The organism is Allobosea sp. 67-29, assembly GCF_001898115.1.
Taxonomy (GTDB): Bacteria; Pseudomonadota; Alphaproteobacteria; order Rhizobiales; family Beijerinckiaceae; genus Allobosea.
The window spans coordinates 1-109430 of the sequence record NZ_MKSQ01000022.1; the positions used below are offsets into that span (position 1 = coordinate 1).

117 protein-coding genes are annotated in these 109430 nt (G+C 67.0%); 62 read left to right on the forward strand and 55 right to left on the reverse strand.

The annotated features are described in order from the left end of the window. Positions 1 to 15: 15 nt before the first annotated feature. Positions 16 to 333, forward strand: a complete 318-nt coding sequence (locus BGO20_RS15695; protein ID WP_299858293.1) for a hypothetical protein — start codon at positions 16 to 18, stop codon at positions 331 to 333. Between the two features lie 149 nt (positions 334 to 482). Beyond that, on the forward strand, positions 483 to 734 hold the full coding sequence (locus BGO20_RS15700) for a DUF2798 domain-containing protein (RefSeq protein WP_299858295.1): 252 nt from the start codon (positions 483 to 485) through the stop codon (positions 732 to 734). 4 nt (positions 735 to 738) lie between these two features. On the opposite strand, the gene BGO20_RS15705 is transcribed toward BGO20_RS15700, so the two are convergent. The 3 genes from BGO20_RS15705 to BGO20_RS15715 are packed head-to-tail and all read right to left on the reverse strand — an operon-like array spanning position 739 to position 2026. Further along, positions 739 to 1164 carry a secondary thiamine-phosphate synthase enzyme YjbQ gene (locus tag BGO20_RS15705; RefSeq protein WP_299858297.1) on the reverse strand — a complete coding sequence of 142 codons (426 nt, stop codon included), beginning with the start codon at positions 1162 to 1164 and terminating at the stop codon, positions 739 to 741. Then, the gene (locus tag BGO20_RS15710; protein WP_299858300.1) at positions 1164 to 1775 is read right to left on the reverse strand and encodes a LysE family translocator; all 612 of its coding nucleotides are present in this window, start codon (positions 1773 to 1775) and stop codon (positions 1164 to 1166) included. Before BGO20_RS15710 ends, BGO20_RS15705 begins: the two co-directional genes overlap by 1 nt. Then, complete coding sequence (locus BGO20_RS15715; protein ID WP_299858302.1) at positions 1775 to 2026, reverse strand: hypothetical protein; 252 nt, start codon at positions 2024 to 2026, stop codon at positions 1775 to 1777. Before BGO20_RS15715 ends, BGO20_RS15710 begins: the two co-directional genes overlap by 1 nt. A 146-nt stretch (positions 2027 to 2172) precedes the next feature. Between BGO20_RS15715 and BGO20_RS15720 the strand changes: the two genes are divergently transcribed. Then, on the forward strand, positions 2173 to 2361 hold the full coding sequence (locus BGO20_RS15720; protein ID WP_299858304.1) for a hypothetical protein: 189 nt from the start codon (positions 2173 to 2175) through the stop codon (positions 2359 to 2361). 187 nt (positions 2362 to 2548) lie between these two features. Here BGO20_RS15720 and rpoD read toward each other — a convergent pair whose 3' ends face one another. The 3 genes from rpoD to BGO20_RS15735 form a co-directional block, all read right to left on the reverse strand. Next, on the reverse strand, positions 2549 to 4561 hold the full coding sequence (rpoD, locus tag BGO20_RS15725) for an RNA polymerase sigma factor RpoD (protein WP_291660317.1): 2013 nt from the start codon (positions 4559 to 4561) through the stop codon (positions 2549 to 2551). 199 nt (positions 4562 to 4760) lie between these two features. Next, the gene (gene dnaG / locus BGO20_RS15730) at positions 4761 to 6659 is read right to left on the reverse strand and encodes a DNA primase (RefSeq protein WP_291660315.1); all 1899 of its coding nucleotides are present in this window, start codon (positions 6657 to 6659) and stop codon (positions 4761 to 4763) included. A gap of 220 nt (positions 6660 to 6879) precedes the next feature. Beyond that, positions 6880 to 7341, reverse strand: a complete 462-nt coding sequence (locus BGO20_RS15735; protein WP_291660313.1) for a GatB/YqeY domain-containing protein — start codon at positions 7339 to 7341, stop codon at positions 6880 to 6882. A gap of 167 nt (positions 7342 to 7508) precedes the next feature. Between BGO20_RS15735 and carA the strand changes: the two genes are divergently transcribed. The 4 genes from carA to BGO20_RS15755 all read left to right on the forward strand — a co-directional run bounded on the left by carA (position 7509) and on the right by BGO20_RS15755 (position 10530). Beyond that, positions 7509 to 8717 (forward strand): glutamine-hydrolyzing carbamoyl-phosphate synthase small subunit, encoded by a 1209-nt coding sequence (carA, locus tag BGO20_RS15740; protein WP_291660312.1) that lies wholly within the window; start codon positions 7509 to 7511, stop codon positions 8715 to 8717. A gap of 18 nt (positions 8718 to 8735) precedes the next feature. Then, positions 8736 to 9065, forward strand: coding sequence for an NIPSNAP family protein (locus tag BGO20_RS15745; protein ID WP_291660310.1), 330 nt, complete (start codon positions 8736 to 8738; stop codon positions 9063 to 9065). 173 nt (positions 9066 to 9238) lie between these two features. Continuing rightward, on the forward strand, positions 9239 to 10054 hold the full coding sequence (locus BGO20_RS15750; RefSeq protein ID WP_291660308.1) for a prephenate dehydrogenase: 816 nt from the start codon (positions 9239 to 9241) through the stop codon (positions 10052 to 10054). Positions 10055 to 10104: 50 nt separating this feature from the next. Next, positions 10105 to 10530 (forward strand): group III truncated hemoglobin, encoded by a 426-nt coding sequence (locus BGO20_RS15755; RefSeq protein ID WP_291660306.1) that lies wholly within the window; start codon positions 10105 to 10107, stop codon positions 10528 to 10530. Here BGO20_RS15755 and BGO20_RS15760 read toward each other — a convergent pair whose 3' ends face one another. Beyond that, positions 10531 to 11463 carry a LysR family transcriptional regulator gene (locus BGO20_RS15760; protein WP_291660305.1) on the reverse strand — a complete coding sequence of 311 codons (933 nt, stop codon included), beginning with the start codon at positions 11461 to 11463 and terminating at the stop codon, positions 10531 to 10533. A 91-nt stretch (positions 11464 to 11554) separates the two neighbouring features. Here BGO20_RS15760 and BGO20_RS15765 point away from each other — a divergent pair, with 91 nt between their 5' ends. After that, the gene (locus BGO20_RS15765; RefSeq protein WP_291660303.1) at positions 11555 to 12463 is read left to right on the forward strand and encodes a DMT family transporter; all 909 of its coding nucleotides are present in this window, start codon (positions 11555 to 11557) and stop codon (positions 12461 to 12463) included. Here BGO20_RS15765 and BGO20_RS15770 read toward each other — a convergent pair whose 3' ends face one another. Beyond that, complete coding sequence (locus BGO20_RS15770) at positions 12464 to 13717, reverse strand: SAM-dependent methyltransferase (protein WP_291660302.1); 1254 nt, start codon at positions 13715 to 13717, stop codon at positions 12464 to 12466. A gap of 136 nt (positions 13718 to 13853) precedes the next feature. Here BGO20_RS15770 and BGO20_RS15775 point away from each other — a divergent pair, with 136 nt between their 5' ends. The 3 genes from BGO20_RS15775 (at position 13854) to BGO20_RS15785 (ending at position 15944) form a co-directional block, all read left to right on the forward strand. Further along, complete coding sequence (locus BGO20_RS15775; protein WP_291660300.1) at positions 13854 to 14546, forward strand: class I SAM-dependent methyltransferase; 693 nt, start codon at positions 13854 to 13856, stop codon at positions 14544 to 14546. 411 nt (positions 14547 to 14957) lie between these two features. Beyond that, the gene (locus BGO20_RS15780; protein ID WP_291660298.1) at positions 14958 to 15470 is read left to right on the forward strand and encodes a hypothetical protein; all 513 of its coding nucleotides are present in this window, start codon (positions 14958 to 14960) and stop codon (positions 15468 to 15470) included. Between the two features lie 6 nt (positions 15471 to 15476). After that, positions 15477 to 15944 carry a hypothetical protein gene (locus BGO20_RS15785; RefSeq protein ID WP_291660296.1) on the forward strand — a complete coding sequence of 156 codons (468 nt, stop codon included), beginning with the start codon at positions 15477 to 15479 and terminating at the stop codon, positions 15942 to 15944. Positions 15945 to 15969: 25 nt separating this feature from the next. Here BGO20_RS15785 and BGO20_RS15790 read toward each other — a convergent pair whose 3' ends face one another. The 3 genes from BGO20_RS15790 to BGO20_RS15800 form a co-directional block, all read right to left on the reverse strand. Next, on the reverse strand, positions 15970 to 16374 hold the full coding sequence (locus BGO20_RS15790) for a GtrA family protein (RefSeq protein ID WP_291660294.1): 405 nt from the start codon (positions 16372 to 16374) through the stop codon (positions 15970 to 15972). A gap of 127 nt (positions 16375 to 16501) precedes the next feature. Further along, positions 16502 to 17563 carry a class I SAM-dependent methyltransferase gene (locus tag BGO20_RS15795; RefSeq protein WP_291660292.1) on the reverse strand — a complete coding sequence of 354 codons (1062 nt, stop codon included), beginning with the start codon at positions 17561 to 17563 and terminating at the stop codon, positions 16502 to 16504. Between the two features lie 120 nt (positions 17564 to 17683). Further along, a complete protein-coding gene (locus tag BGO20_RS15800) occupies positions 17684 to 18067 on the reverse strand; it encodes an ArsR/SmtB family transcription factor (RefSeq protein ID WP_291660290.1) in 384 nt (127 codons plus the stop codon). A gap of 118 nt (positions 18068 to 18185) precedes the next feature. Between BGO20_RS15800 and BGO20_RS15805 the strand changes: the two genes are divergently transcribed. From BGO20_RS15805 to greA, 3 genes are all read left to right on the forward strand, one after another. After that, a complete protein-coding gene (locus tag BGO20_RS15805; RefSeq protein WP_291660288.1) occupies positions 18186 to 19400 on the forward strand; it encodes an MFS transporter in 1215 nt (404 codons plus the stop codon). Positions 19401 to 19543: 143 nt separating this feature from the next. Beyond that, positions 19544 to 22861 (forward strand): carbamoyl-phosphate synthase large subunit, encoded by a 3318-nt coding sequence (gene carB / locus BGO20_RS15810; protein WP_291660285.1) that lies wholly within the window; start codon positions 19544 to 19546, stop codon positions 22859 to 22861. A gap of 106 nt (positions 22862 to 22967) precedes the next feature. After that, positions 22968 to 23441, forward strand: a complete 474-nt coding sequence (greA, locus tag BGO20_RS15815; protein ID WP_291660284.1) for a transcription elongation factor GreA — start codon at positions 22968 to 22970, stop codon at positions 23439 to 23441. Positions 23442 to 23488: 47 nt separating this feature from the next. Here the strand turns inward: greA and BGO20_RS15820 are convergent, their stop codons facing one another. Beyond that, positions 23489 to 24100 carry a MarC family protein gene (locus tag BGO20_RS15820; protein ID WP_291660282.1) on the reverse strand — a complete coding sequence of 204 codons (612 nt, stop codon included), beginning with the start codon at positions 24098 to 24100 and terminating at the stop codon, positions 23489 to 23491. A 165-nt stretch (positions 24101 to 24265) separates the two neighbouring features. On the opposite strand from BGO20_RS15820, the gene BGO20_RS15825 reads away from it, so the two are divergent. Further along, complete coding sequence (locus BGO20_RS15825) at positions 24266 to 24781, forward strand: hypothetical protein (protein ID WP_291660280.1); 516 nt, start codon at positions 24266 to 24268, stop codon at positions 24779 to 24781. 7 nt (positions 24782 to 24788) lie between these two features. Here BGO20_RS15825 and BGO20_RS15830 read toward each other — a convergent pair whose 3' ends face one another. After that, positions 24789 to 25253, reverse strand: coding sequence for an Lrp/AsnC family transcriptional regulator (locus BGO20_RS15830; RefSeq protein WP_291660278.1), 465 nt, complete (start codon positions 25251 to 25253; stop codon positions 24789 to 24791). A gap of 61 nt (positions 25254 to 25314) precedes the next feature. Between BGO20_RS15830 and BGO20_RS15835 the strand changes: the two genes are divergently transcribed. The 3 genes from BGO20_RS15835 to BGO20_RS15845 all read left to right on the forward strand — a co-directional run bounded on the left by BGO20_RS15835 (position 25315) and on the right by BGO20_RS15845 (position 28408). After that, positions 25315 to 26325 carry a mitochondrial fission ELM1 family protein gene (locus BGO20_RS15835; protein WP_291660277.1) on the forward strand — a complete coding sequence of 337 codons (1011 nt, stop codon included), beginning with the start codon at positions 25315 to 25317 and terminating at the stop codon, positions 26323 to 26325. An 83-nt stretch (positions 26326 to 26408) separates the two neighbouring features. Beyond that, positions 26409 to 27374 (forward strand): thioredoxin-disulfide reductase, encoded by a 966-nt coding sequence (trxB, locus tag BGO20_RS15840; RefSeq protein WP_291660275.1) that lies wholly within the window; start codon positions 26409 to 26411, stop codon positions 27372 to 27374. 143 nt (positions 27375 to 27517) lie between these two features. Further along, entirely contained in the window at positions 27518 to 28408 is an 891-nt protein-coding gene (locus BGO20_RS15845) for a LysR family transcriptional regulator (RefSeq protein ID WP_291660845.1), read from the forward strand. A 659-nt stretch (positions 28409 to 29067) separates the two neighbouring features. On the opposite strand, the gene BGO20_RS15850 is transcribed toward BGO20_RS15845, so the two are convergent. The 4 genes from BGO20_RS15850 to leuB all read right to left on the reverse strand — a co-directional run bounded on the left by BGO20_RS15850 (position 29068) and on the right by leuB (position 32592). Then, complete coding sequence (locus BGO20_RS15850) at positions 29068 to 29619, reverse strand: NADPH-dependent FMN reductase (protein ID WP_291660274.1); 552 nt, start codon at positions 29617 to 29619, stop codon at positions 29068 to 29070. 130 nt (positions 29620 to 29749) lie between these two features. Continuing rightward, the gene (locus tag BGO20_RS15855) at positions 29750 to 30325 is read right to left on the reverse strand and encodes a methylated-DNA--[protein]-cysteine S-methyltransferase (RefSeq protein ID WP_291660273.1); all 576 of its coding nucleotides are present in this window, start codon (positions 30323 to 30325) and stop codon (positions 29750 to 29752) included. Between the two features lie 93 nt (positions 30326 to 30418). Beyond that, entirely contained in the window at positions 30419 to 31375 is a 957-nt protein-coding gene (gene msrP / locus BGO20_RS15860) for a protein-methionine-sulfoxide reductase catalytic subunit MsrP (protein WP_291660272.1), read from the reverse strand. A 107-nt stretch (positions 31376 to 31482) separates the two neighbouring features. Further along, on the reverse strand, positions 31483 to 32592 hold the full coding sequence (gene leuB / locus BGO20_RS15865; RefSeq protein ID WP_291660271.1) for a 3-isopropylmalate dehydrogenase: 1110 nt from the start codon (positions 32590 to 32592) through the stop codon (positions 31483 to 31485). A 198-nt stretch (positions 32593 to 32790) separates the two neighbouring features. On the opposite strand from leuB, the gene BGO20_RS15870 reads away from it, so the two are divergent. After that, positions 32791 to 33309, forward strand: coding sequence for a DsrE family protein (locus BGO20_RS15870; protein ID WP_291660270.1), 519 nt, complete (start codon positions 32791 to 32793; stop codon positions 33307 to 33309). 15 nt (positions 33310 to 33324) lie between these two features. Here BGO20_RS15870 and BGO20_RS15875 read toward each other — a convergent pair whose 3' ends face one another. Both BGO20_RS15875 and BGO20_RS15880 read right to left on the reverse strand, forming a co-directional pair. Further along, complete coding sequence (locus BGO20_RS15875) at positions 33325 to 33708, reverse strand: RidA family protein (RefSeq protein WP_291660269.1); 384 nt, start codon at positions 33706 to 33708, stop codon at positions 33325 to 33327. Positions 33709 to 33781: 73 nt separating this feature from the next. Further along, entirely contained in the window at positions 33782 to 34966 is a 1185-nt protein-coding gene (locus BGO20_RS15880) for a lytic murein transglycosylase (RefSeq protein ID WP_291660268.1), read from the reverse strand. Between the two features lie 240 nt (positions 34967 to 35206). Here BGO20_RS15880 and BGO20_RS15885 point away from each other — a divergent pair, with 240 nt between their 5' ends. Beyond that, positions 35207 to 35503: a hypothetical protein gene (locus tag BGO20_RS15885; RefSeq protein WP_291660267.1), complete on the forward strand. Its 297-nt coding sequence runs from the start codon at positions 35207 to 35209 to the stop codon at positions 35501 to 35503. A gap of 13 nt (positions 35504 to 35516) precedes the next feature. Here the strand turns inward: BGO20_RS15885 and BGO20_RS15890 are convergent, their stop codons facing one another. From BGO20_RS15890 to BGO20_RS15900, 3 genes are read right to left on the reverse strand one after another with little or no spacing between them, the layout of a single operon-like run. Then, positions 35517 to 36650 carry a PQQ-dependent sugar dehydrogenase gene (locus tag BGO20_RS15890; RefSeq protein WP_299858317.1) on the reverse strand — a complete coding sequence of 378 codons (1134 nt, stop codon included), beginning with the start codon at positions 36648 to 36650 and terminating at the stop codon, positions 35517 to 35519. 56 nt (positions 36651 to 36706) lie between these two features. Continuing rightward, a complete protein-coding gene (locus tag BGO20_RS15895; RefSeq protein ID WP_291660265.1) occupies positions 36707 to 38011 on the reverse strand; it encodes an NAD(P)H-dependent oxidoreductase in 1305 nt (434 codons plus the stop codon). 24 nt (positions 38012 to 38035) lie between these two features. Further along, positions 38036 to 39010 (reverse strand): Bug family tripartite tricarboxylate transporter substrate binding protein, encoded by a 975-nt coding sequence (locus tag BGO20_RS15900; RefSeq protein ID WP_291660264.1) that lies wholly within the window; start codon positions 39008 to 39010, stop codon positions 38036 to 38038. A 145-nt stretch (positions 39011 to 39155) separates the two neighbouring features. On the opposite strand from BGO20_RS15900, the gene BGO20_RS15905 reads away from it, so the two are divergent. Beyond that, positions 39156 to 39965: a crotonase/enoyl-CoA hydratase family protein gene (locus tag BGO20_RS15905; protein ID WP_291660263.1), complete on the forward strand. Its 810-nt coding sequence runs from the start codon at positions 39156 to 39158 to the stop codon at positions 39963 to 39965. A gap of 17 nt (positions 39966 to 39982) precedes the next feature. Here the strand turns inward: BGO20_RS15905 and BGO20_RS15910 are convergent, their stop codons facing one another. Continuing rightward, positions 39983 to 40462 (reverse strand): YaiI/YqxD family protein, encoded by a 480-nt coding sequence (locus tag BGO20_RS15910; protein ID WP_291660262.1) that lies wholly within the window; start codon positions 40460 to 40462, stop codon positions 39983 to 39985. Between the two features lie 166 nt (positions 40463 to 40628). Here BGO20_RS15910 and BGO20_RS15915 point away from each other — a divergent pair, with 166 nt between their 5' ends. Both BGO20_RS15915 and BGO20_RS15920 read left to right on the forward strand, forming a co-directional pair. Next, positions 40629 to 41831 (forward strand): pyridoxal phosphate-dependent aminotransferase, encoded by a 1203-nt coding sequence (locus BGO20_RS15915; RefSeq protein WP_291660261.1) that lies wholly within the window; start codon positions 40629 to 40631, stop codon positions 41829 to 41831. A gap of 53 nt (positions 41832 to 41884) precedes the next feature. After that, entirely contained in the window at positions 41885 to 42259 is a 375-nt protein-coding gene (locus BGO20_RS15920; RefSeq protein ID WP_291660259.1) for a rhodanese-like domain-containing protein, read from the forward strand. Here the strand turns inward: BGO20_RS15920 and trmD are convergent. From trmD to ffh, 6 genes are all read right to left on the reverse strand, one after another. Next, positions 42250 to 42945, reverse strand: a complete 696-nt coding sequence (trmD, locus tag BGO20_RS15925; RefSeq protein ID WP_291660258.1) for a tRNA (guanosine(37)-N1)-methyltransferase TrmD — start codon at positions 42943 to 42945, stop codon at positions 42250 to 42252. The genes BGO20_RS15920 and trmD overlap by 10 nt on opposite strands. Before the next feature lie 4 nt (positions 42946 to 42949). After that, the gene (locus BGO20_RS15930) at positions 42950 to 43624 is read right to left on the reverse strand and encodes an HAD family hydrolase (RefSeq protein ID WP_291660256.1); all 675 of its coding nucleotides are present in this window, start codon (positions 43622 to 43624) and stop codon (positions 42950 to 42952) included. Beyond that, positions 43608 to 44144 (reverse strand): ribosome maturation factor RimM, encoded by a 537-nt coding sequence (gene rimM / locus BGO20_RS15935; RefSeq protein WP_291660255.1) that lies wholly within the window; start codon positions 44142 to 44144, stop codon positions 43608 to 43610. The genes BGO20_RS15930 and rimM overlap by 17 nt, the downstream gene beginning before the upstream one ends. A 100-nt stretch (positions 44145 to 44244) precedes the next feature. Further along, positions 44245 to 44613 carry a 30S ribosomal protein S16 gene (gene rpsP / locus BGO20_RS15940; protein ID WP_291660254.1) on the reverse strand — a complete coding sequence of 123 codons (369 nt, stop codon included), beginning with the start codon at positions 44611 to 44613 and terminating at the stop codon, positions 44245 to 44247. Between the two features lie 12 nt (positions 44614 to 44625). Beyond that, positions 44626 to 44892: a hypothetical protein gene (locus tag BGO20_RS15945; protein WP_291660253.1), complete on the reverse strand. Its 267-nt coding sequence runs from the start codon at positions 44890 to 44892 to the stop codon at positions 44626 to 44628. Beyond that, entirely contained in the window at positions 44889 to 46463 is a 1575-nt protein-coding gene (gene ffh, locus BGO20_RS15950; protein ID WP_291660252.1) for a signal recognition particle protein, read from the reverse strand. Before ffh ends, BGO20_RS15945 begins: the two co-directional genes overlap by 4 nt. Before the next feature lie 306 nt (positions 46464 to 46769). Between ffh and BGO20_RS15955 the strand changes: the two genes are divergently transcribed. The 4 genes from BGO20_RS15955 (at position 46770) to BGO20_RS15970 (ending at position 49655) form a co-directional block, all read left to right on the forward strand. After that, a complete protein-coding gene (locus BGO20_RS15955) occupies positions 46770 to 47189 on the forward strand; it encodes a hypothetical protein (RefSeq protein ID WP_291660251.1) in 420 nt (139 codons plus the stop codon). Positions 47190 to 47259: 70 nt separating this feature from the next. Beyond that, positions 47260 to 47841 carry a CAP domain-containing protein gene (locus BGO20_RS15960; protein WP_291660250.1) on the forward strand — a complete coding sequence of 194 codons (582 nt, stop codon included), beginning with the start codon at positions 47260 to 47262 and terminating at the stop codon, positions 47839 to 47841. Positions 47842 to 47898: 57 nt separating this feature from the next. Continuing rightward, a complete protein-coding gene (locus tag BGO20_RS15965) occupies positions 47899 to 48525 on the forward strand; it encodes a LysE family translocator (protein WP_291660249.1) in 627 nt (208 codons plus the stop codon). Positions 48526 to 48596: 71 nt separating this feature from the next. Then, positions 48597 to 49655 (forward strand): MBL fold metallo-hydrolase, encoded by a 1059-nt coding sequence (locus tag BGO20_RS15970; RefSeq protein ID WP_291660247.1) that lies wholly within the window; start codon positions 48597 to 48599, stop codon positions 49653 to 49655. A 9-nt stretch (positions 49656 to 49664) separates the two neighbouring features. Here the strand turns inward: BGO20_RS15970 and BGO20_RS15975 are convergent, their stop codons facing one another. Beyond that, positions 49665 to 50177, reverse strand: a complete 513-nt coding sequence (locus BGO20_RS15975) for a GyrI-like domain-containing protein (RefSeq protein ID WP_291660245.1) — start codon at positions 50175 to 50177, stop codon at positions 49665 to 49667. A gap of 512 nt (positions 50178 to 50689) precedes the next feature. On the opposite strand from BGO20_RS15975, the gene dapF reads away from it, so the two are divergent. Together dapF and mtaB are read left to right on the forward strand one after the other, a co-directional pair. Further along, the gene (gene dapF, locus BGO20_RS15980; RefSeq protein WP_291660243.1) at positions 50690 to 51574 is read left to right on the forward strand and encodes a diaminopimelate epimerase; all 885 of its coding nucleotides are present in this window, start codon (positions 50690 to 50692) and stop codon (positions 51572 to 51574) included. Between the two features lie 50 nt (positions 51575 to 51624). Beyond that, positions 51625 to 52947: a tRNA (N(6)-L-threonylcarbamoyladenosine(37)-C(2))-methylthiotransferase MtaB gene (gene mtaB, locus BGO20_RS15985; RefSeq protein WP_291660241.1), complete on the forward strand. Its 1323-nt coding sequence runs from the start codon at positions 51625 to 51627 to the stop codon at positions 52945 to 52947. 156 nt (positions 52948 to 53103) lie between these two features. Here mtaB and BGO20_RS15990 read toward each other — a convergent pair whose 3' ends face one another. From BGO20_RS15990 to BGO20_RS16005, 4 genes are all read right to left on the reverse strand, one after another. Beyond that, positions 53104 to 54219 carry a sulfite oxidase gene (locus BGO20_RS15990; RefSeq protein ID WP_291660239.1) on the reverse strand — a complete coding sequence of 372 codons (1116 nt, stop codon included), beginning with the start codon at positions 54217 to 54219 and terminating at the stop codon, positions 53104 to 53106. A gap of 76 nt (positions 54220 to 54295) precedes the next feature. Further along, the gene (locus tag BGO20_RS15995; RefSeq protein ID WP_291660237.1) at positions 54296 to 56011 is read right to left on the reverse strand and encodes an AMP-binding protein; all 1716 of its coding nucleotides are present in this window, start codon (positions 56009 to 56011) and stop codon (positions 54296 to 54298) included. Between the two features lie 205 nt (positions 56012 to 56216). Beyond that, positions 56217 to 58295 carry an elongation factor G gene (locus BGO20_RS16000; protein ID WP_291660235.1) on the reverse strand — a complete coding sequence of 693 codons (2079 nt, stop codon included), beginning with the start codon at positions 58293 to 58295 and terminating at the stop codon, positions 56217 to 56219. A 220-nt stretch (positions 58296 to 58515) separates the two neighbouring features. Next, positions 58516 to 58890 carry an ArsR/SmtB family transcription factor gene (locus BGO20_RS16005; protein WP_291660234.1) on the reverse strand — a complete coding sequence of 125 codons (375 nt, stop codon included), beginning with the start codon at positions 58888 to 58890 and terminating at the stop codon, positions 58516 to 58518. Positions 58891 to 58949: 59 nt separating this feature from the next. On the opposite strand from BGO20_RS16005, the gene BGO20_RS16010 reads away from it, so the two are divergent. Beyond that, the gene (locus tag BGO20_RS16010) at positions 58950 to 59411 is read left to right on the forward strand and encodes an SRPBCC family protein (RefSeq protein ID WP_291660233.1); all 462 of its coding nucleotides are present in this window, start codon (positions 58950 to 58952) and stop codon (positions 59409 to 59411) included. 703 nt (positions 59412 to 60114) lie between these two features. Here BGO20_RS16010 and BGO20_RS16015 read toward each other — a convergent pair. After that, a complete protein-coding gene (locus BGO20_RS16015) occupies positions 60115 to 60903 on the reverse strand; it encodes an SDR family NAD(P)-dependent oxidoreductase (RefSeq protein ID WP_291660232.1) in 789 nt (262 codons plus the stop codon). Positions 60904 to 61110: 207 nt separating this feature from the next. Between BGO20_RS16015 and rplS the strand changes: the two genes are divergently transcribed. The 9 genes from rplS (at position 61111) to leuD (ending at position 67985) form a co-directional block, all read left to right on the forward strand. Further along, complete coding sequence (gene rplS, locus BGO20_RS16020) at positions 61111 to 61506, forward strand: 50S ribosomal protein L19 (RefSeq protein WP_291660230.1); 396 nt, start codon at positions 61111 to 61113, stop codon at positions 61504 to 61506. Between the two features lie 234 nt (positions 61507 to 61740). Then, a complete protein-coding gene (locus BGO20_RS16025) occupies positions 61741 to 62190 on the forward strand; it encodes a MarR family winged helix-turn-helix transcriptional regulator (protein WP_291660229.1) in 450 nt (149 codons plus the stop codon). Continuing rightward, the gene (locus tag BGO20_RS16030; protein WP_291660228.1) at positions 62187 to 63818 is read left to right on the forward strand and encodes an efflux MFS transporter permease; all 1632 of its coding nucleotides are present in this window, start codon (positions 62187 to 62189) and stop codon (positions 63816 to 63818) included. Before BGO20_RS16025 ends, BGO20_RS16030 begins: the two co-directional genes overlap by 4 nt. A 15-nt stretch (positions 63819 to 63833) precedes the next feature. After that, complete coding sequence (locus tag BGO20_RS16035) at positions 63834 to 64892, forward strand: HlyD family secretion protein (protein ID WP_291660227.1); 1059 nt, start codon at positions 63834 to 63836, stop codon at positions 64890 to 64892. A gap of 55 nt (positions 64893 to 64947) precedes the next feature. Then, positions 64948 to 65121, forward strand: coding sequence for a hypothetical protein (locus tag BGO20_RS16040; RefSeq protein ID WP_291660224.1), 174 nt, complete (start codon positions 64948 to 64950; stop codon positions 65119 to 65121). A gap of 107 nt (positions 65122 to 65228) precedes the next feature. Then, the gene (gene leuC, locus BGO20_RS16045; protein WP_291660222.1) at positions 65229 to 66647 is read left to right on the forward strand and encodes a 3-isopropylmalate dehydratase large subunit; all 1419 of its coding nucleotides are present in this window, start codon (positions 65229 to 65231) and stop codon (positions 66645 to 66647) included. A gap of 22 nt (positions 66648 to 66669) precedes the next feature. Then, the gene (locus BGO20_RS16050) at positions 66670 to 66915 is read left to right on the forward strand and encodes a hypothetical protein (protein WP_291660220.1); all 246 of its coding nucleotides are present in this window, start codon (positions 66670 to 66672) and stop codon (positions 66913 to 66915) included. Positions 66916 to 66944: 29 nt separating this feature from the next. After that, positions 66945 to 67355, forward strand: a complete 411-nt coding sequence (locus BGO20_RS16055; RefSeq protein ID WP_291660843.1) for a metallopeptidase family protein — start codon at positions 66945 to 66947, stop codon at positions 67353 to 67355. 27 nt (positions 67356 to 67382) lie between these two features. Continuing rightward, positions 67383 to 67985 carry a 3-isopropylmalate dehydratase small subunit gene (gene leuD, locus BGO20_RS16060; protein WP_291660218.1) on the forward strand — a complete coding sequence of 201 codons (603 nt, stop codon included), beginning with the start codon at positions 67383 to 67385 and terminating at the stop codon, positions 67983 to 67985. 93 nt (positions 67986 to 68078) lie between these two features. Here the strand turns inward: leuD and BGO20_RS16065 are convergent, their stop codons facing one another. Next, positions 68079 to 69326 carry a DUF1501 domain-containing protein gene (locus BGO20_RS16065; RefSeq protein WP_291660216.1) on the reverse strand — a complete coding sequence of 416 codons (1248 nt, stop codon included), beginning with the start codon at positions 69324 to 69326 and terminating at the stop codon, positions 68079 to 68081. A 5-nt stretch (positions 69327 to 69331) separates the two neighbouring features. Continuing rightward, positions 69332 to 70831 (reverse strand): DUF1800 domain-containing protein, encoded by a 1500-nt coding sequence (locus BGO20_RS16070; RefSeq protein WP_291660214.1) that lies wholly within the window; start codon positions 70829 to 70831, stop codon positions 69332 to 69334. Positions 70832 to 70996: 165 nt separating this feature from the next. Here BGO20_RS16070 and BGO20_RS16075 point away from each other — a divergent pair, with 165 nt between their 5' ends. Further along, entirely contained in the window at positions 70997 to 71437 is a 441-nt protein-coding gene (locus BGO20_RS16075; protein ID WP_291660212.1) for a PaaI family thioesterase, read from the forward strand. A 15-nt stretch (positions 71438 to 71452) separates the two neighbouring features. On the opposite strand, the gene BGO20_RS16080 is transcribed toward BGO20_RS16075, so the two are convergent. Together BGO20_RS16080 and BGO20_RS16085 are read right to left on the reverse strand one after the other, a co-directional pair. Beyond that, positions 71453 to 72544 (reverse strand): ATP-dependent DNA helicase, encoded by a 1092-nt coding sequence (locus BGO20_RS16080; RefSeq protein ID WP_291660210.1) that lies wholly within the window; start codon positions 72542 to 72544, stop codon positions 71453 to 71455. A gap of 70 nt (positions 72545 to 72614) precedes the next feature. Continuing rightward, positions 72615 to 74294, reverse strand: coding sequence for a methyl-accepting chemotaxis protein (locus BGO20_RS16085; protein WP_291660209.1), 1680 nt, complete (start codon positions 74292 to 74294; stop codon positions 72615 to 72617). 209 nt (positions 74295 to 74503) lie between these two features. Here BGO20_RS16085 and BGO20_RS16090 point away from each other — a divergent pair, with 209 nt between their 5' ends. Continuing rightward, positions 74504 to 75493 carry an alpha/beta hydrolase gene (locus tag BGO20_RS16090; RefSeq protein ID WP_291660208.1) on the forward strand — a complete coding sequence of 330 codons (990 nt, stop codon included), beginning with the start codon at positions 74504 to 74506 and terminating at the stop codon, positions 75491 to 75493. Positions 75494 to 75547: 54 nt separating this feature from the next. Here the strand turns inward: BGO20_RS16090 and BGO20_RS16095 are convergent, their stop codons facing one another. Further along, positions 75548 to 75919 (reverse strand): hypothetical protein, encoded by a 372-nt coding sequence (locus BGO20_RS16095; RefSeq protein WP_291660207.1) that lies wholly within the window; start codon positions 75917 to 75919, stop codon positions 75548 to 75550. Between the two features lie 277 nt (positions 75920 to 76196). Between BGO20_RS16095 and BGO20_RS16100 the strand changes: the two genes are divergently transcribed. Continuing rightward, a complete protein-coding gene (locus BGO20_RS16100; protein WP_291660205.1) occupies positions 76197 to 77105 on the forward strand; it encodes a DMT family transporter in 909 nt (302 codons plus the stop codon). Between the two features lie 87 nt (positions 77106 to 77192). Continuing rightward, on the forward strand, positions 77193 to 78323 hold the full coding sequence (locus tag BGO20_RS16105; protein WP_291660204.1) for an iron-containing alcohol dehydrogenase: 1131 nt from the start codon (positions 77193 to 77195) through the stop codon (positions 78321 to 78323). Between the two features lie 12 nt (positions 78324 to 78335). Here BGO20_RS16105 and BGO20_RS16110 read toward each other — a convergent pair whose 3' ends face one another. Next, the gene (locus BGO20_RS16110; RefSeq protein ID WP_291660203.1) at positions 78336 to 78971 is read right to left on the reverse strand and encodes a pyridoxamine 5'-phosphate oxidase family protein; all 636 of its coding nucleotides are present in this window, start codon (positions 78969 to 78971) and stop codon (positions 78336 to 78338) included. A gap of 225 nt (positions 78972 to 79196) precedes the next feature. Between BGO20_RS16110 and BGO20_RS16115 the strand changes: the two genes are divergently transcribed. The 4 genes from BGO20_RS16115 (at position 79197) to BGO20_RS16130 (ending at position 81920) form a co-directional block, all read left to right on the forward strand. Then, on the forward strand, positions 79197 to 79658 hold the full coding sequence (locus BGO20_RS16115) for a hypothetical protein (RefSeq protein ID WP_291660202.1): 462 nt from the start codon (positions 79197 to 79199) through the stop codon (positions 79656 to 79658). 5 nt (positions 79659 to 79663) lie between these two features. Beyond that, on the forward strand, positions 79664 to 80326 hold the full coding sequence (locus BGO20_RS16120; protein WP_291660200.1) for a ribonuclease T2 family protein: 663 nt from the start codon (positions 79664 to 79666) through the stop codon (positions 80324 to 80326). Positions 80327 to 80429: 103 nt separating this feature from the next. Further along, positions 80430 to 81281, forward strand: coding sequence for a 23S rRNA (adenine(2030)-N(6))-methyltransferase RlmJ (locus tag BGO20_RS16125; protein ID WP_291660198.1), 852 nt, complete (start codon positions 80430 to 80432; stop codon positions 81279 to 81281). A 33-nt stretch (positions 81282 to 81314) separates the two neighbouring features. Continuing rightward, on the forward strand, positions 81315 to 81920 hold the full coding sequence (locus BGO20_RS16130; protein WP_291660196.1) for a glutathione S-transferase: 606 nt from the start codon (positions 81315 to 81317) through the stop codon (positions 81918 to 81920). A 165-nt stretch (positions 81921 to 82085) separates the two neighbouring features. On the opposite strand, the gene BGO20_RS16135 is transcribed toward BGO20_RS16130, so the two are convergent. Continuing rightward, the gene (locus BGO20_RS16135) at positions 82086 to 82736 is read right to left on the reverse strand and encodes an outer membrane protein (protein ID WP_291660195.1); all 651 of its coding nucleotides are present in this window, start codon (positions 82734 to 82736) and stop codon (positions 82086 to 82088) included. A gap of 373 nt (positions 82737 to 83109) precedes the next feature. Between BGO20_RS16135 and BGO20_RS16140 the strand changes: the two genes are divergently transcribed. Beyond that, a complete protein-coding gene (locus BGO20_RS16140; protein WP_291660193.1) occupies positions 83110 to 83913 on the forward strand; it encodes a glycosyltransferase family 2 protein in 804 nt (267 codons plus the stop codon). A 397-nt stretch (positions 83914 to 84310) separates the two neighbouring features. Here the strand turns inward: BGO20_RS16140 and BGO20_RS16145 are convergent, their stop codons facing one another. The 6 genes from BGO20_RS16145 to BGO20_RS16170 form a co-directional block, all read right to left on the reverse strand. After that, positions 84311 to 84580 carry a hypothetical protein gene (locus BGO20_RS16145; protein ID WP_248308016.1) on the reverse strand — a complete coding sequence of 90 codons (270 nt, stop codon included), beginning with the start codon at positions 84578 to 84580 and terminating at the stop codon, positions 84311 to 84313. A 199-nt stretch (positions 84581 to 84779) separates the two neighbouring features. Then, positions 84780 to 85544 carry a peptidoglycan editing factor PgeF gene (gene pgeF, locus BGO20_RS16150; RefSeq protein WP_291660189.1) on the reverse strand — a complete coding sequence of 255 codons (765 nt, stop codon included), beginning with the start codon at positions 85542 to 85544 and terminating at the stop codon, positions 84780 to 84782. Positions 85545 to 85593: 49 nt separating this feature from the next. Continuing rightward, positions 85594 to 86682, reverse strand: a complete 1089-nt coding sequence (locus tag BGO20_RS16155; RefSeq protein ID WP_291660187.1) for a class I SAM-dependent methyltransferase — start codon at positions 86680 to 86682, stop codon at positions 85594 to 85596. Next, on the reverse strand, positions 86679 to 87524 hold the full coding sequence (lgt, locus tag BGO20_RS16160; RefSeq protein ID WP_291660185.1) for a prolipoprotein diacylglyceryl transferase: 846 nt from the start codon (positions 87522 to 87524) through the stop codon (positions 86679 to 86681). The genes BGO20_RS16155 and lgt overlap by 4 nt, the downstream gene beginning before the upstream one ends. Before the next feature lie 82 nt (positions 87525 to 87606). Beyond that, the gene (locus BGO20_RS16165) at positions 87607 to 88623 is read right to left on the reverse strand and encodes an NADP-dependent oxidoreductase (RefSeq protein ID WP_291660183.1); all 1017 of its coding nucleotides are present in this window, start codon (positions 88621 to 88623) and stop codon (positions 87607 to 87609) included. A 145-nt stretch (positions 88624 to 88768) separates the two neighbouring features. Next, positions 88769 to 89350, reverse strand: coding sequence for a chloramphenicol phosphotransferase CPT family protein (locus BGO20_RS16170; RefSeq protein ID WP_291660181.1), 582 nt, complete (start codon positions 89348 to 89350; stop codon positions 88769 to 88771). Between the two features lie 102 nt (positions 89351 to 89452). Between BGO20_RS16170 and uvrC the strand changes: the two genes are divergently transcribed. Genes uvrC through BGO20_RS16195 form a run of 5 tightly spaced genes read left to right on the forward strand, consistent with a single transcriptional unit; the run spans position 89453 to position 94067 of the window. Next, on the forward strand, positions 89453 to 91570 hold the full coding sequence (gene uvrC, locus BGO20_RS16175) for an excinuclease ABC subunit UvrC (protein WP_291660179.1): 2118 nt from the start codon (positions 89453 to 89455) through the stop codon (positions 91568 to 91570). A 57-nt stretch (positions 91571 to 91627) separates the two neighbouring features. Then, on the forward strand, positions 91628 to 92248 hold the full coding sequence (pgsA, locus tag BGO20_RS16180; RefSeq protein WP_291660178.1) for a CDP-diacylglycerol--glycerol-3-phosphate 3-phosphatidyltransferase: 621 nt from the start codon (positions 91628 to 91630) through the stop codon (positions 92246 to 92248). 38 nt (positions 92249 to 92286) lie between these two features. Beyond that, the gene (moaD, locus tag BGO20_RS16185; protein ID WP_291660841.1) at positions 92287 to 92538 is read left to right on the forward strand and encodes a molybdopterin converting factor subunit 1; all 252 of its coding nucleotides are present in this window, start codon (positions 92287 to 92289) and stop codon (positions 92536 to 92538) included. A gap of 7 nt (positions 92539 to 92545) precedes the next feature. After that, positions 92546 to 93004, forward strand: coding sequence for a molybdenum cofactor biosynthesis protein MoaE (locus BGO20_RS16190; protein ID WP_291660177.1), 459 nt, complete (start codon positions 92546 to 92548; stop codon positions 93002 to 93004). Between the two features lie 40 nt (positions 93005 to 93044). Then, complete coding sequence (locus BGO20_RS16195) at positions 93045 to 94067, forward strand: DUF1176 domain-containing protein (RefSeq protein WP_291660176.1); 1023 nt, start codon at positions 93045 to 93047, stop codon at positions 94065 to 94067. A gap of 105 nt (positions 94068 to 94172) precedes the next feature. On the opposite strand, the gene BGO20_RS16200 is transcribed toward BGO20_RS16195, so the two are convergent. Continuing rightward, positions 94173 to 95060 carry a branched-chain amino acid aminotransferase gene (locus BGO20_RS16200; protein WP_291660174.1) on the reverse strand — a complete coding sequence of 296 codons (888 nt, stop codon included), beginning with the start codon at positions 95058 to 95060 and terminating at the stop codon, positions 94173 to 94175. 214 nt (positions 95061 to 95274) lie between these two features. Here BGO20_RS16200 and BGO20_RS16205 point away from each other — a divergent pair, with 214 nt between their 5' ends. The 4 genes from BGO20_RS16205 (at position 95275) to BGO20_RS16220 (ending at position 98896) form a co-directional block, all read left to right on the forward strand. Beyond that, positions 95275 to 95763 carry a MarR family winged helix-turn-helix transcriptional regulator gene (locus BGO20_RS16205; RefSeq protein WP_291660840.1) on the forward strand — a complete coding sequence of 163 codons (489 nt, stop codon included), beginning with the start codon at positions 95275 to 95277 and terminating at the stop codon, positions 95761 to 95763. A gap of 167 nt (positions 95764 to 95930) precedes the next feature. Beyond that, positions 95931 to 96674, forward strand: coding sequence for a response regulator (locus BGO20_RS16210; RefSeq protein WP_291660173.1), 744 nt, complete (start codon positions 95931 to 95933; stop codon positions 96672 to 96674). A 164-nt stretch (positions 96675 to 96838) separates the two neighbouring features. Next, on the forward strand, positions 96839 to 98128 hold the full coding sequence (locus BGO20_RS16215) for an ATP-binding protein (protein ID WP_465246046.1): 1290 nt from the start codon (positions 96839 to 96841) through the stop codon (positions 98126 to 98128). A gap of 69 nt (positions 98129 to 98197) precedes the next feature. Beyond that, a complete protein-coding gene (locus BGO20_RS16220; protein WP_291660172.1) occupies positions 98198 to 98896 on the forward strand; it encodes an alpha/beta fold hydrolase in 699 nt (232 codons plus the stop codon). 29 nt (positions 98897 to 98925) lie between these two features. Here the strand turns inward: BGO20_RS16220 and BGO20_RS16225 are convergent, their stop codons facing one another. The 6 genes from BGO20_RS16225 to BGO20_RS16250 all read right to left on the reverse strand — a co-directional run bounded on the left by BGO20_RS16225 (position 98926) and on the right by BGO20_RS16250 (position 104239). Next, positions 98926 to 99285 carry a tRNA-binding protein gene (locus BGO20_RS16225; RefSeq protein WP_291660171.1) on the reverse strand — a complete coding sequence of 120 codons (360 nt, stop codon included), beginning with the start codon at positions 99283 to 99285 and terminating at the stop codon, positions 98926 to 98928. Next, the gene (locus BGO20_RS16230) at positions 99282 to 101279 is read right to left on the reverse strand and encodes a methyl-accepting chemotaxis protein (protein WP_291660170.1); all 1998 of its coding nucleotides are present in this window, start codon (positions 101277 to 101279) and stop codon (positions 99282 to 99284) included. The genes BGO20_RS16225 and BGO20_RS16230 overlap by 4 nt, the downstream gene beginning before the upstream one ends. 131 nt (positions 101280 to 101410) lie before the next feature. Next, the gene (locus tag BGO20_RS16235) at positions 101411 to 102166 is read right to left on the reverse strand and encodes a TetR/AcrR family transcriptional regulator (RefSeq protein ID WP_291660168.1); all 756 of its coding nucleotides are present in this window, start codon (positions 102164 to 102166) and stop codon (positions 101411 to 101413) included. 65 nt (positions 102167 to 102231) lie between these two features. Further along, positions 102232 to 103053, reverse strand: a complete 822-nt coding sequence (gene proC, locus BGO20_RS16240) for a pyrroline-5-carboxylate reductase (RefSeq protein WP_291660167.1) — start codon at positions 103051 to 103053, stop codon at positions 102232 to 102234. A 119-nt stretch (positions 103054 to 103172) separates the two neighbouring features. Continuing rightward, positions 103173 to 103679 carry a type III secretion system chaperone family protein gene (locus BGO20_RS16245; RefSeq protein WP_291660165.1) on the reverse strand — a complete coding sequence of 169 codons (507 nt, stop codon included), beginning with the start codon at positions 103677 to 103679 and terminating at the stop codon, positions 103173 to 103175. A 305-nt stretch (positions 103680 to 103984) separates the two neighbouring features. Then, the gene (locus tag BGO20_RS16250; RefSeq protein ID WP_291660164.1) at positions 103985 to 104239 is read right to left on the reverse strand and encodes an accessory factor UbiK family protein; all 255 of its coding nucleotides are present in this window, start codon (positions 104237 to 104239) and stop codon (positions 103985 to 103987) included. Positions 104240 to 104438: 199 nt separating this feature from the next. Here BGO20_RS16250 and BGO20_RS16255 point away from each other — a divergent pair, with 199 nt between their 5' ends. From BGO20_RS16255 to BGO20_RS16275, 5 genes are all read left to right on the forward strand, one after another. Further along, positions 104439 to 105017, forward strand: coding sequence for a hypothetical protein (locus BGO20_RS16255; protein ID WP_291660163.1), 579 nt, complete (start codon positions 104439 to 104441; stop codon positions 105015 to 105017). Between the two features lie 185 nt (positions 105018 to 105202). Then, positions 105203 to 106147: a ribose-phosphate pyrophosphokinase gene (locus BGO20_RS16260; protein ID WP_291660162.1), complete on the forward strand. Its 945-nt coding sequence runs from the start codon at positions 105203 to 105205 to the stop codon at positions 106145 to 106147. After that, positions 106147 to 106884 (forward strand): 7-cyano-7-deazaguanine synthase QueC, encoded by a 738-nt coding sequence (gene queC, locus BGO20_RS16265; RefSeq protein ID WP_291660160.1) that lies wholly within the window; start codon positions 106147 to 106149, stop codon positions 106882 to 106884. Before BGO20_RS16260 ends, queC begins: the two co-directional genes overlap by 1 nt. After that, positions 106874 to 107437: a VUT family protein gene (locus BGO20_RS16270; protein ID WP_291660159.1), complete on the forward strand. Its 564-nt coding sequence runs from the start codon at positions 106874 to 106876 to the stop codon at positions 107435 to 107437. Before queC ends, BGO20_RS16270 begins: the two co-directional genes overlap by 11 nt. Positions 107438 to 107542: 105 nt before the next feature. After that, positions 107543 to 109399: a putative bifunctional diguanylate cyclase/phosphodiesterase gene (locus tag BGO20_RS16275; protein WP_291660158.1), complete on the forward strand. Its 1857-nt coding sequence runs from the start codon at positions 107543 to 107545 to the stop codon at positions 109397 to 109399. The last annotated feature ends 31 nt before the right edge of the window (positions 109400 to 109430 follow it).

Here is a 109430-nt window from a genome sequence, read left to right on the forward strand (position 1 = left end):
GACAGGGAGGTGGTCATGACACTCAGCAGAATCCTGATGACCGCGTGGCTCGTCGGTGCGACGGTCACAGCCCCCGCTTTCGCCCAGCAACCCACACCGCGCGAGCCGCCCTGCGCCGATCGCAGCCATGTCGTCGGCCAGCTTCGCGACACCTTCGGCGAACGCATGATCGGCAGCGGGCTGGCCGAGAGCGGTGTCCTGTTCGAGCTCTATGTCGGGCCGACCGGCAGTTGGACCCTGCTCGCCACCAACCCCGCCGGCAGAAGCTGCTTCGTCGGCGCAGGGGAAGCCTGGGAGCCTCTGCCGGAACAGGATCTGTTCGCAGCGCGGTAGACCGCCTTGGCAATCCCGTTCGGATCACCTAATGGAGCCGCCACCGGGCTTCCATCCCGTTCGTAAGCGTCTCACGTCAGGCAACGCACCATTCGGCCAAGTCGTATCGGATGCCTCCGAACGGCCTGCCTCTTGCGAAAGCCTGACTTATGTCCAGCCCTGCCTTCCCTCGCCTCCCCGCCCGCTATGCCGGCGTGGTGATGCCCTTCTTCCTGTCGATCCTGATGACCTTCGTCGTCTCCGGCATCTCGACCGTGAAGGCCCTCGGCTTCACAGCAGAGTTCCTCTGGACCTGGCCCGGCGCCTGGGCCCTGTCCTGGCTCGTCGCCTTCCCGACATTGCTCCTCGTGCTGCCGCTCGTCCGGCGCCTCGTCGCGCTCGTGGTGGCGCCGCCGGCCTGATCGCTTACGCCGAAAGGTGGAGGGCGACCTCGCGCCGATGCGGCATCCGGCGGTGCTCGAACAGATAGATGCCCTGCCAGGTGCCGAGCGCGAGGCGCCCGCCCATCACCGGGATCGAGAGCGAGACCGGCGTCAGCGCCGCCTTGATATGGGCAGGCATGTCGTCCGGTCCCTCGTCGCGATGAACGAGATAGGCCATCGCCGGATCATCCGCCGGCGGCACCAGCCTGCGGAAGAACGCGTCGAGATCGCGGCGCACATCCGGGTCGGCATTCTCCTGGATCAGCAGCGAACAGGAGGTGTGACGCACGAACAGCGTCAGCAATCCGCTCGCCTCGCCGCTGTCCCTCACGAAGGAAACGACGCGGTCGGTGAACTCGTAAAGCCCCGGCCCGCGCGTCTCGACGCTCAGGATCGTCTGCCGCGCCATCAGCGCTCGGTCAGCGCGAGCTTGGCGCCGAGCGCGACGAAGGCGGCGGCGAAGCTCCGGCGCAGCCAGGCCATCACCGCCGGGCGGCTGATGACCTTGTCGCGCATCGCCGCGGCGAAGAGCCCGTAGAGCGCGAAGACGATGAAGGTCATCGCCATGAACACGCCCGAGAGTTCCAGCATGCGCGCGCCCGGGTTGGCCTCGCCGGCCACGATGAACTGCGGCAGGAAGGCGACGAAGAAGATCGAGAGCTTGGGGTTGAGCAGGTTGAGCGCAAGCCCGTCGCGCAGCACGAGCCAGGCCGAGCGCGCATCCGCCTTGGTCTCGACCTTGAGCGCGCCATGCTCCTTGAGCGTCTGCCAGGCCATGTAGAGCAGATAGGCGACGCCGGCATATTTCACGATGGCGAAAGCAAGTGCGCTGGCATGCAGCAGCGCCGCGATCCCCATCATCGCCGCGATCAGATGCGGCACGATGCCGATCGTGCAGGCGAAGGCGGCGAGCACGCTCGCCCGCGAGCCGCGCGTCAGCCCGGCAGCGATGGTGTAGATCGCGCCCGTGCCGGGTGAAGCGACGATGATCAGCGAGGTCAGCAGGAATTCGGGGGACATCAGGAACTCAGCCCTTCGAAGATGCCGCCGATGACGGCGACGACCGCCTCGCCGGTTGCCACGGCAACGGTCCCCACGCCTTGGACCACGGCCCCGGCCACATCGACCGTGACGGTTCCCGCGATATCGAGCGCGCCGCCGATGATGTCGGCCGTGGCGGACCCCGTTTCCTGCTTCGGCTCGCTCTGGGCTTGTGCCTGGAGCGCGGTCTGGGCGGCCTCGATCTCTTCGGGCGTTGGGATACCGGTCATCTGCTCTCCTCCGACGGAAGCACTGATCTTCAAAGCGACTTTAGCAGAACTGTGGCGGAACCAAACGCGCGTAACGGCAGGCAGAGGCTTGACGCCTGCCTCGAATCAGAAAATGTTTATGCTTTGTTCCAGGCCAGGAGGCAGCAGTGGCTACCAATACCGGTAAAGGGCACCGTCAAGGTGCCGTGACGGGCAGAACGCAGTTTCAACAGCCGAATGGAGATTGGCAGAAGCGCGACGAGCGCACCGGCCATTTCATGGAACGCAAGGACAGCCCCGGACCGTTCAAAGGGGTAGCCAAAGAGCCGGATGGGCGCGACACGAAGAATAGCTAGGGCATGTTGATCTTGCTCGGAAACACGGCGTCATCCCGGGCTTGACCCGGGATCCATGCCGGAGCGCTTCCGGTTGAGGTTCAGGCATGGATCCCGGATCTCCGCTTCGCTGCGTCCGGGATGACCTGTCGCTGATATGCAATTGCTGGAAATGAAGAAGGGCGCCAATGGCGCCCTTCGTTTTATCTCAGTTGTCGAGGAAGCTCCTGAGCTTCCGGCTCCGGCTCGGATGCTTCAGCTTGCGCAGCGCCTTCGCCTCGATCTGGCGGATACGCTCACGGGTGACGCTGAACTGCTGACCGACCTCTTCGAGCGTATGGTCGGTGTTCATGCCGATGCCGAAGCGCATGCGCAGCACGCGCTCCTCGCGCGGCGTGAGCGAGGCCAGCACGCGGGTCGTCGTCTCGCGCAGGTTCGACTGGATCGCGGCGTCGATCGGCAGGATCGCGTTCTTGTCCTCGATAAAGTCGCCGAGATGCGAATCTTCCTCGTCGCCGATCGGGGTTTCCAGCGAGATCGGCTCCTTGGCGATCTTCAGGACCTTGCGCACCTTCTCCAGCGGCATGGCCAGCTTCTCGGCCAGTTCCTCCGGGGTCGGCTCGCGGCCGATCTCGTGCAGCATCTGGCGCGAGGTCCGCACGATCTTGTTGATCGTCTCGATCATGTGCACGGGGATGCGGATCGTGCGGGCCTGGTCGGCGATCGAGCGGGTGATCGCCTGCCGGATCCACCAGGTCGCGTAGGTCGAGAACTTGTAGCCCCGGCGGTACTCGAACTTGTCGACCGCCTTCATCAGGCCGATATTGCCCTCCTGGATCAGGTCGAGGAACTGCAGGCCGCGGTTCGTGTACTTCTTGGCGATCGAGATCACGAGGCGCAGGTTGGCCTCGATCATCTCCTTCTTGGCCTGACGGGCCTCGCGCTCGCCCTTCTGGACCATCAGCACGATCTTGCGGAATTCCTGGATCTCCAGCCCGGTCTCGGAGGCGAGCGTGTGCACCTCCTCGCGCAGGTCCTTGATCCGGTCCTTCTCGGCCGCGACGAATTCCTTCCAGCCGCGCGAGCCGAGCTTCGACACCCGTAGCAGCCATTTCGGGTCGAGCTCGCCGCCGACATGCTGCTTCAGGAAATCGTCGCGCGCGACGCCATAGCTCTCGGCGAGGCGCAGCAGGCGCGTCTCATGGCCGATCAGGCGCTTGTTGATGTCGTAGAGCTGCTCGACCAGCGCCTCGATGCGGTTGTTGTTGAGCGAGAGCGACTTCACCGCGGTGATGATGTCGTCCTTGAGCTTCTTGTACTTGCGGTCCTGCGACGGCGAGAGTTTGGTGTTCTCCAGCCGGTTGGCGATGTCCTGGTCCTGCAGGCGGCGCAGCTTCTTGTAGTCGTCGGCGATGGCGTTGAAGGTTTCGAGCACGCGCGGCTTCAGCTCGGACTCCATGGCCGAGAGCGACACGTTGTTCTCCATGTCGTCGTCGTCCATCTCCGGCGGGGTCTCCCCCTCCGCGGTCTCGGCCTGCTCGCCTTCCTCGGCCTCTTCCTCGCCGGCGACGGTCGGATTCTTGCCGTCGGGGCCGGCATAGGTCGCTTCGAGATCGATGATGTCGCGCAGCAGCACCTTGCCGTCGACGAGCTCGTCGCGCCAGATGATGATCGCCTGGAAGGTCAGCGGGCTCTCGCAGAGCCCCGCGATCATCGCCTCGCGGCCGGCCTCGATGCGCTTGGCGATGGCGATCTCGCCCTCGCGGGAGAGAAGCTCCACCGAGCCCATCTCGCGCAGATACATCCGCACCGGATCGTCGGTGCGCTCGCTCGGCTCGAGATTGCGCTTGGTCTCGGTCGGCAGGGTCTGGCGCGAGGCCTCGACCAGGTCGCCGCCCTCGACCTCGTCCTCGTCGGCCGCGCCGTTTTCCTTGCGGTTGGCGCGCTCTTCGCCGGCGGCTTCCGGGTCCTCGTTGTCGACGACGTTGATGCCCTGCTCGCTGAGCTGGCCGAGCACGTCCTCGATCTGTTCCGAGGAGAATTCCTCCGAAGGCAGAACCTCGTTCAGTTCGTCATAGGTGACATAGCCGCGCTTCTTCGCGAGCTTGATCATCCGCCTTACGGCCTGATCGGTCAGGTCGAGCAGGGGGCCGTCGGTCGTCGGGGGGGCATCCGGCACGACCTGATCGGTCTTTTCCCGTTCGCTCGCTTTCGTCGCCATCAATCAGCGCTCCGCATTCGCGCGCCGGCCTCGGAGACAAGGCTCCATACCGACGCATAAAAGGGCGGCGCGACCGCAGGCCCGGCGCGCTCACCCACCCAAATCACTCACCTGCAGATGGCACGCAACGTCGTTGACGAATCGTGAACCACCCTGCAGCTTGCGCACGCATCGACGGCTCCCGCCATTCGCTGGGCAATCAATCCTCGGACATGGCCTCCGTGCCTTCGATCGTCTCGAGGCGGGCCTTTACGTCCTTGATCCAGGCGAAATTGGCTTCGGTCGCTTCGTCAGCCAATGCGCGCTCGGCTGCTCTCAACTCGCTATTTAGCGTTCGCGCGCGATGATGCAAGACGAGCGCTTGATGAATCGAGTCGAAAACCGATTCAGGATCAGCGTCTTGCGCAAGTTTTCTCCGTTCGGCCGGTCCGGTCACCGCCATGAGCTGGTTATAGGCCTCCCGCACCCGCGGTTGCGCCAGGCGATTCGCCAGGGTCTCGCGGTCGAGCGCATCTTCCACCGCGTCGAGCAGCGCCTGCCGCAGGCGCTCCGCCGCCGGCCCGTCGAGCGATAATTCCGCGATCTCGTCGACACAGCGCAGGATGAGCTCGGGATGGCTCGCCAGCGCCAGCAGGATGAAGGCTTCGCGCGTATCCTCGCCGCGCAGCTTCGTCACCAGCCGCGATTGCGTCAGCGCGCTCGAAGCCCGCAAGGGGCCGGCGAGCCAGGGCGGAACCTGCCGGAAGCCACCGCGCCCTGCCCCGCCGCCGCCACGCCCACGCTGGAAATGGCCCTCCCGCCCACCACGCTCGCCACGCGTCGGAGCGGCGCTGGCGAAGAGCTGAGCGAGCCGCTCGTCCATTTCGCGGCGGTAGTGCTTGCGCGTCGTCTCATCGCGGATCTGCCCGAGTGGCTCCTTCAGGCGCCGCTCAAATGCCGCGCGCCGCTCCGGCGTGTCGAGCGGGCCGGCCTCGACCTCGCGCTGCCAGAGCATGTCGACCAGTGGACGCGCCGCCGCGACCACCTCTGCGATCGCCTGCCGTCCACCCGAGCGAGCGAGGTCGTCGGGATCCTGCCCGTCCGGCAGCAGCGCGAAGGAGAGCGACTTGCCGGGTTCGAGCATCGGCAGCGCGATATCGATCGCGCGGCTCGCGGCCTTGCGGCCCGCCTTGTCGCCGTCGAGGCAGATCACCGGCTCGTCGGCCATGCGCCAGAGCAGGCCGAGCTGGTCCTCGGTCAGCGCCGTACCGAGCGGCGCCACCGTCTGCGGAAAGCCCGAGAGCGACATCGCGATGACGTCGACATAGCCCTCCACCACGATCACCTGCCCGGTGTCGTGCGAGGCCTTGCGGGCGTTGTGGTGGTTGAACAGCAGATGGCCCTTGTGGAAGAGCGGCGTCTCCGGCGAGTTCAGATATTTCGCCGCAACCTCCGAACTCATCGCCCGCCCGCCGAAGGCAACGACGCGGCCGCGCGCGTCATGGATCGGGAACATCACCCGGTCGCGGAAGCGGTCATAAGGCACCGCGATCTCTTCGCCATGCACCAGAAGCCCCGCCTCCGTCATCAGCTCGGCCGGGACCCCCTTCCCGGCCAGATGGTCGCGCAGAGCGAAGCGGTCGGCGGGGCCGTAGCCAAGGCGGAAGCGTGTGCGCGCCTCGCCATCGAGACCGCGCGAGGCGAGATAGCGCCGCGCCGGCCCGCCGCGCTCGCCCATCAATTCGGCCTCGAAAAACTGCGCCGCGAGCTCCACGACCTCGTGCAGCCCCTTCCGCTTCTCCTCCTGGACCTGCGCCTCGGCCGTGACCTTCGGCAGGACGACTCCGGCTTCGGCAGCAAGCTTCTCGACGGCTTCCGGGAAGGAGAGCCCCTCGGTCTCCATCACGAATTTGAAGATGTCGCCATTCTTGCCGGAGGAGAAATCGAAGAAGGAGGCCTTCTGGTCGTTGACGAAGAAGGATGGCGTCTTCTCCGCGTTGAAGGGCGAGAGCCCCTTCCATTCGCGCCCCGCCTTCTGCAGGCGCACGCGCTTGCCCACGACCGCCGAGACAGGCAGCCGCGCCTTGATTTCCTCAAGGACGGAGGGCGGGAACTTCATGTTGTCTGATGTGGCCCCTAAGCGATGGAAAGCCAACCTCGAACACGGTCGCGACGAAGCTTGTCGGCAATATCCACAAGCGCCGTCGTCGGGACGAAGCTGTCATTCTCGGGCGCAGCGAAGCGCTGACCCGAGAATCTCATGACCAAAGGGCGCTGCTTTGCGAAATGCTCAGGTCGCGCCCGAGCATGACCGGCAAGTAGTTCGCAGCTAGCAGCGCTCAGCCGCCCAGCGCCGCCTTTACCATCGGGCTGGCCTTGCCGAAATCCATCTGCCCGGCGTAGGCGGCGCGTAGCACGCCGATGACCTTGCCCATGTCCTTGACGGCAGTCGCGCCGGTCTCGGCGATGGCCTTGGCGATCGCGGCCTTCACCTCCTCCTCCGACATCTGCTTGGGCAGGTAGGAGGCGATCACCGCGACCTCGGCGCGCTCGCCCTCGGCAAGTTCCGGGCGGCCGTTGGCGTCGTAGATCGCGATCGACTCCTGGCGCTGCTTGATCATCTTCTGCAGCACGCCGAGGATCTCGTCGGGCGTGGCCTCGCCCTTGCCGGCGCCGCGCGCCTCGATGTCCTTTTCCTTCAGCGCGGCGCTGATCAGGCGGATCGCCGCGACCTTCGCCTTCTCGCCGGCCTTCATCGCTTCCTTCATGTCGGCCGTGAAGCGCTCGCGCAGGCTGGTCATCGCATTCGTCCTTTTCTCTTGCTCTTTTGTCCTGTGCGGCCTGCGCCAAGCTTCATTGACGGGTCGCGCCCGGCTCTTTATGGCTCGCGTTCCAGACCGGCGGAGTGGATTTCTGCAACCCCGCCCCCGCATTCTGCCGCTGGCGCGGCCTGGACCGAGACATAGACATGAGCGCTTCCGAAGGAAACCCCGCCGAGACCGGCTGGACCGAACCGCGCGCGACCGCACTCCTCGTGCTGGCTGATGGCACGGTGCTGGAAGGCTTCGGCCTCGGCGCCGTCGGCGAGGCACCGGGCGAGGTCTGCTTCAACACGGCGATGACCGGCTATCAGGAAATCCTGACCGACCCGTCCTATGCCGGGCAGATCATCACCTTCACCTTCCCGCATGTCGGCAATGTCGGCGTGAACGAGGAGGACACCGAGACCGTGAACGCCGCCGCCTCTTCCGGCGTGCGCGGCTGCGTGCTCCATGCCGCGATCACCGAGCCCTCGAACTGGCGCGCGAACCGGCATTTCGATTCCTGGCTGAAGGCCCGCAACATCGTCGGCATCTGCGGCGTCGACACTCGCGCGCTGACCGCGCTCATCCGCGACAAGGGCATGCCGAACGCCATCCTCGCCCATAGCCCGGACGGCGTCTTCGACGTCGAGCGCCTCAAGAAGCAGGCCGCCGAACTGCCCGATATGGCCGGCCTCGACCTCGTCCCGCTCGTCACCGCCGCCCAGCGCTACGACTGGGACGAGACGCCCTGGATCTGGCCAGCGGGCTATGGCAAGCGCGAGGCGGCGAGCTACAAGGTCGTCGCCATCGACTACGGCGTGAAGCGCAACATCCTGCGCCTGCTCGCCAAGGCCGGCTGCGACGTCACCGTCGTGCCCTCGACCGCGACCGCCGCCGACATCCTGTCGCTCAATCCCGACGGCATCTTCCTCTCCAACGGCCCGGGCGATCCGGCCGCGACCGGCGAATATGCCGTGCCCGTCATCAAGGAACTGCTCGAGAAGAAGGTCCCGACCTTCGGCATCTGCCTGGGACACCAGATGATGGCGCTCGCCATCGGCGGCCAGACCATGAAGATGAAGCAGGGTCACCACGGCGCCAACCATCCGGTGCAGGACAAGACCACCGGCAAAGTCGAGATCGTCTCGATGAACCACGGCTTCGCGGTCGACCCGGCAAGCCTCCCGGATAACGCGGTCGAGACCCATGTCTCGCTGTTCGATGGCTCGAACAGCGGCATCGCGCTGACCGACCGCCCGGCCTTCAGCGTCCAGCACCACCCGGAAGCCTCGCCCGGCCCGCAGGACAGCCACTATCTCTTCAACCGCTTCATCGAATTGATGGCGGCCGAGAAGGCGAAGAAGGCGGCCTGAGCGTTGCAGGAGGCGGGCGTGATCCACCAGTTGCGCATCTACGAGATCTTCGAGCGCAACAAGGCGGCTTTCCATGCCCGCTTTCGCGACCATGCCGCGCGCATCATGGCCCGCCATGGCTTCCGTATCGTCGCCATGTGGGAGACGGCAAGCGCCGGGCGTACCGAATTCGCCTATATCCTTGCCTGGCCGGACATCGCGACGAAGACCAAAAGTTGGGCGAGCTTCATGGCCGATCCGGAATGGGCCGAGATCAAGCGCGTCACCAGGATCGAGCATGGCGACATGGTCGGCGCGATCGAAGATCGCATTCTCACGCCGACGCCCTACTCGCCGCCGCTGGATTGACAAGGGTTGGTCACGCGCGCTTTAAGCGGAGCATGATCGGCCTGCACGCCTTCCTTCACGGCTATTACGCCCCGTCCTCATAGAGGCGGTGGCATTCCCATGTTCAACCGCCGCGCTGGCGGTTGAATTCAGGCAGATCACCCGGCATCGCGGCTCTCAACCGAGCGAGAACGATGTCCTCCAAGATCAGAGCGATTACCACCATCGGCATCATGGGCTTCGGCGCCTTCGGACGCCTGATGGCCCGCCATCTCCAGCCGCATTTTGCCCTGCGCGTCTGCGATCCCGACAGCGCGCCTGCAGCCGATGCGAGCGGCAAGGGCTTACAGCCAGCCAGCGCGGCGGAGGTCGCGGCCTGCGACATCATCATCCTCGCCGTCCCCGTCCCGGCGATCCCCGAGGCGATTGCAGCCTTGCGCCCGCATCTCAAGGCCGGCGCCATCGTGCTCGATGTCGGCTCGGTCAAGATCGGCCCGGCTCGCGCCATGCAGGCGGCGCTGCCTGATAATGTCGAGATCATCGGCACGCACCCGCTATTCGGCCCGCAGAGCGCCCGCAACGGGCTCGCCGGCCTCAAGATCGCGCTATGCCCCATCAGAGGCCGCAGCACTCCGCGCATCGCTGCCTTCCTGCGCCATGTCCTGAAGCTGAAGGTCGTCGTCACCACCGCCGATGCCCATGACCGCGAGGTTGCGATGGTGCAGGGGCTGACACACCTCATCGCCAAGATCCTGGTCCGCATGGAGCCCCTGCCCCGGACGATGACCACGGCAAGCTTCGACCTCCTGATGCAGGCGACCGAGATGGTCCGCTACGACGCGCCCAATGTCTTCATGGCGATCGAGCGCGCCAACCCGCATGCCAAGGCGGTGCGCGATCGCTTCTTTGCCCTCGCCGAGGAGATGCGTCTGTTCCTGGAGCATGGCCATGCCGAAGCGGCGCCATCTTCCGCCCTGCCTCACAAGGTCGCAGAGGTCGCGCAGGCCTAGCCTTCGCGAGCCTCTCCTAAGAGAATGCCGGAAACGCGAAGACCCCAGCGATGTCTGACAATCCCCTGCTCTACCCGGGCGCCGCCCATCCCGACCTGCGCGAGCCGATGATCGCGGAGCTCGTGCGCACCTTCTATGCGCGGGCCCGGGAGGACAAGCTGATCGGCCCGGTCTTCGCGGCCGCCGTCGAGGACTGGGACCACCATATCGGCAAGATCACCGATTTCTGGAGCGGCGTGATGCTGCGCACGGGCCGCTACGACGGCCGCCCGATGCGCCCGCATCTGATCCTGCCCCTGGAAGGCAAGCATTTCGACCGCTGGCTCGACCTGTTCGAGATCACCGCGCACGAAGTCTGCCCGCCTGATATCGCGCAAGCCTTCATCGTCCGGGCGCGGCGCATCGCCGACAGCTTCGAGATGGCCCGCGCCAGCCAGCGTGGCGAGTTCGCGGCGCCGCGGCACAGCCTGCGCTGATCAAGCCACTCTGGCTTCCCGGCTAAGAAAGGCCGCGATCTCCCCGCGATCGGCTCCCGCTTCGAGCGCAATCCGCTCGGCCAAGGCCGCCGCCGAGGGTCGCAGCGCCCCCAAAGGCCGGTCGAGCCAGTAGGAGACCGGGTTCAGCGCCTCACGCTCATCCACACGGACAACCCGCCCCGCCGCCAGTTGCTCGCGCGCCAGCGGAGGCCGCGCCAGGGCGATGCCGAGCCCATGCGCGGCCGCGTCGAGCACGAGATTATAGTCCTCGAAACGCCGATCCTGCGGGCGCGGGCGATAATCCAGCCCCTGCGCCGCGAACCAGGCCTTCCAGCCGGCGGCATCGGAATCGTGGATCAGCGGCTGCGCCAGCAGGCGCTCCGGCGCGCCCTCCCCGATCGCCTCAGCAAGCCTAGGCGAGGCGATCGGAAAGCACCATTCCTCGAACAGCTTGAGCGAGAGCCGGTCCGGCGCGCCGCCACGCCCGCAGCGAATGCCGAGATCGACGCCCTCCTCCTCGAAATCCACCTTGCGATGCTCGACCTGCAGTACGATCCGCAGCGAGGGCGTCCCCGCCTCCAGCACGGCCAGCCGCGGCATCAGCCAGAGCGCGCAGACCGAAGGCGGGGCGCTGACCCGCACCACCGAAGCGCCCCGCACCTCGCGCCAGCGCTCGGAATTATCGGCGATCAGCGCAAAAGCCTCCTGCGTGCGCTGAAGCAGGCGCTGGCCTTCCGGCGTCAGCGAAACACCGCGCGCCTGCCGCAGGAAGACGCGCAGGCCCAGCCAATGCTCTAGCTTGGCGATCTGCCGGCTGACGGCACCATGGGTCAGGTTCAGTGCCTCGGCGGCGGCAGAGAAACTTCCGGTGCGCGCGGCCGCCTCGAAGGCGCGCAATGTATCGAGCGGCGGCAGGTTCGAGCTGTGATCCATTCTCACAGCTCATGCGCGAATTGTTCGTTTGTCAATCAGCTCGCCGAGGCGCTTATCGGGAGCAACTGCTCATCACCGATGGATCGACGCCATGTCCTCCTCAAGCTGCGCTTCACCCACCCTCGCCGCCTCAGGCTCCCAGCGCCTCGATCCGACGCTGGTCTTCACGGTCACTTTCACGGTCATGGCCTGGGCCTCCTCCTTCCCGGCGATCCGCGCCGGGCTCGCCGGTTTCGGCCCGGCCGAGATGGCCGCGCTGCGCTTCGCGCTCGCAGGTGGTCCCGCCGCGCTCTTCCTCATCGCGACACGCGCGAAGCTGCCCGAGCTCGGCGACATCTGGCGCTTCCTCGTCGGCGGCGTGATCTTCATCGCGGGCTATGCGCTGCTCTTGAATTTCGGCCAGCGCGTCGTGCCGGCCGGCCCCGCCGCCTTCATCATCAACACCAACCCGATCATGACCGCCGTACTCGCCATGATGATCCTGGGCGAGCGGTTCAGCCTGACCGCCTGGGTCGGTACGGCCTTGTCCTTCGCCGGCATCGGAGTGATCGCGCTCGGCAAGGGGCTCGATGTCGAGATCGGTATCAGCGTGCTGCTGATCCTCGGCGCCGCCTTCTGCAACGCCATCACCACGGTCGTGCAGAAGCCGCTCTTCGCCCGCTACAAGCCGCTCCATGTCGCTGCCTGGAACATGGCGATCGGCGGCTTCGTGCTGCTGCCCTTCCTACCTTCGGCCATCGAGCAGGCTAAAGCCGCGCCGAGCATCTCCTTCTGGTCGGTGGTCTATCTCGCGGTGGTGCCGAGCCTGGTCGCCTACGGCACCTGGGCGATCACGCTGTCGCGCTTGCCGGCGGCCCGCGCCTCGAACTTCCAGTATGCGGTGCCGCCGATGGCGATGCTGATCGGGTTTCTGTGGCTGGGCGAAATCCCCACGGTCTTCGGCCTGATCGGCGGCGCCATGGCGCTCGCCGGGGTGGTGGTCGTCAACCTCAAGCGCTGATCAGAATCCTTTTGCCTCCAGCGCCTTCTCGTCATCCGCGATGTAGTCGCGGATGATCGGGACGGCGCTTTTGTGCTGACCGAGCAGGAGTTGGAACACCATGTCGCCGCCGATATCGAAGGAGATCGAGCAGGCGCAAAGGTAGAATTCCCACATCCGGGCGAAGCGCTCGCCCATCATCGCGACGACCTCCTCGCGCTTCGCCATGAAGCGCTCGCGCCAGGCCTCCAGTGTCCAGTGATAATGCCGGCGCCAGAGCTCGCAGTCGGACGCCCACAGGCCCGTCTGCTCCTGCGCCGCGAACACCTCCGACAATGCCGGCGCATAGCCCCCGGGGAAGATGTACTTGTCGAAGAACGGTCCGGTGAAGCCGGGCGGCCCGACGCGGCCGATGCAATGGACGAGCGCGATCCCGTCCGGGGTCAGCAGGTCGCGGATCTTCTCGAAATACTCGCCGTAATGCGCGACGCCGACATGCTCCATCATGCCGACCGAGACGACGCGATCAAACGTACCACCGAGCTCGCGATAGTCCTTGTTGATGAACGTCACAGCATCGCCGACGCCGGCCGCCTCGGCTCGCTTCTGGGCTGCCGCCATCTGGTCAGGTGAGACGTTGAGCCCGGTGACCTTCGCGCCGCAGGCCTTGGCGAGATAGATCGCCAATTCGCCCCAGCCGGAGCCGATGTCGAGCACGCTCATGCCGGGCTCGATCTTGAGCTTGGCGGCGATATGGCGGAGCTTCGCCTTCTGCGCGTTCTCCAGCCCGACCTCGGGACTGTGCCAGTAGGCACAGGAATAGGTCATCGTCTCGTCGAGCCAGAGCCGGTAGAAATCGGTCGGAATGTCGTAATGATGCTTGACCTTCTTCCCGGCGACGCCGAGCGGGTTATGCATCCGCCAGCGCCGGATCTTGAAGCGCATCTTGCGGATCGCCTGCTGCAGCGGATCCTTGCGCATCTCGCGGCGCTGCAGCCAGAACAGCGTCAGCAGGTCGTGGATCGTGCCTTCCTCGAAATCGATCCGCCCGTCCATATAGCCTTCAGCCAAGGCGAGCTCGGGATTGAGGAAGAGCTCGCGCTCGACGCGGTTGTCGTGGAAGCGCACGGTGACGGCAGGCGCCGTCTTGGTGACGCCAGCAAAGAGCAGTTCCGCCGGTCCGGCGCCGAAGACATGCCGTTTGCCGTCGGGCGTGATGACCGTCAGGCGGCCGTGGCGGATGAACCGTTTGAGCAATCGCGGCAGCAGCAGCATCGGCGTCTCCGTCCAGACTCGGTCGTATCAGCGCCGCGTGCGAGTTAAGCGGAAACGGCACCGCCCCGAAACCCGCCAGTTGCAGAGGGCGCCCGCATGCGGCTAGAGCCAGTGTCTCGGAGGAGCGACCGAACCCATGTCCTGGCGCGATTTCTGGAACGGCGAGCATGCGATCTATGTCTCTTCGCGCCACAAGACCTTGCACTATCGGCGGATCGCGACCGATCTGATCGTCCATATACCCTCGCCTGGCGCGACGGTGCTCGATCATGGCTGCGGCGAAGCGCTCGATGCATCTCGGGTCGCCGCGGCCTGCGGCCGGCTCTATCTCTGCGAGGCGGCGCCGACTGTTCGGGAGAAGCTGCGCGGGCAGTTCGGCAGACTGGAAAGGATCGTCGTCGTCTCACCGGAGGAGGTCGCGGCGCTGCCGGAAGCGACGCTCGATCTCATCGTCGCCAACTCGCTGATCCAGTACCTCTCCCGCGACGAGCTGACGACGCTGCTGGCGACCTGGCATGCCAAGCTCGCGCCCGGCGGAGCCCTGGTCGTCGCCGATGTCATTCCACCCGATGTCAGCCCGCTGACCGACGCCACGCAACTCCTCGCCTTCGGCTGGCGCGGCGGCTTTTTCCTGGCGGCGCTGGCTGGGCTTGTTCGCACGGTTTTCTCGGATTATCGCAAGCTGCGCGCGCAGTACGGCCTCTCGACCTACACGCCCGAAGCACTCGGCGACCTCCTCCGGGCAGCCGGTTTCGTCGATGTCCAGCGGCCGTCGAATTTCGGCCACAACCCGCACCGGATGACCTTCAAGGCCTTGCGGCCCGCCTGAACCGCGGAGCACAGCTGCTCCCAGACGCCATTTCCAAGACGTTCCGTAGCTGGATGCGTCAGAAGCCCTTGATTCGCAGCGGCGGATATGGCTTTGAGCGCGCTTGCCGTGAAGCCCGGAATGGCCGTGCAGGACCAATTCGCCTGTCCCTATTGTGACGCCATGCTCAATCGGGGCGTGCTGTCCTGCCGTTGCTGCGGCCGCGACCTGACGCCGGTCCTGCCGCTTCTCAGCCGCCTCGAAGCGCTGGAGACGCGCCTCTGCGCCTTCGAAAAACGGGCCGAGGAAGAGAAGGCCGCACGTGCCGCGATACCGCCATCGCGGACCGCGACGATAGCCCCCGCACTGCCCGAAGACATCCCCGTAGCCGAAGAGCCGGCTCCTCACACGGCTTCGCGTCGACGCTTCTGGGTGCTGCCGCTCGGCTTCCTGCTGCTGCTCGGTGCCTATGGTTCCGTGGTGCTGTGGCTCGACCTGCCGCTCTGGGCGCTGCGTCTCGCCTCGATCGCGATTCCGTTCGCCACGGGCCTGATCTATTTCGGCATCCGACCGCGCCTGATCACGTTCGACATTGCCGTCGTCATCGCTTTCGCGATTATTTCCGTCGCGACCATGAACGCGTGGCTGGGTTGGCACGACAATATACCGCTCCTTCCGCAGGGGCCGGCAGCCTGGCGTGAGACCTTCTTCTACGCGCTGAGCATCGGTGCCTCCCTTTTCTCGGGGATGTTGCTGCGCGTGACGCAGGCGGCGCTCAGCGCGCGCGGCGTCGTCTCGCTGCCGGAATTGCGACGGGGGCTGCAGGCCGTTCATGGCAAGATCCCGATGGAAACCCTCAAGACCATCGAGACCACCATTCTGATGGCCACCACCGCGATCTCTGCCATTGCCGGCCTCGTCGCCGGAATTCTGGGAGTGAAATAGAATAGGATGATCGAGTCCGTGCTCATCCGGCACATTCTGCCTGCCGCCGTCGTCTTCTCCGCCCTCTCTGGTGCCTCGTACGCAGCCGAACCGATTCAGCTGATCACTCGCGCCGAGGCCGGTCTGCCTGCTGCGGCGACCGCCGCGGCGAGCACGCGCAACCTGACGCGCGGTCCCGCGATCGACACCTTGCCGACGCCGGACAAAGGCGTGGACGGCAAGCCGTTCCGCCTCTCGGTGCGCTTCCTGTCGAGCAACGGCGTCCCCGTCGACCCTGCGACGGTACGCGTCTTCTACCGACGCCAGCCACCGGTCGATATCACCGACCGCGTCAAGCCCTACATCACGCCCGCCGGCATCGAAGCCCCCTCGGTCGTGGTTCCCCCCGGCAAGCATGTCCTCGAGATCGAAGCGACGGACAAGGAAGGCCGCGTCGGCCGGCGGCAACTGACGCTCACCGTCGCGCCGCAGTGAGGCTGCGAAGGCTGGGTGTACCCGTTCAGGCCGTGCGATCGGCGAAGCTGAAGAACTTATGGCCGAGGAACGAGAACACCATCACGATCCCGGTCGTGACCAGCTGCAGCGGCAGGTAGGGCAATCCGAGGCGGCTGACGAACAGATGCATCAGCAGGCCGGTGAGCACGAAGCCGCCGGCGGCGATCAGCGCGAACCGCCAGCCCGCCTCGGCATGGCTGCGCGTGGCATCGAAGGTCATCCAGCGGTTCAGCGTATACGATACGAGGGCGCCGACCACGAAGCCGGCCAGCGTCGCCGGCACGGGATCGAGCTGCGCGCCCTCGACCAGCGCAATCAGCACGGCGTAATGCGCCACCGCCGTCAGCCCGCCGGCGAGGGCATAGGTCACGAGCTGGCGGAACTGTCGCGGATAACGGCGAAACGGCATCCGCGCTTCCTAGAGCATCGGCGGCGCGGGGCGAATGATTTTTTGCCTCGCGCCGGTCTCGCCGCCAAGCCGCGCCGCTGCCGGGAGCGCCGCCGCCTCCGACCGGCGGCAAAGGCATGGCGACGGACTAGGACTTGACCTCGAACACCATGTTGAAGGGCGTTTCGGTCGCCCGGTGGAAATGCGAAAATCCGGCATCGAGCGCCACCTTGCGCAAGCGCATCTCGCCAGCCTGGGCGCCGAGACCGAGCCCGACCTCCTGCGACAGCGAAGCCGGCGTGCAGATCATCGTCGAGGCGCCGTAGTAGATGCGCCCCACGGGGTTGAGGTTCTCCTTCAGGCTGTCGCACGCGAAGGGCTCGACGATCATCCAGCTTCCATCCGCCGCGAGCGCCTCCTTGACATGCCGGCCCGCCCCGACCGGATCGCCCATGTCGTGCAGGCAGTCGAACATCGTCACGAGATCGTATTTCCCCTCCGGAAAGTCCTTGGCCGAGGCGCGTTCGAAGACGATGCGGTCGCCGACGCCGGCTTGCTCTGCCGCTTCGCGCGCCCGCTCGATGGACGGCCCGTGGTAGTCGAAGCCGAAGAAGCGTGATTTTGGATAGGCCTGAGCCATCAGAATGGTGGAGGAGCCGTGTCCGCAGCCGACATCGGCGACGCTCGCCCCCTGCAGCAGCTTGTCCTCGACGCCGTCGAGCGCCGGGATCCATGTCGCCGTCAGGTGGGCGTTGTAGCCAGGGCGGAAGAACCGCTCGGTGCCGCGGAACAGGCATGTGCTGTGCTCGTGCCAGCCAAGCCCCTTGCCGCTCCTGAAGGCCTCCTCGACCTTTGGCTCGTCGACCCACATCGACTGGACGACCTCGAAGGCCCCGGCGAAGAAGGCCGGGCTGTCCTCCTCCGCAAATGCCATCGCCTGCTCGGGAGAGAGGCTGAAGCTGTCGCTGGCCTCGTCGTAGTCGACATAGCCGGCAGCGGCCTGCCCGGCGAGCCATTCGCGGATATAGCGTTCCTTGAAGCCCGTCCTCGCGGCCATCGCCTGGGAGGTGACCGGCTTGCCATCCGCCATCGCCTTGTAGAGGCCGAGCTGGTCGCCCAGGACGATCAGGGCCCCGGTCACGGAGGCGCCCACGTCACCGACGAGACGCCCCATCAGATCATCGAGTTTTTGAGGGTCGGCTGCACGCATGGCCATGCTCCTCGGGTTCGGGCGTGGCCGGAGCATGCTCGCGCGATCCGGCTCGACGCCATCGCGGAAGCGGGAACGGTATACCCTTGCGGAAGCCTGTCAACGCGAATGCGGGCGGGCTCAGGGCTTCGTCGCCGGCTCCTCGGAGATTCGCGGCAGGCCGGGATCGCGCTGGGCCGCCTCGATGACGCTGTCGAGCAATCCCGGGAAGCGCCGATCGAGATCCGCACGCCTGATGCTGAGATAGCGCGACGTCCCCTCGATGCGCATATGGGTGATCCCGGCCTCGCGCAGCTTGGCGAAGTGGTAGGAGAGCAGCGAGGGCGAAGCGAGCCCGACGAAGTTGCTGCAGCGCGCCTTGTCCATCTCGGTGGCACTCGACAGCGCCACGAGAATCCCCAGTCGGATCGGATCGGCCAGGGCCGCGAAAATGTCCGCCGGCGCGACATCGTCGATATCGGGATGGAACAGCGGCTTCATATCCGACCAGATAGGCGAAGCCACCGCTCCTGACAAGATTCAACGATTCTTGAAATTAACCTTGCAGATATCGCGGGGCGATCTTAAAATTCAACGATCATTGAAATTCTAAGATCGCCTTCACAAGGCAAGGATCACTCCCATGGATATCCGTCTCCTGTCGCTCGCCGGCGGCGCCTTCGCCATCGGCACGGGCAGCCTGATCGTCACCGGCATCCTGCCCCATCTCGCCTCCGGCCTCGGCGTCTCGATCGACACCGCCGGGCTCCTCATCTCGATCTTTGCGCTGGCCTATGCGATCGGCTCGCCGATCCTGTCCGCAGTGCTCGGCGATGCCGACCGCAAGCGCGTCCTGATCGGTGCGATGGCAGTCTTCGGCCTCGCCAATCTCGGCGCCGCCTTCGCCACCGACTTCGCCGTCGTCGTCCTGGCGCGCATCGTCATGGCGCTGGCCGCCGGTGTGTTCATGCCTGCCGCCAACGCCGTCGCCGTGGCGATCTCGCCGCCCGAGCGGCGGGGCCGCGCCATCGCGCTGGTCACGGGCGGCATGACCGTCTCGTTGATTCTCGGCATCCCGATCGGCACCGCCGTCGTCGGCTTCGGCGGCTGGTACCTGGCCTTCCTGATCGTCGCGGCCTTGAGCGCACTGTCCCTGGCGGGGCTGCTCGCCAAGCTGCCGTCCGGCCTGCCGCACGGCACCAACACCTTGCGCGAGCGCCTGCAGGTGGCTGGACGCGGCGACGTGCTGCTGGCGCTGGGCACGACGATGCTTTGGACCACCGGTGCCTTCGTCCTCTACACCTACATCGCGCCCTTCCTCACCAACCATGCCGGCATCGCCGGTCCCTGGCTGGCGGCGACGCTCGTGCTCTCGGGCATCGGCTCCGCGCTCGGCAACCAGTTCGGCGGCATGGCGAGCGATCGCTTCGGCCCCGAGCGTTCGCTGTCCGTGGTGCTGACGCTGCTGGCGGCTTCGCTGGTCGCCGCCTCGCTCGTCGCGGTGACCCTGCCGCCCACGATCGCGGTCTATCTGCTGCCGCTCGTGATCATGGTCTGGAGCGGTGCGGGCTGGGCCGGACATCCCGCGCAGATGTCCAGGCTGGCGGCGATGGCGCCGGACGCCGCGGTCGTCGCCCTCTCGCTCAATGCCTCGGCGCTCTATTTCGGCATCGCGGCCGGCGCGGCGCTCGGCCAGCAGGTGATGCGCCACGCCGGCACCTGGCCGCTCGGCTTCGTCGGTGCAGCCTGCGAGGTCGTTGCGCTCGGGCTGCTGTTCATCGCCCTGCGCCGCAAGCGCGCCACGGCGCGACCGCTCGAGGTCGATCTGGTACTGCCGGCGCCGCGGCCTGTGCGTTGATGCGGATAGGCCGCGGTTTTCCCTTCCTTCCGCGGCCTTGCCCGTCTATAGCGAGCGCCTAGCATTCATTCAGACGCTCGCCTCGGCTCCGCTCGCCCGATCGGACCGGCCTTGCGCGCGCCTGCTCAAGACCGGTCGAGACCATGCCCAAGCGCACAGACATCAAGTCCATCCTGATCATCGGCGCCGGCCCCATCATCATCGGACAGGCCTGCGAGTTCGACTATTCCGGCACCCAGGCCTGCAAGACGCTGAAGGCCGAGGGCTACCGCATCATCCTGGTCAACTCGAACCCGGCGACGATCATGACCGATCCGGAACTGGCCGACGCGACCTATGTCGAGCCGATCACGCCCGAGGTAGTCGCCAAGATCATCGAGAAGGAGCGCCCCGACGCGTTGCTGCCGACCATGGGCGGCCAGACCGCGCTGAACTGCGCGCTCTCGCTCAAGAAGATGGGCGTGCTGGAGAAGTTCAACGTCGAGATGATCGGCGCCACCGCCGAGGCGATCGACAAGGCCGAAGACCGCGAGCTGTTCCGCGAGGCGATGACCAAGATCGGGCTCTCGACCCCGCGCTCGCATCACATCAAGACGCTCGGCCAGGCGCTCGACGCGCTCGAGGATATCGGCCTGCCCGCGATCATCCGGCCGTCCTTCACCATGGGCGGCACCGGCGGCGGCATCGCCTACAACAAGGGCGAGTTCATCGACATCGTCGAGCGCGGCATCGACGCCTCCCCGACCAGCGAGGTCCTGATCGAGGAAAGCGTGCTCGGCTGGAAGGAATACGAGATGGAGGTCGTCCGCGATAAGAAGGACAACTGCATCATCGTCTGCTCGATCGAGAATTTCGATCCGATGGGCGTGCATACCGGCGATTCGATCACGGTCGCCCCGGCGCTGACGCTGACCGACAAGGAATACCAGATCATGCGCGACGCCTCGCTGGCGGTGCTGCGCGAGATCGGCGTCGAGACCGGCGGCAGCAACGTGCAGTTCGCGATCGATCCGGCCACTGGCCGGATGATCGTCATCGAGATGAACCCGCGCGTCTCGCGCTCCTCGGCGCTGGCGTCGAAGGCGACCGGCTTCCCGATCGCCAAGGTCGCGGCGCGTCTGGCCGTCGGCTACACGCTCGACGAGATCGAGAACGATATCACCGGCGGCGCGACGCCCGCCTCCTTCGAGCCGACGATCGACTATGTCGTCACCAAGATCCCGCGCTTCGCCTTCGAGAAGTTCCCGGGCTCCGAACCGACGCTCACGACCGCGATGAAATCGGTCGGCGAGGCGATGGCGATCGGCCGCACCTTCCAGGAAAGCCTGCAGAAGGCGCTGCGCTCGCTGGAGACCGGCCTCGACGGGCTCGACGAGATCGAGGTCGAGGGTCTGGGCCTCGGCGACGACCGCAACGCCGTCAAGGCCGCGATCTCGACGCCGACGCCCGACCGCATCCTGCATGTCGCGCAGGCCATGCGTCTCGGCTTCAGCGACGCCGAGATTCACGAGACCTGCAAGATCGATCCCTGGTTCCTGGCCCAGATGCGCGGCATCGTCGAGACCGAGGAAAAGGTCCGCAAATTCGGCCTGCCGCAGACGCCGGGCGCCTTCCGCCAGGTCAAGGCGATGGGCTTTTCCGACAAGCGCCTCGCCGCCGTCTCGGGCAAGACCGAGGCCGAGGTGCGCGCCCTGCGCAAGTCGCTGGAGGTCCGCCCGGTCTACAAGCGCATCGACACCTGCGCCGCCGAGTTCGCCTCGCCGACCGCGTATATGTATTCGACCTATGCCATGCCCTTCGCCGGCAAGGCTGCCGACGAGGCCAATCCCTCCGACCGCAAAAAGGTCGTCATTCTCGGCGGCGGGCCGAACCGCATCGGCCAGGGCATCGAGTTCGACTATTGCTGCTGCCACGCCTGCTACGCGCTGCGCGACGTCGGCTACGAGACCATCATGGTCAACTGCAACCCCGAGACGGTCTCGACCGATTACGACACCTCCGACCGACTCTATTTCGAGCCGCTGACGGTCGAGGACGTGCTCGAGATCCTCGAGACGGAGAAGCAGAACGGCACGCTGCACGGCGTCATCGTCCAGTTCGGCGGCCAGACCCCGCTGAAGCTGGCGAATGCGCTGGAAGAGGCCGGCATCCCGATCCTCGGCACCTCGCCCGACATGATCGACCTCGCCGAGGACCGCGACCGCTTCAAGCGCCTGCTCGACAAGCTCGGCCTGAAACAGCCGAAGAACGGCATCGCCTATTCCGTCGAGCAGGCCCGCATCATCGCCGGCGAGCTCGGCCTGCCCTTCGTCGTGCGCCCCTCCTATGTGCTCGGCGGCCGCGCCATGGCGATCATCCGCGACGAGGTGATGTTCGAGGATTACCTGCTCGGCACGCTGCCCTCGCTCATCCCCTCGGAGGTCAAGGCCAAGTACCCGAACGACAAGACCGGCCAGATCAACACGGTTCTCGGCAAGAACCCGCTGCTGTTCGACCGCTACCTGTCGGATGCGATCGAGGTCGATGTGGACTGCCTCAGCGACGGGCGCGACGTCTTCGTCGCCGGCATCATGGAGCATATCGAGGAGGCCGGCATCCATTCCGGTGATTCGGCCTGCTCGCTGCCGCCGCGCTCGCTCTCGGCCGATATCATCGCCGAGCTGGAGCGCCAGACTCGTGCGATGGCGCTCGCGCTCGATGTCGGCGGCCTGATGAACGTGCAATATGCCATCAAGGACGGGGTGATCTACGTCCTGGAAGTCAATCCGCGCGCCTCGCGCACGGTGCCCTTCGTCGCCAAGGTCATCGGCCAGCCCATCGCCAAGATCGCCGCGCGTGTCATGGCGGGCGAGACGCTGGGTTCCTTCGATCTGAAGCCCGCCAGCCTCGGCCATGTCGGTGTCAAGGAAGCGGTGTTCCCCTTCGCCCGCTTCCCCGGCGTCGATGTGCTGCTGGGCCCCGAGATGCGCTCGACCGGCGAGGTCATCGGCCTCGACCGCTCCTTCGACGTCGCCTTCGCCAAGAGCCAGCTCGGCGCCGGCTCGAAAGTGCCGGTCAAGGGCACGGTCTTCGTCTCGGTGCGCGACGAGGACAAGCCCCGCATCGTGCCGGCAGTCCGGATCCTTGCCGATCTCGGCTTCCGAATTCTCGCCACCGGCGGCACGCTCAAGCTGCTGCAGGAGGCCGGCATCGACGCGGCCCGGATCAACAAGGTGCTGGAGGGGCGCCCGCACTGCGTCGACGCGATCAAGAACGGCGAGATCCAGCTGATCTTCAACACCACCGAAGGCCCGCAGGCCCTCGCCGATTCCCGATCGCTCCGGCGCGCCGCCCTCTTGCACAAGGTGCCCTATTATACCACCTTGGCAGGCGCGATCGCCGCGGCCGAAGGCATCAAGGCCTATTGCCGCGGTGATCTCGAAGTACGGTCGCTGCAGTCCTACTTCGAACGTGCGGCTTGACGGGGCCGCTCGCGCCGAGGTTCAAATATCGAGTGGAAGCGCGGCAACCGCCGGTGGCCCATGCGGCCGGCGGCACCCGCGCTTTCGAAGCTTACGGGACGGAAAGATGGAAAAGGTTCCAATGACTGCGGGCGGCTTCGCCGCCTTGGAAACGGAGCTTAAGCACCGCCAGCAGGTCGAGCGCCAACGCATCATCACGGCGATCTCCGAAGCGCGCGCGCTGGGCGACCTCTCCGAAAACGCCGAATATCATGCGGCGAAGGAAGCGCAGTCGTTGAATGAAGGCCGCATCATGGAGCTGGAGTCTCTGATCGGCCGAGCCGACATCATCGACGTCTCCAAGCTCGGCGGCGACACGGTGAAGTTCGGGGCGACCGTCAAGCTGATCGACGACGACACCGAGGAAGAGAAGAGCTACCAGATCGTCGGCGAGCCCGAATCCGACGTGAAGTCGGGCAAGGTCTCGATCGGCTCGCCGATCGCGCGTGCACTGATCGGCAAGAAGGTCGGCGATTCCGTGCAGGTCAACACGCCCGGCGGCGGCAAGTCCTACGAGATCGTCGGCGTCGACTTCCGCTGAGGGGCATGGCGGGATGGCTGTCCGGGGGGTTCCCGGTGTGCCGGACCCTACCCCGTCAGGACCACCCGAAGCGCCTTGATGATGCCATCGACCGCGACGCTGGCCAGGATCAGGCCCATGACCCGGCTGATCACGCTCGCGCCGGCGTTACCGATGACCGCGATGATGCGTGACGCACCGAACAGCAACAGCAGCAGCAGGGCGAGAATCAGGCCGATCTGAACCAGCGTTTCCATCTGCTCGGGGATACTGAACTTCGAATTGTCCGTGACCGTCATCACCGTCAGCATCGCGCCGGGGCTGGCGATGCTGGGGATCGCCAGCGGATAGACGGCCTTCTCCAGATCGGAGGAACGCAGCAGCTTCTGGTCCTCTTCGAGCTTGGACTCGCCGAAGATCATCGTCAGGGCGAACAGGAACAGCACGATATTGCCGGCGATCTGGAAGGAGCTGAGCTCGATCTCCATCGCGTTCAGCAGAATCTGGCCGAGCACCACGAAGAACACCAGCACCGCGAAGGCAACGAGCGTCCCCTGTATGGCGACACGGCGCGCGGAACCCGCCGCCATTCCGGCCGTAACCGCCAGGAAGACAGGCAAGGTGCCGATCGGGTCGATCACCACCCACAGCTTCACGAACTCCGTCAGCCAACGTTCCATACGATTCTCCCCTCCTGCAACGGCTTAGAGCATGCCGGGATGCCGGGCGAGACCGCCGTCTGCGCAGGCAGCGTTCGGCGGCACTGAGGCCGGCAGCGCCAGTTTACACCGCGGCCGTGGATTATCGCTCGCGCGCACCTACATTCGGTAGAGGAGCCATCGGAGATGAAGATCATGACGACGCGCCGCCGTTTCCTGGTGTTCTCGCTCGGGGCCGCCCTTGCGGCGCTGCTGCCGGCCGCAACCCGGCCCGCGCTGGCACAGGGCGCTGCCATCGGCTCGATCCGGATCGCTTTTTCCCGGAACGTCACCGATGCCTGGGGCGACCACGTCAACCTTGTCGCAGCCGAGCTCCAACGCACCCTGGCCGATATTCTCGGAGGCGCCTTCCATCCCGGCGCCGGCAATCGCCTCGTCGTGACGGTCAACAGTCTCTGGCTTGCCAGCTATGCCGGCGGCGGCGGCAGCCGGATGGCGAATGGCGGCGGCAGCAACGACTATCTCGAAAGCGTCGCGACGCTCTACGACCGCTCGGGCCGCGAACTCGGCAGCTGGCCGATCATGTCGACGGAATCCGCGGCAGGAGCGGGCGCCTGGTACCGGCCGGACATCGACCAGCGCCGCCTCAAGGCACTCGCACGCAACAACGCCTGGTGGATCAAGCGCTACGTCGCCGGCTGAGCGGACTTCAGCCGAACGGCACGATCGGCTCGTCCTTGACGCGCTCCAGTGTCAGCGCGGTGCGAACATTGCGGACATTGGGAGTCGCGGTGAGGTCCGCGACGAAATCCTGAAACGCCTTCAGGTCCGGGGCGACGCATTTCAGCGCGTAGTCGATATCGCCGGAAAGCGTCCAGCACTCCCGCACGGTCGCCCAGTCCCGGATGCGGGCCTGGAAGGCGGCGAGGTCCGCCTCCGCCTGGCTCGCCAGATGAACGAAGGCGAAGCAGACCACCTCGTAGCCAAGCTTCCGCTCGTCGAGATCGGCGTGATAGCCGCGGATCAACCCGGCCTCCTCGAGGGCCCTGACACGTCTGAGACAGGGCGGCGGCGAGATGCCGACACGGCTCGCCAGCTCGACATTGGTCATGCGACCATCGGCCTGGAGCTCGCGCAGGATGCGCAGGTCGATATCGTCGAGTTTCGCCGGCAATGAACATCCTCTGAGGCGGGTGGCGCTGGTGTAGACGGCGGCGGCAGGCGATACAAGGCGCATGCCACGGGCACCGACGACCATGCACCCGAAAACCGATCCGACGATCTGGATCCTGACCGACGGCAAGGCCGGCGACGAGCTGCAGTGCCTGGGCGTGGCCGAGCGCCTCGGCGTCGTCCCGGAGCGCCGCCACGTCGCGCCCCGGAAGCCCTTCGCCTGGCTGATGCCGCGTGGCCCCATCGACCCTCGCGAGGCGCCCGACAGGCCGGGCAGCCCGATCCGGCCGCCCTTCCCGGACATTGCGATCGCTTCCGGGCGGCGCGCCGTCGCCTATCTGCGCGCTGTGAAGAAGGCGTCGAACGGCCGGACCTTCACCGTCTTCCTCAAGGATCCGCGCACCGGTGCCGGCACGGCCGACCTGATCTGGGTTTCGGAGCATGACCGGCTACGCGGCGAGAACATCCTGGTCACCACGACCTCGCCGCACCGCCTGACGCAGGACAAGCTCGCCGCCGCGCGCCACGCGCCGCCGGCACCGATCGCCGCCCTCGCCGCGCCGCGCGTCGCCGTTCTGATTGGGGGAGACAGCCGGCACCACCGCTTCACCCCAGCCGACACAGAGCGCCTGGCCAGCCAGCTCGACGCCCTCGCGGCCTCCGGTGCCCGGCTGATGGGCTCCCCGTCGCGCCGCACGCCGCCCGCGCTCTCCGCCGCAGTCGCCGCGGCCTTCGCGCGCCATGGCGGATGGTGGTGGGACGGCAAGGGCGATAACCCCTACCTCGCCTTGCTCGCCAACGCCGACGCTGTCGTGGTGACCGCGGACTCGACCAACATGCTCGGCGAGGCGGCGGCGACAGGCGTACCGATCCTGGTTTTCGAGCCTACGGGGGGGCATGCCAAGATCTCGGCCCTGATCGGCTCACTCACGCGCCAGGGTGCCGTGCATCCTTTCCGTGGACAGCTTGATGGCGGGCGCTATCCACCGATAGACTCCACCCCGATCATAGCCGATGCCATACGCGAAGGTTGGCTGCGCCACAGGGCGACGCTCGGGCTCCCAGGCTCGTAAAGCGCTCCACCTCTTGTTTCGGGGCGTTGCCGCCGTATCTGTCGGAATCGAACGCGGCGGATCCGCGAAAAGGAAACGAGACGATGGCCCACACCCACGCCCGCGTCATGATCGTCGGCTCCGGCCCGGCCGGCTATACAGCTGCCATCTATGCCGCCCGTGCCATGCTGGAACCGGTCCTGATCTCGGGCATGCAGGCCGGTGGCCAGCTGATGATCACCACCGATGTCGAAAACTATCCCGGCTTCGCCGACGTCATCCAGGGGCCATGGCTGATGGAGCAGATGAGGGCCCAGGCCGAGCATGTGGGCACGAAGATGGTCTCCGACCACATCGCCCGCGTCGATCTCTCGCAGCGCCCGTTCCGGCTCTGGGGCGATGGCGGCGAGACCTATTCCTGCGACGCGTTGATCATCGCCACCGGAGCCCAGGCGAAATGGCTCGGCCTGCCGTCCGAGCAGGCCTTCCAGGGCTTCGGCGTCTCGGCCTGCGCCACCTGCGACGGCTTCTTCTTCCGCAACAAGGAGGTTGCTGTCGTCGGCGGCGGCAACACCGCCGTCGAGGAGGCGCTTTACCTCGCCAACCTCGCCAGCAAGGTCACGCTGGTCCATCGCCGCGATCATCTGCGCGCCGAGCGTGTGATGCAGGAGCGTCTGTTCAAGCACCCGAAGATCGACGTGGTCTGGGACAGCGAGATCGCCGAGATTTGCGGCGGCACCACCCCGCCCAGCGTCACGCATCTGCGCCTGAAGAACACCAAGACCGAAGCGGAGAGCGAGCTTAAAACGGATGGGGTGTTCATCGCCATCGGTCACAAGCCGGCGACCGAGCTCTTCATCGGCCAGCTCGACATGCGGGAAAGCGGCTATCTCGAGGTCGAGGCCGGCACGACTCAGACGAACGTCCCAGGGGTCTTTGCCGCAGGCGACGTCACCGATGAGCACTACCGCCAGGCGGTGACCGCAGCTGGCATGGGCTGCATGGCCGCGCTCGACGCCGAGCGCTGGCTACTCGCCAGCGCGCTGGACCAGCGGGAAGCGGCCGAATAGGGCTCTTTCGGGAACTCATCACCGAGTTTGATGAGTTCCCTCACCAGATTCAGTGCCAAAAAGAACAATCTCTGCTCCTGAGGCGTTGACGCACAAGGAGTTTATCCCCCATCATGCGCAAAACGCATAGCGGGGGAAACGCGGTGGATTGGGACCGCATTCGAATTTTTTATACCGTCGCAGAGTCAGGCAGTTTCACCAAAGCTGGCGATGTTCTGGGATTGAGTCAATCCGCCGTGAGCCGGCAGATCGGCGCGCTTGAGCGTGAGCTGCGGGCACCGCTGTTTCACCGGCATACGCGCGGCCTGATCCTCACCGAACAGGGCGAGCTGCTGTGGCGCGCCGCGCGCGAAATGACCCAGCGGCTCGAACGGACGCGCTCGCAGCTCTCCGAGACGCGCGAGCATCCGTCGGGCGAGCTCAAGGTCACGGCGACGCGCGGCCTCGGCGGGCACTGGCTGACGCCGCGCCTGGCCGAATTCCTCGACCTCTATCCCGACATCAAGGTCGACCTCATCCTGACCGATGAGGAGCTCGACCTCTCGATGCGCGAGGCCGACATCGCCATCCGCCTGCGCCAGCCACAGCAGCCGGATCTGATCCAGCGCAAGCTCTTCACCGTGCACTATCACGTCTACGCTTCGCCGGCCTATGTGAAGCGCTTTGGTGAGCCGAAGAGCTACGAGGATCTCGACAACCACCGCCTGATCTCATTTGGCGGCACCTCGCCATCCTATCTCACGGCCGTGCACTGGCTCGGCACGATCGGCCGCGATCAGCGCAACCCGCGCCCGCTCCACCTCGTCGTCAACAACATCACGGCGATGAAGCGCGCGGTCGATTCCGGCGCCGGCATCGCGGTGCTTCCCGATTATCTGATCGAGACGGGATCGCCGCTGGTGCAGCTCATGCGCGAATCCGAGATGCCTCAGCTCGAGAGCTACCTGGTTTATCCGGAAGAGATGAAGTCGGTCGCCCGCGTTCAGGTCTTCCGCGACTTCCTGATCCAGAAGGCCCAGCGCTGGACCTACTGACCAGCGGGGCCTCGTCAGAAAAAAGCCGCCTCCTTCCTTGTGCGAACCGCCCGATAGGGCCGCGGAGGGAGGCGTGCGCCTTCCCGGCGTTTGCTGGCGGGAGTTATCTGCCGCGCGGGCTACTTGCCGGCCGCGCTCATTCGGCAGGTGCCCGATTCGAAGGCAGATCACGGAACCAGCTTTCTGAAATCCGGCAAATGCATGACAGGTGCGGCATCACGATGCACGCGATGCGCGCAATAGCATCCAACATGATCGCTCAGAGACATTTCACCAGCGATCCAATCTGCAGTGAATGCATATTTCTCAATCATTTAGGCTTAAATTGGTCGCATATGAGAATGAGATATGCAGCTTGCGCATGGCGGCTCCAATCAATGCTGCATTGCAAAATGGCAGGTCCTGCACGATATTGAACTCACGGTTGTTCGGAACGGGCTCCGCAATCTCCTCCCGGCGTTGAGTTCGTTTCAGCCGTTCCCCTCTGAGATGTTTGGCATTTTGCCAGATGTTTCAAACTTACAAAGCCGGCTCCCTTCGGGGATGCCGGCTCTTTTTTTGCCCGTTTCGACCAACGGCTTCGGCTCGCGACGCAGCCGCTGGCAACAAAAAAGGCACCGCCACGGCGGTGCCTTCGAGAGGACGGTGATCCGCGGCTCTCAGGCGGCCAGCTTGCCCGCAATCTTGGCAAAGCCGTCGATGAAGCCTTGCAGGAAGCTGCGGGTTCCCTCGTTGGTGATCTCGTGGTTTGCGTCGATCAGGTCCTCCTTGAAGGTGATGAAGACCTGACCGCCCGCGACGACACCGGCGAGGTTCGTCATGATCATGCGCAACTCGTTCTGGGCGACGGCCGTGCCGACCGCGCCGCCACTGGTGCCGGTAACGGCGACAGGCTTTCCAGCCCAGGAATTCTTGCCGTAGGGGCGCGACGCCCAGTCGATGGCGTTCTTCAACGCGGCCGGAATCGAGCGGTTGTGCTCGGGCGTGACGATCAGGATGGCGTCGGCCGCCTCGATCTCCCGCTTCAGCCTCAGCGTCGGCTCGGGGCGGTCAGCCTCGAGATCCTGGTTGAACAGCGGCAGATCGTCGATCCGCACGAAGGAGGGTTCGAACGCGTCCGTGCCGAGCTTGGCCAGGGCCTGCGCCAGCTTGCGGTTGATCGACTCGCGACGGGTGCTGCCGACGACGATGGCGAGCTTCAATTTGGCCATGAGATTCCTCAGGGTTGGCGTCAATGCCGCGAGTCTAGAAGGCTCCGCGAGCCCGAGGCAAGGCGACCTTCTGCAAGGACGTCATTGCAGCGCTTCAAGCTGGCCCCGGCCCGCGGCGGGCGAGCAGGCCTCAGGGCCGCGGTGGCCGGGCTGCAAGAGGCAGCGCCTCGAACAGGCTCGGCTCGGCGCTGGTGCGGGCTTTCTCGATGGTCAGGATCCGCAGCTTCGTCTCGACACCGCCATCGGCCGAAAAACCGCCGGTCTTGCCTCCCGCCGCCAGCACGCGATGGCAGGGCACGATGATCGGCCACGGATTTTGGCCGAGCGCGACCCCGACCGCCCGGGCTGCGCCCGGCTCGCCGATGCGCTGCGCCACCTCGCCATAGGTCAGCGTCTCGCCCGGCGGGATCGAAAGCGCGACCTCGTAAACCTTGCGGTTGAACTCCGTCACGGTCTCGGTCGCGAGCGGCAGATGCGACAAGTCGCGCTTCTCCCCTTCGAACAGTGCCCGGATGCCGGCCACGGCCTCCGCGACGAAGCCCTGTGCCTCGGTCTCCTCAGCCTCCGGAAAGCGCCGTGCCAGCCGCCGTCGGGCGCCGCCCTCATCGCCTTCGGGCAATTGGGCGCCGATGAAGCGCTCGCCCTCCCAGGCCAGTGCGCAGGTGCCGATCGCCGTCTCGAAGAGATGGAAATGCTGGTTGGCCATCCTTGCTCTCCCGGCTCCGCGAACTGGATCGAACCGGTCTAGCACGCAGAATAAGGCCGAGGGCACCCGAAAGCTGGCAGCAGGGCGGCTGGTTCACATGAACAGCGCCTCGCCCTCCAGCCCCTTGTAGAGCCCGGCGACCTGCTCGCCATAGCCGTTGTAGATCAGGGTGGGCCGGCGCTCGCGCGAGCCCAGCACCTGTTCGCTTGCCTGGCTCCAGCGCGGATGCGGCACCGCCGGGTTCACATTGGCCCAGAAGCCATATTCGCTGGCCTGCAACGCCTCCCAGAAGGTCTTCGGCCGCTCGGCGACGAAGCTGATCCTGCGGATCGATTTCACCGATTTGAAGCCGTATTTCCACGGCGTGATCAAGCGGATCGGCGCCCCATGCTGGGTCGGTAGCGGCTTGCCGTAGATGCCCGTGACGAGCAGCGGCAGCTCGTTCCCTGCCTCGGCCATCGTCAGCCCCTCGACATAGGGCCAGGGATACCAGCGCTGGTTCTGGCCCGGCGCGACCCGCGGGTTCAGGAAGGTCTCGAAGCGGATGTATTTGGCGCCCGAAAGCGGCTTCGCCATCGCCACGAAGGCTTTGAGCGGGATGCCGGTCCATGGCACCGCCATCGCCCAGGCCTCGACGCAGCGGAAGCGGTAGAGCCGCTCTTCCAGCGGCAGCTTGCGCACGAGATCGTCGAAACCGATCTCGAAGGGCTTATCGACCATGCCGTCGACCTGAATCGACCAGGGCCGCGTCGCCAGCCGGTGCGAAGCGTCGACGATGTCCTTCGACATGCCGAATTCGTAGAAATTGTTGTAGTTCGCCGCATCCTCCGCCTTGGTCAGCGGGACGTCGAGCTTGTAGGTCTCATTGCGCTTGGCCGGATAGAGGTCGAGCGTCGGGTCGGGGACTTCCGCCGCTGCGATGCCCGGTAAAGCAGCCCCCGCGATCAGCCCTGCCCCCGCTGCCATCAGTTGGCGGCGATTGAGAAAGACGCTCTCCGGCGTGGCTTGGATTTCCGGCAGTTCCCAGCCGGCCCGGCGCTTGATCAGCATGACGGACACACTCCGTTTTCGTTGGCAGCTGTTAGGCCACGAAAGCGGATTCACGGCAATTCACGAGGGGGAGAGGCGCGGCGAGCGCCTCTCCCTTCCTCCGAATCTCAACCCCGCGCTTCCAGCGCCTTGATGATCGCCTGGCCCATATCGCTGGTCGAAACCGCGTTGGCGCCGGGAGCCGCGATGTCCTTGGTGCGGGTGCCCGAGCCCAGCACGTCGGCGATCGCGCCTTCGAGCCGGTCCGCAGCTTCGCCCGCACCGAACGAATAGCGCAGCGCCATGGCGAAGGAGCCGATCATCGCGATCGGGTTGGCGAGGCCCTTGCCGGCAATGTCCGGCGCCGAGCCGTGGACAGGCTCATAGAGCGCCTTGCGCTTGCCGGTGGCCGTATCCTCGGCGCCGAGCGAGGCGGAGGGCAGCATGCCGAGCGAGCCGGTCAGCATCGCCGCGACGTCGGAGAGAATGTCACCGAACAGGTTGTCGCAGACGATGACGTCGTACTGCTTCGGCCAGCGCACGAGCTGCATGGCGCAGTTGTCGGCCAGCACGTGCTCGAGCTCGACATCCTTGTACTCGGCCGCGTGCAGGGCCGTCACCGTCTGCTTCCAGAGCACGCCGGTCTTCATCACGTTGTGCTTCTCGGCCGAGGAGACCTTGTTGCGGCGGGTGCGCGCCAGCTCGAAGGCGACGCGGCAGATCCGCTCGATCTCGGGCGTAGTGTAGAGCTGGGTATCGACACCGCGCTTGGAGCCGTCCTCCAGCGTGACGATCTCCTTCGGCTCGCCGAAATAGACGCCGCCGGTGAGCTCGCGCACGATCAGGATGTCGAGCCCTTCGACGACCTCGGGCTTGAGCGAGGAGGCCGAGGCCAGCGCGGGATAGCAGATCGCCGGGCGCAGGTTGGCGAAGAGGCCCAGGTCCTTGCGCAGGCGCAGCAGACCGGCTTCGGGGCGGTGCTGGTAGGGCACATCCGCCCATTTCGGGCCGCCGACCGCGCCGAACAGCACGGCGTCGGCGTCCTGCGCGAGCTTCATGTCGCCTTCGGAGATCGCCTGCTTATGCGCGTCATAGGCCGCGCCGCCGACGAGGCCCTTCTCAATCTCGAAGGAGCCGAGCCCATGCTTGCCGAACCAGGAGACGATCTGCTCGACCTGGCCCATCACCTCGGGGCCGATGCCGTCGCCGGGGAGCAGCAGGAGCTTGTGGGTCGCCATGATCGTCGTGCCTCGTCGCAGAAATCCGTTTCCTCGGCAGGCTGCTTAGAGCATCGCTCCCGAAAGGGGAATGCGGTTTTCCGGAGGCCCGATCCGCAATCCGGACTCGGGCACGGAGCTTGCCCGGCGCGTCTTAGGAAGCATGCAGCCGACGCGCGGCGGCGCGGCTTCGTGCCGAAACCGATCGGAAGGCGAGCCATGATGAGACAGACACGGCGCCTGCTCTGGATGCTGCCCATTCTCGTCGTCGCGGCGAGCGGCGGCTGGCACTACGCCAGAGGCAGCACACATCCTCATACGCCGGACGCCATCCGGACCCTCCGTTTCGCACCTTACGCGCCGCAGAAGGCCGTCTATCACGTCACGGAAGGAGGGGGTTTCTTCCCGCGCAGTCGCTATCGCAACCTTCTGCAGATCGCCCGCAACCATGTCGACGCAGTCGGTGCCGGACGACTCGATCTGCGCATCATCCTGCAAGGCGACGGGATCGAGTTGCTCGAACTCGCCCGACGCGACCGCGACATCGCCGGCAGGATCGATGCCCTCAAGCGCGACGGGGTACGGTTTCTCGTCTGCCGGAACACCATCACCGGCCATGATCTGGATCCGGCCGAGGCGCTCTACGGCGTCGGTCCGGACGACATCGTGAAGGCGGGCATCGCCGAGGCGGCCGCGTTGGTCCAGAAGGGCTACGCCTACCTGAAGCCGCTCGGCTGACCACGGCGGCCATCTTCAGCCGATCCGCGCCGTGACCTCGATTTCCAGCTTCATCTCGGGCTTCAGCAGACCCGCCACGACGTAAATTCCGGCGGCGGGCCGGATCTCGCCGAAAACCTCGCCGCAGACTGCCAGGACGGGCTCGCAATAGCTGCGGTCGGTGACGAAATACTGCGCTCTCACGACACGGGCGAGCGAAGAGCCGGCCTCCTCCAGCACCGCGCCGATCGTCTTGAAGACGTTGCGCGCCTGTGCGGCCGGATCCTCCGGCAGCGTCATGGTGGCGTAGTCGTAGCCGGTCGTCCCCGAGACGAAGACGAAATCTCCGTCGACCACGGCGCGCGAATAGCCGAACGAGCGCTCGAAAGGCGAGCCGGTGGAAATCAGGTGGCGCGTCATGGCGGTATCTCCGGAGATGAACGCGGGATCCTCCGCGGAGCAGCCGCGCCACGCCACCCGTTTCCTGACGAGATCAGACCCGCCCGCTCTTGAGCGCGCGCAGGACCTTTTCGCCTGGCCGGCCGGTCTGCTGCATGCCGAGCTTCGCCTCGATATCCTTGATCGCGGCGCGCGTGAGCGAACCGACGGCGCCGTCGGGTTCGCCGACATCGTAGCCGCGGGAAATGAGCAGGCGCTGCAGTTCGCGCCGCTGCTCGCGCGAAAGCGGCAGGTCGTCGGTCGGCCACCGTCCCTGCACGCCGGGCTTGCCGCGCAGCCGGTCGGACAGCAGCGAGATGGCCAGCGCGTATGAATCAGCTCCGTTGTAGCTGTAGGCGGCATCATAGTTCTTGAAGACGAGGAATGCCGGCCCGTTGCGGCCCGCCGGCATCAGCAGCCCGGCATTGCCGTGCCCGTCCAGCCGCGAGCCGTCGTATTTCACGATACCCTGTGCCGCCCAGTGCGCCAGCGGGCGCTTCGGGTTGCGGCCGGTCGTGCCGCGGTAGCCGTCCGGCACCCGCACCTCGTAGCCCCAGGTGGCACCGGTGACCCAGCCGGCCTTGTCCATGAAATTCGCCGTGGAATGCAGCGCATCGGGGATCGAATCGACCAGGTCTCGCCGGCCGTCGCCGTCGCCGTCGACGGCAAGCCGCAGATAGGTCGACGGGATGAACTGGGTATGCCCGAAGGCGCCGGCCCAGGACCCGACCAGCCGGTCCGGCCTGACGTCCCCGCGCTGGATGATCTGCAGCGTCGCGATCAGTTCGCCCTTGAAGAAGGCGTTGCGACGCGGCGCCAGGCAGGCGCCCGTCGCCAGCGACTGCACCAGCGGCCATTTGCCGCGCGCCTTGCCGAAATCGCTCTCGACGCCCCAGACGGCCGCGATGGTGTGCCGGTCCACGCCGAAGCGCCGCTCGGCCGCAGCGAAGACGGAGGCATATTGGCGCAGCATGCTGCGCCCCTCCGCGACCTTCTCGTCGTCGACGAGCGTGCCGAGATAGTCCCAGATCGGCGTCTTGAACTCCGGCTGGTTGTTCATCGCCTCGATGATCTTCATGTCCGGCTCGACGCCGGCCATGGCCCTGTCGAAGGTCGTTCCCGAGACACCCTTCGCCGCAGCAGCGGAACGCAGGCCGGAAAGGCAGGACTGGAAGCCCGGCTGGGCCGCGGCCGCCGAGGCGATGAGGACGAGGGGCAAGGCCAATGTGGTTGCGCGCATGGGTCTCCGCCGATTCGATTGGGTTCGCCGGCAAGCTAGGCGAGCGTGGTTAACGGAGGTTAACCAGCGAGAATGGCGGCACGAAGAAGAGCGTTCGCAATGAGAAACGGCCGCGCAGGCCATGGACTGGATCGCCACGGTTGCAGCACAACGGTGCTGCGCGCCGCCGGCGCTTGGCCGTTCGCACACGGCAGTCGATACCGCTCGCCGCGCTCGTTTCCGATTCGTGAGGACCTCGCCTTGAGAACGCTGTTGACCGCCGCCTGCCTCGCTGCCGGCGCCCTGCCCGCCCTGGCTGGCCCGACCTGCAGCCCGAGCGACTCGCATGCCCAGATCCTCGGCTCCGCCACCATCGGCGACGTGCACCCGGCCTGGCACGGCCGCAAAGTCGGCTATGGCTGGTCGCTCCAGGTCCGGCGCGAGGATCATGACGATGCCGGCATGACCTATTACGTCGGCGATCTCTACGATGCCCAGGGCAAGCTGGCGATGCGCAACATCTTCGCGCTCGACAGCGAATGGGAGTGTGGGCCCTGACCCGTTCGCGCCGCTATCTGGCTGGCCGCACGCGCAGCAGCTTGCCGTCCTCCTCGTCGGTGAGAAGATAGAGGAAGCCGTCCGGTCCCTGGACGACATCGCGAATTCGCGCGTCGATATCGGTCAGCAGGCGCTCCTCGCCGGTGACTTTCTCGCCCTCGGTGGAGAGCCTGGTCAAAAGGCCGCCGGCAAGCGCGCCGACGAACAGCGAGTTCTTCCACTGCGGCCAGGCCGTCCCGGTATAGAAGGCCGCGCCGGAAGGGGCGATCGATGGGTCCCAATAGAACAGCGGCTGCTCCATGCCCGGCTTCGCCGTGCCCTCGCCGATCTTGGCGCCGGAATAGTCGACGCCATAGGTGATGACCGGCCAGCCGTAGTTCAGCCCGGCCTTGGGCGTGTTGATCTCGTCGCCCCCGCGCGCGCCATGCTCCGCCGTCCAGAGCTGGCCCGTATCGGGATGCAGCGCCGCGCCTTGCACGTTCCTGTGCCCGATCGACCAGACCTCCCCCGCCCAGCCCGGCTTCCTGGGATTGTCGGCCGGGACGCTGCCGTCAGGGCGGATGCGGATGATCTTGCCAAGATGATTGGCCGGATTCTGCGCCTGGTCGCGCTGAGTATAGCGCTCGCCGACCGTGACGAAGAGGGCTCCGGTGCGGTCGAAGACGAGCCGCGATCCAAAATGCATGTTCGAGGCGACCGTCGGCATCTGCCGAAAGATCACCGTGACGTCGCCCAGCGCCGTGCCCTGCTCGTTCAGCCGGCCGCGGGCGACGCTGGTGCCGTTTCCGCCGGCACGCGGCTCGGAGAAAGACAGGTAGATCAGCCGGTTCTGCGCGAACTCCGGATCCAGCGCGATGCCGAGCAGGCCGCCCTGCCCCCGCGCCATCACGCTTGGTATGCCGCTGATCGGCCGCGAGAGCTTGCCGTCGGTCTCGACCAGCAGAAGCCGTCCCGGCCGCTCGGTGACGAGTGCGCGCCCATCCGGCAGGAAGGCGAGCCCCCAGGGATGTTCGAGCCCGCTCGCGACGGTGTCGACCGTCAGTTCACCGGCGCTCGACGGAAAGCGCTTCTGTGCGGCGGCCGGCAACGCCGGGCTCGCTATCGCCAGAATGATCCCGAGCGCGCCAACCAGTCCGAACCGCAGCATCATCCGCTCCCTGCTTCACCCGATCGGAGACCGGAGATAGAGGGCAACGCCGCCGATCACCAAGCCGTTGCGGCCAGCTCACGACGAAGTGAGACGATCGGCTGACTTTCGTCCAGCGTGACGTCAGCCTCGGTCACCGGCTGGTCAGCCGCGACATCACGCGTCAGCCTGACGCCATGGGCGAGCCCGATCGGCAAGGCGCGACAGGTCTTGCTCGCCGCGGCCGGCATCAACCGGCCATAGACGGTGTAGCCGCCCTCCCCGTCGAGCATCTCGCCAGCTTTAAGCGCGCGCTTGGCGACCGCGACGGCGTCGCCCCGCCAGCCGCGCGTCATGCCTGTCGGCTCACCGCGCAGCGCCGCGTTCAGCACCGAGATCGAGAGTTCGAGGCCGATCAGGTGGAAGGGCTTGTACATCGCGGCATAGCGGCCGGTCACGTCCGTCGGCAGGCCGTATTGCTTGAAGCAGGCGGCAGCGTAGTCGTTTGGAGCCTTGAGCACGACATAGACACCCCAGCGCAGATCGCGGAACACCGGCCGCCCGTCGCGCTCCAGCGAGGAGACGACCTCGACCATACCGTCGTGATCGAGCTGCCCGCCGACCGTCCGCGGCCGCAGGACATGGGCGAGATCGTCGACGCCGCAAGGCGGGAAGGCGAGCCCGGCCTCGGGTACGTCGAGTTCGCAGGCATTGGCGATCGCCGCCATCTCGATGGCCGATTTGGTGCCGTCGAGGAAGGAATTGAACATCTGCGGGTTCATGCCCGCAGCCTTCGCCGCCTCGGGCGTCAGGCCGTAATGCGTCCAGACGTCGTCAGGCGTGACGGTATGGTAAGCTGGTAGGTACTTGGTGCCCTTGCCGGCGGCGGCGACAACGAAGCCCGCCGCCCGTGCCCAGTCCACCATCTCGCTGACCAGCGCCGGCTGGTCGCCATAGGCCATCGAATAGACAAGACCGGCCGCCTGCGCCTTGCGTGCCAGCACCGGCCCGACCAGCACGTCGGCCTCGACATTGACCATGACGACGTGCCGCCCGGCTTCGATCGCGGCCAGAGCGTGGCGCGCACCGGCCGCAGGGTGCCCCGTCGCTTCCAGCACGACCTCGACGCCGTCCGCCTGCGCCGCAGCCCTGCCGTCGTCGACGAAGCGGGTCCGCGCGATCCGGGCTTCGTCCCAGCCGACGTTGCGGCAGGCTGCCCTTGCGCGATCCGGGTCGAGATCCGCGATCGCCGCGACCTCCAGCCCCTCGATATGCGGCACCTGCGACAGGAACATCGAGCCGAATTTGCCGGCGCCGATCAGCGCCACGCGAACAGGCTTGCCCGCCTCGCGGCGGGCGGCGAGCTTTGGCATCAGGTTCATGATTTCACCTCGTCAGGAGCCCGGTCAGGCCGGCTGCACTCCCGCCTCGGCGATGATCTGCTTCCAGGTCTCGATCTCCTTGGCATGATACGGGCGAAACGCCTCGGGATCGCGCACCTTGAGGGTGAAGCCGAGCTTGATGATGGCGTCGCGCGTCGCCGGCTTGTTCAGCGAGGCGATGATCGCCTTGGAAAGCACGTGGAGTGCCGGCTGCGGCGTCTTGGCCGGCGCGAAGAACGCAGCCCAGGAATCGGCGTCGGCGTTACTGACGCCCTGCTCGCGCAGCGTCGGGATGGCCTTTGCCTGAGGGTTGCGCTCGGGGCTGGCGATGGCCAAAGCCCGCAGCGCCCCCGCGTTGATCTGCTCCAGCACGCTGGGCAACGTCGAAACGGCGATGTCGATACGCCCGGCGACGATTTCCTGCACCAGCGGCGCCGCTCCCCGGAAGGGCACATGGGTCATCTTGATGCCGGTGCGCTGCATGAACAGCTCCATCGCCAGATGCGATCCGGAGCCCACTCCGGTCGAGCCGTAGTTGAGCTTGCCGGGCTCGGCCTTGGCGAGAGCGATCAGCTCCAGGATGGTCTTGGCCTGCAGGTCGTTGCGAACGACGAAGGCATGCTCGAAGGCGCCGACGCCGGCGAGCGGCGCGAAGTCCTTCACCGCGTCGTAGCCCGGGTCCTTCAGCAGGAACATGTTGTTGCCGTGCGTCTGGTTGTTGCCGAAGACGATGGTGTAGCCATCGGCCGCGCCATGGGCGACGGCGCGCGTCCCGACGGCGCCGGAAGCTCCCGCCCGGTTGTCGACGAGTACGTTGTGGCCGAAGGCGACGGACAGATCCTGCGCCACGAAGCGCGCGATCGCGTCGGTCGGCCCACCCGCCGGATAGGGCACGACGATGGTCACGACCTTTTCGGGAAAGCCCTCGGCGCGGACCAGGGACGGGGCAAGGGCGGCGCCGGCCATCAGGCCGAGCGCGGAACGGCGGGTCAACGACATCGAATTCCTCCCGGACGCCCGCCTGAATGGCGGGGCTGAATTGGTCGGAGATTTACGGGCAAAGGCCGCATGCGTCCAGCGGCGGAGCCCTCCGGCACGAACTCGCGTAACCTGGACGCGGGCCGGCACGCCAGGGAGATTCCTCATGACAGTCCGCATCGAACGCGAAGGCCATGTCGCAACCGTCGTTCACAGCCGCCCCGAGGCGCGCAACGCGATGGATCCCGAAAGCGCGGAGGCGCTCGTGCGGGCCTTCGCGGAGCTCGACGCCGATCCCGATACCCGGGCGATCGTGTTCTGGGGCGAAGGCGGCGCCTTCTGCGCGGGCTGGGACCTCAAATACGCCCAGGCTTTCACCGATCCCGCCCGCTTCCAGCACGAGATCGTCGCAGGCCTCGCCTTTCCGGCTTCGGGGCTCTCTCCACGCGGGCCGATGGGACCCTCACGGCTCGAGATGAGCAAGCCGCTGATCGCCGCGATCGAAGGCCCGGCGGTCGCGGGCGGCATGGAGCTGGCGCTCTGGTGCGACGTCCGCGTGATGGCGGAGGACGCCTATTTCGGCGTCTACTGCCGACGCTGGGGAATTCCGCTGATCGACGGCGGCACCGTACGGCTGCCCCGCCTCGTTGGCCAGGGCCGGGCGCTGGAGATCGTCATGACGGGACGCAAGGTCGAGGCGGAGGAAGCCCTGCGAATTGGCCTCTGCGAGAAACTTGTGCCGAAGGGAGATGCGCGGCGCGCGGCCGAGAGCCTCGCACATGAGATCGTCCGCTTCCCGCAAGGCGCCATGCTGGCCGACAGGGCCAGCGTGATCGCCGGACACGGCTTGCCGGTCCGCGAGGCGCTGATGCGGGAATGGAACCGCGGCGTCCACACCATCGCGGCCGAAGGCGCCGCCGGCGCCGGTCGTTTTGCCGCCGGCAAAGGGCGGGGCGGCGATTTCTCCGACATCTGAAGCGTCGGGGACCGCTTCTAGGTGGCGAAACCCGCCCGCTTCAGCCGCTGGATCGCGAGGTCGAGCGCCTGCAGGAAGGCCGAGCGGTCCTTCTGTGAGAACGGCTTCGGCCCGCCGCTGGCCGCCCCCATCGCGCGCAGATCCTCCATCATGTCCCGTGTCGCCAGCGCCATGCCGATCGAGGCCTCGGTGAATGGCTTGCCCGTGGGGCCGATGACGTCGGCGCCCGCCTTGATGCAGCGATCGGCCAGAGGGATGTCGGCGGTGACGACGATCGCCCCGCGCGCGACGCGCTCGGCGATCCAGTCATCGGCAGCATCGAAGCTGCCGGGCACAACGACGCGCTCGATCCAGAGTTCGCGCGGCAGGTTGAGGAAGCTGTTGGAGACGACGAAGACGTGGAGGCCGTGGCGGCCGGCGACGCGGTAGACCTCGTCCTTCACCGGGCAGGCGTCGGCATCGACATATACAGCGATCGGTCCCGCAGCGTTCGTCATGGGCCGGCCTTCGCATACCGGCGCCGCAAGCGCAAACCGCCCCCAATTCATGACGCTTCTGCAAAACATCAAGCAGTTGCGCTTGCGATCATTGCCCGCGAGTCATAAACCACGCGCGCGCCAAAAAGCACGGCGCGTCCCGTCCGCTCCCCCGGAGACCAGTCCCATGGCCTTTCTTGCCGATGCCCTGAAGCGCGTGAAGCCCTCGGCGACCATCACGATCACGCAGAAGGCCCGGGATCTCAAAGCCCAGGGCAAGGACGTGATCTCGCTCTCCGTCGGCGAGCCCGATTTCGACACCCCGGACAATATCAAGGAAGCGGCCATCGCCGCCATTCGCCGCGGCGAGACCAAGTACACCCCCGTCTCCGGCATTCCGCAACTGCGCGAGGCCGTCGCCCGCAAGTTCAAGCGCGAGAACGGCCTCGACTACAAGCCGAGCCAGACGATCGTCTCGACCGGCGGCAAGCACGTCATCTACAACGCCCTGCTCGCCACGCTGAACCCGGGCGACGAGGTGATCTGCGTCTCGCCCTACTGGGTCAGCTACCCCGAGATGGTCGCGCTCTGCGGCGGCACCCCGACCTATGCCGAGACCTATCTCAAGAACGACTTCAAGCTGCAGCCTGAGGACCTCGAGAAGGCGATCACCCCGAAGACCAAGTGGGTGATCCTGAACTCGCCATCGAACCCCTCGGGCGCCGCCTACAGCCATGCCGAGATGAAGAAGCTCACGGATGTGCTGATGCGCCATCCGCATGTCTGGGTCCTGACCGACGACATGTACGAGCACCTCGTCTACGGCGACTTCACCTTCGTCACTCCGGCGCAGGTCGAGCCCGCCCTCTACGAGCGCACGCTGACCATGAACGGCGTCTCGAAGTCCTACGCCATGACCGGCTGGCGCATCGGCTACGCGGCCGGCCCGCAGCAGCTGATGAACGCCATGGACCTCGTCCAGGGCCAGCAGACCTCGGGCACCTCGGCGATCTCGCAATGGGCCGCGGTCGAGGCCCTCGACGGAACGCAGGAGCACATTCCGGTCTTCAAGAAGGCCTTCGAGCGCCGCCGCGACCTCGTGGTCTCGATGCTGAACCAGACCCGCGGCCTGAAGTGCCCGGTGCCGGAAGGCGCGTTCTACGTCTATCCCGATTGCTCCGCCCTGATCGGCAAGACCATGCCGAACGGCAAAAAGGTCGAGACGGACGAGGACCTCGTCATGGGCCTGCTCGAAGCGGAGGCCGTCGCCGCCGTGCACGGCTCGTCCTTCGGCCTCGGTCCCAACTTCCGCATCTCCTACGCGACCTCGGACGAGAAGCTGGAAGAGGCCTGCCGCCGCATCCAGCGCTTCTGCGCCGAGCTGCGCTAAGCACGATGACCAAGGGCGCCGCAACGCGCCGGACTATTCTGGCCGGGAGCTTCATGCTCCCGGCCTCTGTCGTTTTCGGGCAGGCGCCTGCGTCCCTCTCCGTGCGCGAAGCGTATGAAGCAGCGCGGTCGGGAGAGATCATTCTCGTCGACATCCGCAGCGCGGCCGAATGGGCCGATACCGGCCTGCCGCAAGGCGCCGTGCCGCTCGATGTCGATGCGACCGCCTTCGATGTCAGGCTGGCGGGCTTGCGCCTCGACCATCCCGGCAAGCGCATCGTCCTGATCGACCGGACCGGCGCGCAGGCGATCGCCGTCGCGCAGAAGCTCGCCGGACGTGGCTGGCGTGAACTCGCAGGCGTGCGGGGCGGCATGCTCGGGCCGGGCGGCTGGCTGGCCGAGAAGCTGCCGGTGATGGCCTACCCCTGATCGCGGTTGGCGAGCAGGTCCGGCCGCCTCTCCCGTGTGATCCTCTCGGCCTCAGCCCTCCGCCATTTCGCGATGCGGGCGTGGTCGCCGGAGAGCAGCGCCTCGGGCAGGCCCCGGCCCTCCCATTCGCGCGGTCGCGTGTAATGCGGGTATTCGAGCAGCCCGTTCTCAAAGCTCTCGTCCTCGCCGGATGCAACCTTGCCCATCACGCCGGGTATCAGGCGCACGCAGGCGTCGAGCAGGGTCAGCGCCGCCATCTCGCCGCCGGAGAGGATGTAGTCTCCGATCGAGACCTCGATCAGGTTGCGCCCCTCGATCACCCGCTCGTCGACGCCCTCGAAGCGTCCGCAGACGATGACGAGGCCGGGGCCCTCAGCCCAATCGCGGACCTTTTCCTGCTTGAGCGGCCGTCCGCGCGGCGACATCAGCAGACGCGGGCGCTCGTCATCCGCCGGCACGGCAGCATCGATCGCTGCCGCCAGCACGTCACAGCGCAGCACCATGCCTGCGCCGCCGCCGGCCGGATTGTCGTCGACATTGCGATGCCGGCCGATGCCGTGCTCGCGGATCTGATGGGTGTCGAGGGACCAAAGCCCCTTGCGCAACCCCTCGCCCGCGAGCGAGACGCCGAGTGGCCCCGGAAACATTTCCGGATAGAGCGTCAGGATCGAAGCGCGGAAGGGCATGCCTTCAAGCAAACCGCAGCGCCGACAAACCGTCCAGCGCCGTGAAGTCCGGAACCGAGGCGATCAGGTTGGCGTAAGACGCGAAGCCCTCGGGGCCGAGCAGGGTGAGCAAAGCGACGGCCCGCATGCCGGCGCGGCGCGCCGCCTCGACGCCGAGCGGCGCATCCTCGAAGACGATGCAATCGGCGGGATCGACCTTCATCCGCTCGGCCGCGGCGAGGAACATGTCGGGATGCGGCTTGCCGCGAAAACCCTGGCTCGGCGAAACGATCGTCGCGAAGCGCTGGCGCAGGCCGAGCGTGTCGAGGACAACCTCGATATTGTCAGGCGGCGCGGCTGTGCCGACCGCCATCGGCACCCCAGCCGCGTCCGCACGCGCCATCAGCTCGAGCAGGCCGGCCGTCGCAGCGACATGCGGGCGATAGGCCTCGCGGTAGAGCGCTTCCTTGGCATCGCCCATCGCGGCGATCTCGTCGGCCGTGGCGTGCGGAAAGTACGGTCCAACGATCTCGGCCAGCGCCATGCCGGCCGTGCGCGCCGAAAAGGTTTCGCGGTCGAAGGGCAGTTCATTGGCGACGTGCCAGCTCTCCCAGGCATCGTCATGGAAACGCATGTTGTCGACGATGGTGCCGTCCATGTCGAAGATCAGCGCGCGGGCGGGCCTATCGCTCGGCATCATCTTTGCGACCATCGTCCGGCTCGAACAGTCCCAGGGGTGGCTCGGCCTCGATCCGGCGCGCAGCGATGTCGATGCGCGGCGCGAACGCCTTCGTAAACGGCATAAGGACGGAGCGCCCATCCGGCGTCTCGATGTCGAGCAGGTCGCCGGCCCCGTAGTTCTCAACCGCCGTGACGGCGCCGAGCACCGCTCCATCAGGGCCGACCACGCTGCAGCCGATCAGGTCGGCATGCAGGAACTCGTCTTCATCCGCATCCGCCGAGAGCTTGTCGCGGGCGACGAAGAGTTCGGTCCCGTTCAGCGCCTCGGCGGCCTCGCGCGTCGCCACGCCCTTGAGCCGGACGACGACGACCTCCTTGGCCGGGCGGATATCGGTGATCTCGAAGCTGCGGCCCTTGCCGTCGGTCAATGGGCCATAGCCGGCGATCGCGAGGGGATCGCCGGTGAAGGTCTTGATCCTGATCTCGCCACGCACGCCATGCGGCGCGCCGACGATGCCGAGCAGGACAAGGTCGCTCATGCCAACACGTCATGCCCGGGGCTGAGCCCGGGCATCTCCATCGAGAGGTTCCCGGATCGGAGCCGTGCTCCATCCGGGAATGACGTGCGAGCCCTCGAGCTCACTCGGCGGCGGCTTCTTCGGCAGCCGGAGCGGCGGCCTTCTCGGCCTTGGCGGCAGCGCGCTCCTTGGCCTTGTCGCCGGGCTCAGCCTTCTTCGGGTTGTTGCGGGCAGCGCGCTTGGCGAGGCCGGCAGCGTCGAGGAAGCGCAGGACGCGGTCGGTCGGCTGGGCGCCCTTGGCGAGCCAGGCCTGGACCTTCTCGGTGTCGAGCACGACGCGCTCGGCCGAATCCTTCGGCTTCATCGGGTCATAGGAGCCGATCTTCTCGATGAAACGGCCGTCGCGCGGCGAGCGCGAGTCCGCGACGACGATACGGTAGTAGGGGCGCTTCTTGGCGCCGCCGCGGGTCAGGCGGATCTTGAGGGACATGGGTCTTCTTCCTTATGCTTCGTTCAGTCGTTTCATTTCGGCGATCGCTGCTTCCAGCTCCGCCTCTCCTTGCATCGGCGTCGACTTAAAAATCTCGAAATCGAGACGTCCGTCTTCGAGAATGTCGATCTCCCACCTCTCTCCCGGCACGGTCGCTGCGATCGAAATCGCGTCGAACCGGTAGACGACCAGGGAATGGTCGATCTGGGCGGCCTTGAGCTTGGCCTGGATCGCCCAGAATTTCTCGAGCATCGCCTTGGCGCTGATCGAGTCGCTCATTTCTTCTTGCCTCCGAACGGTCCACCCAAACCGGGCAGCCCACCGCCGCCGAGGCCAGGCAGCTTCGGCATCATGCCGGCCGGCGGGGTCACGCCCTTCGGCAGGCCGGGGAAGCCGCCCGCCGGCATCGAGGGCAGGCCACCGCCCGCGCCGAGCTGCTTCTGCAACTCAGCCAGCTGGGCCGGGTCCATCTTGGAAGGATCGGGCATGCCCGCCGGCAGGCCGCCCCCGAGTCCGAACATGCCGCCGAGCTTGCCGAGCATGCCGCCCTTCTGCTTGCGCATCGCCTTCATCATGTCGGCCATGCCGCGATGCATCTTGAGCAGCTTGTTGATCGCCTCGGGCGAGGTGCCCGAGCCGGCGGCGATGCGCTTCTTGCGGCTGTTCTTGAGCAGGTCGGGGTTCTTGCGCTCGGCCGGGGTCATCGAGTTGATGATCGCGACCTGGCGGGCGATCATCTTGTCGTCGACCTTGGCGGCGGCAAGCTGGTTCTTCATCTGCGCCATGCCAGGCAGCAAGCCCATCACACCGCCGAAGCCGCCCATCTTCTCCATCTGCTGGAGCTGCATCCGCAGGTCGTCGAGGTCGAAATTGCCCTTGGCCAGCCGCTGCGCCAGCGCCTGCGCCTTGTCGGCATCGACCGTCTGGGCCGCCTTCTCGACGAGCGAGACGATGTCGCCCATGCCGAGGATGCGGTTGGCGACGCGCGAGGGATGGAAGTCGTCGAGCTCGTCGACCTTCTCGCCGGTGCCGACGAGCTTGATCGGCTTGCCGGTGACGGCGCGCATCGAAAGCGCCGCGCCGCCGCGCGAGTCGCCGTCCATGCGGGTCAGCACGATGCCGGTGAGGCCGACGCGGGCATCGAAGGCGCGGGCCGTATTGACGGCGTCCTGGCCGGTCAGCGCGTCGGCGACGAGCAGCACCTCGTGCGGGCCGGTCGCGGCCTTCACCTGCGCGACCTCTTCCATCAGCGTGTCGTCGAGTGTGACGCGGCCGGCGGTGTCGAGCATGACGACGTCGTACCCGCCGAGACGTGCCGCTTCGATCGCGCGCTTGGCGATCTGCACGGCCGACTGCCCCGCGACGATCGGCAGCGTCTGCACGCCGACCTGCGTGCCCAGCACCGCGAGCTGTTCCATGGCGGCCGGGCGTCGCGTGTCGAGCGACGCCATCAGCACCTTCTTCTTGTTCCGGTCGGTCAGGCGCTTGGCGATCTTGGCGGTCGAAGTCGTCTTGCCCGAGCCCTGCAGACCCACCATCAGGATCGGCACCGGCGGCACGGCGTCGAAGCCGATGCTCTCGCCCTCGCCGCCCAGCGTCTCGATCAGGACGTCATTGACGATCTTGATGACCTGCTGGCCGGGCGTGACCGATTTCAGCACCTCGGCACCGACCGCACGCTCGCGCACCTTGTCGGTGAAGGAGCGCACGACCTCGAGCGCGACGTCCGCCTCGAGCAGCGCGCGGCGCACCTCGCGGAGGGCGGCGTTGACGTCCTCCTCGGTCAGCGAACCCCTGCGGGTCAACCCCGAGAGGATGCCGGAGAGTCTTTCGCTCAGCGTGCCGAACATGCGGACCTGCCTGCCTGCCTCAGGAAACCGTCACTGCCGCAACCTCGTCGCCAAGCGGTTTCGCGCCCGAGGGCGCAATCGCGCTGTCGGGCGTTGACCTCCGGGCTCGTGGAAGCCGCGAGGCGGCCCGGTCGGCGGATGTGGTTTCGGCGATGTCGGCGAAACGGATGGCGCCCTTAAAGCGGAAGATCGCAGCTAAAGTCAAGTTTTGGGGACAAAGCCCCTTCGAGGAGGGACCTGCGGTTGCATCCGCGCACGCCCTGCCGCAATTCTGCGAGGCTTCATTTCAGCATCAAGGATTAGATCATGAACTCCCTTTTCAGATCGCTTTTGCCCGTTGCCGGGCTTTTCCTGCTCGCCACACCGGTCCTCGCCCAGCCTTGCGCCAGTAATTTCAAGGTCGACGGTGTGCCGATGGTCACCGGGCTGAGCTACCGCACCTGGGATCTCATCAGCCGCCCTCCCGCGGCCGTCCTGAAGGATCTCGCCGCCGCCGTCTCGGCCGAAGGGTTCGCCGACATGCGGATCGACAGGCAAACCAGCGCCGTCGTCGCGATCCAGGAGACGTCCGGCTCCGGTCGGCCGCAGACGCTGCGGATCACCGCCCGCAAGAGCGGCAAGGGCACGCGCGTCGACGCCGTCTTCGTGGTCCAGGCCGGACAGGTCGCACCGGAAGACTACGTCCGCAAGGCTTTCTGCCGCGTGATCGGCGGCGCTCGCGGCTGACGACGCCCTGGCCCAACAATGGCCCTGATCGGGCGGCATCGCTGCCCGTCCGATTCGAGACGAAGCCGCTATGAAACGCTCCACCGCCTTGTCCCTCCTGCTTTTCGCCGCGTTTCTCGCCGGTTGCGCCGGCGAACCGCGCCGGGAAGGGCCGCTCGACGCCCGGATGGTCGAGAAGCTGAGCGCCGTCTCGCTCGATCCGGCCCAGGCGGGTCGGATCCTCAACGCCTATCGCGCCAGCCATGGCCTCGGCCCGGTTCGTCCCGACCCGCGGCTGATGGCGATGGCGCAGCGCCAGGCCGATGCGATGGTGGCGAAGAACGCCCTCTCGCATGATGCAGGCGGCAGCTTCGCTACGCGGGTCGAAGCCGCCGGCCTCGACTCTGCACGTGTCGCCGAGAACCTCGGCGGCGGCTATTTCTCGGTGGAGGAAGCCTTCGACGGCTGGCGCAAATCGCCGGGCCACGATGCCAATCTGCGGCTGAAGGACGCCACCCGTTACGGCATCGCGCTCTCCAAGGATCCGCGGACGAGCTATCGCGCCTGGTGGGTGCTTGTGGTTGCTGCCGAGCCCGAGGTCCGGCGGGAAATGGGCGCTGCGGCGCCCGGGCCCGCAGTCTGGTTCGGCAATAACCCGCCTCCCGGCCGCTGACCCCTTTACAAGGGCACGCATCTGGTGATGGCTCTCGTCTTTAACGGAGCCATCACCATGACCTTCGAAGCCTGGGCCGCCTTCGCCGCCGCCACCGCCGTCCTGCTCGTCATTCCCGGACCAACGATCCTGCTGGTCATCTCCTACGCGCTCGGCCAGGGCTGGCGCACCGCCTTCCCGATCGCGTTGGGGGTCGCGCTCGGAGATTTCACGGCGATGACGCTGTCGATGCTCGGCGTCGGCGCGCTGCTGGCCACCTCGGCGACAGTCTTCACCGCGTTGAAATGGCTCGGCGCAGCCTATCTGATCTGGCTCGGCGTCAAGCTCTTCCGCGCCGGCGGCACGCTCGACGCCAAGCCGCGCGAGGATGCGGCTCCCGCCTGGAAGATGCTCGGCCATGCCTGGCTGGTGACGGCGCTGAACCCGAAGAGCATCACCTTCTTCGTCGCCTTCCTGCCGCAGTTCCTCGATCCGAAGGCCGATTTCTGGATGCAGATGCTGATCTTCGAGACGACCTTCATCGGCCTCGCCTTCGCCAACGCCATGGGTTACGCGCTGATCGCCTCGCGTGCCCGGGCGGTGGTGCGTAATCCTCGCGCGATCGGCCTGTTCAACAAGGCGGGCGGGACGCTGCTGATCGGCGCCGGCATCGCGACCGTGGCGATCCGCTCCGGCAGCAACTGACAGCCGAGGGCGGCAGGCAGCGGCGCCGGCGGTCTTGACGATGCCGCGCCGCGACCTACCTCTCTTGGGCTATGGATCGCCGCAAGCTTCTTTCTTTCGTCGGGCTCGGCGCGCTGCTGGCTTCGACGGGTGCCGCCTGGGCGGCGATCTCCCGCTCGCGCAACCCCTATTACCAGGGGCCGGTCAGCGACCATTTCGACGGCCTCGTCTTCAGCGACGGGCGCATCGTCAGCAAGGGGCTGATCGACGTGCTGCGCTGGCAGACCGGCAAGCGCGAGCGCGAGCCCTTTCCCGCCGCCTATGAGACGCCGCCGCAGGACAAGCCGCCGGCACGCGTCGACGGGGCGCGCATCGTCCATCTCGGCCATGCCTCGTTTCTTTACCAGATCGCCGGGCTCAACCTCCTGCTCGACCCGGTCTATTCCGAGCGCGCCAGCCCCTTCAGCTTCATGGGGCCGAAGCGCGTCAACGCGCCGGGCGTCGCTTTCGACGACCTACCGACGATCGATGTCGTATTGATCACACACAACCACTACGACCATCTCGACATCGAGACGCTGGCCCGCCTCAATCGCCGGGACCGGCCGCGGATGATCATGCCGCTCGGCAACGACGCCATCATCCGCGCGCGCATTCCCGATGCCCGCGCCGAAGCGTATGACTGGTCTGATCGGGTCGCGCTGTCGGACGAGCTGGCCGTCACGCTTGTGCCGACCTATCACTGGTCGGCGCGGGGCGCCTTCGACCGGCGCATGGCGCTCTGGTCATCCTTCATTCTCGCAGCCGCCGGCACGAAGATCTTCCATGTCGGCGACACCGGCTATCATGACGGCTCGCTCTATGAGCGGCTTGGCCGCGAGCACGGTCCGTTTCGCCTGGCCGTGCTGCCGATCGGCGCCTACGAGCCACGCTGGTTCATGTCGGACAACCACATGAACCCGGAAGAGGCGGTGAAGGTCATGCTGGCGCTCGGCGCCGACGAAGCCATCGGCCACCATTGGGGCACTTTCCAGCTCACCGACGAGGGCATCGAGCGCCCGCCACAGGCGCTCGAGGCGGCGCTCGCTGACGCCGGCCTGCCGAATGAGCGCTTCAGACCGATGCGCCCCGGACTGAGCTGGAGCGCCTGACGCCTCCGCCTATTTCGGCTGGACGTAGACGTTGATCTCGAGGTTCGGATCGGCCGGGTCGGCAAGCTCGCTGACATATTCCTCGAGGAAGGCGTCCTTGACGACGATGTTCTTCGCCTCGAGGTAAGCGGTGATCGTCTCGTAGGTGGAGTCGATATCGTCGTAGGGCGCCTGGTGCAGAAAGCGCAGGGCCGCCCCCGCCGGCGAGGTCGACATCTTGAAGTCGGCGCCGAGCGCCGGCGCCTGCCCGCCGGACGGAATGGCCACCGGGAGCATCGCCTCGAAGCGGAAGCCGTCATCCGTGGTTTCGACGAAGAGTGACAACGGCCGCCCCGCGACGGCGAGGCCCGCCTTCTGCGCCTCGGCACGCAACGCCTTGAAGCTGTCCGAAAGCTTCTGGAAGCCCTGGTCCCAGCTGGCCTGGCCCGACATCATCAGCACCGGCTTGGGCGAGAGCGTCACCTCGGCGACATCGCTGGTATCGGCGCCTTTGCCCGCGAGCGTCGCATTCGGGTCAGGCACGCCGGTCTGCTGCTGCTGCGGAACGGGCGGCGGCGACTGGCCAGGCGCCGGCAAGGTCGGCGGCGGCTGAACCGGCTGCGGCTCCAACGGCACTTGCGGCGTCGGCGCGGGCTGGACCGGCTGAGGCGTCAGCGGGCGCGGTGCGGGCGGCGCCGGCTGAACTGGCTGGGGGCCGGGCTGCGCGTCCGGGACCGCAGCCGGCGGGTTCTGGTTGGGTCCGGATTGCGTCTGCACCGGCGTCGCCCTCGGCGGTGGCGCCAGTGGTGCCGTCTGGACCGCAGAGGGCGCGGCGACCGTCGCCTGCGCCCATGCCGTCGACGCAATGCCGAGTAAGCCGGCGCAAGCCAGAACACAAATCCGAAAATACCGCATCGTCACGGCCCTGAATATCTCGCGATTCGCGCCCTTGCAGCGGAACATAGAATGTCCACCTTCTCTCAGGAACGGGTACGAGGGTGGCTTTTTCACGTCACCTCGGTCATAGACCCGCAATTCATGGGACGTGTGACCAAATGAACGCTCTGGCGCATCGCCGGTTCCTGAAGATGAACGGGCTCGGCAATCAGATCACGGTGCTCGACCTGCGCGGCACGAAGCTCGTCGTGACGGCGGAAGAGGCCCGCGCCATCGCCTCCGAGCCGCGCGCCCGCTTCGACCAGCTCATGGTGCTGCACGACGCTCAGGTGGCGGGCACCGACGCCTTCATCCGCATCTACAATGTCGACGGCACCGAGGCCGGCGCCTGCGGCAACGGCACCCGCTGCGTCGGCTGGGCGATGATGGCGGACCCGCAAATGGGCGACCCCGCCAGGACGAGCCTGACCCTGCAGACCAAGGCCGGACTGCTGCCGGTCCGGCGCGAGAGCGAAGCGGTCTTCACCGTCGACATGGGCGCGCCGCGCCTGGCCTGGGACGAGATCCCCCTGGCCGAGCCGTTCGAGGACACCAGCCGCTTCGAGTTGCAGATCGGCCCGATCGACGCCCCGATCCTGCATACGCCCTGCGCGGTCAACATGGGCAATCCGCACGCTATCTTCTTCGTCGACGACCCCTACGCCTATAATCTCGCGCAGATCGGCCCGCTGCTGGAGAACCATCCGATCTTCCCGGACCGCGCCAATATCGAGCTCGCCGCCGTCAAGGCGCCGGACCATATCGTGCTGCGCGTCTGGGAGCGCGGCGCCGGCATCACCCAGGCCTGCGGCTCGGGCGCCTGCGCGGCGCTGGTCGCCGCGGTGCGTCGGGAACTGTCTGCCCGCAAGGCGGTGGTCAGCCTGCCGGGTGGCGACCTCACCATCGAATGGCGCGAGAATGACGGCCATGTGCTCATGACCGGCGCGGCGGAGTTCGAATGGGAGGGCACGCTCGATCCGACCCTGTTCACGAGCGCGGCCTGATGGCGCCAAAGCATTTTTGAGCGAAGTGGACACCGGTTCGCGTGAAGAAAATGCGCCAAACCAATAATCAGGAGCACCTCCGCGATTCCTCGAATCGCGGAGGTGCTCCTGAGGTCGTCACCTTCGGCTGCCGCCTCAACATCGTCGAGAGCGAGGCGCTCAGGCTCCAGGCGGAAGCGGCGGGCCTGAGGGACATCGCGATCGTCAATTCCTGCGCCGTCACCGCCGAGGCGACGCGCCAGGCCCGGCAGGCCATCCGCCGGCTCAAGCGTGACGAGCCGCAGCGGCCGGTGATCGTCACCGGCTGCGCCGCGCAGATCGAGCCTGCCCGCTTCGCGGCAATGCCGGAAACCGACCGTGTCCTCGGCAATGACGAGAAGCTGAGACCCGAGAGCTGGGCGGCGCTCGCCCGCTCGAACAGCCTGGGCACGCATGCGGCGGAACCTGGCGACAAGCTCGCGGTGGGCGACATCATGACCCGCTCGACCCTGCGCGCGGCGCCGACCGGCCGCCTCGTCGGGCATACGCGCGGCTTCGTGCAGGTGCAGAACGGCTGCGACCACCGCTGCACCTTCTGCGTCATCCCCTTCGGCCGCGGCAATTCGCGCTCGCTCCCGACAGCTGACGTTCTGGCCCAGTGCCGACGCCTCGTCGAAGCCGGTGCGCAGGAAATCGTGCTGACCGGCGTCGACCTCACCAGCTATGGCCGTGAGCTCCCTGGCGAGCCGACACTCGGTGCGCTCGCCGGGCAGATTTTGCGCGAGCTTCCCGAGCTGCCGCGCCTGCGTCTCTCCTCGATCGACGCAATCGAGGTCGATGACGCCTTGCGTGAAGTGATCGCCACCGAAGCGCGGCTGATGCCGCATCTGCATCTGTCCCTGCAGCATGGCGACGACCTCATCCTCAAGCGGATGAAGCGCCGGCACGGCCGCGGCGATGCCGTCCGCTTCTGCGGCGAGATGCGGGCCTTACGCCCCGACCTCGTCTTCGGAGCCGACCTGATCGCCGGCTTCCCCACCGAGGACGAGGCGATGTTCGCCGGCTCGCTGGCGCTGATCGAGGACTGCGGGCTGAGCTATGTCCACGTCTTCCCGTATTCCGCGAGACCCGGCACGCCGGCCGCGCGCATGCCGCAACTGCCGGGCTCCATGGTGACCGAGCGTGCTGCGCGCCTGCGCGCGGCAGCGGCCGTCGCCCAGCAGCGCCATCTCGATGCGCGCATGGGACGCCCCCTATCGGTGCTGACCGAGCGCGGCAATACCGGCCGCGCCGAGGATTTCACGCTGGTCCGCTTCGTCGGCGAGGTCGAGGCCGGGCGGATCGTCTTGGCCACCGGCCACGCCAGCGACGGACGCGCCTTGCTCGCAGCCTGAAGTCCGCCGATCCGAAAAGGGAGCCGCCCCGGTCGCCGATGGGAGGGGGAGTGACCGAGGCGGCAGAGCCGTGCCCCGAACGGCAGACTCGGGCGATTAGACGCGCGAGCACCGGAAAAGGTTCATCCCTACCCCAATGTTCTTTCCGGCCTGCATTCAGTCTGCCGCCGTGATTCTCCCGCTGACGCGTTGCGCCTGGTTGTTGCAGTACCCTCGCGGATTCCAGGGCATCTCGAGCGACTGTCGCTGCCCGCCGGCATCGCGGGCGCGGACGAGGATCGTCATCGGCCCCGGCTGCTCCGCCCGGAGCTGCGTCTCGAAGCGGCGCCACGCGAACGGCCCCTCGCCCTGTTGGAGTGGCGTCTCGGTCCAGCTCGTGCCGCCATCGCAGGATAGTTCGAGCCCCACGACAGGCGTCGCGCCGCTCCAGGCGAACCCCGCGATGGTAAGCAATTCACCCGCAGCGACGCAGAAACCCGCCGCCGGCCGCGTGAGCAGCGACTTCACCGGCATGTCGGTGATGATGGCAAAATCCTTCGGGTCGATCGGTTCGCCGGGATGCAAAGGCCGCGTCGGCAGGCGATAGTCGGTGCCGCGCATCTTCTCGCCGTCATGCTCCTGCGGCCGCAGGCTGATGCCGCTCAGCCACTTCTGCCAGGCCGAGCCGGGATAGCCCGGCGCGACGATGCGCAACGGCCCGCCATGCAGGCGAGGCAAGGGCTCCCCGTTCATGGCGAAGGCGATCAGCGTCTCCGGAGCCAGCGCCTTGGCGATCGGCAGGCCGCGCGACAGCGCCGCTCTCTCCGGCTTGTCGATCTGCCGATCCGGCGCATGATGTCCGGTATAGACGGCGCTCGGCTTCACGCCCGCATGCCTCAGCAGTTCGCCCAGCCTGACCCCGGTCCAGCGCGCGCAGCCGACCGCCCCCAGCCGCCACTGCAATCCGTCCGTCGCCGGGGAGAATTGCGAGCGGCCGTTGCCGGCGCATTCCAGAACGGCCGTTACGGTGACGGTCTCGAAGGCATCCTTGAGTTCGGGCAGCGTCCAAACCGTCGGCCGCTCGACCTCGCCATCGATCGTCAGGGTCCAGGCACTCTCATCCGCAATATCCGGCAAGGCGCCGTTGTTGCGGATGAAGAAGGCGTCGACCGGCGTGATCGCCTCGTCGAGCAGATCGAGCGGCGGCTCGGCGTTCAACGCCTCCTCGTCATGCACATGCAGGCCCGGCTTGAGCCTCCGCAGCAGCGGCAATTCGATCAGGCGTCGAGGCAAGAGCGGGTCGTCTCCGGTGGCGGCATCGCCCGCGAACAGACACCATGCCTCGCCCGCTGTCGACCTCGCCGCCACGTCAACGCTTGGCGACGATCTCCTCCCGCAGCGCCCGGCGCAGCACCTTGCCGACATTGGTCTTGGGCAGGCTCTCGCGGAAGAAGATCTGCTTCGGCACCTTGTAGCCGGTCAGGTTCTCCTTGCAGTAGGCGCGAAGTTCGTCGGTCGTCAGCGTCTCGTCCCTGCGCACGACGAAGGCGGCGACCACTTCGCCGGAATGCTCGTCGGGCAGGCCGATGACGGCCGATTCCAGCACGCCCGGATTCGCGGCCAGGACATCCTCGACCTCGTTCGGATAGACGTTGAAGCCCGAGACCAGGATCATGTCCTTCATCCGGTCGACGATCCGGAACTGGCCGTCCGGCAGCATCACTCCGATGTCGCCGGAGCGGAAATAGCCATCGGCGGTCATGGCCTTGAGGGTCTCGTCCGGCCGGTTCCAGTAGCCCCGCATCACCTGCGGGCCGCGGATGCAGATCTCTCCCGCTTCGCCGGGCGGCACGTCGCTGCCGTCGGCATCGCGGATCACGATGTCGGTCGAGGGAATCGGATAGCCGATCGTTCCCGAGAACTCCTGGATGTCCGGCCGGTTGATCGTCGCGACCGGCGAGGTTTCGGAGAGCCCATAGCCCTCGATGATCGGCCTGCCGGTGACCGCCTTCCACTGCTTGGCGACCGCCGCCTGGGTTGCCATGCCGCCGGCCACGGCGAAGCGCAACTCGCTGAAATCGACGGTGCCGATGTCGGGGTGGTTGGCGAGCGCGTTGTAGAGCGTGTTGACGCCGGAGATCAGCGTGAAGCGGCTGGCCTTCAAAGTCTTGACGAAGCCGGGGATGTCGCGCGGATTGGCGATCAGAAGGCTCTTGGCGCCGATCCGCAGGAGGAACAGGCAGCAGCAGGTCAGCGCGAAGATATGATAGAGCGGAAGCGCCGTCACCATCACGTGCTGATAGGCCGTGCGGCCCTGAGGCGGCTCCAGGACCCATTCGAGCCACAGGCCGGCCTGCTGCACGTTGGCCGCGACGTTGCGGTGCGTCAGAGTGGCCCCCTTGGCGACGCCGGTCGTTCCCCCCGTATATTGCAGGAAGGCGACGTCCTCCGGCGCGATGGCGACCGGCTCGATCCTCGCCGCCTCCTGCAGAATCCGGTGCAGCGTCACCGCGCCGGGCAGGACGAAGGGCCTGACCACCTTCTTGATTCGGCGAGCGACGAAATTGACGATAGCCCCTTTGAAGCCCATCAGATCGCCGGCCGTCGCGATGACGATGGCATCGAGCTTCAGATGCGGCTTCGCCTCCTCGACCACATGGGCGAAGTTCTCGATCACCACGAGGATGCGTGCGCCCGCGTCGTTGATCTGGTGCGTGAGTTCGCGAGCCGTATAAAGCGGGTTGACGTTGACCACGGTGAAGCCACCGAGCAGCGTCCCGAAGAGAGCCGCCGGATAGGCAAGGATGTTCGGCATCATCAGCGCGACGCGGTCCCCCTTCCGCAGACCCTTTGCCTGCAGCCACCCGGCGAAAGCCTCCGCGGCGCGCAGCGTCTCGGCGAAGGTGATCGTCTTTCCGAAGCTCTCGAAGGCGGGCCGGCCGGCATAGCCTGCGCAGGACGAGCGGATCAGATCGGCAAGCGTGCCGATTTTCGCCTCGTCGAGCTCATGCGGAACCGCCGGCGGATAGTGAGCAAGCCAAGGACGCGCATCCTGGGCGGATTGCGCGACGCCGGTCGCAGTCATGGACTCCTCCCTCTCGCCCGCCCGGCTTGCTCGCGCAACGCAGCGGCAGGCTTTTTTGTATTCGTTAGAGTGCGGAACGACGGGTCCGTGCGCAAGCGCCGTCTCCATCGTTCCGCGAAACGTTCATATATAAACCTTTCATCGCGGAAAGAGACAAGCCCTGCTGCGAGCCCGCCGCAGGGTTATCCGTATCGGGCGGGCCCGCTCAGCGCGCTTGCGCGAGCGCCTGGGCCGATACCACCGCATCCGCCGGCTTGCCTGCGAGCTCCGCCAGATGGTCGAAGCGGGCGCTGAAGGAACCGACCCCCGAAGTCGCCGAGCGCAGCTCGACGATCAGCCCCGGCATCTCGGCTTCCGGCAGCAGGGCGTTGATCTGGTCCCAGCCGCGCCAGCCCGGGCGCGTATCGTAGCCGAGAATCTGCCCGCGTCGGGCCGAAATCAGCGCCGAAGCGCGCGACATCGCCTCCGAGGGGATGACGACCTCGACCGAGAGGACCGGCTCCAGCAGCACCGGCTTGGCCTGCGGCATCGCCTCCTGCATGGCCAGCCTCGCGGCCTGTCGGAAAGCCATGTCGGAGGAATCGACCGTGTGATAGGAGCCGTCCGTCAAGGTCACGGCGACATCGACGACCGGAAAGCCCAGCGGCCCCCGCTCGCAATAGTCACGCATGCCGGCCTCGACCGAGCCGATATACTGGCGCGGCACCACCCCGCCGCTGATCTTGTCGACGAAGCGGATTCCCTCCCCCCGCGGCAACCCCGCCACCTCGATCACCACGTCGCCGTACTGGCCGTGGCCGCCGCTCTGCTTGCGGTGCCGCCCGCGCGCGCCCGCCTGCCCGCGGATCGTCTCGCGATAGCCGATCTGTGGCGGCTTGCTGGTGACGGTGACGCCATAGCGCCCCGCAAGCTTCTCCAGCGTGACACGCAGATGCATCTCGCCCTGGCCGGAGAGCCGCGTCTCGCCCAACTCCGGCACCTGGGTGACGAGCAGCGCGGTATCCTCCTCCGCGATCTTCTGCAGCGCGGCGGCCAGGCGGACATCGTCCTTTCGGTCGTTCACCGCGATGGCGAGCGTATGCACCGGCTCGGGCGGCGCGACCGCGCTGATCACGGCGGCGCGCTGCTTGCCGAGCATGAAGGCCTCGCCCGTACCGATGCCGTCGAGCTTGGCGAAACCGGCGACCTCGCCCTCCGCGGCGGCGGGCTTGCGGCTCTGCTCGCTGCCCTTCAGCGCAACGATGCCGGCGATCCGGGTCTCGACCCCGCCGGAGGACGTGACGACGTCGCCCTCGGAGAGCCTGCCGCGCATGACGCGGGCCAGCGAGAGCTTGCCGCCCTGCCCCGCATGCCAGCTCTTCATCACCTGCGCCAGCGGCGGCCCGTCCTCGACGACGCCGATGCGGCCGCGCGTCTCGGCAAGCCCCGGCGCCTCGTGCCGCAAAGCCTTGAGCAGGCGCGTCACGCCGTTGCCGCGCTCGGCCGCGCCGATCAGCACCGGCACGACATGGCGATGCTGCAGCTCGCGGGCGAGATCGTCGAAGATGCGGTCCCGGGGCGGCTCCATGTCGCCGAGCAGTTCCTCCATCAGTTCGTCGTCGTAATCGGCGAGCTTCTCCAGCATCGAGAAGCGGGCATCCTTCTCGCGGCCGCTCTCGTCGACCGCGAGCGGCACGATCTCGCTCGGGGCATGCTCGCGATAGATGAAGGCCCGCTCCAGCGCGAGGTCGATGAACCCCACCGCGATGCCGTTCTTCCAGATCGGAATCTGGCGCAGCAGCAGCGGCGTGCGCGAGGCGCGCTGCAGGATGGCGAGCGTCTCGCGTACCCGGCGCGCGGCCGTGTCGATCTTGTTGAGGAAGAGAAAGCGCGGGATGTCGGCCTCTTCGAGCTCCCGCAGAACCAGTTCCAGCGCCGGCGCCTTGCGGTCGTCCGCCTCGCAGACGACGACGGCTGCGTCGACCGCCGGCAGGACATGGCGCATCTCGTGCAGGAACTCGACCGAACCCGGGCAATCGATGAACTGGAAGGTATCGCCGAGGAAGTCGACGCTGGCGACATTGGGCTCGACGCTCATCTGATGCGCCCGCGCCTCGGCCGAGGCATCGCCGACCGTGTTGCCGGTCTTGACCGAGCCGGTGCGCGAAAGCGCGCCGCAGCGCATCAGGATGCTTTCGAGCAGCGTCGTCTTGCCGCTCTGGAAGGGGCCGACGAGCGCGACGCATCGCGGCCCCGCGCCTCGGGTGCCGGGTGCTGCGTCTCCCTTGCCGTTCTGGGTGGCCATGACGTCCTCCTTCGGGTTGGACCGCGGGGACGAAAGGTTTTGACCTCGCATCGGCGCGGCTGGAGGCCGGCGCATCGGGAGAAAGCCCCGCGGCACCGGTCGGGCGGCGGTCGCACCGGCCCGAACGCGCCGGGCGGCCGTCGAAGAGGCATGTCAGGTAAGGTTCGCGCCGTTCGCAGCCGGCCGCAAGGAGATTATGTGCCGCGCTGCGGCACAGCCGTCAGACGCCTCCGGTCTCCTTATGCTCTCGCGGCGCGGGCGCAACGGCCTGCCCGGCCTCGCTCATCCGTTTCAGCCGGCTGAGCATGGCGGCCGCATAGGCGGCATAAGGACCGATCCAGCGTTCGTGGATGCCGTGGATCGGCAGCGCGTCGAGATGGTTCCAGCGTTCGCGACCGCGCCGCTCGACGATCACCAGCCCCGCCTCCTCCAGGACCTTGAGATGCTGCATCACCGTGCAGCGGTCGAGCTCCGGCAGGAGCTCGCACAGCATACCGGTGGTGCGGGGGCCGCCCTTCAGCACATCGACCATACGGCGTCGGGTGCGGTGCCCGAGAGCCTTGAAGAGGGCGTCGTCTTCGTCATCCGTTGACATGTTATAAATCTATAACATAATAGCGGGCACAGCAAGGGAGGGCACCGATGGAACCGCAGATGGATCTGAAATTTTCGGTGGCCGGGCGCATCGCCAAGCCGGTCGCCGAAGTCTTCGAGGCGGTGGTGAACCCCGACCGCCTCTCGCATTTCTTCACCACCGGCGGCGCCGAGGGCCGGATCGAGACCGGCGCGGTCGTCACCTGGGATTTCCACGACTTCCCCGGCGCCTTTCCGGTCCAGGTCGTCGAAGTCGAGAAGGACAGGCGCATCGTCCTGCGCTGGGGCTCGGCCGAGGCGACGCCCGATCCTGCCGGCAGCCGCGAAACCACCGTGACCATGACCTTCGAGCCGCTCGACGACGGCCGAACCCTTGTCCGGATTTCGGAAGAAGGCTGGTCGCAGACGCAGGAAGGGCTCAAGGCCTCCTACGGCAATTGCGAGGGCTGGACCGGCATGCTCTGCGCCATGAAGGCCTGGCTGGAGCACGGCCTGAATCTGCGCGAGGGATTTTACAAGTAGCGAGGGGTTTGGCGAGCGAGGTGCCGCAACGCGTGACCGCTATGGGTCGAATGCAAGCCTTGCCGCCTCGCCAGCGAAACGGCTAATGGAATGGCTAGAGGACACTTGGTGTCTATACTTTAGCCCGCTATCTTAACGGCATTGTTTCGTGAGAGATAGCCGTGGCTGACTTGCTGAGAGCGTTGGTCCAAGAGTTTAAGGAAAGCTGCCGCCTCTGGGCTAGTTGGCGCGGCTTATTACTCCTTGGCGTGATCTTGTTTTTCAATGCAGCGATAAAAGAGCCTTATAGAGGCATAGAATTCGTTTTATTATTGGCATCCTTGTCTTGCTTGGGCGCTCTATGGTTCTGGTGGAGAGAACGTCGATAACCGATTGAGAGCAGAACTTTTTATGCAGCGCTTTCCTAGAGCGATATGGCAATATCGATCTAAATAAATCTACGATAAAGATTTATTATCCTTACTAACATATATAATTGCGTCTATGACAAATGCAGTTAGCACGAATACTAAAAGAGCCAAACATATTTGATCTCGAATACGTCATTCGAAATCAAAATAATTACCAATATGCCAGATACAGCAAATGATAACTTATTGTTGGAACTCATGTGACCCACGGCGTTCGTTCCCAACGACCTTGCGGCGTCGTGCGGCAATATGGAGAGGCGATGCAAGGTCTGCCATGGGCCGAAACCAGCCTCCTATAAATTCCGCCGTTCCCCGCGCAGCGTCGCCAATCCGATGCCGGCCGCGTCGAAGCCACCATCGACGGCCAGCACCTGCCCGGTGATGTAGCTCGCACGCTCGGAGCACAGGAAGAAGATCGACTCCGCCAGCTCCTCCTCCAGCCCGTAGCGACCGAGCGGGATGGCGTCACGATAATCGGCGCGGATTTCAGGGCTGTGCACGGCCCTGGCCATCGCCGTCTCGACCGGCCCGGGCGCAACGGCATTGACGCGGATGCCGAGTGCCGAGAGTTCGACCGCCTGCTGTTTCGTCAGATGCTTCAGCGCCGCCTTCGAGGTGCCGTAGGCGACGCGCAATGTCGAGGCGCGCAGGCCCGAGATCGAGGTGATATTGACGACGGCGCCGCCGCCCGCATCGGCCATCAGCGGGGCAGCAAGTTGCGTCGTCAGGAAGGGGCCGGAGAGATTGACCGCGAGCACACGCTGCCATTCCTCATAGGTGGTCTCGAGCAGCGGCTTGAACACGGCCGTGCCGGCGTTGTTGACCAGCGCATCGAGCCGCCCGAAGCGCGCGGCCAGTTGCTCGAAGGCCGCCGCGACCTGCCGCGGATCGGCGATGTCGCAGGTCAAGGCCAGCGTCTCCCCAGGCCGGGCGAGCTCCGCGACCGCTCTTTCCAGGCCGGCACCGTCGATATCAAGCAGGCCGACGCGCCAGCCATCGGCGAGGAAGCGCTTCGCGGTCGCCAGCCCGATGCCACGCGCGGCGCCAGTGACGAGGACGACCTTGGAATGGGTGCTGCTCATGGGAAACCCGAATGACATCGAACAAGGCAGGGAATGGCGTGGAGGCTATGCCTCGCAGGGCGCCGGCCGCAAGCCGGGCGTCCCGCATGCGCTTGTCCGGCTTTGCCGCTCGACAAATCCGCCGCGCTCCTGTATGGCCCCGCACTCAACTGAAAACAGCGAGCCGAAAGCCCGCGCTTCCGCGCGAACACGGCCATGGAGAGACCCATGAACATCATCGAGCAGCTCGACGCCGAGCAGATCGCCAAGCTCACAGAAGGCAAGGCCATCCCCGCCTTCCAGCCGGGCGACACCGTGCAGGTCAACGTCAAGGTCAAGGAAGGCGAGCGCAGCCGCGTCCAGGCCTATGAAGGCGTCGTGATCGCCCGTAACGGCGGCGGCCTCAACCAGAGCTTCACCGTCCGCAAGATTTCCTATGGCGAGGGCGTCGAGCGCGTCTTCCCGCTGTTCTCGCCGAACCTCGATTCGATCAAGGTCATCCGCAAGGGCAAGGTCCGCCGCGCCAAGCTCTATTACCTGCGCGATCGTCGCGGCAAGTCGGCCCGCATCGCCGAGCGCGTCGACGCCAAGCCCGCCAAGGGCCAGAAGGGCGCCGGCAAGTAAGCCGACCACTTCGACGAAAGAGAATGATAGCGCGGTCCTTCGGGGCCGCGTTTTTTATTGCGTCATCGATGAACAGGCGGGCGCCGTTCGGGAAGCCCGCCACTTTACGCATGACCAAAAGCCGCGCTCGCGTTTCATTCTGAAAACGCATGGCGGCCGACAAATTTTTCAATTGATATGCAATCATCGCCTAGATAAGTATGATAATCATTAGCTTGCTACTTATAATGTCCAATGAACCTGACGGATCTTCAAGCTGCCTTCACGGCAGAGCTCGCAGCGGTCAACCGCAAGCTCCGCGCGCTCGTCGACGAGCGGGCGCGGGGCATGGGATTGACCCTCGCCCGCGCCCGCCTGCTGATGGAGCTGGCGCGGGAAGACGGGCTCATCCAGTCCGACCTTGCCGGCCTGCTGGAGATCGAGCAGCCGACGCTGGTGCGGCTGCTCGACGGGCTCGAGCGCAACGGCATGGTCGAGCGCCGTGCCGTCGCGGGCGACAGGCGCGCGCGCCAGGTCTTCCTCACGCCGATGGCGCGGGCGCAGGCGGAGGACATCCTGGCATTTCTCGCCGAGCTGCGCGCTGATATCCTGCAAGGCATCGCCCCGCAGGATCTGGAATTGGCGCTGAGCGTCCTGCGGCGGACTTCGCGCAACATCGCCGCCGGGCGGAGCACCGCCTCATGAGCACGCCCGAGGCCACCTCGACGCCGGCAGCAGCGCCGCCCGCCTCGACATGGTTCACCATGCCGGTGCCGCGCGCCCTCGGCTACATGCTCGCCTCGGTAACCCTGGCGATGACGCAGCAGATCGGCCAGAACATCGTCAACACCAACGTCTACCAGATCCAGGGCGATCTCGGCGCAACCGTGGCCGAGACCAATTGGCTGGTCGCCGCCTATATGGCGCCGAACGTCTCGCTCTCGATCGCGCTGATCAAGATCCGCATGCAGTACGGCCTGCGCAACTTCGCCGAGATCAGCATCGCCGGGCTGTTGCTTGCGGCCGTCCTCAACTTCTTCGTGCACGACCTGCAATCGGCCGTCGCCGTGCGCTTCATGAGCGGCATCGCGGCATCGCCGATGTCCTCCCTCGCATTCTTCTACATGATCGAGCCGATGCAGCCGCAGCGGAAGCTCACCGCGGGCCTCTCGCTGGCGCTGACCAACAGCACGCTCGGCATCCCGGTGACGCGCCTGATTTCGCCGCATCTGCTCGACATCGCAGGCTTCCACGGCCTCACCCTCTTCGAGATGGGCCTCGCCATGGTGGCGTTCGGCTTCGTCTATGCGCTGCCCTTGACCACCCCGCCGCGGGTCAAATGGATCGGCCCGCTCGATATCGTCAGCTACCTCCTGATCGCGATCGGCTTCGGCTCCATCGCGGTCGCGCTCAGCCTCGGCCGCATCTATTGGTGGTTCGAGGCGCCCTGGCTCGGCTGGCTTTTCGCCCTGGCCGTGCTCTGCCTCACTCTGGCCGGCATCACCGAGCTGCACCGCAAGAGCCCTCTCGTCGACATCCGGTGGCTGACGAGCCCGACCACGCTGCATTTCGCCGGCGCCCTGCTGACCATGCGGCTCGTCCTCGCCGAGCAGACGGTCGGCGCCTCGAACTTCTTCCAGGCGCTCGGCCTCCAGAACGAGCAGACAGTGCCGCTTTACGGCATCATCCTCTGCGCCATCCTCGCCGGCGGTATCACCTGCGCCGCCTTGCTGCGCCCCGGCCGCGAGATCTGGTTCTACGGTAGCGCGCTGGCCTGCGTCGCGCTCGGCGCCTGGCTCGACAGCGGCGCCACCAGCCTGACGCGCCCGCATGACATCCGGCTCAGCCAGATGCTGGTGGCCTATGGCTCCGCCTTGTTCCTGCCGGCGGCGATGGCGCAGGGCATGGGAGCCGCCATCGCACGCGGCCCGCTCTACATCCTGAGCTTCATCACCGTGTTCCTGTTCACGCAGAGCATCGGCGGCCTGCTCGGTTCGGCGGTCTTCGGCACCTTCATCACCTTGCGGACCAGCTTCCACTACAATGTGCTCGCCGAACGCTTCTCGCTGTCGGACCCGATCGTGGCCCAGCGCATCGGCCAGTTCGGCGGTGCTTACGGCCAGGTTCTGACCGATCCCGCGCTGACGCGCGCCGAGGGCGTGTCGCTCCTGGCCCAGCGGGCGGCGCGCGAGGCGACGGTGCTCGCCTATAACGACGCCTTCCTGCTCATCTCGCTGATCGCGGGCATCGCCCTCGCCGGCCTCCTCCTCCATCTCGCCGTCCGGCGGCTGCAGACGCGCCTTGCCGCGCCCCGGCCAGCCCCGGTCGGCTGACCCGCAAGCCTCGCCATGACCAATGCCCTCCGCTCGGTTTCGACCTACATCGCCTTGGCGATCGGCCTCGTCGGCCTCGCCGTTATTCTCTACGCTTGGCGGCTGCCCCCCTTCGCCAGCACCATCGAAACAACCGAGAACGCCTATGTGCGCGGACAGGTGACGGTGATCGCGCCGCAACTCGCCGGTTATGTCGCGGAGGTGCCGGTGCAGGATTTCGCCACGGTGAAGCAGGGTGACCTGCTGCTGCGCATCGACGACCGCATCTACGCCCAGAAGCTGGAGCAGGCCAGGGCCGGGCTCGCGGCGCAACGCGCCGCTCTCGCCAATTCCGACCAGTCGCGCGCGGCAGCGGATGCGCGCCTGCGCGCGGCCGTCGCCAACGTCGCCAGCGCCGAAGCCGCCCTGCGCACGGCCGAAGCGAATTGGAGCCGCATCGAGCCGCTTCGCGAGCGCGGCGTCGTCAGCCAGACCAGCACCGACCAGAGCCAGCAGGCGCTCGACCAGGCCCGCGCCTCCCTCGCCGCCAGCAATGCCGCCGCCGAGGTGGCGCGGCAGGACATCCAGACGGCCATCGTCAACCGCCAGTCGCTCGTGGCCGCGGTCGAGGGCGCCGAGGCCGCCGTGCATCTCGCCGAGATCGACCTCAGCAACACCCGCATCCTCGCGCCTCAGGACGGGCGCCTCGGGGAGGTCTCGGCCCGGCTCGGCCAATATGTCGCCGCGGGCACGCAACTGATGGCGCTGGTGCCCAGCAAGGTCTGGGTCATCGCCAACTTCAAGGAGACGCAGCTTGCCGGCATGCGCGTCGGCCAGCCGGTGAGCTTCACCGTCGATGCTCTCCGCCACGCGAGGCTTACCGGCAGGATCGAGCGCTTCTCGCCGGCCGCGGGGTCCGAGTTCAGCGTCATCCGGCCGGACAACGCGACGGGCAACTTCGTCAAGATCGCCCAGCGCGTACCGGTCCGCATCGCCATAGACCCAGATCAGCCTCCGGCGGGGAAGCTGGCGCCCGGCATGTCGGTCGTCGTCAGCGTCGACACCGCGGCGGCGGGCTCCGCGTCCGGCAGATGACGGCTAGGCGAGCGGGTCGATTGTCCGGCTACCCTGGAACTGCTACATAGTAGCCATGTCGTCGCGCATGCATCAGTTCCAGCGCTTCAGCGCCGTGCAGGGAGAAGGCCATCTGCCGCCTCTGCCGACGACGCAGGACTTCGTCGCGCTGCATGACCATGCCCGCCTGCCCTGGCGCTTTTTCGGCCGCTTCACCGCCTCCATCGCCGCAGGCCTTACCGGCGCCTGAGACCGGCCGCCCCAGCGCGGCCGGCGACAGGCGAACCGTTTTGCGAGCCGGCTCGAAAGCCGGCTTTCTCGTTTCCAGATCAGATTTCCGCAGACCGAGAACAAGCCATGACTGCGACCAAGGGTCCCCAGACGCTCTATGACAAGATTTTCGACGACCACGTCGTCGACCGGCAGGATGACGGCACCTGCCTGCTCTATATCGACCGCCACCTCGTCCATGAGGTGACGAGCCCGCAGGCCTTCGAGGGCCTGCGCATGACCGGCCGCAAGGTCCGCGCGCCCGAGAAGACGCTCGCCGTCGTCGATCACAACATCCAGACCACCGACCGCTCCAAGGGCATCCAGGAAGAGGAAAGCCGCATCCAGGTCGAGGCGCTGGCGAAGAACGCCAAGGACTTCGGCGTCGAGTACTTCAACGAGCTCGACAAGCGTCAGGGCATCGTCCACATCGTCGGCCCCGAGCAGGGCTTCACCCTGCCCGGCACCACCATCGTCTGCGGCGACAGCCACACCTCGACGCATGGCGCCTTCGGCGCGCTCGCCCACGGCATCGGCACATCGGAGGTGGAACATGTGCTCGCCACCCAGACGCTGATCCAGAAGAAGGCGATGAACATGCTCGTCCAGGTCGACGGCACGCCTGCTCCGGGCGTCGGCGCCAAGGACATCACGCTCGCGATCATCGGCGAGATCGGCACCGCCGGCGGCACCGGCTCGGTGATCGAATATGCCGGCGAGGCGATCCGCGGCCTGACCATGGAAGGCCGCATGACGGTCTGCAACATGTCGATCGAGGGCGGCGCCCGCGCCGGCATGGTCGCGCCGGACGAGAAGTCCTTCGCCTATCTGAAGGGCCGCCCGAAGGCGCCGCAGGGCGCCGCCTGGGATGCCGCCGTCCGCTACTGGGAGACGCTGCGCTCCGACGAGGGCGCGCATTTCGACCGCATCGTACGTCTCGACGCCGGCAACCTCCCGCCGATCGTCTCCTGGGGTACCTCGCCCGAGGACGTGATCTCGGTCACCGGCGCGGTTCCCGATCCCGAGCTGATCGCCGACGAGGTCAAGCGCGCCTCGAAGAAGCGCGCGCTGGAGTATATGGGCCTCACTGCCGGCACCAAGATCACCGACATCCCGCTCGACGTGATCTGGATCGGCTCCTGCACCAACGGCCGCATCGAGGATCTGCGCACCGTTGCCAGGATCGTCGAGGGCAAGAAGATCCATGAGAGCCTGGATTACGGCATGATCGTTCCCGGCTCCGGCCTGGTGAAGGAGCAGGCCGAGGCCGAGGGTCTCGACAAGATCTTCATCGCCGCCGGCTTCGAATGGCGCGAGCCGGGCTGCTCGATGTGCCTCGGCATGAACCCCGACCAGCTCAAGCCCGGCCAGCGCGCCGCCTCGACCTCGAACCGCAACTTCGAGGGCCGTCAGGGGTATCGCGGCCGCACCCATCTGGTCTCGCCGGCGATGGCGGCGGCGGCGGCCCTGACCGGCCGCTTCGTCGACGTGCGCACGCTCGGCTGATCAGGCACGCGGGGAGGACGCCATGTCGAACGATCCCCGCGAAGCCGCCCGCGAAGCCGAGGCCAGGGCCGCGCTCGAACGCGTGAAGCGCGACAGCGAGACCTTGCTCGGAACCTCGATGGGACGGGCCGCCGATCACTTCTCCGGCGCCGATGCGCCGGAGGGCGACAGGATCGAACTCTGGGGCCGGCGGATCGGCCGAACCCTCTCGCTCCTCGGCGTGATCGTGCTGGGCTGGTGGCTCGGCCACCAGCTCAAGTTCTGGTGACGGATATGGATGCCGCGGTGGCAAAGACGATGCAGATCGACTGGGACGGGGCCAAGGCCCCGTCGCTGGAGGCGTTCGAAGAATTGGCCCAGGCCGCCTTCGACCGTCTGCCGGAGGAGTTCCGTGCGCTTTGCGCCGACGTGATCTTCAACGTCACCGAGTTCCCGGAGGACGATGTCCTGAAGGAGCTGGAGGCCGAAAGCCCGTTCGACCTTCTCGGCCTCTTCACCGGCGTCGGCCTGCCGCAGCAGGGTTTTGGCCCCCAGACCGGCCAGATGCCTAATACCATTCACCTCTATCGCCGGCCGATCCTCGACTATTGGGCGGAGCACGACGAAAGCCTCGGCTCCATCGTCACCCACGTCATGATCCACGAGGTCGGCCACCATTTCGGCTTCTCCGACGAGGACATGGAAGCCATCGAACAGGCGGCCGGCTGAGCCCGGCCAGAGCAAGGACACGGAACCATGCAGCCCTTCACCACCCTGACCTCGACCCCCGCCCCGCTGAAGGTTGTCAATGTCGACACCGACATGATCATCCCGAAGCAGTATCTGAAGACGATCAAGCGCACCGGTCTCGGCACCGCGCTGTTCTCGGAGATGCGTTACAAGGAGGACGGCTCCGAGAACCCGGACTTCGTGCTGAACCAGCCAGCCTACCGCAAGGCGCAGATCCTGGTCGCCGGCGACAATTTCGGCTGCGGCTCCTCGCGCGAGCATGCCCCCTGGGCCTTGCTCGATTTTGGCATCCGCTGCGTGATCTCCACGAGCTTCGCCGACATCTTCTACAACAACTGCTTCAAGAACGGCATCCTGCCCATCAAGGTCACGCCCGAGCAGCTCGACGCCCTGTTCGACGACGCCGAGCGCGGCTCCAACGCGACGCTGACGATCGACCTCGAGAACCAGACGATCAAGGGCCCGGACGGCGGCGAGATCCGCTTCGAGCTCGACCCTTTCCGCAAGCACTGCCTGCTGAACGGCCTCGACGATATCGGCCTGACGATGGAGAAGGGCGCGAAGATCGACGCCTATGAGGACAAGCTGAAGCAGCGCGAATGGGCCTGAGCGGAGGCTCGGCCTCGGGGGCCACGCCCCCGAGGCTGTCGTTACGCAACCCAAAAGGGCGTTGGGACATCTGCTCCAGCCGGAGCCAGGTCACTAAACGACCAGGCCCTGCACCGGTTTGAGATCGCCCGTCCCCGGGAACACCTTCTCCGCCAGCACCGGCCCGGAGAGCCCGAACAGGTCCGCCACCACGCCCTTCGCCACCGCGCGAACATCGCTGGTCGGCTTCAGGTCGCGGCTCTGATAGAGGGCCTCGGGCTTCAGGCCGGGCCAGTCCGCGATCATCCGCCCGCCCTTGACGGCGCCGCCGACCAGAAAGGCCACCGTTCCGGTGCCATGGTCGGTGCCGACCGTGCCGTTGACGGCGGCCGTGCGGCCGAATTCGGTCACCACCATCACCACAGTGTCCTTCCAGACCGGCGCCAACCCGGTTTCGAAGGCGGCAAAGGCACCGTCCAGCCCGCCGAGCAGCGTGGCGAGCCGTCCCTTGGCACCGCCTTCGTTGGCATGCGTGTCCCAGCCTTCGAAGGCCAGCGCCGCGATGCGCGGCCCGTCATCGGCGCCGACTAGCGCGGCCGCTCCTTCGGCGATGCGTCGCATGCCGTCCGCCGAATCCGGGCCGCCGCCGCCCATCGGCTTGCCGTCCATTCCGCGCCGCTGCGCCAGTCCTTCCGTCTCGATCGCCTGCTGCAGTGCAGCAGCCAGATGCGCGTCGCGCTGGCCATAGAGATCGGCGAGCCGCATCGTCAGGTCGCTTCCCGCCCGCGCCATGCGCGGCGGCGCCCAGCCGAGGACGGGCGCATCCCCGCGCACGACGAGGGGCGGCACGACCCCGACCCCGAGCACACCGTTGCGAGCGATCCCCTCCCCGGGCGGCAGGCTGGCGAGCAGCCGGTTCAGCCAGCCGGTCGCCGTGTGCCCTGGTCCGGGCTGGCCGCTCTCGAGCACATCCTGCCCGTCGAAATGGGAGCGCTCGCGGTAGCCTGTGGCGGCGGCATGAATGATGGCCGCGTGGCCGTCCCGGTAGAGCCGCGCCAGGTTCGGCATCGCCGGATGCAGGTAGAAGAAGCCGTCGAGCGGCAGTGCCGCTTCCGGGCCGTCCCTGGTGAGCGCGATCCCGTCCCGCAAAGCCGCATAGTCGGGATCGCCGATCGGCGGCACGGCCGAGAGCCCGTCCAGTGCGCCGCGCAGCACCACGACCACGAAGCGCGGATCGCGCGCTCCCGCCGCCGCATAGGCGAACTTCGGCACGAAGGACCAGGCGAAGAGCGCCCCGGCCGCGCCGAGGATCGCGCGCCGGGAGGGTGTCATGCGTTGGCAACCGTCGTCGTGATGATCCATGGCGGTCACCTCCGCTGGAATTCGGGCGACATGAGCAGCAGCGCGATCGCCTGCGGCCGGCTTTCCGCCCGCGCCACCGTCTGCCTGGTTTCGGAAGAGAGCAGCGGCCCGAGGACATCCGCGGCCAGCCCGTTCGGGTCCGTCACCGCATTGGCTCGCTGCCGTCCCCAGCCGGCGGCCACGTCGATGCGCGTCTTGATTCCTTCGGCCGAGGCCCAGGCGGCATTGGTGTCGGCATAGCCGTTCGGGCCCGAAGGCTGCCAGAAAGGCTGGCCCATCGCCTGCAGCGGCCCGAGGATCTGGCCGAAATTCGGTTGCAGCCCCGTGGCACGATAGGAGGCGAGCAGGAATTCCTGCGGAGAGCGCAGCTTGGTCGCCGGCGCCCTCCAGGCTTCGTCGCTCCCGATCAGCGCGCGATAGACCGCGGGCAGGTCGCCGCCGCTCTGCCGGAAGGTCGAGGCCAGCAGATCGACCAGCTTCGGCGGCGGATCATCTGCCACGAAATGGCGCACGAGCTTGGTCGCGATGAAATGCGCCGTCGCAGGATGGTGGGCGAGATCGGTCAGGGCTGCTACGCCCTGCGCCAGGTCCGGCTGGTCGTAGGGCCGGCCGAGCAGCGGCGTCGCGCCCGGCTCATGCAGCCCCGGATTGAAGACGAACGAGCCGGGAAACCCGAGGCGGCCGTCGCGGCCCGCCATCGTCCAGCCGGTCAGGATGCGTGCGAGATTGGTGACGTCGCCCTGGCTGTAGCCGCCCGAAACGCCGAGCGTGTGCAGTTCCATGATCTCGCGCGCGAGATTCTCGTTGAGTCCGCGGCCACGCCGCCGGCCCGCAGGCGAATTCGGCCCGATGGACTGCCGGTTGTCGAGGAAGTCGAGCATCGCCGGATGGCTTTCGGCGGCGATCAGCATGTCCTCGAACCGACCGAAGACATGCGGGCGGATCGCCTCGCGTTCATAGACCCCGGCCATGATCCGGCCGATATTGCTCTTGGTCGCGCCGATGCAGAAATGGTTCGACCAGAACATCGTCAGCCGCTCGCCGAAGCCGGTTGCGGCCGCGAGCGCGAGATCGACCCGCGCCTTGACCTCGTCGCGATAGGTGCGGAAGGGCAGAGCCGGTTCGTCCGGCCTCGGCCGCGCCGCGCGTGCCGTCTCGTTCTGGGAAGCCGGCCTGGCTTCCGCGCCCGGCCTGTCGGGGCCGGCCATTGGCGCGACGCCGGCGACCTGCATTCCCTGCGGGTTCTCGGGGCCCGTCGGCATCGCGGCACGCTTGGCTTCGCGCTCGATCTTCTGCTGGTCCTCGAAGGCGAAGAGCGCTCGCCCGATCTCGGTCACGCCCGGAAAGGGCGCGCCGGGGGGCTGTGGGGCGCCACCCTTTTCAAGCTCGGCAAGCAGTCTGTCGCGTGCTTCGCGACGCATCGCTTCGCCCTGGCCCGGCCGCGGCCCCAGCCCGAAGCGCTGGAGGGCGATGGCTCCCGTTTTCGGATCGTCCGGCCCTGCCATGCAACCGATCTCCCCTGATCACGGCTGCAGCATCCTGTGCGACTATGGCAAAAAGCGGGGAGCTTCTATGACAAATCGGCAATGTTCGACCGCGGGGCGTTTCCGGCACAACCATTGCAGCGCCACGCCGCTGTCACCGTGCGAACCGGGAGGATCTTCACGACCATGGACGAGACCAGCGTTGATCGCCGCATCCGGACCAGTTTCGCCAAGCAAGGCCTCATGCAAACGCTCGGTGCCAACCTTGTCCATGTCTCGCCCGGTCAGGTGGAAATCGCTCTGACGCCTCGGCCCGAGATCGCGCAGCAGCATGGCTTCGTGCATGCGGGCGCGGTGAGCGCCATCGCGGACAGCGCAGCCGGCTATGCCGCACTCAGCGTGATGCCTGCCGATCGCGGCATCCTGACGACGGAATTCAAGATCAACCTGCTCGCACCCGCTGCCGGCACGCGCATCGTCGCGCGGGGCAAGGTGGTCAAGGCCGGCCGGACCTTGACCCTGGCGCAGAGCGAGGTTCTCGCCGAGAATGACGGCAAGGAGCGGCTCGTCGCCCTGCTGACCGCGACCTTGATGACGATCGAGGGCCGCGACGGCATCGTGGATTGATCAGGGCCTGCCGCCCTACATCACCACCGTGATCGTTTCTGCCGCGCGCGTCAGCCCGGTATAGAGCCAGCGTGCCCGGTGCTCGCGGAAGGCGAAGCTCTCGTCGAAGAGCACGACGTCGTCCCACTGCGAGCCCTGCGCCTTGTGAACGGTCAGCGCATAGCCGAAAGTGAATTCATCGGTGTGCTTGCGCAGCTCCCAGGGAATCTCCTCCTCGGTGCCGTCGAAGAAGTTGGGCAGCACCGAAACCTTGACCGCACGGGCGCCGGTGTCGTCCTCCGGCGTGACGCGCATGGTGACGAGCCCCTTCTTCGAGGTCTTGATCTCCTGGACGATCCAGGAGCCGCCATTGAGCAGCCCCTTGCTCTTGTCGTTGCGCAGGCAGACGAGCTTCTCGCCGGCAACGGGATTGGTTTCCGTCCGCCCCATCAGCTGCCGGATGCGGGCATTGTAGCCGCGCCGCGTCTTGTTCATGCCGACCAGCACCTGGTCGGCCGCCATCACGATCTCGGGGTTGACCTCCGCGCGACGGATCACCCGGCTCGGCCCGTAATCGCCATAGTCGAGCCGCCCGCCTTCGCGCACGGTCATCGACATCCGAACGATCGGATTGTCGGCCGCCTGACGATGGACCTCCGTCAGCATCACGTCGGACTCCTGCTCCGTGAAGAAGCCGCCGCCCTTCACCGGCGGCAACTGCGCGGGATCGCCGAGCACCAGCACCGGCGTGCCGAAGGAGAGCAGGTCGCGGCCCAGTTCCTCGTCGACCATCGAGCATTCGTCGATGACGATCAGCTTGGCCTTGGCCGCGTTGCTTTCACGGTTGATGACGAAGGTCGGGCTCTCCTCGTCGACCCCGCGCGAGCGGTAGATCAGGGAATGGATGGTCTGGGCTTCGCCGCAGCCCTTGTTGCGCAGCACCAGCGCGGCCTTGCCGGTGTAGGCGGCGAAGACGACATCGCCGTCCACCGCCTCGGCGATGTGCCGGGCGAGCGTGGTCTTGCCGGTGCCGGCATAGCCGAACAGGCGGAACACCTGCGGCGTGCCCGCCTGCAGCCAGCGCGCCACCTCGGACAAGGCGGCATCCTGCTGAAGCGACCAGCTCATCGGAAGGCAATCACGGCGGACATGCCGCAGATGGGGCCGAGTCGCGCGCCGAAGGCAAGCCCGCCGGCGCTCAGGCGGCGCGCAGCCGCTGGACGAAGGCGGCCGCCTCGACCTGCAGGGCGGCGATGCGCTCGTCGAGGTCGCGCGCGCTGAGCGCGCCCATGTCGGCCTGATTGACCGTCTGCATATTGGCGGCGGCAATTTCGGCCATCGCCATCACGGCCGTGCCGGTGACGTCGGAAATCCGCGCCACGGTATCGCCCAGGGAGCCGAGCAGCTCCGCATTCGATCCGACCATGGTCGCGATCTCGGTGCCCGTCTGCTCGACGGCAAGGATGCTGTTGCCGATGGTGGAGACCGCACCCGCCGCATGCGAAAGCGCCTGGTCGACCTGAGCGATGCGCCCGACGATGCGCGAGGTCGCCTCCGCGGTCTGGCCGGCCAGCGCCTTGACCTCGGACGCGACCACCGCGAAGCCGCGGCCATGCGTGCCGGCGCGCGCGGCCTCGATCGTGGCGTTGAGCGCCAGCAGGTTGGTCTGCCGCGCGACCGCCTCGATGATTCCGACGACGTCGCGGATCTGCGCGGCCTTCTCGGTCAGCTCGGCGACCAGCTTGTGCGCGCCGGTCGCCTCCTGGCTCGCGGCGCTCGCCATCTCCGAAACGCGCCGGACCTCATCGTTGATCTGCCCGATCACCAGCTCCATCCGCAGCGCCGCCTCGGTCGTGCGATTGGCCTCGATGCCCGCGCCGGTCACCGACGCCGCCGCGATCTCGGAGCTCTTCGACACCTGTTCGACCCGAACGGCCGCATCCTGCAACGTCGCGCGCAGCACTTCGCTCGCCCGCCCGATCTCGCCGAGCAGAACGCCGAGCCGCGCCTCGAAATCATCGGCGATGCGGGTCAGTTCCTGGCTGCGCAGCCGCTGATGCTGGCGCGCCTGCCCGGCCTCGGTCTCGCGCGTCACCAGCGTCGCCCGAACCTCGCTGAGCTGCCGCACGGTGCGGGCGAGCTCGCCGATCTCATCGGACCGGGCGCAATGGGGTACGTCGATGACCTCGTTCGAACGCGTGGCCGTGCGGATGGACGCCATGAGCTCGCGCAGCGGCCCTGTCAGATGGCGGCGCATCACCAGCAGCGCGATCAGCCCTCCGCCGAGCGGCAGCAGCAGCGCGACAGCGATCGTCAGCAGCCTTACCCTCTCCGCCCTTTCCCCGGCCCTGACGGCCGCGCCATTCGCCCTCTTCGCCAACTCGTCCCTCATCGACGACGTGGTCGCGATGATCTGGCTGACGTTGAGGCGTGCTTCCTGCGCGCCGGCTTCCAGGATCGCGGCCTTTGCCGAGACGCGCCGGCCGATCTCGACGATACTGCGCTGGAAAGCGATGAAGGTGTTGATCCGGGCGTTGAGCGTGGGATTTGCGTCGCTCATTGCCCTCGGCAGGGTCGCGATGAAGTGCGCGCGCGCCGCGTCGACGAGCTCGATCGCCGCATCCAGCCTCTCGAGCGAGGCTTCGATCTCCGCGGTCGTCGCCTCCTCGTCCAGCCGCCCGAGCAGCGCGGCATGGGCGACGCGGCTCGCGAGCAGGGAAGCGCTGCTGGCGAGCGCAATGCCGGAGAAGGCCTCGCGGTCGATGCGCCTGACGTCGTCGAGCCCGCGCAGCGCGCTGACGAGCCCGAGCGCGGCGGCGACGCTCAGCAAGGCAAAGAGCATCATGATCTTCGCCGTCAGTCCCAGTCGCCGTCTCATCGTCACCGTCCGTCGTCCGCCGCCTGTTTCGCAGGCGCGAACGAACGAGGGGTTAACGGAGAAAAATAAAACACGAATATTCAGATAGTTAGCCGGGAAATCGACGTTTCGCGCCCCGATCTCGAGGAGGCTTTCTCATTGCAACGGCGGATCGAATCCCCGGGCGGCGGGCTCTGGCCAATGACATGGCGAATCTCTAGCGTTCGCTCATGAGACCACGCGCGATCCGCCTTCTCCTGCTTTGTCTTGGCATCATCTTCGCGGGCTACGCGGCCTTCGTACTCTCGCCCTGGCCGTCGGCGCTGCTGATCCGGGGTGTCTTCGCCTATACCGCGTTGAAAAGCGGCGAAGCGCTCGCGAGGCATGTCCCGGCCGGCATCGGCGAGCAGCGCGATATCGCCTACGGCGCCGGAGCCGACGAGCGCCTCGACGTCTACCTGCCGCCGGGCGGCGCCCGGCCAGGCGCGCCGACGCTGGTCTGGATCCATGGCGGCGGCTTCGTCGGCGGAGACCGGCAGGATGTCGCCCCTTATCTCAAAATTCTCGCCGGAAGAGGCTATGCCGCCGTCGCGATCGGGTACAGCCGCGCTCCGGGCGCGCGCTACCCCACGCCGGTGTTTCAGGCGAACACGGCGCTCGCCTTCCTCCAGAAGGAAGGCGAGCGGTTCGGTATCGACCCGACCGGGATCGTCCTGGCCGGCGATTCGGCCGGTGCCCATATCGCAGCGCAGCTTGCCGCCGGGCTGACCGGCAGAGACTACGCCGAGCAGCTCGGCCTGCCGCCGGGTATGGAACCGCACCGGCTCCGGGCCGTCGTCCTGTTCTGCGGGGCCTTCGATCCGACCGCTTTCGACTTCACCGGACCTTTCGGCACCTTCGTCCGATCGGTCCTGTTCGCCTATTTCGGCTCGGCAAACCCGCTTGACGATCCTCGGATCACCGAAGCCGCGCTGCCGCGCTACGTCACCTCCGCGTTCCCGCGCAGCTTCATCTCGGCCGGCAATGGCGATCCGCTGGCACCGCAATCGGTGGCCATGACCCAGGCGCTGCGCGATCGCGGCGTGGTGGTCGACACGCTGTTCTTCCAAGCGGGAACCGAGCCGGCTCTGCCCCATGAATACCAGTTCGACCTCGACCGGCCGGAGGGCCGGGAGGCGCTCCGCCGGCTGAGCGCCTTCCTGACGGATCTGCAGCGGTAGAAGTCACGGATCAGAGGAAGCTGGCCCGTCCCGGATCCGGCATCGGCGCTGCCGCTAGGCCTGCCTGCGGGTGATGACGGTCAACGCCCCGTTCTGGTCGATCTGGGCGATCAGGACGTCGCGGGCGGAGAACCCCTTCGCTTCCACCGCCGTCTTTATCATCGGCGCACGCTCGACGGCGTTCTGCAGTCGCTCCCGGTCCTCGGCCGAGCGCTTCGCCACCAGCGCGTCGACCTGCGTCTTGGTGGCGTCGGGAAGCTCGTTGAAATCCACCACCTTGACCGATCTGATCGCCGGCGCCGGAGACGGCGGCTGCGTCGGCGAAGGCGCCTGGGACGGGTTCGGCCCGGGCTGCGGCGATGGCGACTGGGCCTGCGCCGCGCCGGCGAGGACAAACGCGGTACCGGCGGCGGCAAGCATCATCATGCGCATCGGAGTTCCTTCCTTCGGTTGCGGATGAAGGCCAATTCCATCGTCCGAATGGGTTCGGAAGCTGAAGCCGGCCGGGTCATTTCATGATCATGTCGCGGCACGAATGCGACCGCACCGACATGCTGCCGATCGATCCCGGTGCGGCCCGCGCGCCCTGCGGCACGGTTCCGCCGCTCGGCATCAGACGACGGAATGACGCCCATGCGGCGAGAGGCTTGCCAGGATCGGCGGGCCGGGCCAGGGAGATGCGCCCGAGGAAACGCCAGCCGCCATGACCACCCGCAATGCCTCCCTGATCGGCATCGCCACGATGCTGCTCGGCATCCTGCTGTTCTCGCTCAACGACGTCATGGGCAAGTGGCTGGTCTCGACCTACACGCCCGGCCAGCTCATGCTGGTCCGCAGCGCCGCGGCGCTCCTCGTGCTCTCGCCCTTCATCCTGAAGCAGGGCCTGCGCCGGACCTTGCGGCCCGAGCGGCCCCGCCTGCAATGGCTGCGTGTCGCGATCGGCGCCACCGAATCGACGCTGTTCTACGTCTGCGTCGCGCATCTACCCCTGGCCGACACGATGACGCTCTGGATGGCCGCGCCGATCTGGGCCGTGCTGCTCGCCGCACTGCTGCTCGGCGAGAAGGTCGATCCCGCCCGCTGGGTCGCGGCGGGCCTGGGGTTCCTCGGCGTTGCCCTGGCGCTGGCGCCGACGGGAGCGAGCTTCTCGCCTCCCGCACTGCTTGCTCTGGCAGGCAGCATCCTGTTCGCAGCCCTGCTGATCGCCGGCCGCAAGCTGCGCGGCACGCCCGACGTCACGCTCGTCGCCTGGCAGACCTTCGGCTCGCTCCTGCTCGGCATCGCCCTCTTACCGTTCGGATGGGTGATGCCGACGCCCCGTGATTTCGGCCTGCTCGCCCTGCTCGGCATCGTTGCCCTGCTCGGCCATCTCTGCGTGACGCGCTCGCTGAAACTGGCGGAAGCCTCGGTCGTCGCACCGTATCAATATACCTTCATCATCTGGGCGCTGCTCTTCGGCTGGCTCTTCTTTGGCGACTGGCCCACCGTGCCGATGCTCTGCGGAGCCGCCCTGATCGTAGCCGCAGGCCTTGCGCTGATCCTGCTCGAAAGGCGCTCGGTGCGCGCGCCTTCCCTCCCCGTCCGGAAGGTCCCGATCCCGCAGCAACCCTGATCTGAGCGCATGAGGCTTGGCACCGGCGGCGCCGATGGGCGAGAAAGCCCAACCCCGGCGACGATCCCAAGCCGGCCGGAGGACGCCATGGCACTGATCACCTATCTCACCACAATCAAGTTCGGCTTCGGAGAGATCGCCGGAATCGAGGCTGACCTCGCCACGCTCGGCGTCGCGAAACCCTTGATCGTCACCGACCGGGGAATCGTCGCGGCAGGGCTGATCGACGCAATCGGCCAAAATGCCGGCCGGCTCAAGGAAGCGCCGGTCTTCAGCGACACGCCGACCAATCCCACCGAGGAGGCGGTCGAGGCGGCGCTTGCCTGCTATCGCCGGCATGGCTGCGACGGAATTGTCGCAATCGGCGGCGGCTCGCCGATCGACCTCGCCAAGGGCGTCGCGCTGCTCGCGACCCATGACGGCCCGCTCGAGACCTACGCCGCAATCCTCGGCGGCATTGCGAAGGTCACCGCGAGCGTCGCGCCGGTGGTCGCGGTCCCAACCACCTCCGGTACAGGCAGCGAGGTCGGCCGCGCCGCGCTGATCACGCTCAAGGACGGCCGCAAGCTGGGCTTCATCTCGCCGCATCTGATTCCGCGGCTCGCCATCTGCGACCCGGAACTGACCATGGGCCTCCCGGCCTGGCTCACCGCGGCAACCGGCATGGATGCGATCACCCATTGCATCGAGACCTATCTCAGCCCGCGTGAGAATCCGCCGGCCGAGGCGATCGCGCTCGACGGCCTCACGCGCGCCGCCGCCCATATCGCCCGGGCCGTGCGCGACGGCCCCGACCGCGACGCGCGCAGGGAGATGATGATGGCCGCCCTCGAAGGTGGCATGACCTTCCAGAAGGGGCTCGGCGCGGTCCACGCCCTCTCGCATCCGCTCGGCGGTCTGAAACAGGTCTCGCTGCACCACGGCACGCTGAACGCCGTGCTGCTGCCGGCGGTGCTGCGCTTCAACGCGCCCGCGGCCGCAGCGAAATATCGCGAGATCCGCCGGGTCCTGGGGCTCGCGCCGGATGCGGATCTCGCCGCCTGGGTCGCCGAGCTGGTCGCTAGCCTCGGCATGCCCGGCACGCTGACGGCGATGGGCGTGCCGCGGGAGGTCGTTCCCGCCATCGCTGCGGCGGCGACGCTGGATCATTCGAGCGCCACCAATCCCCGCCCCGCGACGGCAGCCGATTATGCCGCGATGCTGGAAGCTTCATTCTGACGATCCGCGGCCTCAATAAAGCCGATCGCGATAGGCCTCCTCGAGGTTGCGATCGGCGGCATCCGCCTCGACCAGCCTGGTCTGCTCGGCCACGATGCGGCCGAGCGTGGGGAAACTGTGGCGCGGCACCTGCGTCGCGGGGTCCCATAGCCTCGACCGGATCAACGCCTTGCCGCAATGGAAATAAGCTTCCTCGACGGAGACGATGATGCCCGTGATCGGTGGCCGCTGCTGCATCGTCGAGGGCTCCAGGAGCCCCGCATCGCGCGTCACGCGCGCCTTGCCGTTGACCCGCAGCGTCTCGTTGATGCCCGGAACCATGAAGACGATGCCGATGCCGGGCGAGGCAACGAGATTGCCGAAGCTGTCGATGCGGTTGTTGCCGCGGCGGTCGGGAACGAGAAGGGTGCGGTCGTCCAGCACGCGCACGAAGCCGGGGCCGTCGCCGCGCGGACTCGCGTCGACACCACCGGCGCCGTCACTGGTCGCGAGCACCAGAAACGGCGACAGGGCGATGAAGTCCCGGCAGAAGCGGTCGAGCCGGTCGAGCACCTTGTTCTGCACCACCGGACTGACCGCGCCGATATGGCTGCGCAGCGATGCCGCATCCTCGATACGCGCAGCCGGATCGTCGAAGCAATCGTCCATGCCCTCACCTCCCTGCGGTGACTGTCGCCGATAGGCGACCTTCCCGCCACAGCGCTCATGCCGGCCGCAGCCAGCGTAGTGCGCAGGGCGGGCGCACGCTCCGATAGGCCGAAATGCCACATCGGGCCGGCGCGGCGACCCAGGCCGGCGCTCACGCCTTGACCCCCGCCGGGCAGCCAGCCATCGTAAGCGAAACTCGCATCCGCCTTTATGAGGCCCGATTCCATGCGCCGCGCCCTGCTTCGCACCACCCTCGCTTCCCTTGCCTGCCTGGCGGGCCTCGTCTCGGCCGAGGCTGCCGGACGGCGCTATGTCGCGCCGCTGGACCGTGCCGAGGAGCGTATCGTTCCGATGTATGGCGACCTGCCCGGCTGCGAGGACCCGGCCGTGCTGTCGCGGCTGAGCGGCTCGTTCGACTCGCGCGAGTCCACCTATTGGGGGCCGCTTCAGGCGCTTGCTTATGACCATGTCGTGCAGATCGGCTTCCGCCCCTGGGGCGATGATTTCATTCCACGGCGCTTCTGCACGGCGCGCGTCATGCTGAACAACGGCGTCTATCACCGGGTCGACTACTCCGTCCGGGAAAATCTCGGGCTCTTCGGCAGGGGCTGGAACGTCAACTGGTGCGTCGCCGGGCTCGACCGCGAACTGTCCTACGCACCCAACTGCAAAATGGCGCGCCCCTGAGCACCATGCTGCGGCATCTGATTTCCGCGACCCTGGCCTGGCTCTGCCTCGCCGGCGCGGCGCAGGCACAGGGGTTCGGGCAACGCGGCCGCACGCCGGGCGATTTCGACTTCTACGTGCTGGCGCTGTCCTGGTCGCCGGGCTTCTGCGCGCTCGATGGCGATCGCGGACGCAATCGCGAGCAATGCGCCGACGGCGCCGGCCTTCGCTTCGTCGTTCACGGCCTCTGGCCGCAATACGAACGCGGCTATCCCAGCGATTGCGGGCCTGGCCGCGCGCCGTCGCGCATGGCGATGTCCGAAGCCGAAGGCGTCTTCCCCAGCGAAGGGCTGGCCCGCTACGAATGGCGCAAGCACGGCACCTGCAGCGGCTCCGCCCCCGCCGATTATTTTCGGGACGTCCGGCGCGCGCGCGACAAGGTCGCGATTCCGCCGGCGCTGGCGCAGTCCGAGCGCGACCGCAGCTGGACGGTCCTCGATCTCGAGCGCGCCTTCGTCGCGGCCAATCCCGGTTTGCGGACGGACATGATGTCGGTTGCCTGCAAGCGCGGCGTGCTGCAGGAGGTCCGCATCTGTCTCGACAAGGATTTGCGCGGCTTCCGCAGTTGCCCGCAGGTCGATCGCTCCGGCTGCCGCGCGCGCGACTTCACGGTCGTCGCCCCGCGTTGAGCGACGACGCTCCGCACCGGCTCAAACTATCTCTTTGTTATCGCGTCGGATTTGTCGGAAGACGCGATTTTCCGGCATCGCTTCGATGCTATAGAAGCGACGCATGAACTACCGCCACGGCTTCCATGCCGGAAACTTCGCCGACGTGCTCAAGCATGCGATGCTCGCGCGCGTCCTGCAGCATCTCGCGGCCAAGCCCACCCCCTATCGCGTGATCGATACCCATGCCGGTGTCGGCCGCTACGATCTGGGTTCCGAGGAGGCGCTGCGCACGCATGAGTGGAAGGACGGCATTGCGCGGCTCGACCGCTCGCCGCTTCCAGCGGCGGCGGAAGCCCTGCTCGAACCCTATCGCACGGCGCTGTCCGCGATTCGGGCCGAGCATGGGGCCAACGCCTATCCAGGCTCGCCCTGGTTCTGCCGCCACGCGATGCGCCCGTTCGACCGGCTCATCGCCGCCGAGCTCCATCCTCCGACCTATCGAAAGCTTGCCGAGGTGCTGGCACGCGATGCGCGCTGCAAGGCGCTGGCGATCGACGGCTGGACCGCGTTGCGCGCCAATATCCCGCCGAAGGAACGGCGCGGCCTCGTGCTCGTCGACCCGCCCTTTGAAGACAAGGAAGAGTTCGCGACGCTGGCGCAACAGTTCATCGCCGCCCACCGCAAATGGCCGACGGGCATCTACATGCTCTGGTATCCGATCAAGGATCGTCGCGCCGCCGCCACGATGCTCGATGATGTACTGGAAGCAGGCATCGGCCGCCTGCTCCGTCTCGAGATCGACGTCGATCGGCCCGAGGCGGCCGGTGGTCTCGGAGCGACCGGCCTGCTGATCGCCAATCCGCCGTGGAAGCTGGCAGAAGAGGCCGAGATCCTGCTGCCGGCACTGACCGAACGGCTCGCCCAGGGGCAGCGGCCACGCTATCTATGCGAGCCGATCCGCCCCGACGGCTGATCGCCCGCTCTCCTGTCCCGAGGTTTCCGACCGATGCTCGTCCTGCGCTCCTCTCCCGCTTCGCCCTTCGGCCGCAAGGTCAAGATGGCGGCCCTCGAACTGGGTCTGATGGACCGTATCGACATCGTCGCGGCCGATACCAGCGACCCCTCCGAGCCGCTGCGCCTGCAGAACCCCCTCGGCAAGATTCCGACGCTGGTGCTGGAGGACGGAACGACGCTGTTCGATTCGCGCGTGATCGTCGACTATCTGGACTTCCTCGCCGGCGGCGGCCGGCTCATCCCCCGGGACGAGGGCCGCTTCGAGCAGTTGCGCTTGCAGGCGCTCGCCGATGGCATCTGCGATGCAGCCCTGCTTCAGGTCTACGAGGGGCGGTTCCGCCCCGAATCGAATCGCAATGCCGACTGGCTTGCGCATCAGGCCGGCAAGGTCTCCCGCGGACTCGCCGCGCTCGAGGCTGCGCCGCCGGCCTTCAGCGGCCGCCCGCGCATCGGGGAGATCGCCCTCGCCTGCGCGCTGGGATATCTGGACCTGCGTTTCGAAGGGACATGGCGCGCCGGCCACCCCCGCCTGGTCGCCTGGCTCGACGACTTCGCCGCGCGTGTACCGGCCTTCGAGAGCACCCGCTTCAAGGGCTGAGCCGGGCTCGCTTCCGGCGGGCGCATCACCACCACAGACCGACTGCAGAAAAGGCCCGGCGCTCTTGCGAGCGCCGGGCCTCGACGTGCCGGGCCCAACTGGCAACCGGACAAAAAAACCCGGTGGCCGAGGCCACCGGGTCGCTCAAATCCGATTGTGGTCGGATCAGAACTTGTAGCTCAGGCGGGCGCGGACGACCGAGAAGTCGGTGCCGACCTTGGTGCCTGCGCCAAGGATGTTCTTCTCGCCCAGGTCGACGTAGAGGTACTCGACGCCGGCGATCAGGTTGTTGGTGATGGCGTACTCGATGCCGCCGCCGACGGTCCAGCCACCGGTGTGCGAGCTGTCGTTCGAGAAGGCCAGAGCCGGGATCGAGGTCTTCACGTTGCCGTAAGCCCAACCGCCGGTGACATACGGCATGAAGCGGTCGATCGCGAAGCCGACGCGGGCACGGACGGTGCCGAAGTAGTCGGTCTTGACGCGAACGAGGCCGAGGTTGTTGCCGCTGCTGAGGTCAGCGCCCTGCAGGTCCGCCTCGAGGCCGAGCACGAACTGGCCCATCTGGTAGTTGTAGCCGATCTGGCCGCCACCGACGAAGCCGTCGAGATCGCCGACATTGGCGAAGCCGTTGGCGTTCACGTTGCCCCAGCCGTAGCCGGCGTTGGCACCGACGTAGAAACCGGTCCAGGTGAAGACCGGCGGGATGTAGACCGGAGCGGCAACCGGGCCCTTGCGCGACGGCAGGTCGGCGGCCGAGGCGGCGCCGGCAGCGATGATGCCCAGAGCGGCAACGCTCGCAAGCAGGTACTTCTTCATGACATACTCCTTAGTCGTCGCGATCGCCGGAAGGCCCGGCGGGTGATTTCGATGATGACTGTATAGAACCAGTCGTCGCTTTTGTCTGTTGCACCGGCAACACATCTGCTTTGCAGACCGCGGCAGAAATGCGGCACGAATGCGATAACTGAACTCAAATAGGTAAAACCCAGTTAACCACCAGCCCTAAGCCCGTCATGGTAAATCGAATACTAATAGAACGCCGCCGAGGCTACGGCGACAGCGGGAAGCTCGCCGAGGAACGCGCGTTCTCCCGCAAGGTTCCTTGCCGGGTCAAAAACTTTCGACCTTCGCCTTGCCGCTCCCGACTGCGCATGCTTAAGCCTTGAAATCCCACGGGTCGAACGAGACTGTGCCACCTCTTTCCATCTTCATCATTGCCCTCAACGAAGCCGACAGGATCGGCCTCGCCATCGCCGCGGCCCGGCCCTTGAGCGACGATATCGTGGTCGTCGATTCCGGCTCGACCGACGGGACGCAGGGCGTTGCCGAAGCTCTGGGGGCCCGGGTCATCTTCAACCCCTGGCCGGGATACGGCCAGCAGAAGCGCTTCGCCGAGGAGCAGTGCCGGCACGACTGGCTGCTCAATCTCGATGCCGACGAGGTGCTGCCTCCGGACATGGTCGCCGAGATCGGCGCCCTGTTCGCGCAGGGTCCCCCACCAGCCGACGCCTATCGGACCAGAATCGCCGAAATCTTCCCCGGCGAGAAGGCGCCGCACCGCTTCGCCTATGCCCTTTCACCCGTGCGGCTGTATCGCAAGTCGAAGGGCCGCTACTCTGCCTCGCCGGTCCATGACCGCGTCGATCTCGTGCCGGGTGCCAGGGTCGGCAGGCTGAAGGGTACGATCCATCACTTCTCGGTGCGGTCACTCGGCGAGCAGATGGACAAGCTCAACGCCTATAGCGACGCTCAGGCGGATGATCTCGATGCACGGGGGGCGACAGTCTCGGCCTTCCGCCTGATCGCGGAATTCCCGGCGAATTTCGTCAAGGCCTATGTCGGCCGCCGTCACGCACTGCGGGGCCTCTACGGCTTCATGACCGCCATGAACTATGCCTTCTACCGCTATCTGCGTGCCGCGAAGCACTGGGAGAGGCGCCTCCAGCGCAATGCCGGCATCACGCCCGCAGGCAAGCGACCGAACGATAGCTGATGTGGCGCTGGTCACGAGCTGGGCGCGGCAAATCGGGGGCGCCATCGTGAACCTCCTCGACCAGCGCGTCCGGCAGCTGACGCCTCGGTATTGTCCTGCACGCTCTCCAGGGCAGCCTTGCTGGTTGCGCCGACGTCGCTGCCCAAGCCCTGTCGCCCCGTCTCAGGGTGAATGCCGTCGCCTCCGGACCGACCTTCGCCAGTTCGTATGACGGCGGGCGTCCACTGGACCGTGAGGCGGCAGGCACCTCGCTCGGTCGCTGGGTCGAACCGGAAGAGATTGCGGGGCCATGCTGTACCTGGCCCGCGCCCGCTCGATCACGAGGCTGATGATCGCCATCGAGCCCGGGCAGCATCTGGGCTGGCGCAAGCCCGACATCGTCGGCTGAGGCTGAGCCTCAGGCCGCGCGGTTCTTCAACGCGCCGATGATCGCGGTAAGGATCGCGCCGCCCGCACCGCCACCGATCAGATTGGTGAGGATGCTGCCGACGCTGAGGTTGCCGCCCTGTGCAGCGGCGCTGATCGCCGGGATCAACAGCGGAATCAGCTGCCCGAGCACGCCGCCGCCGACCAGCCCCGATAGCGTGTTGCCGAGCGTGCCGAGATCGAAGCTCGGGCTGGCCTTGCCTGCCGCATTGCCGCCGATCGCGCCGGCGACGAGATTCATCAGGATCTGTTCCACAGCAGCCCCCCGCATGCACAGGCATCGCCCGCATTCTCGCGCCGGGGAGGCGATGCGTTCGGCCCGGCATCAGCGAGGATGACTCAGCTGCGGCCATGCGGCAAGCCGCCGCACTGTCGGGTTCGGGCGCTGGCTGAATCCCGCGACAAGAAGGGCGTTCTGAGGGGCGCCGCCCAGCGTCCGGTCAATCCAGCGTGATCGCGGCGATGAGCCGCCCGTAATCCGGCTCGCCGCGATGCGTCGTGCGGCGATAGCTGAAGAACCGCTCTTCATCGCCATAGGTGCACAGGCCGAGATCGACGAAGCGACCGATCCCCGCTTCCTGCGCCTTGAGGGCGATGAAGGCCGGCAGGTCGAACATCGCGTGGGCGGGACGGGTCGAGGCCGTGAAGAAGCGCGAATAGGTCGCATTCTCCGCCTTGAAGCGCTCCACGAATTCCGGGCCGACCTCATAAGCCGCTGCGCTGATCGTCGGCCCGAGTACCGCGACGATCCGCTCGCGTCGTGCGCCGAGCTTCTCCATTTCGGTGACGGTCGCGCCGACCACCCCGGCAAACGCGCCCTTCCAGCCGGAATGCGCGGCCCCGATCACCCGTGCCTCGCTGTCGGCGAACAGGATCGGCCCGCAATCGGCCGTCGAGATGCCCAGCGCGACCTTCTGCGAGATCGTCACCATCGCATCGGCCCGGGGCCTCTCGTCCTGCCAGGGACCGGTGACGAGCGCGACATCGGGGGAATGGACCTGGTGGACGCTGACCAGGTGATCGGGCTCGACATCGAGAAAGCGCGCCATCCGCGCGCGGTTCTCGCCTACCGCAGCCGGATCGTCCGAGGAGCCGAGCCCACCGTTCAGCGAGGCGTAGATGCCGGTCGAGACTCCGCCCTCGCGCGTAAAGAAGGCGTGTCGAACACCGGTTTCGCCGGCGAGTTCGGAGGAGGTGATGAACATGGCATCGTCCCGTCTGCACGAATGCCGGCATGTCCGGCCTCCGTCTCTCTCAGACCTGCTCTGGCACCCGATGAAGGTCAAATCCGGGCAGCGGCGGCAGGGCCGGGTGAGACAACGCCATAACCTTGAACAAATCACCCATGCCGGCCTCGCCGGGCTCGATCAATCGATCGAAGGCTTCGAAAATCGCCTTGCGCTGAGCGGCATCAGCGCTCCGCGAGAGGATCTGTGCCCGCTGGGCCAACCCGAGCGCCAGCAGAAAGTCGCGCTGCGTCGCCGGCCCATGGAGCGCTGCGCCTGCCCTCAGCCCCGCCTGCCCCATCCGCTCGAAGTCGACATGCACCGTCAGGTCAGCCTCGCCCGGCTCCGCCAGCGGGTCGACGAAGGCATGGCGCCTCATCGCCTGCAGCGTGTCGCCGAAACCCGAGCGGATAGGACCGTAGTCGATGAAGGCGGCGCCTCCGCCCTCGCGGGAGAGATGGCGCGCGATCCCGGCGACGACATCGAGGGCTGCCGATGGCTGCTCGAGCACGGTCCCCACCGGCGCCCTCGCCTTCACCCCGTCGCCGGTTGGTGCAAGCCCGAAGGCGAGTTCGCCATCCTCGCCCAGCCCGACGAGGCGCTCGCACCAGCCTTCGGCCGTCATCACGAACTGGTCGAGCGGCAGCGCATCGAGGAACTCGTTGGCCAGCACGATCGCCGGGCCGTCGAGGACCGACACGACGGTATCGTGCCAGACGGCGCCGGCCCCGCTCAGTGTCTCGGCCTGCCTTGCCCGCAAGACGGGACTGGTCTCGACGAGGTGGACCGACAAGGCGCCGTGGAAGCCGGGCACGATTCGCGTCGCCCGCAGGACGTCGGCCATCAGCGTGCCGCGCCCCGGCCCGAGTTCGACGAGGCGGAAGCGCGAAGGCGCGCCCATCGCCTGCCAGAGATGCGCGGCCCAGAGCCCCAGCAATTCGCCGAACATCTGGCTGATCTCGGGAGCGGTGGTGAAATCGCCCTCCCGGCCGAAGGGGTCGCGCGTCATGTAATAGCCATGGCGGGGATGGCCGAGAGCCAGCGCCATGTAGCGCGAGACCGGCAACGGCCCTTCATCCTGGATCAGGCGGACGATCTCGGCCTTGAGCGCATTCACACCCGCGCCTCGCGCCCGCTGCGCCAGACCAGGCAGATCCCGACGATCAGCACCGGCACCGAGAGCAGCATGCCCATGGTGATGCCGCCGGAGAGCGCATCGACATTGGCGCCGAACAGGAAGCCGAGCTGTGGATCCGGCTCGCGAAAGAACTCGCAGACGATGCGCGCCACCGCATAGCCGATGCCGAAGATCCCGGCGACGAAGCCCGGCCGGCGGAACCAGCCTGTCCAGACGAGCGCGTTGACGATCGCGAACAACAGGATGCCCTCGGCGAACGCCTCGAAGAGCTGGCTCGGATAGCGCGGCGCCGGCCCGCCATTCGGGAAGATCATCGCCCAGGGAAAGTCCGGCGCCGGCCGGCCCCAGAGCTCGCCATTGATGAAGTTCGCGATACGCCCGAGGAAGAGCCCGATCGGCACCACCGCCGCGGCGAGATCGAACACCGAGAGCGCCGGGTATCCGCGCCGCCGGGCGAAGAGCCACAGGCCCAGCGTCGCACCGACGAGCCCGCCATGGAACGACATGCCGCCCTGCCAGATCGCCAGAATGTCCTGCGGCCGCGCAATATAGCGGGGCAGGTCGTAGAACAGGACGAAGCCGGTGCGCCCCCCGAGCACGACGCCGAAGGCGACGAAAAGCAGCATGTCGTCAAGCTCGACCGGCTTGGGCCTGGGACGCCCGCTCCAGAGCCGATCCGTGCCGACCAGAAGCCTCGCATACCACCAGCCGCCGAGAAGACCGACAACATAGGCCAGCCCGTACCACTTGATCGCGAGCGGCCCGATCTGGACCGCGACGGGATCGATCATCGGGAAGGGAATGGCGAAGACTGGCATCATGCAGTTCCGGAACCGGGCGCATGGTGATGGCCGCGCGCCTGCCGAGTGGTCAAGGAAAAAGGCTGGCCCGCGGCACCCGGCCTCAGAGCTTGACGATCAGCTTGCCGAAATTCCGGCCCTCGAGCAGGCCGATGAAGGCCTCCGGCGCATTCTCCAGCCCGTCGACGATGTCTTCCTTGTATTTGACCGCGCCTGCGGCGATCCAGCCGGCCATCTCCTCCCGAAACGCTGGTGCCTGGGCGATGAATTCGCGCTGGATGAAACCGCGGATCGTCAGGCTCTTCGACAGCACTTGCCGCATCAGAACCGGAAGGCGGTCCGGTCCCGGGAACGCGCCGGTCGCGTTATATTGCGCGACGAGGCCGCAGACGGGAATGCGCGCGAAGCTATTGAGCAGCGGAAAGACGGCGTCCCAGACATGGCCGCCGACATTCTCGAAATAGACGTCGATGCCGTTCGGACAGGCGGCTGCGAGCTTGCCGGCCATATCGGGATCGCGATGGTCGACGACGGCATCGAAGCCGAAGCTGTCGCGGACCAATGCGCACTTCTCGGGCCCTCCAGCGATTCCGACAGCCCGCGCGCCCTTGATCCGCGCGATCTGGCCGACCGCCGAGCCGACCGGCCCGCTCGCCGCCGCCACGACGACCGTCTCGCCCGGCTTGGGCTGGCCGATGGTGAGCAGCCCGGCATAGGCGGTGAACCCCGGCATGCCGAGCACGCCCAGCGCCGTCGTCACCGGTGCCCGCGCTGGGTCGAGCTTGCGCAATTGCGTGGCGTCCGCCGTCGCATAGGTCTGCCAGCCGGAATGGGACAGCACGATATCGCCGGGCTTGAAGGCAGGATCGCGGCTCTCGATGACTTCGGCGACGGTACCGCCTTCCATGACCGCGCCGATTTCGGTGGGAGCGGCATAGGATTTCGCCGCACTCATCCGGCCGCGCATATAGGGATCGAGCGAGAGGTAGAGGATCCTGAGGAGCACCTGCCCCTCCGAGACCGCGGGAATAGGCACGCGCTCCACTCTGAAGTTCTGGGGTCCCGGGCGTCCCTCCGGACGGGAGGCAAGCGCGATCCGGACATTGTCGAGCTGGGACATGGCTGCGATCCTCGATAAGCGCGCTCCGGAGAGCGCCGTGGCCATATGGGTGCGCCTCCGGGCGGATGGCGGTACAGGCGGCCGGCCTTTCGGGGCCCGGACCGGAAACCTTCCGGAGGTGGCGAAAACTGCCGTCGCCCGGCATTCAGCGCCGATCGCGGCGCTCTCGCAAGCGATCGAAGGCCGCAGGGCGTACACGGTCCTTCCAGGCAGCAATGACGATGTCGGCGTTGGCGGCGGGCCCGTCCACCCCATCCACTTCGCAGTCGTACAGGCAGTAGGTGTGGATCCGAAAATGATCCCGCCGCGCATCGCCGAGCCGCCGGTCGCCTCGCGCGAGCTCGCGTCGCTCCAGTTCGGCGAGATCGCAATGAACCCCGACGAAGAAGACGTCCTGTTCCGCGAGCGTGTCGGCAAGCCGCAGCAACCAATCCTCGCTCTCCATGATGTGCTCGACGATCAGATCGTTGCCGGCCTCGACATAGGCCAGCAAAGAGCGCTCGAAGCCGATGAAGAACGGCTCGCGCATGGCGTGCCAGTCGAACTCCTTGCTGCGGATGCGCGCCGTCGGCAGGACGCCGGAATCGCGCAGATGGTCGATCGAGATGTGCCAGAACGGGCTGTCGATCCGGGCCTGCAACGCACGCGCGAGCGAAGACTTGCCGCTGCTCGAGGCGCCGTTGAGCAGGATGATGCGGCCGCCCGTGGGCCGCGTGGCGTCTGTCATGCGCGCAACACCTCGATGAATCTGGCTCGGGCGGCCGGTTCAGCGCATGTCGGTCGTCGGTCCTGACATGACGAAGCGGCTGCGGCATCCTACATGAGCCCCATGAGTCGCGAACGCCAGGACGATCTGCCACGGGACGAGTTCGAGGACGAGGAGGACGCCCTCCCCGCCGCCGAACCGGCGCTCGATCTTGCCGAGACGGCCCCTGGCGCGCTCAAGGCGGGCATCGAGGTCATCCAGCAATTCGCCAAACACCTGCCGAACAGGCCCGGCGTCTACCGCATGTTCGATCGCGCCGGCGAGGTGCTCTATGTCGGCAAGGCCAAGAGCCTGAAGAACCGCGTGACCTCCTATGCCCGCGGCATGGCGCATACCAACGCCGTCGCCCGGATGATCGCCGAGACGGCGAACATGGAGTTCGTCACCACCGGCACCGAGACCGAGGCGCTGCTGCTCGAGTCGAACCTGATCAAGCAGCTCCGGCCGCGCTACAACGTGCTGCTGCGCGACGACAAATCGTTCCCCTATATCCTGCTGACCGGCGACCATGACGCGCCCGCGATCCTGAAGCATCGCGGCTCGCGCCAGCGCAAGGGCGATTATTTCGGTCCCTTCGCCTCGGTCTGGGCGGTGACGCGCACCATCGACGCGCTGCAGAAGGCCTTCCTGATCCGCACCTGCTCGGATTCCTTCTACGAGAACCGCACCCGTCCCTGCCTGCTCTTCCAGATCAAGCGCTGCTCCGGCCCCTGCACCGGCGAGATCTCGATTCCCGACTATCAGGCACTCGCCGGGCAGGCCCGCGACTTCCTCTCCGGCCGCTCCTCGGCGGTGAAGCAATTGCTCTCGACCCGGATGCAGGCTGCAGCGGAGGAGCTCGAATTCGAGAAGGCGGCGCGCTACCGCGACAGGCTGGCGGCGCTCTCGGCCGTGCAGGCGGGGCAGGACATCAACACCCAAGGCGTGGAAGAGGCCGACGTCTTCGCCATCGACGAGCAGGCCGGGCATTTCTGCGTCGAGATCTTCTTCTTCCGCAACCATCAGAACTGGGGCAACCGCGCGCTCTTTCCCCGCGCCGACCGCTCGCTGACCCCGGCCGAGGTGCTCGCTTCCGTCGTCGCCCAGTTCTACGACGACAAGCCCCCGCCGCGGCTGGTACTGCTCTCGCATCCGGTCGAGGAGATCGAACTGATCGGCCAGGCGCTCTCGGCCCGCGCCGGCCGCAAGGTCGAGGTCGCGCATCCCAAGCGCGGCGAGCGCGCGGACCTGATGGGCCATGCCGTCAAGAACGCGCGCGAGGCGCTCTCGCGCAAGCTCGCCGAGAATGCCGGCCAGCAATCGCTGCTCGCCGCACTCGGCGCCGCCTTCGGCATGGAAGCGCCGCCGCGCCGGGTCGAGGTCTACGACAACTCGCACATCATGGGCACGAACGCGGTCGGCGGCATGATCGTGGCCGGGCCGGACGGTTTCGTGAAGAACCAGTACCGCACCTTCAATATCTCGACCGACACCATCGCCGGCGACGATTTCGGCATGATGCGCGAGGTGCTGACGCGGCGGTTCGCGAAGCTGGCGAAAGAAGAGGGCATTGCCCTGAGCCCTCATCCTGAGGAGGTCGCGAAGGCGGCCGTCTCGAAGGATGCTCCGGATCGCGACGGAACCAGGGCGATCGCGCTCGGAGAGATACCTGACGGCGGTCCCCAGGATGAAGCCCCGCCGAAGAAGGATCGCAAGGCGCCGAAGCCGCGCCGGGACGAGGACGGGTTCCCCTCCCGTCCCGACCTCGTCATCGTCGATGGCGGCAAGGGGCAATTCAGCGCCGCGCTCAAGATCATGAAGGAGCTCGGCGCGGCCGACATCCCGCTCGTCGCCATCGCCAAGGGCGAGGACCGCAACGCCATGCGCGAGACCTTCCACATGGAGGGCCGCGAGCCCTTCAAGCTGCAGCCGCGCGATCCGGCTCTTTACTTCATCCAGCGCCTGCGCGACGAGGCCCACCGCTTCGCCATCGGCACCCACCGTGCCAAGCGCAAGCGCGAGACCATGAAGAACCCGCTCGACGAGATCCCCGGCATCGGCCCCTCGCGCAAGCGGGCATTGCTCCTGCATTTCGGCACCGTGAAGGCGATCCAGCGCGCCAAGCTCGATGACCTCATGCGCACGCCCGGCGTCAATGCGGCCACCGCCAAGGCCGTGCATGATTTCTTTCACGATGGCTGATACTCCTGCCACATTCGCAGGTTTGCGTGTTGACGCTGCGATGGCCGGATTGCTTTGGTGCTCGACGTGACGATTCTTCCAGACGCCATCAGGCGGCGCGGGCCCTGGTCCCTGCCCAACCTTCTCACCTACGGCCGGATCCTCGCGATCCCGGCGCTGGTAGCGATCCTGTTCTGGCCGCGCGACGACTGGATGCGCTGGATCGCGCTGGGCATCTACACCGCCGCCGCCATCACCGACTATCTCGACGGTTACATCGCCCGCGCCTGGAGCCAGCAATCAGCGATCGGACGGATGCTCGACCCGATCGCCGACAAACTGCTCGTCGCAGCCCTGCTGCTGATGCTGGTCTATACCGGCCAGATCGAGGGCTGGACGCTCTGGGCCGCGATCGTGATCCTCTGCCGGGAGATCCTCGTTTCGGGCCTGCGCGAGTTCCTGGCCGACCTCAAGGTCAGCGTTCCCGTCAGCAAGGTTGCGAAATGGAAGACGACGGCGCAGCTCTTCGCGCTGGGCTTCCTGATCGCCGGCCCGGCCGGCGACAAGGTCCTGCCGGGCAACACCCAGATCGGCATCGTGCTGCTCTGGGCGGCGGCGGGGCTGACGATCTATACCGGCTGGGATTATTTCAACGCCGGTATCCGCCACCTCGTCGAGCAGGACGAGCGCATGCCATGACCGCCGCCCCTGCCATGACCGCGACGGGCACCCGCACGGTGAAGCTCGTCTACTTCGCCTGGGTGCGGGAACGTGTCGGCATTCCCGACGAGACGCTCGACATCCCGACCGATCTCGCCACGGTGACCGACCTGGTGCGCTGGCTGAAGGCACGCGGCGAGAACTACCAAGCCGCCTTCGCCCGGGAGGCCTTGGTGCGCGCCGCGCTCGACCATGTCCACGCCAAGCCGGGCAGCCCGCTCGGCGATGCCCGCGAGATCGCCTTCTTCCCGCCGATGACCGGCGGCTGAGGCCGCCATGAGCCCGCTCATCCGCATCCAGCGCGAGGATTTCTCGCTTCAGGACGAGATCGACGCGCTGTCTGTCGGACGCAGCGATATCGGCGCCGTGGTCTCCTTCACCGGGCTCTGCCGTGACGAGGCTGGCACGCTCGCCGCACTCGAACTGGAGCACTATCCTGGCATGGCCGAGGCCGAGATCGGCCGGGTCGCCGAGGCGGCCGTCGCGCGCTGGCCGCTCCTCGGCCTGGTCGCGATCCATCGCTACGGGTTGATCCGGCCGGGTGAGCAGATCGTGCTGGTGCTCACCGCTTCGGCCCATCGTCGGGCCGCCTTCGAGGCCGCCGATTTCATGATGGACTACCTCAAGACCCGCGCCCCCTTTTGGAAGCGCGAGCACCGCGCCGACGGGACGCTTGGCGGCTGGGTCGAAGCCAAGGGCGAGGACGACGATGCGGCAGAGCGCTGGAGCCGGTAGAGTTCGAAACAGGTCGAATGCACACAGGCGAGCCACCCTGGTGGCCGGGCTATGGCTGGGCCTCACCGCCGCGGCCGCTGCCGCCGACGAGCCCCGGACATTCCGGGACTGGATGGCGGGTTGCGACAACGTCAGGACCTGCGCCGCCCTGTCGCTGCCGCCGGAGGCGGCCGAGACCGTCGCCTATCTGCGGCTCGAGCGCCCCGCCGGGCCGGACGGCGCCCCGCGACTTCTTCTCAGGTTGCGCGGCGACTGGAAGAAGCCACCGGCGGCGCTGCAATTCAGGCTCGATGGTGCCGCCTTCCCTGCCTCCGGCGGGCCGCTTCCCGCCACGGCCGATGGCGACGTGATCACGGTGACGTTTTCGGCCAAAGATACCGCCGCTCTGATCGAGGCCGCCCGCAAGGCGACGAAGCTGACGGCGTCCGCTCCCGGTGTGTCCGGAAGCATCTCGCTCGCCGGCTCCGTCGCGGCGATGCTCTGGATCGACGAGCAGCAAGGACGGCTCGGGACGACGACGGCATTGATCCGCAAGGGCGAGAAGACAGGAGCCGCGCCCGCACCGGCCCTGCCTCTGGTCGCGGCCACGCCGGTGCCGCCCATGCTCGACATGAAGGCCGCGAAGCAGCAGGCCGCCCGCCTGCGTGCCGAACTGAAGAAACGAAGCCCGGATGCCTGCGAGGACGACGGGGCCGACGGCGACAGCGCCTGGTCGCTCGGCGACAAGCGGGTGCTGGTCGCGCTATCCTGCTCGCGCGGCGCCTACAACTTCTCCTCGTCCTTCTTCATCATGCCCGAGAACGACCCGGCCAGGGCGACGCCGCTGCGCTTCGCCGATGGCGACGGCGACGACGGCAACGATTTGACCAATGCGAGCTTCGATCCGCGCACCGGGCATCTCGGCTTTTTCGCCAAGGGCCGCGGAATCGGCGATTGCGGGGTGAGCGGCGGTTATGCCTGGAACGGCAAGGGCTTCCTGCGCACCGAGCTGGCCATCATGGGCGAATGCCGGGGCATCGCGCCCGAGGACTGGATTACGCTGTATCGCAGCACGGCAAAGTAGCGTGCCAACCTCTCGGGCGAAGCAGAACTCCGGCCCGAGAGCCTTGAGACCGAGGTCAGTGATTGCGACGTGCCCGGACCGAGCCTGGGGCACGACGCAACCGGCTTACGCTGCCTTCGACTGCGGGCGCACCGCCGCCGAATAGTCCTCCATGATCACCTTGCCCATGTTGCCGGTGACGAAGTTGTAGGGTCCGATCTCGGAAACCAGCGTCACTTCGGCGGCCGAGCCGGTGATGAAGCACTCGTTGAAGCTCTCGAGTTCCTCCGGCCGGATGCGCCGTTCCACCACCTCGAAACCGCGCTGCTTGCACAGCTCGATCACCGACTGGCGGGTCAGACCGTTGAGGAAGCGGTCGGCCAGCGGGGTGTGGATCACGCCGTCCTTGATGAAGAAGATGTTAGCGCCGGTGCACTCGGCGACATTGCCCTCGAAATCGAGCATCATCGCGTCGGCATAGCCCGCCCGCTCGGCCTTGTGCTTGGAAAGAGAGCAGATCATGTAGAGCCCCGCCGCCTTGGCATGGACCGGTGCGCAGGCGGGGTCGGGCCGGCGGTAATCCGCGACATCGAGGCGGATGCCCCTCAGCTTCGCGGCCATGTCGAACATGCTCGGCCACTCCCACACCGCGATCGCGGTGTGGATCGAGTTGTTCAGGCCGGACACCGCCATCATCTCCGAGCCGCGCCAGGCGACCGGGCGGACATAGGCGTCCTTGAGTCCGTTCTCCTTCAGGCAGAGATATTTGGCCTCGTCGAGTTCCGCGACCGAATACGGCACCGTGAAATCCATAATCTCGGCCGATTTGTGGAAGCGCTTCGAATGCTCCGTGCACTTGTAGATCACGCCGTCATAGGCGCGCTCGCCCTCGAAGATGCAGGAGCCGTAGTGCAGCCCATGGGTCAGTACGTGAATCTTCGCGTCCTTCCACGGCACGAGCTTGCCGTCGAACCAGATGACGCCATCGCGCTGGTCGAAAGGAATGACTGACATGGGACCTTCTCCTGGGTGCTTGCTGCTCCGAACTCCGGCACAGCCTCTTTTGGAACGCAAGCCTGGGTCTAAAGCTGCGCTGCCGCGACGCGCTTTGAAATAATCGTTCGCTCAGCGCGCTTGACTGGTAATCTTCCGTCTGAGATATGTCAACAACATTGACCTAAATTTTCGGAGAGCTTCTTTGGCCGAGAGCCTGACCCGCCCGGAAGCGATCGTGCCGAAGGCAGCGGCCGTCGCGGCCCCGGCTCTGTCCGTGCCCTTCGACCTCATCGAGCTGCTCTTCTTCGCCTATCGCGACTTCGTCGGCGATCCCGACCGTATCCTGGCCGATTACGGCTTCGGCCGCGCCCATCACCGCGTGCTGCATTTCGTGGAGCGCCGGCCGGGACTGACCATCGCCGAGCTGCTCGACATCCTGCAGATCACCAAGCAGAGCCTGAACCGCGTGCTCAAGGAGCTGGTCGAGAAGGGTTATATCGAGCAGCGCACGGGCCGGCAGGACAAGCGCCAGCGCCATCTCCACACCACGCCCGCCGGGCACGATCTGGCGCAGCGCCTCGTCCAGCTCCAGTCGAAGCGGATCCTGGCCGCTCTCGACAGCATCGGCGCCGAAAAGGCCGAAACCGTCGCGCGCTATCTCGCGGCCCTGATCGATCCGTCGGAGCGGTTGAAGGTCCACAGCCTGCTCGACAGGCCCTGAGGGCATCGCAGCCGTCGCCCCCCTGGCAGCCGGTCCGGCAGGAACCGTCCTTGGCCGGCAAGGGCGCGGCGGGTCGGGCTCCTATTGACCTGATGGATTGACGACCCCGCCTCTCCCCTGTGCTAAGAGGAGCCATCGCGCCGGCGGCGCAGCGGAGAGACGCTGGGATGATCGCAACGGAAGCGCCGGCAAGGCCGGCCCGCAAGGTGTTGCCGGACGAAGCTCCGCATGTGCTCGTCGTCGATGACGACCGGCGTCTGCGCGAACTGCTCGCCCGCTTCCTGGGCGACAATGGCTATCGCGTCACCACCGCAGCCAATGCGGCCGAAGCGGATACGCGCCTCGGCAACCTGGTCTTCGACGCAATCGTGCTCGACGTGATGATGCCGGGCGAGAACGGCTTCGACTTCGCCCGCCGCTTCCGTGGCGCCTCCGCCGTGCCGATCCTGATGCTGACGGCCCGCGCGGACGGCAAGGACCGGATCAACGGCCTGGAAATCGGCGTCGACGACTATCTTGCCAAGCCCTTCGAGCCGCGCGAATTGCTGCTGCGCCTCGGCAATATCCTGAAACGAACGGTCGTGGTCGAAGCCGCACAGTCAGGCGCGCGGCCCGATTTCGTCCGCTTCGGCCCGTTCCTCTACGGCCTCGCCCGCGGCGAGCTGCGCAAGGGCGACGAGACCATCCGGCTGACCGAGCGCGAACGCGAGATCCTGACCGCACTCGCCGAGCGCGCCGGCGAGGTGGTGCCGCGCGAGGAGCTAGCCGCCCAGGGGACAGCTGCCAACGACCGCACGGTCGACGTGCAGATGAACCGGTTGCGCCGCAAGATCGAGCGCGACCCGGCCGATCCGCTCTATCTCCAGACCGTCCGCGGCGTTGGCTACAGGCTGTTGACGGACAGGACGTGATGCCGGTTCGGCAAGGCGGGACGAAACCGGGAGCACTACGGATCGCGACAGCGTGGCTGGGCCGCGCCGGCGCCGCCGTGTCCCACGTTGCCGGTCAGGCCAATGCCGTCATCAAGCCGGTGCTGAAGCGTATCGGGCGTCCGCTCCAGATCGTCGCGCGCTACATGCCGAAAGGGCTCTATCCGCGCGCGCTCGTCATCGTCATCACACCGGTGGTGCTGCTGCAATCGGTCATCGCCTATGTCTTCATGGAACGGCACTGGCAGCTCGTCACGCAGCGGCTCTCGGCCGCCGTATCGGCCGACATCGCCATGCTGATCGACGTCTACGAGAGCTACCCGCAGGATCCCGACATCACCACCCTCTCGCGCATTGCGGCGGAACGGCTGGGCATGGATGTCGATATCATCCCCGATTCCGACCTGCCTGCGCCGGGACCGCGCCCCTTCTTCTCGCTGCTCGACAATGCGCTCTCGACCGAGCTCAGCCAGCAGGTCGCCCGCCCCTTCTGGCTCGACACGGTCGGCCGCTCCAGCCTGATCGAGATCCGCATCAAGCTCGGCAAGAACGTGATGCGCATCCTGACGCGGCGCAACTCGGCCTATGCCTCGAACAGCCATATCTTCCTGCTCTGGATGATCGGCACCTCGCTGATTCTGCTGACCATCGCGGTGCTGTTCCTGCGCAACCAGATTCGCCCGATTCTGAAGCTCGCCGACGCTGCGGAAGCCTTCGGCAAGGGCCGGGATGCCGAGTTCCGGCCGCGCGGCGCCCGCGAAGTCCGCCGCGCGGGCAACGCCTTCATCGAGATGAAGCGCCGCGTCGAGCGCTCGATCGGCGAGCGCACGACGATGCTGAACGGCGTCAGCCACGACCTGCGCACCATCCTGACCCGCTTCCGCCTCTCCCTCGCGCTGATGGAGCGCACCTCAGAGATCGAGGCGCTGGAGAAGGACGTCGACGAAATGAGCCGCATGCTGGAGGACTATCTTGCCTTCGCGCGCGGGGATGCCGGGGAGGTTCCGGTCGAGACCGATATTCGCGGTCAGCTCGAGGAGCTGAAGGCCGACGCCGAGCGTCAGGGTCACCAGACCGCGCTGGAGGTGGTGGGTGATCCGCTGGTCGTCGTGCGGCCGGACGCCTTCCGGCGCCTGCTGACGAATCTCGTCTCCAACGCCGCCCGCTACGGCGACCGCATCGCGATTCGCGCGACCCATGATGCGCGCTACCTGATCGTGACCGTCGATGACGATGGCCCAGGCATCCCGCCCGACCAGCGCGAGGAGGTCTTCCGTCCGTTCTTCCGCCTCGACGAGGCCCGCAACGTCGACGGCGGCGGTACGGGGCTCGGCCTCGCTATCGCCCGCGATATCGCCCGCGCCCATGGCGGCGACATCATGCTGAGCGAAGCGCCTCTCGGCGGCTTGAGGGCGACGGTGCGGCTGCCGGTCTAGGGGCTGGAACCGCTCGACAGCCGTCCTGATGCGATCTTAGATGCGTCCAATCGCGGCAGGGGCCACGCCATGCGGATGTTTTGGAAGACCACAGCGCTTCTGGCCGGCCTTTTCCTGGTTTCGGTGACCGGGGCGGGCGCCGAGGAGGTCGTCGATCTCGGGGGTGGCCTGTTCGGCGGTGGAAGGGCGCTGCTCGACAGGCCCGCCGGGAAGGCCCGGGCCGCGCTTGTCCTGCTCACCGGCGGCGACGGCTATATCGGCATCGGCGCCGATGGCAGCGTCCAGCGCGGCGGCAACTGGATCGTCCGCACGCGCGGCGCCTACGCCCGCAGCGGCATCGCCAGCATCACGCTCGATGCCAATGCCGATCCGGCCAGGGCGGTCGCGTACATGCGCGCCATCGCGCCGCGTGTGATCGTGGTGGCGATGAGCCGCGGCGCACTCAAGGTCGCGGGAACACTGTCGGAAAGGCCGGACGGCGTCGTCTTCGCCTCCTCGATGCTGAACGATGCCCGCAGCATGATTGGCGATCCCGCACGGCTGCCGCCAACGCTGATCATTCACCACCGGCAGGACAGCTGCCGCCTCACCCTACCGGAATCGGCCGAGGAATTCCGGCAATGGGCCGGCGGCCGGGCCCGCCTCGTCTGGATCGAGGGCGGCTCGTCCACCGGAAATCCCTGCCAGGCCCGCGCGCATCACGGCTTCATCGGACGCGAGGGACAGGTCGTAGCCGCGATCACGGGTTTCGCCGGCTCGCTGCGCTGACGCTGCGGGACGAGCTCAGCGGCACAGCCTCAGAACAGCCGCCCACCCTCCGGCACGGTGTGGCCCGGTCCGATCAGCACGACCTCTCCGTCTGCATCCGGAACGCCCAGCGTCAGCACCTCGGACATGAACTTGCCGATCTGCCGCGGCGGGAAATTGACCACCGCCAGGACCTGCCGGCCGGCCAGCTCTTCCGGCCGGTAATGTTTCGTGATCTGGGCCGATGATTTCTTCCGTCCGATCGCGCCGCCGAAATCGATCACGAGCTTGATCGCCGGTTTGCGGGCTTCCGGATAAGGCTCGGCCTCGACGATCGTGCCGACGCGGATGTCGACCTTGAGGAAATCGTCGAAGCCGATCGGCGCGGCTGATTCCTGAGACGGGCTCAAAATTCCTCCCACCCCTGTTCGCGGGTTCCGAGATCACGCTTGCGGACGCCGGCCGTGGCGGCGCCGTTCACCTTGACGCTGCGCGTTGGAGCGGAACGCGTCGCAGGGGGCGCTGCGGGGCTCGGTGCGATGGCCGCCTGCATCGTCCGCGCAATCGCCTGCAGCCGCGCGGCATCGCCGCCGATCCGGAACCGGGCGACGAGGGACGAAAGCCGGTCGGCCTCCTGCGAGAGCGAATGCGCCGCGGCGGTCGACTGCTCGGCCATCGCCGCGTTCTGCTGCGTCGCCTGATCCATCTCGCCGACGGCGGCGTTGACCTCCTGGAGGCCGGATGCCTGCTCCTGCGCCGCGCCGGCGATCTCGGCGACGAGACCGGTCGCGCGGGCGATCTCCGAAGCCATCCGCTGCAGCGCGCCGCCGGTCTGTCCGACCAGCGCGACACCCTTCTCCACCTCGACGGTCGAGGCGTCGATCAGAGCCTTGATCTCCTTGGCGGCAGAAGCGGAGCGCTGCGCCAGCGCGCGGACCTCGGAGGCGACGACCGCGAAGCCCTTTCCGGCATCGCCGGCCCGGGCTGCCTCGACGCTCGCATTGAGCGCCAGGAGATTGGTCTGGAAGGCGATCTCGTCGATCACGCCGACGATCTGCGAGATCTCCTGCGCCGATTTCTCGATGCCGCCCATCGCCGTCACCGCCTCGCGCACGATGCTGGTGGACTGCTCGGCCTCGCCCTTGACCTGCTCGGTCGCCTGATTGGCGAGGCGCGCGCTCTCGGCGGTCTGGCGCACCGTCGCGGTGAGTTGGTCGAGCGCCGTCGCCGTCTCCTCGACCGAGGAGGCCTGCTGCTCGGTGCGGCTGGCGAGATCGTCGGCCGCCTGGCTGATCTCGACGGAGCCCGCCTTCATGCTCTCCGTATTGGTCGCGATCTGGCGCATCGCGTCCTGCAGCTTTGCGATGGCGTCGTTGAAGTCATCCTTCAGCTTGACGTATTCGCTCGAGAACGCCGCCTCGATCCGATAGGTCAGATCGCCGCCCGCGAGATTCTCGAGCCCGGCCCCGAGGGCCTGGACCACGTCGGCCTGCGCACGGGCGTGTTCGGTACGCTCCGCCTCGCTCCTGCGCCTTTCACTGTCGGCGGCGCTGCGATGCCCGGCCGCCTCCTGCTCGACGCGCAGCTTGTCGGCCTCCATTGCTTCCTTGGCCAAGGCGGCGTCGCGGAAGATGACGAGCGCCCGCGCCATCGAGCCGATCTCGTCCGGCCGCTGCTGATGTTCGATCTCGGCCTGGAGGTTGCCCGTCGCCAGTTCGTTCATGGACGAGGAGAGCGAGCTCAGCATCCGCGAGGCACGACGGCTGAGGAGGATGACCAAGCCGAGCATGACGAGGCCAAGCGGCACCAGGACCTTGGCGACGCCGCCGACCATGCCCATGAAGGCGGCATCGACGTCGTGGACGTGCAGGCCGGAGCCGACCACCCACTGCCATTGCGGAATGCCGATGATGTAGGAGATCTTCAGCGATGGCTCCTTGTCGCCCGGCTTGAGCCAGCCGTAATCGACGAAGCCCTCGGTCTTGGCCTTCGCCAGCGCGATCATCTCCTGGACGAAGAACTTGCCGTCCGCGTCCTTGAGCGGCTTCATGTCCGTCGACTGGATCTTCTTGTTCGCGTGCAGGACGCTGATGCCGTCGTAATTGATCAGGAAGTAGTAGTTGCCGCCATCGAAGCGCGCGCTGCCGAGAGCGTCCATCGCCAGCTTCTTGGCGTCCTCTTCCTTCAGTTCACCCTTCTGGACACGCGCCAGATAGCCCTTGATCGTCGTCGCGGCGGCTTCGACGGTGTTCTTCATCTCGGCGCGCTTCAGCGCGATCATCTCGTGGCGCGCGGCGTTCAGGGTGTAGCCCACTCCGCCGGCGGCGATGACCACGGCAAGTGTCGCGATCAGCGCGAAGGACCGGCCGATCGTGAGCGATGCAATCTTCGTGGAGAACGACATCCGCGTATCCTGCGCGTAGGGAGAATGTCGTCCTGTCCCATGGAATTAACTAAAAGGCGCTTAAGATCGCCATGTTTTTGCCGCAGTCGAAGCGGGAGCCGGCTGCGCTTCGTGCCGCTGCGCCCGGGCGGTCAGATCGCCGGAGCGTAGTCGTCATTGTCCTCGCCGCGCTCGGAAGCGCGTTCGCGCCGCCGCGCCGTGAGCGGACGGCCCGAGCAGATCGCGCGTGCCAGCCCGCGGAACGGCGCCGTCAACCGGTGCACGTCCTCGACCCGCGCCATGATGCGCCCGGCCGTCTTCAGCTCACGGTCGAGCCGTGCCATGGTCTTGGAGAGTTCGGGCTCGTCGTCGTCGAGCCACACGTCCGAGACCCGCGCCATCAGCAACACGGCGCCCTGGACCCGCAGGCTGCCGAGCGAATCCTCGGTCGGAATGCCGACGGAGGCGAGCAGGTAGCGCCAGGAGTTGACGGCCCCGCGATTCAGCGCCGCCAGCGCGAGCGGGTCGCGGCGAATGACGGGGACGATCCTGCGCAGCCCCGCCTTGTAAGGCGCCAGCGCGTCGAGCCGGCGCATCACCAGGTCGAACAGGCGCTCGCGCACAGGCTCGCCCGCCAGATCGTCCGATACCCCGGCCAGCACGGCATCGTCGGCGATCCGAGTGACGCCGCCGAGCATCGCGAGCTTGGACGGGAAGAAGCCGCGCAGCTGCGCGAGCGTCAGCCCGGCCTCTGCCGCAATGTCCGGAAGTTCGATCTCGTCCCACGGCCGATCGGCAGCAAGCCTCATCAGGGCGTCGACGGCGCGCTTGCGCGGATCCACCGGCTTGGCGGCTTCCGGCGTGCTCGCCGCTGGTTCGGCCTTGCTGGAAACGGGCTTGCGGGCCATGGCTCTGCTCCTTCGCTTCGAGACTACTAGAAGCTAGGCCGCTATCGTGGCGGGCGAAAGGCGATTCAGCCGGAAAGCTCGGCGGCGCGACGTTTGGCAGCGGCGACGGCCTTGCGCATCAGCGGCTTCATTCCGTCCTCCGCCATCAGCACCTCCAGCGCCGCCGCGGTCGTCCCTCCCGGCGAGGTCACGTTCTGGCGCAGCGTGCCGGGAGGCAACGGCGACTGGAACAGCAGTTCTCCCGCGCCCTCCACCGTCGCCCGGGCCAGGCGCTCGGCGACATCCGCCGGCAGCCCGGCCTCGACGCCAGCCGCGGCAAGGCATTCGACGAGATGAAAGACATAGGCCGGTCCCGAACCCGAGACCGCCGTCACCGCATCGATCAGCCCCTCGTCGGCGAGCCATTCGACCTTGCCGATGCTGGCGAGCAGCGCATCCGCGGTCGCCCGTTGCGCGGCGCTCACGCCCTTGCCGGGTGCGGCGGCCGTGGCCCCGCGCTGCACCGAGGCCGGCAGATTCGGCATGGCCCGGATGATCGCCGTGGCGTTCGGCAGGCGCGCGGCAAGATCGTCCAGCGTCTTGCCGGCGAGAATGGAGATCAGCAGGGTCTTTGGATGGATGAAGGCCTGCACGGCCGGAGCGGCCGTGTCGAGCATCTGCGGCTTGGTCGCCAGCACGAGCACTTCGGCGGGGACGATCTCCTTCGCCGAGGGGTTGAGCCTCATGCCCTTCTCGCCGGCGAGCTCGACCATCTCGTCCGACGGCTTGGGGTCGATCAGACTGATGCCGGCAGGGTCGATCCCGATGCGCAGCCAGCCTTCCAGCATGGCTCCGCCCATCTTGCCCGCGCCGATGAGGACGAGCGATTGCGGCAGGGAAGCGGTCATGACGGGTCCTCGGCGGCTGGCAGGGCCCGAGGCGACGCCCCCTCGGGCTTCTTGTCTTGGCGCAAGCCTTCCCCGTCCCGCCTCCGGCGGTCAAGCCCGCGGCTGATGCCGCGGCCGCCTCAGGCTTCGCCGGCTGTCTCCAGCATGGCGCCCTCGAGCCCTTCGCGGGCCGTCTTGCCCGCCCAGACGACGAACTGGAACGCCTGATAATAGCGCTCGCAGGCCTCGATCGCGCTCTTGATCAGGGCGGCCGCCTGCTCGTCGGTCGGCTCCGCGCCGCCGGACAGCAGCAGCGCATGGCGGTACATCACCACGCTCTCGCTGCTCCAGAGATCGAAATGGCCGAGCCAGAGCTGCTCGTTGACCAGACTGACGAGCTGAAGCACCTCGCCACGGCGGCGCTCGGGCACCTTGAGGTCGAAGGCACAGGCGATATGCAGCGCCTCCACCTCCGCCAGCCAGGTGATCGCGACGTGATATTCGGACCAGCCGCCGGTCACCGCGACCGAAAGCTCGTCGTCGCTGTCGCGGTCGAAAGTCCAGTTGTTGAGGGAGGCGAGTCGCTCGAACAGGTCGAGAGGGTTGGAAGGCCGATCGAAATCGGCATCCATATCGAGATCCATCATGCCCTAGGGTCCACCTTCCGGGTGCTGGCGCATCCGGCGCGTTCGAGAAGAGGAACACGGCGACTGGAAAGCCGAAGGAACGCAACTCACCTCCGGAGCGCTTCCGGAGAAGGGCTCCCGTCCACCTCGGCAGAGCGAATCTGCCCGGCGAATCAATTCTTTCCACCGACGATAGCGCAGGCGCTGTGACGCCCCCAACACGGTGGCGAAGCTCCGCGGATTCGGGCGCCGGGCTCAATCCCTCGCCGGCACTGTCCACAGCACTTGGCTGTGGACACGGGTGAAGCCGGGACGGGTGGCGCCGGTCAGGCCTTGTCGAGCTTGGCTTCCAGGGCGGCGAGACGCGCCGCAAGCTTGTCGTTCTCCTCGCGAGCGAGCAGCGCCATCTCCCGAACCGCCTCGAACTCCTCGCGCGGCACGACGTCGAGCTCGCGCAACAGCTTCTCGATCTGCGTCCTGACGACGGTCTCGACCTCGCGGCGCACGCCCTGCGCCGCTCCGGCCGCATCGGTGGCGAGGCGGGCGATGTCGTCGAGGAAGCGGTTGCTGGTGCCGGCCATGGATTATCTCCCGCGCGAACCCGAAAGATCCGCTTCTGCGGCCTATATGGGAGAAGCCCGTCCGCATCGCAATCGAAACGCAGCGCACGGGACGGGCGCGACCGCGGACTTCCGTGATCTGGACCTCGCCCGGCGATCCGCCTAGAAAGAGCGCACAGGGAAGTTCGCACGATCCACAGCCCAAAGGGCGGGAGGCGTCATGTTTCATCGTTTGAGCGGCCTCGCTCTGGGGCCGGTATTGGCGCTCGCCGTTGCCGGCTGTCAGGAAACCACCCAGACCGCTGCCCGCCCGCGCGTCGACGCGCCGGGCGTCCCGGTCTCGGTCCAGAGCATTTCCGGCGCCCCCGACGACGTGACGACGAGCTTCGCCGGATTGCTCGGCGAGGCTGCAGCCGAGCGCAAGATGGAAATCGTCCCCGGCGACAAGCCGGCCCGCTTCCGCGTCAAGGGTTATCTCACGGCCCAACCGACCGAAGATGGACAGACCGCGCTCGCCTTCGTCTGGGACGTCTACGATTCGACCAAGCAGCGGGCCCAGCGCGTTCAGGGCGAGAGCATCGGCAAGCGCAGTGCCGGCTCCGATCCCTGGGCCGGCATCGACCGCACCGTCGTCGCCAAGGCCGCCTCGGATTCGATGGATGCCATCGCCGGCTTTCTCGTCACGGCCCCCGCCGCGGAAGCGACGCTCGGCTCGCCCGACAAGAACGGCAGCAAGGCGGATGGCGGGAAAGCGGCCGCGACCCGGACCGCATCGGCCGGCAACCGCAAGCGGCTCTGACGCAGGTCTGCCCGCCTGCAGGATAGGCGGATAGGCGCGGCCTGGGCCACGGCCGGTGTCATCTGTTTTGCATACGGATATTGCAGTGCAGCGGTCGACTCCGTGCGGCGGCACTGTTAAGAGCGCTTCCAATTGAGCCGGCATGGCCGGCTCGCGCCCCGCCTCCTGCAACGGTACGCCACGGCATGGCCTCTCATTTCAAAGTCGTCGCCGGCAATTCCAACCGGCCGCTCGCCGAAGCCATCTGCAACCATCTCAGCATTCCCCTTGCCAAGGCCTCGGTCCGGCGCTTCGCCGATATGGAGGTTTTCGTCGAGATTCAGGAGAACGTTCGCGGGCAGGACGTCTTCGTCATCCAGTCGACCTCCTTCCCCACCAACGACCACCTGATGGAACTGCTGATCGTCACCGATGCGCTGCGCCGTTCCTCGGCCAAGCGTATCACGGCGGTGATCCCCTATTTCGGCTATGCCCGCCAGGACCGGCGCGCCTCGGGCCGCACGCCGATCTCGGCCAAGCTCGTCTCCAACCTGATCACCCATGCCGGCGTCGACCGCGTGCTGACGCTCGATCTCCATGCCGGCCAGATCCAGGGCTTCTTCGACATCCCGACCGACAACCTGTTCGGCGCCCCGCTGATGGCGCGCGACATCAAGGACAGGCTGGAGTGGAAGAACGCCATGGTCGTCTCGCCGGACGTCGGCGGCGTCGTCCGTGCCCGCGCGCTCGCCAAGCGCATCGACGCCCCGCTCGCGATCGTCGACAAGCGCCGTGACCGGCCGGGCGAGTCGGAAGTCATGAACATCATCGGCTCGGTCGAGGGCCGCTCCTGCATCCTGATCGACGACATCGTCGATTCCGGCGGCACGCTGGTGAACGCCGCCGAGGCGCTGCTCGAACAGGGCGCGAAGGAAGTCTACGCCTACATCACCCATGGCGTGCTCTCCGGCGGAGCCGTGGCGCGCATCGCCGGTTCCAAGCTCAAGGAACTGGTGATCACCGATTCGATCATGCCGACCGAGGCGGTGAAGGTCGCGCGCAATATCCGCGTCATCTCGATCGCAGGGCTGATGGGCGAGGCGATCGAGCGCACGGCGAGCGAGACCAGCGTCTCCAGCCTGTTCGACTGATGGCGAGCGCGGGGACATCGCGCGCCCTGGTCCTGTTCTCCGGTGGCCAGGATTCGACCACCGCGCTGGCCTGGGCGCTCGACCGTTTCGACGCCGTCGAGACGGTCGGCTTCGACTACGGTCAGCGTCATCGCGTCGAGATGCAGTGCCGGCTGACGATCCGCGGGAAGCTGCCCGCCCTGTCCTCGACCTATGCTGGCCGGCTGGGGCCGGACCATGTCGTCGACCTCGCCGCGCTGGGCGCACTCTCCGAGACGGCGCTGACCCGCGAGACCGAGATCGTCTTCGCCGAGACCGGCCTGCCGACCACCTTCGTGCCAGGCCGCAACCTGATCTTCCTCACCTTCGCGGCCGCCCTCGCCTACCGGCGCAACCTGAAGCACATCGTGCTCGGCGTCTGCGAGACCGATTATTCCGGCTATCCCGACTGCCGCGACGACACGATCAAGGCGATGCAGGTCGCACTTGGCCTCGGCCTCGACCGCAGGCTCGCGCTGCATACTCCCCTGATGTGGCGCGACAAGGCCGAGACCTTCGCGCTCGCGCGGCAGATCGGCGGCCAGGCGCTGCTCGATCTCGTTCTCGAGGAAACGCATAGCTGCTACCTCGGCAACCGGTCGACGCGGCATGGCTGGGGCTACGGCTGCGGCCATTGCCCGGCCTGCGATTTGCGTGCGAAAGGCTATGCGGCCTATCTGGCCGCTCCCGGCAACAGCGGACCGTCCTATGACTCGTGATCGTCAGCGGCTGACTGAAGGCGCCATCGCGCTCGTCCTATTCGGCCTCACCATCCCCGCCGCGAACTGGATGCTGGGCCATGTCGGCACGGTCTGCGTGCCGAAGGGGCCCTGCCTGGTGCCGGTCTGGCCGGGCATCGACGCGCCGAGCGGCGTGCTGATGATCGGCCTGGCGCTCGTGCTGCGCGACATCGTCCAGCGCCGGCTCGGTGCGCTCTTCGGCCTCGGTGCCATCGCGATCGGCACGCTGATTTCCGCCTTACTGGCTCCGCCGGCCATCGTCCTGGCCTCGGTCTCCGCCTTCCTGCTCTCGGAGCTGGCGGATTTCGCCATCTACACGCCGCTGCAGCGCCGCCGCTTCGTGACCGCCGTGGTGGCCTCCGGCATCGCCGGGCTCGTCGTGGATTCGATCGTCTTCCTCTATCTCGCCTTCGGCAGCCTCGACTTCCTGGCCGGCCAGATTATCGGCAAGGCCTGGATGATCCTGCTCGCGCTGCCGCTGATGCATCTGCTGCGCCGTCGCGATGAACGCCTCGGCCTCGCCGCCGCCTGAGCCCTTCGGCGCAACCGCTTAAATTGCCGGGCAGCTGGGCAAACGGATCTTAACCCGCGCCCGGTACCGTCGCGGCCCTCTTCGACAAGAACTGTCGGGAACCGCGTGACCAAACCATCCGCCCGGCTGCAGGCCCTGCAGAATGAAATCCTGGAGCACATTGCACGGGGTGAGACGCTCACCGCCTGCATGGAGCGTCTGTGCCTGCGCGCCGAGGCCGCCGCGCCGGGGGTCGTCTGCTCCGTCGTCGCGGTCGATGACGACAGGCTGCTCCGGCCCCTCGCCTCGCCGAGCCTGCCCGCCTCCTATGCGCAGGCCATCGACGGCATTCCGATCGGCCCTCGTGTCGGTTCCTGCGGAACCGCGATTCATCGCGGAGAACCCGTCGAGGTAACCGACATCGCGACCGATCCGCTGTGGGAGGGCCTGACGGACCTGGTGCTGCCGCTTGGCCTGCATGCCAGCTGGTCGATGCCGATCAGAGCGCGCGATGGGCGTATCGTCGGCGCGTTCGCCTTCTATTACCGCAGGACTGGCCGCCCCCGCGCCGTCGAACGCCGCATCGTCGATACCTGCGCGCATCTGTGCGCGATCGCGATCGAGCATGAGGAGGTGCGTGCGCGCAACCATCGCCTCGCCTATTTCGACACGCTGACGAAGCTGCCCAACCGAACTCGCTTCGGCGACGCGATTGCCGCGATGTGCGCAAACCCATCGGGGCGGATCGGCCTGATGCTGATCGATATCGACAACCTGAAGGTGGTCAACGACACGCTGGGCCACGCCGCCGGCGATGCGCTCATCGCCGAGATCGGCTTCCGTCTCGGCCGTGTCCTGAAAGGCTATCTGGCCTGCCGCATCGGCGGCGACGAATTCGCGGTACTGGTCCCGTCCTGCGACACCGCCGGCCGGATGAAAGCGCTCGCCGCCGCGATCCTTGCAGCCATGGCGCCGCCGGTCGAGCCGGATGGGCAAAGCATCGCCGCGAGCGTCACCATCGGTGGTGCCATCGCCGATGCCGGAACGGACAGCGACACCTTGCGGCAGAACGCGGACCTCGCGCTCTATCACGCCAAGGAGACCCGGCGCGGCGGCTACGTCCGCTTCCGGCGCAGCTTGCGCAGCGCCATGATGCGGCGCATCCGCATTCGTCGCGAAGTCGAAGAGGCGCTGGGCGACGGACGGATCGTTCCCTATTACCAGCCGATCATCGAACTCGGCAGCGGCAGGATTGCCGGCGTCGAGGCCCTGGCACGCATGCGGCGAAGCGATGGGCGCATCGTCACCGCGGGCGAGTTCCACGACGCTCTGCTCGACCCCAAGGTCGCCTATCGGATCACCTCGCGCATGCTTGCCGCGGTCGCGCTCGACATGGCGGCCTGGATGGCCGCCGGCGTCCTGTTCCGGCATGTCGCGCTCAACGTGACCGCGGCCGATTTCCGGAAGGGTGATCTGGTCCAGCGCATTCTGCGAACCTTCGATCGCGCCGGCGTGCCGGCCCGGCATCTCGTAGTCGAGATCACCGAACAGGTTTTCATGGGCGGCGTGCGGGATGGGGTGGCCCGCACCATGGACGCGCTGCGCGCGCACGGCATGTCCGTCGCGCTCGACGATTTCGGAACCGGCTTCGCGTCGCTGACCCATCTCCTCGACTTTCCGATCGACATCATCAAGATCGATCGTTCCTTCGTGGGTGCCATAGACAGCGGCGCACGCAGCGGCGTGATCGTGGAATCCCTGCAGACCATGGCGAAGCGGCTGGGAATGAAGATCATCGCCGAGGGCATCGAGACGGAGGCCCAGGCCCGGCGCCTCGACGAAATGGGTTGCTCCCTGGGGCAGGGCTTCCTCTATGCGGCGCCGGTGCCGGCCGTGGTCATCGGCGAGCTGCTGCAGCGTTTCGGGCAGCAGGAGGCCGCTCCGGGCCGCAGGCGCGACCGCCACGTCGCGAACGCGGCCTGAACGGGCTTGAGATCGCGGCGCTTTTCGCCTA

Coding starts and splice junctions, on each gene's coding strand:
- BGO20_RS15695 (WP_299858293.1), top strand. CDS start 16: ATGACACTCAGCAGAATCCTGATGACCGCGTGGCTCGTCGGTGCGACG.
- BGO20_RS15700 (WP_299858295.1), top strand. CDS start 483: ATGTCCAGCCCTGCCTTCCCTCGCCTCCCCGCCCGCTATGCCGGCGTG.
- BGO20_RS15705 (WP_299858297.1), bottom strand. CDS start 1,164: ATGGCGCGGCAGACGATCCTGAGCGTCGAGACGCGCGGGCCGGGGCTT.
- BGO20_RS15710 (WP_299858300.1), bottom strand. CDS start 1,775: ATGTCCCCCGAATTCCTGCTGACCTCGCTGATCATCGTCGCTTCACCC.
- BGO20_RS15715 (WP_299858302.1), bottom strand. CDS start 2,026: ATGACCGGTATCCCAACGCCCGAAGAGATCGAGGCCGCCCAGACCGCG.
- rpoD (WP_291660317.1), bottom strand. CDS start 4,561: ATGGCGACGAAAGCGAGCGAACGGGAAAAGACCGATCAGGTCGTGCCG.
- dnaG (WP_291660315.1), bottom strand. CDS start 6,659: ATGAAGTTCCCGCCCTCCGTCCTTGAGGAAATCAAGGCGCGGCTGCCT.
- BGO20_RS15735 (WP_291660313.1), bottom strand. CDS start 7,341: ATGACCAGCCTGCGCGAGCGCTTCACGGCCGACATGAAGGAAGCGATG.
- carA (WP_291660312.1), top strand. CDS start 7,509: ATGAGCGCTTCCGAAGGAAACCCCGCCGAGACCGGCTGGACCGAACCG.
- BGO20_RS15750 (WP_291660308.1), top strand. CDS start 9,239: ATGTCCTCCAAGATCAGAGCGATTACCACCATCGGCATCATGGGCTTC.
- BGO20_RS15755 (WP_291660306.1), top strand. CDS start 10,105: ATGTCTGACAATCCCCTGCTCTACCCGGGCGCCGCCCATCCCGACCTG.
- BGO20_RS15760 (WP_291660305.1), bottom strand. CDS start 11,463: ATGGATCACAGCTCGAACCTGCCGCCGCTCGATACATTGCGCGCCTTC.
- BGO20_RS15765 (WP_291660303.1), top strand. CDS start 11,555: ATGTCCTCCTCAAGCTGCGCTTCACCCACCCTCGCCGCCTCAGGCTCC.
- BGO20_RS15770 (WP_291660302.1), bottom strand. CDS start 13,717: ATGCTGCTGCTGCCGCGATTGCTCAAACGGTTCATCCGCCACGGCCGC.
- BGO20_RS15775 (WP_291660300.1), top strand. CDS start 13,854: ATGTCCTGGCGCGATTTCTGGAACGGCGAGCATGCGATCTATGTCTCT.
- BGO20_RS15785 (WP_291660296.1), top strand. CDS start 15,477: ATGATCGAGTCCGTGCTCATCCGGCACATTCTGCCTGCCGCCGTCGTC.
- BGO20_RS15790 (WP_291660294.1), bottom strand. CDS start 16,374: ATGCCGTTTCGCCGTTATCCGCGACAGTTCCGCCAGCTCGTGACCTAT.
- BGO20_RS15795 (WP_291660292.1), bottom strand. CDS start 17,563: ATGCGTGCAGCCGACCCTCAAAAACTCGATGATCTGATGGGGCGTCTC.
- BGO20_RS15805 (WP_291660288.1), top strand. CDS start 18,186: ATGGATATCCGTCTCCTGTCGCTCGCCGGCGGCGCCTTCGCCATCGGC.
- carB (WP_291660285.1), top strand. CDS start 19,544: ATGCCCAAGCGCACAGACATCAAGTCCATCCTGATCATCGGCGCCGGC.
- greA (WP_291660284.1), top strand. CDS start 22,968: ATGGAAAAGGTTCCAATGACTGCGGGCGGCTTCGCCGCCTTGGAAACG.
- BGO20_RS15820 (WP_291660282.1), bottom strand. CDS start 24,100: ATGGAACGTTGGCTGACGGAGTTCGTGAAGCTGTGGGTGGTGATCGAC.
- BGO20_RS15825 (WP_291660280.1), top strand. CDS start 24,266: ATGAAGATCATGACGACGCGCCGCCGTTTCCTGGTGTTCTCGCTCGGG.
- BGO20_RS15835 (WP_291660277.1), top strand. CDS start 25,315: ATGCCACGGGCACCGACGACCATGCACCCGAAAACCGATCCGACGATC.
- trxB (WP_291660275.1), top strand. CDS start 26,409: ATGGCCCACACCCACGCCCGCGTCATGATCGTCGGCTCCGGCCCGGCC.
- BGO20_RS15850 (WP_291660274.1), bottom strand. CDS start 29,619: ATGGCCAAATTGAAGCTCGCCATCGTCGTCGGCAGCACCCGTCGCGAG.
- BGO20_RS15855 (WP_291660273.1), bottom strand. CDS start 30,325: ATGGCCAACCAGCATTTCCATCTCTTCGAGACGGCGATCGGCACCTGC.
- msrP (WP_291660272.1), bottom strand. CDS start 31,375: ATGCTGATCAAGCGCCGGGCCGGCTGGGAACTGCCGGAAATCCAAGCC.
- leuB (WP_291660271.1), bottom strand. CDS start 32,592: ATGGCGACCCACAAGCTCCTGCTGCTCCCCGGCGACGGCATCGGCCCC.
- BGO20_RS15870 (WP_291660270.1), top strand. CDS start 32,791: ATGATGAGACAGACACGGCGCCTGCTCTGGATGCTGCCCATTCTCGTC.
- BGO20_RS15875 (WP_291660269.1), bottom strand. CDS start 33,708: ATGACGCGCCACCTGATTTCCACCGGCTCGCCTTTCGAGCGCTCGTTC.
- BGO20_RS15880 (WP_291660268.1), bottom strand. CDS start 34,966: ATGCGCGCAACCACATTGGCCTTGCCCCTCGTCCTCATCGCCTCGGCG.
- BGO20_RS15890 (WP_299858317.1), bottom strand. CDS start 36,650: ATGCTGCGGTTCGGACTGGTTGGCGCGCTCGGGATCATTCTGGCGATA.
- BGO20_RS15895 (WP_291660265.1), bottom strand. CDS start 38,011: ATGAACCTGATGCCAAAGCTCGCCGCCCGCCGCGAGGCGGGCAAGCCT.
- BGO20_RS15900 (WP_291660264.1), bottom strand. CDS start 39,010: ATGTCGTTGACCCGCCGTTCCGCGCTCGGCCTGATGGCCGGCGCCGCC.
- BGO20_RS15905 (WP_291660263.1), top strand. CDS start 39,156: ATGACAGTCCGCATCGAACGCGAAGGCCATGTCGCAACCGTCGTTCAC.
- BGO20_RS15910 (WP_291660262.1), bottom strand. CDS start 40,462: ATGACGAACGCTGCGGGACCGATCGCTGTATATGTCGATGCCGACGCC.
- BGO20_RS15915 (WP_291660261.1), top strand. CDS start 40,629: ATGGCCTTTCTTGCCGATGCCCTGAAGCGCGTGAAGCCCTCGGCGACC.
- BGO20_RS15920 (WP_291660259.1), top strand. CDS start 41,885: ATGCTCCCGGCCTCTGTCGTTTTCGGGCAGGCGCCTGCGTCCCTCTCC.
- trmD (WP_291660258.1), bottom strand. CDS start 42,945: ATGCCCTTCCGCGCTTCGATCCTGACGCTCTATCCGGAAATGTTTCCG.
- BGO20_RS15930 (WP_291660256.1), bottom strand. CDS start 43,624: ATGATGCCGAGCGATAGGCCCGCCCGCGCGCTGATCTTCGACATGGAC.
- rimM (WP_291660255.1), bottom strand. CDS start 44,144: ATGAGCGACCTTGTCCTGCTCGGCATCGTCGGCGCGCCGCATGGCGTG.
- rpsP (WP_291660254.1), bottom strand. CDS start 44,613: ATGTCCCTCAAGATCCGCCTGACCCGCGGCGGCGCCAAGAAGCGCCCC.
- BGO20_RS15945 (WP_291660253.1), bottom strand. CDS start 44,892: ATGAGCGACTCGATCAGCGCCAAGGCGATGCTCGAGAAATTCTGGGCG.
- ffh (WP_291660252.1), bottom strand. CDS start 46,463: ATGTTCGGCACGCTGAGCGAAAGACTCTCCGGCATCCTCTCGGGGTTG.
- BGO20_RS15955 (WP_291660251.1), top strand. CDS start 46,770: ATGAACTCCCTTTTCAGATCGCTTTTGCCCGTTGCCGGGCTTTTCCTG.
- BGO20_RS15960 (WP_291660250.1), top strand. CDS start 47,260: ATGAAACGCTCCACCGCCTTGTCCCTCCTGCTTTTCGCCGCGTTTCTC.
- BGO20_RS15965 (WP_291660249.1), top strand. CDS start 47,899: ATGACCTTCGAAGCCTGGGCCGCCTTCGCCGCCGCCACCGCCGTCCTG.
- BGO20_RS15970 (WP_291660247.1), top strand. CDS start 48,597: ATGGATCGCCGCAAGCTTCTTTCTTTCGTCGGGCTCGGCGCGCTGCTG.
- dapF (WP_291660243.1), top strand. CDS start 50,690: ATGAACGCTCTGGCGCATCGCCGGTTCCTGAAGATGAACGGGCTCGGC.
- mtaB (WP_291660241.1), top strand. CDS start 51,625: ATGCGCCAAACCAATAATCAGGAGCACCTCCGCGATTCCTCGAATCGC.
- BGO20_RS15995 (WP_291660237.1), bottom strand. CDS start 56,011: ATGACTGCGACCGGCGTCGCGCAATCCGCCCAGGATGCGCGTCCTTGG.
- BGO20_RS16000 (WP_291660235.1), bottom strand. CDS start 58,295: ATGGCCACCCAGAACGGCAAGGGAGACGCAGCACCCGGCACCCGAGGC.
- BGO20_RS16005 (WP_291660234.1), bottom strand. CDS start 58,890: ATGTCAACGGATGACGAAGACGACGCCCTCTTCAAGGCTCTCGGGCAC.
- BGO20_RS16010 (WP_291660233.1), top strand. CDS start 58,950: ATGGATCTGAAATTTTCGGTGGCCGGGCGCATCGCCAAGCCGGTCGCC.
- BGO20_RS16015 (WP_291660232.1), bottom strand. CDS start 60,903: ATGAGCAGCACCCATTCCAAGGTCGTCCTCGTCACTGGCGCCGCGCGT.
- rplS (WP_291660230.1), top strand. CDS start 61,111: ATGAACATCATCGAGCAGCTCGACGCCGAGCAGATCGCCAAGCTCACA.
- BGO20_RS16025 (WP_291660229.1), top strand. CDS start 61,741: ATGAACCTGACGGATCTTCAAGCTGCCTTCACGGCAGAGCTCGCAGCG.
- BGO20_RS16030 (WP_291660228.1), top strand. CDS start 62,187: ATGAGCACGCCCGAGGCCACCTCGACGCCGGCAGCAGCGCCGCCCGCC.
- BGO20_RS16035 (WP_291660227.1), top strand. CDS start 63,834: ATGACCAATGCCCTCCGCTCGGTTTCGACCTACATCGCCTTGGCGATC.
- BGO20_RS16040 (WP_291660224.1), top strand. CDS start 64,948: ATGTCGTCGCGCATGCATCAGTTCCAGCGCTTCAGCGCCGTGCAGGGA.
- leuC (WP_291660222.1), top strand. CDS start 65,229: ATGACTGCGACCAAGGGTCCCCAGACGCTCTATGACAAGATTTTCGAC.
- BGO20_RS16050 (WP_291660220.1), top strand. CDS start 66,670: ATGTCGAACGATCCCCGCGAAGCCGCCCGCGAAGCCGAGGCCAGGGCC.
- BGO20_RS16055 (WP_291660843.1), top strand. CDS start 66,945: ATGCAGATCGACTGGGACGGGGCCAAGGCCCCGTCGCTGGAGGCGTTC.
- leuD (WP_291660218.1), top strand. CDS start 67,383: ATGCAGCCCTTCACCACCCTGACCTCGACCCCCGCCCCGCTGAAGGTT.
- BGO20_RS16065 (WP_291660216.1), bottom strand. CDS start 69,326: ATGGATCATCACGACGACGGTTGCCAACGCATGACACCCTCCCGGCGC.
- BGO20_RS16070 (WP_291660214.1), bottom strand. CDS start 70,831: ATGGCAGGGCCGGACGATCCGAAAACGGGAGCCATCGCCCTCCAGCGC.
- BGO20_RS16075 (WP_291660212.1), top strand. CDS start 70,997: ATGGACGAGACCAGCGTTGATCGCCGCATCCGGACCAGTTTCGCCAAG.
- BGO20_RS16080 (WP_291660210.1), bottom strand. CDS start 72,544: ATGAGCTGGTCGCTTCAGCAGGATGCCGCCTTGTCCGAGGTGGCGCGC.
- BGO20_RS16085 (WP_291660209.1), bottom strand. CDS start 74,294: ATGAGACGGCGACTGGGACTGACGGCGAAGATCATGATGCTCTTTGCC.
- BGO20_RS16090 (WP_291660208.1), top strand. CDS start 74,504: ATGAGACCACGCGCGATCCGCCTTCTCCTGCTTTGTCTTGGCATCATC.
- BGO20_RS16095 (WP_291660207.1), bottom strand. CDS start 75,919: ATGATGATGCTTGCCGCCGCCGGTACCGCGTTTGTCCTCGCCGGCGCG.
- BGO20_RS16100 (WP_291660205.1), top strand. CDS start 76,197: ATGACCACCCGCAATGCCTCCCTGATCGGCATCGCCACGATGCTGCTC.
- BGO20_RS16105 (WP_291660204.1), top strand. CDS start 77,193: ATGGCACTGATCACCTATCTCACCACAATCAAGTTCGGCTTCGGAGAG.
- BGO20_RS16110 (WP_291660203.1), bottom strand. CDS start 78,971: ATGGACGATTGCTTCGACGATCCGGCTGCGCGTATCGAGGATGCGGCA.
- BGO20_RS16115 (WP_291660202.1), top strand. CDS start 79,197: ATGCGCCGCGCCCTGCTTCGCACCACCCTCGCTTCCCTTGCCTGCCTG.
- BGO20_RS16120 (WP_291660200.1), top strand. CDS start 79,664: ATGCTGCGGCATCTGATTTCCGCGACCCTGGCCTGGCTCTGCCTCGCC.
- BGO20_RS16125 (WP_291660198.1), top strand. CDS start 80,430: ATGAACTACCGCCACGGCTTCCATGCCGGAAACTTCGCCGACGTGCTC.
- BGO20_RS16130 (WP_291660196.1), top strand. CDS start 81,315: ATGCTCGTCCTGCGCTCCTCTCCCGCTTCGCCCTTCGGCCGCAAGGTC.
- BGO20_RS16135 (WP_291660195.1), bottom strand. CDS start 82,736: ATGAAGAAGTACCTGCTTGCGAGCGTTGCCGCTCTGGGCATCATCGCT.
- BGO20_RS16145 (WP_248308016.1), bottom strand. CDS start 84,580: ATGAATCTCGTCGCCGGCGCGATCGGCGGCAATGCGGCAGGCAAGGCC.
- pgeF (WP_291660189.1), bottom strand. CDS start 85,544: ATGTTCATCACCTCCTCCGAACTCGCCGGCGAAACCGGTGTTCGACAC.
- lgt (WP_291660185.1), bottom strand. CDS start 87,524: ATGATGCCAGTCTTCGCCATTCCCTTCCCGATGATCGATCCCGTCGCG.
- BGO20_RS16165 (WP_291660183.1), bottom strand. CDS start 88,623: ATGTCCCAGCTCGACAATGTCCGGATCGCGCTTGCCTCCCGTCCGGAG.
- BGO20_RS16170 (WP_291660181.1), bottom strand. CDS start 89,350: ATGACAGACGCCACGCGGCCCACGGGCGGCCGCATCATCCTGCTCAAC.
- uvrC (WP_291660179.1), top strand. CDS start 89,453: ATGAGTCGCGAACGCCAGGACGATCTGCCACGGGACGAGTTCGAGGAC.
- BGO20_RS16190 (WP_291660177.1), top strand. CDS start 92,546: ATGAGCCCGCTCATCCGCATCCAGCGCGAGGATTTCTCGCTTCAGGAC.
- BGO20_RS16200 (WP_291660174.1), bottom strand. CDS start 95,060: ATGTCAGTCATTCCTTTCGACCAGCGCGATGGCGTCATCTGGTTCGAC.
- BGO20_RS16210 (WP_291660173.1), top strand. CDS start 95,931: ATGATCGCAACGGAAGCGCCGGCAAGGCCGGCCCGCAAGGTGTTGCCG.
- BGO20_RS16215 (WP_465246046.1), top strand. CDS start 96,839: ATGCCGAAAGGGCTCTATCCGCGCGCGCTCGTCATCGTCATCACACCG.
- BGO20_RS16220 (WP_291660172.1), top strand. CDS start 98,198: ATGCGGATGTTTTGGAAGACCACAGCGCTTCTGGCCGGCCTTTTCCTG.
- BGO20_RS16230 (WP_291660170.1), bottom strand. CDS start 101,279: ATGTCGTTCTCCACGAAGATTGCATCGCTCACGATCGGCCGGTCCTTC.
- BGO20_RS16235 (WP_291660168.1), bottom strand. CDS start 102,166: ATGGCCCGCAAGCCCGTTTCCAGCAAGGCCGAACCAGCGGCGAGCACG.
- proC (WP_291660167.1), bottom strand. CDS start 103,053: ATGACCGCTTCCCTGCCGCAATCGCTCGTCCTCATCGGCGCGGGCAAG.
- BGO20_RS16245 (WP_291660165.1), bottom strand. CDS start 103,679: ATGATGGATCTCGATATGGATGCCGATTTCGATCGGCCTTCCAACCCT.
- BGO20_RS16250 (WP_291660164.1), bottom strand. CDS start 104,239: ATGGCCGGCACCAGCAACCGCTTCCTCGACGACATCGCCCGCCTCGCC.
- BGO20_RS16255 (WP_291660163.1), top strand. CDS start 104,439: ATGTTTCATCGTTTGAGCGGCCTCGCTCTGGGGCCGGTATTGGCGCTC.
- BGO20_RS16260 (WP_291660162.1), top strand. CDS start 105,203: ATGGCCTCTCATTTCAAAGTCGTCGCCGGCAATTCCAACCGGCCGCTC.
- queC (WP_291660160.1), top strand. CDS start 106,147: ATGGCGAGCGCGGGGACATCGCGCGCCCTGGTCCTGTTCTCCGGTGGC.
- BGO20_RS16270 (WP_291660159.1), top strand. CDS start 106,874: ATGACTCGTGATCGTCAGCGGCTGACTGAAGGCGCCATCGCGCTCGTC.